Annotated in this window: 109 protein-coding genes and 1 tRNA gene (1 of these 110 cut by a window edge); 65 read left to right on the forward strand and 45 right to left on the reverse strand. The window is 67.8% G+C overall.

Features of this window, described 5'->3' with window-relative positions; translation table 11 throughout:
- Positions 1-17: 17 nt before the first annotated feature.
- Positions 18-674, forward strand: coding sequence for a ribosome hibernation-promoting factor, HPF/YfiA family (hpf, locus tag FIV50_RS06465; protein ID WP_140036719.1), 657 nt, complete (start codon positions 18-20; stop codon positions 672-674).
- Between the two features lie 65 nt (positions 675-739).
- Here the strand turns inward: hpf and FIV50_RS06470 are convergent, their stop codons facing one another.
- Both FIV50_RS06470 and FIV50_RS06475 read right to left on the reverse strand, forming a co-directional pair.
- Positions 740-2077 carry a hypothetical protein gene (locus FIV50_RS06470; RefSeq protein ID WP_140036720.1) on the reverse strand — a complete coding sequence of 446 codons (1338 nt, stop codon included), beginning with the start codon at positions 2075-2077 and terminating at the stop codon, positions 740-742.
- 63 nt (positions 2078-2140) lie between these two features.
- Positions 2141-2743 carry a PadR family transcriptional regulator gene (locus FIV50_RS06475; protein WP_140036721.1) on the reverse strand — a complete coding sequence of 201 codons (603 nt, stop codon included), beginning with the start codon at positions 2741-2743 and terminating at the stop codon, positions 2141-2143.
- A 164-nt stretch (positions 2744-2907) separates the two neighbouring features.
- On the opposite strand from FIV50_RS06475, the gene secA reads away from it, so the two are divergent.
- Both secA and FIV50_RS06485 read left to right on the forward strand, forming a co-directional pair.
- Entirely contained in the window at positions 2908-5715 is a 2808-nt protein-coding gene (gene secA, locus FIV50_RS06480; RefSeq protein WP_140036722.1) for a preprotein translocase subunit SecA, read from the forward strand.
- 67 nt (positions 5716-5782) lie between these two features.
- Entirely contained in the window at positions 5783-7009 is a 1227-nt protein-coding gene (locus FIV50_RS06485) for a pyridoxal phosphate-dependent aminotransferase (RefSeq protein WP_140036723.1), read from the forward strand.
- Here the strand turns inward: FIV50_RS06485 and FIV50_RS06490 are convergent.
- Positions 6933-8174, reverse strand: a complete 1242-nt coding sequence (locus tag FIV50_RS06490; RefSeq protein WP_140036724.1) for an AAA family ATPase — start codon at positions 8172-8174, stop codon at positions 6933-6935. The genes FIV50_RS06485 and FIV50_RS06490 overlap by 77 nt on opposite strands.
- Positions 8171-8791, reverse strand: a complete 621-nt coding sequence (locus FIV50_RS06495) for a hypothetical protein (RefSeq protein WP_140036725.1) — start codon at positions 8789-8791, stop codon at positions 8171-8173. Before FIV50_RS06495 ends, FIV50_RS06490 begins: the two co-directional genes overlap by 4 nt.
- A 97-nt stretch (positions 8792-8888) precedes the next feature.
- Here FIV50_RS06495 and FIV50_RS06500 point away from each other — a divergent pair, with 97 nt between their 5' ends.
- Positions 8889-9167 carry a helix-turn-helix domain-containing protein gene (locus FIV50_RS06500; protein WP_140036726.1) on the forward strand — a complete coding sequence of 93 codons (279 nt, stop codon included), beginning with the start codon at positions 8889-8891 and terminating at the stop codon, positions 9165-9167.
- Here FIV50_RS06500 and FIV50_RS06505 read toward each other — a convergent pair.
- Positions 9155-9799, reverse strand: coding sequence for a hypothetical protein (locus FIV50_RS06505; protein ID WP_258184457.1), 645 nt, complete (start codon positions 9797-9799; stop codon positions 9155-9157). The two genes, FIV50_RS06500 and FIV50_RS06505, sit on opposite strands and share 13 nt — an antisense overlap.
- Positions 9800-9893: 94 nt before the next feature.
- Between FIV50_RS06505 and FIV50_RS06510 the strand changes: the two genes are divergently transcribed.
- Both FIV50_RS06510 and FIV50_RS06515 read left to right on the forward strand, forming a co-directional pair.
- Complete coding sequence (locus FIV50_RS06510; RefSeq protein ID WP_181164351.1) at positions 9894-10280, forward strand: Rv3235 family protein; 387 nt, start codon at positions 9894-9896, stop codon at positions 10278-10280.
- A 24-nt stretch (positions 10281-10304) separates the two neighbouring features.
- Positions 10305-11789, forward strand: a complete 1485-nt coding sequence (locus tag FIV50_RS06515; RefSeq protein ID WP_140036727.1) for a sensor histidine kinase — start codon at positions 10305-10307, stop codon at positions 11787-11789.
- A 75-nt stretch (positions 11790-11864) separates the two neighbouring features.
- Here FIV50_RS06515 and FIV50_RS06520 read toward each other — a convergent pair whose 3' ends face one another.
- The gene (locus FIV50_RS06520; RefSeq protein ID WP_028503730.1) at positions 11865-12113 is read right to left on the reverse strand and encodes a WhiB family transcriptional regulator; all 249 of its coding nucleotides are present in this window, start codon (positions 12111-12113) and stop codon (positions 11865-11867) included.
- Positions 12114-12348: 235 nt separating this feature from the next.
- On the opposite strand from FIV50_RS06520, the gene FIV50_RS06525 reads away from it, so the two are divergent.
- Positions 12349-12732: a hypothetical protein gene (locus FIV50_RS06525; RefSeq protein ID WP_140036728.1), complete on the forward strand. Its 384-nt coding sequence runs from the start codon at positions 12349-12351 to the stop codon at positions 12730-12732.
- Positions 12733-12735: 3 nt separating this feature from the next.
- Here the strand turns inward: FIV50_RS06525 and bcp are convergent, their stop codons facing one another.
- Genes bcp through aroA form a run of 3 tightly spaced genes read right to left on the reverse strand, consistent with a single transcriptional unit; the run spans position 12736 to position 15614 of the window.
- Positions 12736-13209, reverse strand: coding sequence for a thioredoxin-dependent thiol peroxidase (bcp, locus tag FIV50_RS06530; RefSeq protein WP_140036729.1), 474 nt, complete (start codon positions 13207-13209; stop codon positions 12736-12738).
- Between the two features lie 9 nt (positions 13210-13218).
- The gene (gene rsgA / locus FIV50_RS06535; RefSeq protein ID WP_140036730.1) at positions 13219-14292 is read right to left on the reverse strand and encodes a ribosome small subunit-dependent GTPase A; all 1074 of its coding nucleotides are present in this window, start codon (positions 14290-14292) and stop codon (positions 13219-13221) included.
- On the reverse strand, positions 14289-15614 hold the full coding sequence (aroA, locus tag FIV50_RS06540; protein ID WP_140036731.1) for a 3-phosphoshikimate 1-carboxyvinyltransferase: 1326 nt from the start codon (positions 15612-15614) through the stop codon (positions 14289-14291). The genes rsgA and aroA overlap by 4 nt, the downstream gene beginning before the upstream one ends.
- Before the next feature lie 69 nt (positions 15615-15683).
- Between aroA and FIV50_RS06545 the strand changes: the two genes are divergently transcribed.
- From FIV50_RS06545 to FIV50_RS06555, 3 genes are read left to right on the forward strand one after another with little or no spacing between them, the layout of a single operon-like run.
- Positions 15684-16346 carry a sigma-70 family RNA polymerase sigma factor gene (locus FIV50_RS06545; RefSeq protein WP_140036732.1) on the forward strand — a complete coding sequence of 221 codons (663 nt, stop codon included), beginning with the start codon at positions 15684-15686 and terminating at the stop codon, positions 16344-16346.
- Positions 16343-16588: a zf-HC2 domain-containing protein gene (locus tag FIV50_RS06550; protein WP_056376255.1), complete on the forward strand. Its 246-nt coding sequence runs from the start codon at positions 16343-16345 to the stop codon at positions 16586-16588. Before FIV50_RS06545 ends, FIV50_RS06550 begins: the two co-directional genes overlap by 4 nt.
- 39 nt (positions 16589-16627) lie before the next feature.
- On the forward strand, positions 16628-17926 hold the full coding sequence (locus tag FIV50_RS06555; protein WP_140036733.1) for a GNAT family N-acetyltransferase: 1299 nt from the start codon (positions 16628-16630) through the stop codon (positions 17924-17926).
- An 87-nt stretch (positions 17927-18013) separates the two neighbouring features.
- Here the strand turns inward: FIV50_RS06555 and FIV50_RS06560 are convergent, their stop codons facing one another.
- Positions 18014-21697, reverse strand: a complete 3684-nt coding sequence (locus FIV50_RS06560; RefSeq protein ID WP_140036734.1) for a multifunctional oxoglutarate decarboxylase/oxoglutarate dehydrogenase thiamine pyrophosphate-binding subunit/dihydrolipoyllysine-residue succinyltransferase subunit — start codon at positions 21695-21697, stop codon at positions 18014-18016.
- Between the two features lie 159 nt (positions 21698-21856).
- On the opposite strand from FIV50_RS06560, the gene FIV50_RS06565 reads away from it, so the two are divergent.
- The 3 genes from FIV50_RS06565 (at position 21857) to FIV50_RS06575 (ending at position 25800) form a co-directional block, all read left to right on the forward strand.
- Positions 21857-23311, forward strand: a complete 1455-nt coding sequence (locus FIV50_RS06565; protein ID WP_140036735.1) for a GuaB1 family IMP dehydrogenase-related protein — start codon at positions 21857-21859, stop codon at positions 23309-23311.
- Positions 23312-23425: 114 nt separating this feature from the next.
- The gene (locus tag FIV50_RS06570) at positions 23426-24742 is read left to right on the forward strand and encodes a hemolysin family protein (protein ID WP_140036736.1); all 1317 of its coding nucleotides are present in this window, start codon (positions 23426-23428) and stop codon (positions 24740-24742) included.
- Positions 24739-25800 carry a hemolysin family protein gene (locus FIV50_RS06575; RefSeq protein ID WP_140036737.1) on the forward strand — a complete coding sequence of 354 codons (1062 nt, stop codon included), beginning with the start codon at positions 24739-24741 and terminating at the stop codon, positions 25798-25800. The genes FIV50_RS06570 and FIV50_RS06575 overlap by 4 nt, the downstream gene beginning before the upstream one ends.
- A gap of 63 nt (positions 25801-25863) precedes the next feature.
- Here the strand turns inward: FIV50_RS06575 and FIV50_RS06580 are convergent, their stop codons facing one another.
- Positions 25864-26931 (reverse strand): NADH:flavin oxidoreductase/NADH oxidase, encoded by a 1068-nt coding sequence (locus FIV50_RS06580; RefSeq protein ID WP_140036738.1) that lies wholly within the window; start codon positions 26929-26931, stop codon positions 25864-25866.
- Positions 26932-26987: 56 nt separating this feature from the next.
- Here FIV50_RS06580 and FIV50_RS06585 point away from each other — a divergent pair, with 56 nt between their 5' ends.
- Genes FIV50_RS06585 through FIV50_RS06605 form a run of 5 tightly spaced genes read left to right on the forward strand, consistent with a single transcriptional unit; the run spans position 26988 to position 31269 of the window.
- Entirely contained in the window at positions 26988-27824 is an 837-nt protein-coding gene (locus FIV50_RS06585) for an ADP-dependent NAD(P)H-hydrate dehydratase (RefSeq protein ID WP_140036739.1), read from the forward strand.
- Positions 27821-29059, forward strand: coding sequence for a hypothetical protein (locus tag FIV50_RS06590; RefSeq protein WP_258184458.1), 1239 nt, complete (start codon positions 27821-27823; stop codon positions 29057-29059). Before FIV50_RS06585 ends, FIV50_RS06590 begins: the two co-directional genes overlap by 4 nt.
- A gap of 4 nt (positions 29060-29063) precedes the next feature.
- Positions 29064-29396, forward strand: a complete 333-nt coding sequence (locus tag FIV50_RS06595; RefSeq protein WP_140036740.1) for a thiamine-binding protein — start codon at positions 29064-29066, stop codon at positions 29394-29396.
- A gap of 9 nt (positions 29397-29405) precedes the next feature.
- The gene (locus FIV50_RS06600) at positions 29406-30626 is read left to right on the forward strand and encodes an MFS transporter (RefSeq protein WP_140036741.1); all 1221 of its coding nucleotides are present in this window, start codon (positions 29406-29408) and stop codon (positions 30624-30626) included.
- A gap of 28 nt (positions 30627-30654) precedes the next feature.
- Entirely contained in the window at positions 30655-31269 is a 615-nt protein-coding gene (locus FIV50_RS06605) for an NUDIX hydrolase (protein WP_140036742.1), read from the forward strand.
- Here the strand turns inward: FIV50_RS06605 and metX are convergent.
- From metX to FIV50_RS06625, 4 genes are all read right to left on the reverse strand, one after another.
- Positions 31266-32474 carry a homoserine O-acetyltransferase MetX gene (metX, locus tag FIV50_RS06610; RefSeq protein WP_140036743.1) on the reverse strand — a complete coding sequence of 403 codons (1209 nt, stop codon included), beginning with the start codon at positions 32472-32474 and terminating at the stop codon, positions 31266-31268. The genes FIV50_RS06605 and metX overlap by 4 nt on opposite strands.
- 86 nt (positions 32475-32560) lie before the next feature.
- Entirely contained in the window at positions 32561-33523 is a 963-nt protein-coding gene (locus tag FIV50_RS06615) for an endonuclease/exonuclease/phosphatase family protein (protein ID WP_181164352.1), read from the reverse strand.
- Positions 33524-33619: 96 nt separating this feature from the next.
- Positions 33620-34942: a bifunctional o-acetylhomoserine/o-acetylserine sulfhydrylase gene (locus FIV50_RS06620; RefSeq protein WP_140036745.1), complete on the reverse strand. Its 1323-nt coding sequence runs from the start codon at positions 34940-34942 to the stop codon at positions 33620-33622.
- Positions 34943-35083: 141 nt separating this feature from the next.
- The gene (locus tag FIV50_RS06625; RefSeq protein WP_140036746.1) at positions 35084-35674 is read right to left on the reverse strand and encodes a TetR/AcrR family transcriptional regulator; all 591 of its coding nucleotides are present in this window, start codon (positions 35672-35674) and stop codon (positions 35084-35086) included.
- Positions 35675-35707: 33 nt separating this feature from the next.
- On the opposite strand from FIV50_RS06625, the gene FIV50_RS06630 reads away from it, so the two are divergent.
- Genes FIV50_RS06630 through FIV50_RS06645 form a run of 4 tightly spaced genes read left to right on the forward strand, consistent with a single transcriptional unit; the run spans position 35708 to position 38827 of the window.
- Positions 35708-36682, forward strand: coding sequence for a DMT family transporter (locus FIV50_RS06630; protein WP_258184459.1), 975 nt, complete (start codon positions 35708-35710; stop codon positions 36680-36682).
- A gap of 26 nt (positions 36683-36708) precedes the next feature.
- Positions 36709-37491 carry an SDR family oxidoreductase gene (locus FIV50_RS06635; protein WP_140036747.1) on the forward strand — a complete coding sequence of 261 codons (783 nt, stop codon included), beginning with the start codon at positions 36709-36711 and terminating at the stop codon, positions 37489-37491.
- Between the two features lie 3 nt (positions 37492-37494).
- Complete coding sequence (locus FIV50_RS06640) at positions 37495-38205, forward strand: uracil-DNA glycosylase (RefSeq protein ID WP_140036748.1); 711 nt, start codon at positions 37495-37497, stop codon at positions 38203-38205.
- A 4-nt stretch (positions 38206-38209) separates the two neighbouring features.
- Entirely contained in the window at positions 38210-38827 is a 618-nt protein-coding gene (locus FIV50_RS06645; RefSeq protein WP_140036749.1) for a GNAT family N-acetyltransferase, read from the forward strand.
- A gap of 9 nt (positions 38828-38836) precedes the next feature.
- Here the strand turns inward: FIV50_RS06645 and FIV50_RS06650 are convergent, their stop codons facing one another.
- The 6 genes from FIV50_RS06650 to FIV50_RS06675 form a co-directional block, all read right to left on the reverse strand.
- Entirely contained in the window at positions 38837-39631 is a 795-nt protein-coding gene (locus FIV50_RS06650; RefSeq protein WP_140036750.1) for an ABC transporter ATP-binding protein, read from the reverse strand.
- Complete coding sequence (locus FIV50_RS06655) at positions 39628-40419, reverse strand: ABC transporter ATP-binding protein (RefSeq protein WP_140036751.1); 792 nt, start codon at positions 40417-40419, stop codon at positions 39628-39630. The genes FIV50_RS06650 and FIV50_RS06655 overlap by 4 nt, the downstream gene beginning before the upstream one ends.
- A complete protein-coding gene (locus tag FIV50_RS06660; protein WP_140036752.1) occupies positions 40416-41282 on the reverse strand; it encodes an ABC transporter permease in 867 nt (288 codons plus the stop codon). The genes FIV50_RS06655 and FIV50_RS06660 overlap by 4 nt, the downstream gene beginning before the upstream one ends.
- Positions 41282-42229: an ABC transporter permease gene (locus FIV50_RS06665; protein WP_140036753.1), complete on the reverse strand. Its 948-nt coding sequence runs from the start codon at positions 42227-42229 to the stop codon at positions 41282-41284. Before FIV50_RS06665 ends, FIV50_RS06660 begins: the two co-directional genes overlap by 1 nt.
- Before the next feature lie 13 nt (positions 42230-42242).
- Entirely contained in the window at positions 42243-43763 is a 1521-nt protein-coding gene (locus FIV50_RS06670; protein ID WP_140036754.1) for an ABC transporter substrate-binding protein, read from the reverse strand.
- 94 nt (positions 43764-43857) lie between these two features.
- Positions 43858-44784 (reverse strand): alpha/beta fold hydrolase, encoded by a 927-nt coding sequence (locus FIV50_RS06675; RefSeq protein ID WP_140036755.1) that lies wholly within the window; start codon positions 44782-44784, stop codon positions 43858-43860.
- Between the two features lie 171 nt (positions 44785-44955).
- Between FIV50_RS06675 and FIV50_RS06680 the strand changes: the two genes are divergently transcribed.
- Genes FIV50_RS06680 through FIV50_RS06690 form a run of 3 tightly spaced genes read left to right on the forward strand, consistent with a single transcriptional unit; the run spans position 44956 to position 46655 of the window.
- The gene (locus FIV50_RS06680; RefSeq protein WP_140036756.1) at positions 44956-45432 is read left to right on the forward strand and encodes a carboxymuconolactone decarboxylase family protein; all 477 of its coding nucleotides are present in this window, start codon (positions 44956-44958) and stop codon (positions 45430-45432) included.
- Positions 45429-46151: a tyrosine-protein phosphatase gene (locus FIV50_RS06685; protein ID WP_140036757.1), complete on the forward strand. Its 723-nt coding sequence runs from the start codon at positions 45429-45431 to the stop codon at positions 46149-46151. The genes FIV50_RS06680 and FIV50_RS06685 overlap by 4 nt, the downstream gene beginning before the upstream one ends.
- Before the next feature lie 33 nt (positions 46152-46184).
- Positions 46185-46655: an SIP domain-containing protein gene (locus tag FIV50_RS06690; RefSeq protein ID WP_140036758.1), complete on the forward strand. Its 471-nt coding sequence runs from the start codon at positions 46185-46187 to the stop codon at positions 46653-46655.
- A gap of 11 nt (positions 46656-46666) precedes the next feature.
- On the opposite strand, the gene FIV50_RS06695 is transcribed toward FIV50_RS06690, so the two are convergent.
- The 4 genes from FIV50_RS06695 to FIV50_RS06710 all read right to left on the reverse strand — a co-directional run bounded on the left by FIV50_RS06695 (position 46667) and on the right by FIV50_RS06710 (position 50832).
- Positions 46667-47113, reverse strand: coding sequence for a Fe-S oxidoreductase (locus tag FIV50_RS06695; RefSeq protein ID WP_140036759.1), 447 nt, complete (start codon positions 47111-47113; stop codon positions 46667-46669).
- Positions 47110-47913: an arginase family protein gene (locus tag FIV50_RS06700; protein ID WP_140036760.1), complete on the reverse strand. Its 804-nt coding sequence runs from the start codon at positions 47911-47913 to the stop codon at positions 47110-47112. Before FIV50_RS06700 ends, FIV50_RS06695 begins: the two co-directional genes overlap by 4 nt.
- 68 nt (positions 47914-47981) lie before the next feature.
- Positions 47982-48725: a PspA/IM30 family protein gene (locus FIV50_RS06705; protein WP_042541884.1), complete on the reverse strand. Its 744-nt coding sequence runs from the start codon at positions 48723-48725 to the stop codon at positions 47982-47984.
- A 55-nt stretch (positions 48726-48780) separates the two neighbouring features.
- A complete protein-coding gene (locus FIV50_RS06710; RefSeq protein ID WP_140036761.1) occupies positions 48781-50832 on the reverse strand; it encodes a TPM domain-containing protein in 2052 nt (683 codons plus the stop codon).
- A gap of 122 nt (positions 50833-50954) precedes the next feature.
- Between FIV50_RS06710 and FIV50_RS06715 the strand changes: the two genes are divergently transcribed.
- Genes FIV50_RS06715 through FIV50_RS06735 form a run of 5 tightly spaced genes read left to right on the forward strand, consistent with a single transcriptional unit; the run spans position 50955 to position 55012 of the window.
- Positions 50955-51794 (forward strand): DUF3097 domain-containing protein, encoded by an 840-nt coding sequence (locus FIV50_RS06715; RefSeq protein ID WP_140036762.1) that lies wholly within the window; start codon positions 50955-50957, stop codon positions 51792-51794.
- Between the two features lie 43 nt (positions 51795-51837).
- Positions 51838-52563 carry a tRNA (guanosine(46)-N7)-methyltransferase TrmB gene (gene trmB, locus FIV50_RS06720; RefSeq protein ID WP_140036763.1) on the forward strand — a complete coding sequence of 242 codons (726 nt, stop codon included), beginning with the start codon at positions 51838-51840 and terminating at the stop codon, positions 52561-52563.
- The gene (locus FIV50_RS06725) at positions 52560-53453 is read left to right on the forward strand and encodes a CPBP family intramembrane glutamic endopeptidase (RefSeq protein ID WP_140036764.1); all 894 of its coding nucleotides are present in this window, start codon (positions 52560-52562) and stop codon (positions 53451-53453) included. Before trmB ends, FIV50_RS06725 begins: the two co-directional genes overlap by 4 nt.
- A gap of 29 nt (positions 53454-53482) precedes the next feature.
- Positions 53483-53875: a DUF1304 domain-containing protein gene (locus FIV50_RS06730; protein ID WP_140036765.1), complete on the forward strand. Its 393-nt coding sequence runs from the start codon at positions 53483-53485 to the stop codon at positions 53873-53875.
- Positions 53876-53935: 60 nt separating this feature from the next.
- Entirely contained in the window at positions 53936-55012 is a 1077-nt protein-coding gene (locus tag FIV50_RS06735) for a DNA polymerase IV (RefSeq protein ID WP_140036766.1), read from the forward strand.
- Between the two features lie 24 nt (positions 55013-55036).
- On the opposite strand, the gene FIV50_RS06740 is transcribed toward FIV50_RS06735, so the two are convergent.
- The 3 genes from FIV50_RS06740 to FIV50_RS06750 are packed head-to-tail and all read right to left on the reverse strand — an operon-like array spanning position 55037 to position 56962.
- Positions 55037-56014 carry a zinc-binding dehydrogenase gene (locus FIV50_RS06740; protein ID WP_140036767.1) on the reverse strand — a complete coding sequence of 326 codons (978 nt, stop codon included), beginning with the start codon at positions 56012-56014 and terminating at the stop codon, positions 55037-55039.
- 44 nt (positions 56015-56058) lie between these two features.
- Positions 56059-56481 carry an organic hydroperoxide resistance protein gene (locus tag FIV50_RS06745; RefSeq protein WP_140036768.1) on the reverse strand — a complete coding sequence of 141 codons (423 nt, stop codon included), beginning with the start codon at positions 56479-56481 and terminating at the stop codon, positions 56059-56061.
- Positions 56482-56506: 25 nt separating this feature from the next.
- Positions 56507-56962, reverse strand: a complete 456-nt coding sequence (locus tag FIV50_RS06750) for a MarR family winged helix-turn-helix transcriptional regulator (protein ID WP_181164353.1) — start codon at positions 56960-56962, stop codon at positions 56507-56509.
- 40 nt (positions 56963-57002) lie between these two features.
- Here FIV50_RS06750 and FIV50_RS06755 point away from each other — a divergent pair, with 40 nt between their 5' ends.
- Together FIV50_RS06755 and FIV50_RS06760 are read left to right on the forward strand one after the other, a co-directional pair.
- Complete coding sequence (locus FIV50_RS06755; protein WP_258184460.1) at positions 57003-57443, forward strand: hypothetical protein; 441 nt, start codon at positions 57003-57005, stop codon at positions 57441-57443.
- A gap of 65 nt (positions 57444-57508) precedes the next feature.
- On the forward strand, positions 57509-59143 hold the full coding sequence (locus FIV50_RS06760) for a DHA2 family efflux MFS transporter permease subunit (protein WP_140036769.1): 1635 nt from the start codon (positions 57509-57511) through the stop codon (positions 59141-59143).
- Positions 59144-59156: 13 nt separating this feature from the next.
- Here the strand turns inward: FIV50_RS06760 and FIV50_RS06765 are convergent, their stop codons facing one another.
- From FIV50_RS06765 to FIV50_RS06775, 3 genes are all read right to left on the reverse strand, one after another.
- Positions 59157-60353: an AI-2E family transporter gene (locus FIV50_RS06765; protein ID WP_140036770.1), complete on the reverse strand. Its 1197-nt coding sequence runs from the start codon at positions 60351-60353 to the stop codon at positions 59157-59159.
- A 258-nt stretch (positions 60354-60611) separates the two neighbouring features.
- Positions 60612-60684, reverse strand: a tRNA-Arg gene (locus FIV50_RS06770).
- Positions 60685-60700: 16 nt separating this feature from the next.
- The gene (locus tag FIV50_RS06775) at positions 60701-61510 is read right to left on the reverse strand and encodes an SGNH/GDSL hydrolase family protein (RefSeq protein WP_258184461.1); all 810 of its coding nucleotides are present in this window, start codon (positions 61508-61510) and stop codon (positions 60701-60703) included.
- 70 nt (positions 61511-61580) lie between these two features.
- Between FIV50_RS06775 and argS the strand changes: the two genes are divergently transcribed.
- Together argS and FIV50_RS06785 are read left to right on the forward strand one after the other, a co-directional pair.
- The gene (argS, locus tag FIV50_RS06780; RefSeq protein ID WP_140036771.1) at positions 61581-63245 is read left to right on the forward strand and encodes an arginine--tRNA ligase; all 1665 of its coding nucleotides are present in this window, start codon (positions 61581-61583) and stop codon (positions 63243-63245) included.
- 39 nt (positions 63246-63284) lie between these two features.
- Positions 63285-64145, forward strand: coding sequence for an LmeA family phospholipid-binding protein (locus FIV50_RS06785; RefSeq protein ID WP_140036772.1), 861 nt, complete (start codon positions 63285-63287; stop codon positions 64143-64145).
- 3 nt (positions 64146-64148) lie between these two features.
- Here the strand turns inward: FIV50_RS06785 and FIV50_RS06790 are convergent, their stop codons facing one another.
- Entirely contained in the window at positions 64149-65204 is a 1056-nt protein-coding gene (locus FIV50_RS06790; protein WP_140036773.1) for a YihY/virulence factor BrkB family protein, read from the reverse strand.
- Positions 65205-65354: 150 nt separating this feature from the next.
- On the opposite strand from FIV50_RS06790, the gene lysA reads away from it, so the two are divergent.
- The 6 genes from lysA (at position 65355) to FIV50_RS06820 (ending at position 72787) form a co-directional block, all read left to right on the forward strand.
- The gene (lysA, locus tag FIV50_RS06795) at positions 65355-66764 is read left to right on the forward strand and encodes a diaminopimelate decarboxylase (RefSeq protein ID WP_258184462.1); all 1410 of its coding nucleotides are present in this window, start codon (positions 65355-65357) and stop codon (positions 66762-66764) included.
- Between the two features lie 66 nt (positions 66765-66830).
- Positions 66831-68138 (forward strand): homoserine dehydrogenase, encoded by a 1308-nt coding sequence (locus tag FIV50_RS06800; protein ID WP_140036775.1) that lies wholly within the window; start codon positions 66831-66833, stop codon positions 68136-68138.
- 2 nt (positions 68139-68140) lie between these two features.
- Complete coding sequence (thrB, locus tag FIV50_RS06805; protein ID WP_140036776.1) at positions 68141-69070, forward strand: homoserine kinase; 930 nt, start codon at positions 68141-68143, stop codon at positions 69068-69070.
- Positions 69071-69267: 197 nt separating this feature from the next.
- A complete protein-coding gene (rho, locus tag FIV50_RS06810; RefSeq protein ID WP_140036777.1) occupies positions 69268-71232 on the forward strand; it encodes a transcription termination factor Rho in 1965 nt (654 codons plus the stop codon).
- A gap of 11 nt (positions 71233-71243) precedes the next feature.
- A complete protein-coding gene (gene prfA / locus FIV50_RS06815; RefSeq protein WP_140036778.1) occupies positions 71244-72323 on the forward strand; it encodes a peptide chain release factor 1 in 1080 nt (359 codons plus the stop codon).
- 53 nt (positions 72324-72376) lie between these two features.
- Positions 72377-72787, forward strand: a complete 411-nt coding sequence (locus tag FIV50_RS06820) for a phage holin family protein (RefSeq protein ID WP_140036779.1) — start codon at positions 72377-72379, stop codon at positions 72785-72787.
- 16 nt (positions 72788-72803) lie between these two features.
- Here FIV50_RS06820 and epsC read toward each other — a convergent pair whose 3' ends face one another.
- On the reverse strand, positions 72804-73373 hold the full coding sequence (epsC, locus tag FIV50_RS06825; protein ID WP_140036780.1) for a serine O-acetyltransferase EpsC: 570 nt from the start codon (positions 73371-73373) through the stop codon (positions 72804-72806).
- 8 nt (positions 73374-73381) lie between these two features.
- Complete coding sequence (cysK, locus tag FIV50_RS06830; RefSeq protein ID WP_140036781.1) at positions 73382-74320, reverse strand: cysteine synthase A; 939 nt, start codon at positions 74318-74320, stop codon at positions 73382-73384.
- Positions 74321-74419: 99 nt separating this feature from the next.
- Here cysK and prmC point away from each other — a divergent pair, with 99 nt between their 5' ends.
- The 16 genes from prmC to FIV50_RS06910 all read left to right on the forward strand — a co-directional run bounded on the left by prmC (position 74420) and on the right by FIV50_RS06910 (position 90311).
- Positions 74420-75280 carry a peptide chain release factor N(5)-glutamine methyltransferase gene (prmC, locus tag FIV50_RS06835; protein ID WP_140036782.1) on the forward strand — a complete coding sequence of 287 codons (861 nt, stop codon included), beginning with the start codon at positions 74420-74422 and terminating at the stop codon, positions 75278-75280.
- Between the two features lie 48 nt (positions 75281-75328).
- Positions 75329-76036, forward strand: coding sequence for an L-threonylcarbamoyladenylate synthase (locus FIV50_RS06840; protein WP_140036783.1), 708 nt, complete (start codon positions 75329-75331; stop codon positions 76034-76036).
- Positions 76033-77205, forward strand: a complete 1173-nt coding sequence (locus tag FIV50_RS06845; protein WP_140036784.1) for an MraY family glycosyltransferase — start codon at positions 76033-76035, stop codon at positions 77203-77205. Before FIV50_RS06840 ends, FIV50_RS06845 begins: the two co-directional genes overlap by 4 nt.
- Positions 77202-77777, forward strand: coding sequence for a hypothetical protein (locus FIV50_RS06850; protein ID WP_258184464.1), 576 nt, complete (start codon positions 77202-77204; stop codon positions 77775-77777). Before FIV50_RS06845 ends, FIV50_RS06850 begins: the two co-directional genes overlap by 4 nt.
- A 146-nt stretch (positions 77778-77923) precedes the next feature.
- Complete coding sequence (gene atpB / locus FIV50_RS06855; protein WP_140036785.1) at positions 77924-78709, forward strand: F0F1 ATP synthase subunit A; 786 nt, start codon at positions 77924-77926, stop codon at positions 78707-78709.
- Positions 78710-78752: 43 nt separating this feature from the next.
- Positions 78753-78989, forward strand: coding sequence for an ATP synthase F0 subunit C (gene atpE, locus FIV50_RS06860; RefSeq protein ID WP_042541851.1), 237 nt, complete (start codon positions 78753-78755; stop codon positions 78987-78989).
- A gap of 27 nt (positions 78990-79016) precedes the next feature.
- The gene (locus FIV50_RS06865) at positions 79017-79571 is read left to right on the forward strand and encodes a F0F1 ATP synthase subunit B (protein WP_140036786.1); all 555 of its coding nucleotides are present in this window, start codon (positions 79017-79019) and stop codon (positions 79569-79571) included.
- Positions 79571-80359 (forward strand): F0F1 ATP synthase subunit delta, encoded by a 789-nt coding sequence (locus FIV50_RS06870; protein ID WP_140036787.1) that lies wholly within the window; start codon positions 79571-79573, stop codon positions 80357-80359. The genes FIV50_RS06865 and FIV50_RS06870 overlap by 1 nt, the downstream gene beginning before the upstream one ends.
- Positions 80360-80406: 47 nt before the next feature.
- Positions 80407-82047, forward strand: a complete 1641-nt coding sequence (gene atpA / locus FIV50_RS06875) for a F0F1 ATP synthase subunit alpha (protein WP_140036788.1) — start codon at positions 80407-80409, stop codon at positions 82045-82047.
- Between the two features lie 20 nt (positions 82048-82067).
- Positions 82068-82967: a F0F1 ATP synthase subunit gamma gene (locus FIV50_RS06880; RefSeq protein WP_140036789.1), complete on the forward strand. Its 900-nt coding sequence runs from the start codon at positions 82068-82070 to the stop codon at positions 82965-82967.
- 21 nt (positions 82968-82988) lie between these two features.
- Positions 82989-84443 carry a F0F1 ATP synthase subunit beta gene (atpD, locus tag FIV50_RS06885; RefSeq protein WP_042541846.1) on the forward strand — a complete coding sequence of 485 codons (1455 nt, stop codon included), beginning with the start codon at positions 82989-82991 and terminating at the stop codon, positions 84441-84443.
- 2 nt (positions 84444-84445) lie between these two features.
- A complete protein-coding gene (locus FIV50_RS06890; protein WP_042541845.1) occupies positions 84446-84706 on the forward strand; it encodes a F0F1 ATP synthase subunit epsilon in 261 nt (86 codons plus the stop codon).
- Between the two features lie 72 nt (positions 84707-84778).
- Complete coding sequence (locus tag FIV50_RS06895; RefSeq protein WP_140036790.1) at positions 84779-85525, forward strand: YaaA family protein; 747 nt, start codon at positions 84779-84781, stop codon at positions 85523-85525.
- Positions 85526-85643: 118 nt separating this feature from the next.
- Positions 85644-86429, forward strand: coding sequence for a large exoprotein (locus tag FIV50_RS06900; RefSeq protein ID WP_140036791.1), 786 nt, complete (start codon positions 85644-85646; stop codon positions 86427-86429).
- A 243-nt stretch (positions 86430-86672) separates the two neighbouring features.
- Complete coding sequence (locus FIV50_RS06905) at positions 86673-87491, forward strand: PP2C family protein-serine/threonine phosphatase (protein WP_140036792.1); 819 nt, start codon at positions 86673-86675, stop codon at positions 87489-87491.
- 57 nt (positions 87492-87548) lie between these two features.
- Entirely contained in the window at positions 87549-90311 is a 2763-nt protein-coding gene (locus tag FIV50_RS06910; protein WP_140036793.1) for an FtsK/SpoIIIE domain-containing protein, read from the forward strand.
- Positions 90312-90330: 19 nt separating this feature from the next.
- On the opposite strand, the gene FIV50_RS06915 is transcribed toward FIV50_RS06910, so the two are convergent.
- Positions 90331-91326, reverse strand: a complete 996-nt coding sequence (locus FIV50_RS06915) for an asparaginase (RefSeq protein WP_140036794.1) — start codon at positions 91324-91326, stop codon at positions 90331-90333.
- Between the two features lie 81 nt (positions 91327-91407).
- Between FIV50_RS06915 and FIV50_RS06920 the strand changes: the two genes are divergently transcribed.
- The gene (locus FIV50_RS06920) at positions 91408-91902 is read left to right on the forward strand and encodes an OsmC family protein (protein ID WP_140036795.1); all 495 of its coding nucleotides are present in this window, start codon (positions 91408-91410) and stop codon (positions 91900-91902) included.
- Positions 91903-91916: 14 nt separating this feature from the next.
- Here the strand turns inward: FIV50_RS06920 and FIV50_RS06925 are convergent, their stop codons facing one another.
- The gene (locus tag FIV50_RS06925; protein WP_140036796.1) at positions 91917-92696 is read right to left on the reverse strand and encodes a lysophospholipid acyltransferase family protein; all 780 of its coding nucleotides are present in this window, start codon (positions 92694-92696) and stop codon (positions 91917-91919) included.
- Between the two features lie 123 nt (positions 92697-92819).
- Here FIV50_RS06925 and FIV50_RS06930 point away from each other — a divergent pair, with 123 nt between their 5' ends.
- Together FIV50_RS06930 and dxr are read left to right on the forward strand one after the other, a co-directional pair.
- A complete protein-coding gene (locus FIV50_RS06930) occupies positions 92820-93809 on the forward strand; it encodes an FKBP-type peptidyl-prolyl cis-trans isomerase (protein ID WP_140036797.1) in 990 nt (329 codons plus the stop codon).
- 36 nt (positions 93810-93845) lie between these two features.
- Positions 93846-94928 (forward strand): 1-deoxy-D-xylulose-5-phosphate reductoisomerase, encoded by a 1083-nt coding sequence (dxr, locus tag FIV50_RS06935; protein ID WP_140036798.1) that lies wholly within the window; start codon positions 93846-93848, stop codon positions 94926-94928.
- 43 nt (positions 94929-94971) lie between these two features.
- Here the strand turns inward: dxr and FIV50_RS06940 are convergent, their stop codons facing one another.
- The 3 genes from FIV50_RS06940 to FIV50_RS06950 form a co-directional block, all read right to left on the reverse strand.
- A complete protein-coding gene (locus FIV50_RS06940; protein ID WP_181164354.1) occupies positions 94972-96594 on the reverse strand; it encodes a Mur ligase family protein in 1623 nt (540 codons plus the stop codon).
- Between the two features lie 89 nt (positions 96595-96683).
- Positions 96684-97370 (reverse strand): YcnI family copper-binding membrane protein, encoded by a 687-nt coding sequence (locus FIV50_RS06945; RefSeq protein WP_140036799.1) that lies wholly within the window; start codon positions 97368-97370, stop codon positions 96684-96686.
- 89 nt (positions 97371-97459) lie between these two features.
- Positions 97460-98032 carry a hypothetical protein gene (locus FIV50_RS06950; RefSeq protein ID WP_140036800.1) on the reverse strand — a complete coding sequence of 191 codons (573 nt, stop codon included), beginning with the start codon at positions 98030-98032 and terminating at the stop codon, positions 97460-97462.
- Between the two features lie 82 nt (positions 98033-98114).
- Between FIV50_RS06950 and FIV50_RS06955 the strand changes: the two genes are divergently transcribed.
- Complete coding sequence (locus FIV50_RS06955; protein WP_140036801.1) at positions 98115-99431, forward strand: M50 family metallopeptidase; 1317 nt, start codon at positions 98115-98117, stop codon at positions 99429-99431.
- Between the two features lie 60 nt (positions 99432-99491).
- On the opposite strand, the gene FIV50_RS06960 is transcribed toward FIV50_RS06955, so the two are convergent.
- Entirely contained in the window at positions 99492-101375 is a 1884-nt protein-coding gene (locus tag FIV50_RS06960; protein WP_140036802.1) for a chorismate-binding protein, read from the reverse strand.
- A gap of 251 nt (positions 101376-101626) precedes the next feature.
- Here FIV50_RS06960 and ispG point away from each other — a divergent pair, with 251 nt between their 5' ends.
- Together ispG and FIV50_RS06970 are read left to right on the forward strand one after the other, a co-directional pair.
- Positions 101627-102757, forward strand: a complete 1131-nt coding sequence (gene ispG, locus FIV50_RS06965) for a flavodoxin-dependent (E)-4-hydroxy-3-methylbut-2-enyl-diphosphate synthase (protein WP_140036803.1) — start codon at positions 101627-101629, stop codon at positions 102755-102757.
- A 31-nt stretch (positions 102758-102788) separates the two neighbouring features.
- Positions 102789-103655 carry a hypothetical protein gene (locus FIV50_RS06970; RefSeq protein WP_140036804.1) on the forward strand — a complete coding sequence of 289 codons (867 nt, stop codon included), beginning with the start codon at positions 102789-102791 and terminating at the stop codon, positions 103653-103655.
- A 6-nt stretch (positions 103656-103661) separates the two neighbouring features.
- Here the strand turns inward: FIV50_RS06970 and FIV50_RS06975 are convergent, their stop codons facing one another.
- From FIV50_RS06975 to FIV50_RS06995, 4 genes are all read right to left on the reverse strand, one after another.
- Positions 103662-104354: a nucleotidyltransferase domain-containing protein gene (locus tag FIV50_RS06975; protein ID WP_181164355.1), complete on the reverse strand. Its 693-nt coding sequence runs from the start codon at positions 104352-104354 to the stop codon at positions 103662-103664.
- A 38-nt stretch (positions 104355-104392) separates the two neighbouring features.
- Positions 104393-105301 (reverse strand): NUDIX domain-containing protein, encoded by a 909-nt coding sequence (locus tag FIV50_RS17775; RefSeq protein WP_219846270.1) that lies wholly within the window; start codon positions 105299-105301, stop codon positions 104393-104395.
- 18 nt (positions 105302-105319) lie between these two features.
- The gene (locus tag FIV50_RS06990; RefSeq protein ID WP_140036806.1) at positions 105320-106735 is read right to left on the reverse strand and encodes an RNB domain-containing ribonuclease; all 1416 of its coding nucleotides are present in this window, start codon (positions 106733-106735) and stop codon (positions 105320-105322) included.
- A gap of 76 nt (positions 106736-106811) precedes the next feature.
- The gene (locus FIV50_RS06995) at positions 106812-108071 is read right to left on the reverse strand and encodes an HNH endonuclease signature motif containing protein (protein WP_258184465.1); all 1260 of its coding nucleotides are present in this window, start codon (positions 108069-108071) and stop codon (positions 106812-106814) included.
- A gap of 283 nt (positions 108072-108354) precedes the next feature.
- Between FIV50_RS06995 and FIV50_RS07000 the strand changes: the two genes are divergently transcribed.
- Positions 108355-109125 (forward strand): isocitrate lyase/PEP mutase family protein, encoded by a 771-nt coding sequence (locus FIV50_RS07000; RefSeq protein WP_140036808.1) that lies wholly within the window; start codon positions 108355-108357, stop codon positions 109123-109125.
- 42 nt (positions 109126-109167) lie between these two features.
- Positions 109168-110925, forward strand: coding sequence for a proline--tRNA ligase (locus FIV50_RS07005; protein WP_140036809.1), 1758 nt, complete (start codon positions 109168-109170; stop codon positions 110923-110925).
- Positions 110926-110998: 73 nt separating this feature from the next.
- On the opposite strand, the gene FIV50_RS07010 is transcribed toward FIV50_RS07005, so the two are convergent.
- A complete protein-coding gene (locus tag FIV50_RS07010; RefSeq protein ID WP_140036810.1) occupies positions 110999-111502 on the reverse strand; it encodes a pyridoxamine 5'-phosphate oxidase family protein in 504 nt (167 codons plus the stop codon).
- Positions 111503-111626: 124 nt separating this feature from the next.
- On the opposite strand from FIV50_RS07010, the gene FIV50_RS07015 reads away from it, so the two are divergent.
- Positions 111627-112395, forward strand: partial view of a TIGR00730 family Rossman fold protein gene (locus FIV50_RS07015; protein ID WP_140036811.1) — the 5' portion only. 272 nt of this gene lie beyond the right edge of the window; the window shows 769 of its 1041 coding nt (coding positions 1-769); it begins with the start codon at positions 111627-111629; the stop codon falls past the right edge of the window.

Consider the following 112395-nt stretch of genomic DNA (forward strand, 5'->3'; position numbering starts at 1 on the left):
GGGACAAGGAGGCAGCAATGGAAACGAGCATCGTTGGCGTCGGGGTGGGTATCACCGACCGATTCCGCACCGTTGTCGAGGAGAAGATCGCCAAGATCCAGACGTTCGCGTCGCGTGCGCAACGGCTGGATGTCAAGGTCACCCACCGGGTGTACCGCAACGGTCATGTACCGGATGAGACCGTCGAGCTGACGCTCGTCAGCAAGGGTCCTGTCGTCCGCGCCGAGGCCACGGACGGAGACAAGTTCGTCGCACTCGACATGGCCGTCGACAAGATGGCCGAGCAGCTTCGCCGGGCCAAGGAGAAGCGAGTCGACGGGCGCCAGCATCCGCGTGGGGCGCACTTCGAGAAGGAGAGCGGTGCGCTCGAGGGCATCGACGTCCAGCCGGCATCCGTGGAGGTCCTTCGCGCGGTCGCGACGGGCGCTGTGCCGATCCAGAACGACGACGACGAGGTCTACTCGCCGGTGGTCATCCGCACCAAGAACTTCGGAGCGGAATGGATGACCGTCGAAGAGGCCGTCGACCGGATGGAGCTGGTCGGGCACGACTTCTTCCTGTTCGTCGACGTGCGCACCGATCACCCGAGCGTCGTCTACCGACGCAAGGGCTGGGACTACGGCGTGATCGCGCTCGAGACGCAGGCTCCGCCCACTGAGGCGCTCGCCTCCTGAGGCTGATATGACGACGGCCCGGTTCCAGAAGGAGCCGGGCCGTCGTCGTGTCCTGATCGTGCGGGTCAGTCGAAGATCCCGTCGAGGATGCTTCCGATGACGAGACCGCCCAGAATCCCGGAGGCGACGTCGCTGCCCCCGCCGCGTCGGCCGCCACCGCTCCAGCCGCCGCCACCCCAGCCGTCGCCGCCGCCCCAGCCCTGGTCCTGCGGTCGGGACGAATCGATGTCACGCTGAGCGAGTTGCAGGGCTTCCGACGCGAGGTGCGCAACGCGTCGAGCGCTGACCAACGCCTCGTCGCGGGTCTCCTCCGCCGGGAGCAGATCCGAGAGGTCGACGCGCAGCCTCTCGGCCTCTGCGAGGCGAGTGCGGGCATCCGCGCCGATCCAGCCGCGGTGCCCTGCGATGAGTCCACGGGCGACGCCGAGCTGACGGTCCGCGTCATCGATCGCGTGCTGCACCTGCTGGATGCTGGGCAGCGGGTGCGCTTCACGGTGGCGGGCGGTGGCGATCGCGTCGTCGAGCGCGGTGTTCGCTTCGCGCAGCTGCGACAGCTCCGCGAAGGGGTCTCCCGGGGTGCCGGCGGGCGACAGTGCGCTGAGAGCGTCCTGCAGGGCGGAGACGGCGGCAGCGACGGCCGGTACCTGCGGCGCGGTCCGCGCAGCGATGAGGTCGTTGCGGGAGTCCGCGACGACCTCCGCGAGGGTCGATTCCGCGCGCAGCGCCTCGATCTCGAAATCCTCCACGGCATCGAGCAGAGCGGATGCGCGGCGCGTCGCCTCGGTGGCGGTCTCGAGGGCGAGATTCGCCTCCTCGTTCTGCTTGGCGGCCCGACGCCGCTCCGAGACGGCGGCGCCATGAGTGGCGAAGGCGATCAGCTGCTCGGCCTCCGCAGCGCTGGCGGTGATCTGGTGCATCGCCGAGTCCGAGTAGCGAGAGGAGAGACGGGCGACGGTCTCGTTCGTGTGCGGGATCCGCGCGCTCAGCGTCTCGGCATCCGCTCGCACCTGGGCGATGACCTCCGGTGCTCGGCGCACCTTCGAGATCGATGTCGCGAGGTCCGATGTCTTCTCGTCGAGCAGATCCTGCGCCCAATCGCACAGCTGCATGATCCGCGCATTGCGGGTGCGGAGCTCCTCAGGAGTGTCGGGGATCTCATCGTGGTTGAGCTGGTGGAGCTGAAATGCCTCGCGCAGGTGAGTGCGCACGGCGCTCAGCGCCTTCTTCAGGTCACGAGTCAGCTGCTCGCCGAGCTCGGCCTCCGCGAACGCCAGTTCGTCGGAGGTGCTCCTGATGCGCTCGTCCGCAGACACGAGTGCCTGCTCTGCGCGGCGAGCCAGGTCGGCGTCCTGTGCGGCCAGTTGTTCCTGCTCGCGCTTGCGTCTGCCCCATATTCCAGCCATAGGACTGATCCTAGTTTCCCGGGCGGCAACCCTGGCTGTGCATACGCTCCAGGCGAACTCCGCTCAGACCAGCGCCCCGGCCTCCGCCCTCGCCGGCCGGCCGCGCTTCGGCCGCTCGGACGTCAGCTCCAGAGCGAGCGTGTGCTGGGGATGCTGCGCGAGACGCGTCTGCACGTGGTCGAGCCAGCGGAGCTCGGCCTCCGCGGTGAAGATCATCGAGTCGACCACGAGAGACCATGCGAGGCCTTGGGGACTGTCGTCCTCGCGCGACTCGCGCGCCGTGGTGAGATCCCCGAGATGCGCTTCGGACGCCGCACGCTGGGTCGCGATCACGCGGGTCGCGTCCGCGCCCGGAAGAGTCGCCGCGACGGCCAGCTTGATCGCGAGCTCGTCGCGCGTGGCTCGGCTCCGTGCAACGGGGGAATCCAGCCAACGGTCGACCTCGAACGCCCCGGCATCGGTGATCTCCCAGTACACATGCCCGTGCAGATCGGCCACTCCACGCTCGACGAGTCCGTCGCGCTCGAGGCGCTCGAGCGTGTTGTAGATCTGACCGACGTTGAGCGGCCAGACCGAACCGGTGCGTCGGTCGAACTCGTGGCGCAGCTGATAGCCGTAGCAGGGGCCCTGCGCGAGGATCGCGAGCAGACTCTGTCTGACCGACATATGGACCTCCCGGTGTCGTGGATCAATATATACATACTCGGAAACGTCAGGGCGGCGCGCCATGCAGACGACGTGCAGGTCACGGACGGGTAACATGACAAGGTATGCCTGGCGCGTGCCCGACAAGCGGCGCCGCCGGAACCATCGACAGGGAGATGACATCTGTGGCGAATCCTCTTGAGAAGCTGCTGCGCGCGGGAGAGGGGCGGGTCATCCGTCGCCTGAACCAGGTGGTGAAGGCCGTGAACGCGCTGGAAGAGGACATCTCCAAGCTCACGGACGATGAACTGCGCAACGAGACCGTCGAGCTGCGCGAGCGCTTCGCGAAGGGCGAGTCGCTCGACCAGCTCATGCCCGAGGCGTTCGCCGCGGTGCGTGAGGCGGCGAAGCGCACGCTCGGGATGCGTGCGTACGACGTGCAGATCATGGGTGGTGCCGCTCTTCACCTCGGCAACATCGCCGAGATGAAGACCGGTGAGGGCAAGACCCTGGTCGCCACCTTCCCCGCCTACCTGAATGCGATCGCGGGCGAGGGCGTCCACGTGATCACCGTCAACGACTTCCTCGCGAGCTACCAGGCCGAGCTCATGGGCCGCGTGTACCGGGCACTCGGCATGTCGACCGGAATCATCGTCTCGGGTCAGACTCCGGCAGTGCGTCGCGAGCAGTATGCGTCTGACATCACCTACGGCACGAACAACGAGTTCGGCTTCGACTATCTTCGCGACAACATGGCGTGGCGCAAGGAAGACCTCGTCCAGCGCGAGCACTACTTCGCGATCGTCGACGAGGTCGACTCGATTCTCATCGACGAGGCACGGACGCCGCTGATCATCTCCGGTCCGTCGTCGGGAGAGGCCAACCGCTGGTTCGCCGAGTTCGCGAAGATCGCCCGCACCCTCGAAGCAGGCGTCGACTACGAGGTCGATGAGAAGAAGCGCACGGTCGGCGTGCTCGAGCCCGGTATCGAGAAGGTCGAGGACTACCTCGGCATCGACAACCTGTACGAGTCCGCGAACACCCCGCTGATCTCCTTCCTCAACAACTCGATCAAGGCCCTCGCGCTCTTCAAGAAGGACACCGACTACGTCGTCATGAACGACGAGGTCATGATCGTCGATGAGCACACCGGCCGCATCCTGGTCGGACGTCGCTACAACGAGGGCATCCACCAGGCCATCGAGGCGAAGGAGGCCGTGCCGGTCAAGGCCGAGAACCAGACTCTCGCCACGGTCACGCTGCAGAACTACTTCCGTCTCTACGACAAGCTCGCCGGCATGACCGGTACCGCCGAGACCGAGGCGGCCGAGTTCATGTCGACCTACAAGCTCGGTGTCATCCCGATCCCCACGAACCGGCCGATGGTCCGCAAGGATCAGTCCGATCTCGTCTACAAGAACGAGACCGCCAAGTTCGCCCAGGTCGTCGAGGACATCGCCGAGCGCCACGCGAACGGCCAGCCTGTGCTCGTCGGAACGGTCAGCGTCGAGAAGAGCGAGTACCTGTCGCGACTCCTCGCCAAGAAGGGCGTCAAGCACGAGGTCCTGAACGCGAAGAACCACGCGCGTGAGGCAGAGATCGTGGCGCGAGCAGGGCGCCTCGGCGCCGTCACGGTCGCTACCAACATGGCCGGTCGTGGAACCGACATCATGCTCGGCGGCAACGCCGAGTTCCTCGCGGTGCAGGAGCTCAAGGGCAAGGGGCTCGACCCCGTCGAGACGCCTGAGGAGTACGAGGTCGCGTGGGACGAGACCTACGAGGCGATGAAGGCGATCGTGGCCGAGGAGGCCGAGAAGGTCATCGAGGCCGGCGGCCTCTACGTCCTGGGCACCGAGCGCCACGAGTCGCGTCGTATCGACAACCAGCTGCGAGGCCGTTCCGGTCGTCAGGGTGACCCGGGCGAGAGCCGCTTCTACCTGAGCCTCACCGACGACCTGATGCGTCTGTTCCAGTCGGGGGCCGCCGAAGCGATCCTGGCCCGCACCAACTTCCCCGACGACGTCCCGATCGAGTCGGGTCTCGTGTCGCGGGCCATCCGCAGCGCTCAGTCGCAGGTCGAGTCCCGCAACGCCGAGATGCGCAAGAACGTCCTCAAGTACGACGACGTCCTGAACCGCCAGCGAGAGGCGATCTACGCCGACCGCCGTCACATCCTGCAGGGCGACGACATCGCCGACCGGGTACAGCACTTCATCGAAGACGCGATCAGCGGCGTGGTGCGGGATCACACCGGCGAGGGGCACAACGAGAGCTGGGACTTCGACGCACTCTGGACAGAGCTCAAGACGCTCTATCCGGTTAGTGTGACGATCGACGAGGTCGTCTCGGAGGCCGCAGGCCGCAAGGGCGGGATCACCGCGGACGGGCTGACCCGTGAGCTGCTCTCCGACGCGAAGATCGCCTACGAGACCCGCGAGGAGTCGCTCGGAGAAGCGGCCACCCGCGAGCTCGAGCGTCGCGTCGTGCTCCAGGTTCTCGACCGTCGCTGGCGCGATCACCTCTACGAGATGGACTACCTCAAGGACGGCATCGGCCTTCGTGCGATGGCGCAGCGCGACCCGCTGATCGAGTACCAGCGTGAGGGCTACGCGATGTTCCAGTCGATGATGGGGCAGATCAAGGAGGAATCCGTCGGATACCTCTACAACCTCGAGGTCGAGGTTCGCCGCGCAGGCGACTCACAGACCGCCGAGGTCGAGGCCAAGGGCCTTGCCGAAGGTGCGGGAGACCAGCATCTCGAGTACTCCGCGGCGAACGACGCCGGCGAGGTCGAGGTGCGCGACGACCGAGGGCGAGTCCAGCAGGCAGCGACCGAGAAGCTCCGTCAGGCGGCTGCCGCGCGTCAGACGCCGGCCGCGCAGGCAGAGCCAGAGGAAGCTCCGCGCGGAGCGTTCGGGCAGCGCACGGAGCCCTCTGCGGCACCTGCCGGCAACCGTGAGCAGCGCCGGGCGCAGGGCAAGAAGAAGAAGTAGCAGCACGTACGAAGAGGGGCCGGTCCGGATGGATCGGCCCCTCTTCTCGTCATTGTAGGCTTGCGCAATGACACCAACGCGCCACTTCGACCAGTCGTCGAAGCTCAAGAACGTCCTGTACGAGATCCGTGGAAACACGCTCGTCGAGGCGGCGCGGCTCGAGGCCGAGGGACACCGGATCCTCAAGCTCAACACGGGCAACCCTGCCATCTTCGGCTTCGAGGCACCCCACCAGATCGTGCACGACATGCTCGCGGCGCTTCCGACCGCTCACGGGTACAGCGACAGCAAGGGGATCATCTCGGCGCGCCGCGCCGTGGTCAGCCGGTACGAGGAGATCCCCGGGTTCCCCCGATTCGATCCCGAGGACGTCTTCCTCGGCAACGGCGTGTCCGAGCTCATCACGATGACGATGCAGGCGCTTCTCGACGAGGGCGATGAGGTGCTGATCCCGGCACCCGACTATCCGCTGTGGACCGCCATGACGAGTCTGGCTGACGGCACTCCGGTGCATTACCTCTGCGACGAGGACAACGGCTGGCAGCCCGACCTCGAGGACATCCGGTCGAAGATCACTCCTCGCACCAAAGCCCTCGTGATCATCAACCCCAACAACCCGACCGGCGTCGTCTACTCGCGCGAGGTCCTCGAGGGGATGGTTCAGATCGCGAGAGAGAACCAGCTGCTGCTGCTCTCCGACGAGATCTACGACCGCATCCTGTTCGACGGTGCGGTGCACATCCCTACGGCCACGTTGGCGCCCGATCTTCTGTGCCTGACCTTCAACGGACTCTCGAAGACGTATCGAGTCGCCGGATTCCGGTCCGGATGGCTTGTGATCACCGGGCCTCAGGACCACGCGAAGGGGTTCCTCGAGGGGATCAACCTGCTCGCATCCACGCGCCTCTGCCCGAACGTGCCCGCGCAGTACGCGGTGCAGGCGGCTCTCGGGGGAGTGCAGTCGATCGATTCCCTGATCGCTCCGACCGGACGCCTGCACGAGCAGCGCGACATCGCGTGGGAAGGGCTCGAGTCGATCCCCGGGGTCTCCTGCGTCAAGCCTGTCGGCGCCCTGTACGCCTTCCCTCGTCTCGACCCGAATGTCCACGAGATCAGGGATGATGCGAAGCTGGTCTACGACCTGCTGGTCTCCGAGCACATTCTGCTCGTGCAGGGGACCGGCTTCAACTGGCCGACGCCCGATCACCTCAGGCTCGTCACGCTTCCCGAGCCTCGCGTGCTCGCAGAAGCCGTCGAGCGCCTCGGGAACTTCCTCTCGAGCTACCGCCAGTAGGCGGCTGCGACACCGCAGAGGCGTAGGTCTCTGCAATGCGACGCACGCCGGCGACCAGTGTCGAGCGCGGGGTGAGATCAGCCATCGGCCGTGCGTGCAGCAGAGCGGAGTCAGCGGCGCGCTGATCGAACGGGAGGAACGCGATGTCGGTGATGCCTGCGAACCTCTCGAGGGTGCGTCGGATCTGACCACGCGCGTCGATGCCCAGGGGGCCTGGCCGCACGCGGTTCACGACGACCCTGACGGGTGTGGGGGTGGTGAGTCTTCTGAGCTCGGCATGTTCTCTCACGAAGCGACTGATGCCGAGGGGGTCGGCTGACGCGACCGCGATGATCGAATCCGCCTCCTGCAGCACCGCGACCGTGGCCGCGTGGCGGCGCGGTCCGGTGAGGTCGTAGGTGGCCTCGTCGTCTGCGTCGAAGGCGCTCGCCACGTCGACGACGGTCTCCTCCGCCCAACTGCGGCAGGCGCGCAGAGTGGTCTGAAGGCGGCGGGCTCCCAGCTCCGGCCAGCGTCCTGGGCGATTGATGCCGCCGAGGACCTCGATCTCTCCGGCGCTGGTCTCGAGGATCGTCGCGAGCCGCGTGAGCTCGGCCGAGTCGAGTGCGCCGAGTTCTGCGCGTCGGCACGCTGCGGCGATGCCGGGCGCATCGTCGCTGAGCCCCAGAAGGAGCGCGAGTGACGGCGCGACGGTGTCGGCATCCACCAGGGCGGTGCGCCGACCCGTCCGACAGAGTTCGACGGCGAGCTGAATCGCGATGGTCGACCTTCCGGGTGCCCCGGAAGGGCCCCACACGGCCGTCACGCGATGTGGCGGTGATGCGGCACGCTCGACGGTGTCGGGGATGTCAGCGGTCAGCGCTGCCGCGACCTCCCAGCCGCTCGCATCCGTCGGGAGTGCAGTGGCGAGTCCGTAGCGCCCGAGCAGTCTGCTGTCGCTGTCGCCGAGCGGGACGATCCGCACGCCTGCCCTGTCGCACTCAGCGATGAGCTCGGGCGTCAGCACGGCGCGGGTGGCGGTGACGATGGCGGCATCGACGCCTTCGGGCAGAGGGAGGATCCTGCTCGGCTGGACGATGGAGACCACACTGATGCCCTCCATCTCCAGCTCGTCGGCCAGGACGCGCGCGCGGGCTTCCGTAACGGCGATGATGACCGAGGTCATGAGGCCGAGCCGATCGGCACGATGGAGAGCGCAGAGCCGCCGGTGATCGCGGCCAGCACCTCAGGGACATCCGTTCGGTCGATCACCACCTCCGCGGTGGTTCCCTCCGCAGCGAGCATCCCCTCCGTCTTCGTGACCGATGCGACGATCGCGTCGGCCACGAGGATGCGAGGGGGACTCTGGCTGCCGTCGTCGCCGACCGGTGGCGAGTGCCAGAGCTCGATGACGCTCCCGGCGGCGACCTCGCCCGGGATCCCCGTGCTGCTCTCGACGACGATCGTGGTCGTCCTGTCGGCATCGGCGTCCTCGGTCGCAGAGGTCGCCAGGAGCTCTCCCTCGAACAGTGTGCGGGACGCGACCTGACCTGGTCTGAGCTCCTGCGGTGCCAGGTAGCGGTCCGTGACAGTGCCGAGGCCGACTTCGACCACCTGGAAGTCGCCCGAGACGAGCGCTTCGCCGAGCACGATAGTGCGCGTCGCCTGAAGCACAGGGGTCGTGGTGCCGGAGGAGGAGACGACGGCCCAGACGCCGCCGATCGACAACGCGACGACGGCGATGCCGATCAGGAAGCGCGCGTCACCCCAGACGGCGCGACGGGAACGGACGAACTTGCTCATGCCGACATGGTCACAGAAATCGATGCGGCTGCTCGAGACTTATCCACAGCATCGGGTCGACGCTGGCGCTCCGGCACGGCAGGAGGAGAATGGGAGCATGCCTCATTCCTCTCACCCGGCGCAGGGCTTCCTCGCTCCGGCGCAGGTGGCGGAGCTGCTGAGCATCGAGATCGACGAGGTCGTCGAACTCGTGTATGAGGGTCGTCTGCGCGGATCCAAGCTCGGCGCGCCGGCCCGATGGCGCATCGAGGCGTCGAGTCTTTCGGAGTATCTCGCCGAGCAGTCGGAGGAGGCCAGACGCATGGCGCTGTGGCGACAGGCGAACGAGGCCAGTTTTCCGGAGGTCTGGGGTACTTCCCGCCGTCATGGCATCTGATCTCCGGAGGTCTGCACCGAGGCGACGGCAGCGAATGGGATCATCTGAAAGCTCTGCACCGACGAGGCGATCCGCGCCTCACCCGGATCGTGCAGAGCGAGATCCAGATGATCCGCTCCCGCCCTGTCGATGGTTCCGTGCACGTCGGAGTCGTCGACGCTGACGATCCTCACCGGAGCCCGCCGCCGGGCGAGATCACGCAGAACGAACCCGAGCGACATACGCTCGCGGAGCACGGGCGCGGAGCCTCCTTCATCATCCAGACTCGACAGCAGCAGGCCGTGGTCGACGGTCAGCCCTCGTACCGCGTGCAACGGGACGATCAGGGTCGATCGCTTGGCCGTCGATTCCTCGGCCTGTGCGATCGTGGCGGCGATCCAGTCGGAGCCGAGCGCGTTCAGCCGGGCACGCACACGTCTTCCGCCCGGCAGATCGAGGGTCGCCGGAGCAGCTGACGCGCAGAGCACCCTCAGGCGGCTGCGAAGTTCGAGCCGCGAGATGCGCAGTCGCTCGGATTCGGCGTCGAGCGCCGCACGCTCGCTCTCCCACTCTGAGGCGAGCTGGCCTTCGAGGTCTTCGAACAGTCGATCCCAGTGCACGCGCCCCACCGTAAATGAAGTCCAGGAGGGCATGTACGAGTTATCCACATACATCGCGAACGCGGCCCGGACGGCGACCGTGCGCATGCTCTACTTGGCGCAGTCTTCCCGATGGAGAGTGCCTCAGATGATGCTTCACGAGTACTTCGCCCCGCAGCCGACGCCTCGCGCCGAGCTTCCGGATCCGCATCCGCTGCTGCGGAGCCTGACGCAGGGCGTGCTCGAGGTGCTCGCGGGAGTCAGAGAAGTCGATCAGCTCGCCCGCTGGTTCAATGAAGACGCGTACCGGAGCCTGGTGACGCGGGCGAACCTCTCGGCGAGGGCGCGCAGTGCGAGGGGGGTCTCGCCTGCGCGCCCGACTTTCGAGATCCTGTCGATCCGTGTGACCGAACCTGTCGACGGCAAGGTCGAAGCGGTGGTGGTCGTCGCTGGTCCGGGCCGCACCCGGGCGGTGGCGATCCGCCTCGAAGGACTCGACCGTCGCTGGCGTGCGACGTCGCTGGCCGTTCTCTGAGCCGGCGCGCTCTAGGCTGGTGGGGTGTCAACGCTCAGCGACCTCGCCAATGCCCAGGGCCGTCTTGCCGACAACGATGTCGAGTGGCTGCACCGACTCGCCGGTGACGGTCAGCTTCTCGCGGACCTCGCTTCGGCGGACATCGTGGTCTGGATCGAGACCGACGACGGATCCTTCGTCGCCGTCGCGCACGCACGTCCGAGCGGAGCAGCCACTCTGTTCTACCGGGACATCGTCGGCGAGCGGGTGCGCCCTCAGTGGCGCACGCAGGTGCAGGGGGCATTCGATTCGGCGAAGATCGTGGACTCCTCTTCACCGGACTGGTTCGAAGAGACCCCGACGCGTGTCAGAGCAGTGCCGATCGTCAACGAACGTCGCGGCGCTGAGCACCAGGCCGTCGTCATCGGCGTCGTCACCCGGCACACGAACCTCGGCGAGGCTCGGACTCCGTCTCGGCAGCAGATCACGTTCGACGAGTGCGCCAATGACATCTTCCGCATGATCGCCGACGGCAGCTTTCCGGATCCCGCGGCTCCGACATCTCCTCGTCGCGGTGCGCCGCGGGCGTCGGACGGCCTGATCCGCATCGATGTCGACGGGATCACGACGTTCGCCAGCCCGAACGCGCTCTCGGCGTTCAATCGCATGGGGTTCGATGACGAGCTCGAGGGTGAATCGCTCGCGGAGGTCACCACGAGGCTAGTGCCGCCGTCTCGGCAGGTCGACGAGTCTCTGCCCGTCGTCGTGACCGGACGCGCACCGTGGCGGACCGACATCGAAGCGCGGGGCGTCACGGTCTCGCTGCGGGCGATTCCGCTGAAGGATCACGGAACCCGCATCGGCGCGATCCTCCTGTGCCGCGATGTGTCGGAGCTGCGCCACCAGGAGCAGGAGCTCATCACCAAGGATGCGACGATTCGCGAGATCCACCACCGCGTCAAGAACAATCTGCAGACCGTCGCCTCGCTGCTTCGCATCCAGGCGCGACGCACGCACTCCGATGAGGCACGCGATGCACTGACTCAGGCGATGAGACGCGTCGATTCGATCGCCGTCGTGCACGACACGCTGGCCCAGGGGCTGACGCAAAAGGTCGACTTCGACGAGGTGTTCCATCGCGTCCTCAAGCTGGTGGCCGAGGTCGCGTCGGCGCCGAACACCCGCGCGCGCACGCGATCGACGGGCCGCTTCGGCGTCCTGCCGAGCGAATACGCGACACCGCTGGCGCTCGCTCTCACCGAGGTTGTCACGAATGCCGTCGAGCATGGCCTCGCAGGGCAGGAAGGCATGGTCACGATCGATGCGGCGCGCACCGAGGAGAATCTGCGCGTCACGGTGCACGACACCGGAAAGGGGCTGCCGGAGGGGCGGATCGGTCAGGGGCTGGGAACTCAGATCATCCGCACCCTCATTCAGGGCGAGCTCAGCGGATCGATCGAGTGGCGGGGGAGCGAAGGCGAGGGCACCGAGGTCGTCATCGACATTCCGCTCCGCTGGCTGACCAAGTAGGCGGAGAGCCCCCGGCAGCACCGAGCGGAGACAGAGAAGCGGCCCGAGACATCGTCTCGGGCCGCTTCTCGATGTTCAGGAGGCGCGGCGGGCGCGAGCGGCGCGGCGCTTGAGGGCCCGGCGCTCGTCTTCGGAAAGACCGCCCCACACGCCCGAGTCCTGGCTGGACTCGAGGGCGTACTGCAGGCAGATCTCAGTCACCGTGCAGGTGGCGCAGACGGTCTTCGCCTTCTCGATCTGGTCGACGGCCGGACCGGTGTTCCCGACAGGGAAGAACAGCTCGGGGTCGACAGTCAGGCAGGCGGCCTTATCGCGCCAGTCCATGGGGGCTCCTCGGTGTGGTTTTTCAGAAATCATCGCATTGCGACGACTCGGATTTCGGGTGCAGATCGGGTTCAGCTACCCTGTATGAGATACGGACGGATGCCCGCTTTCTGTGATGCGAGCGCGAAGCCCGCCCCACGCCGCTGTGGGAGCACATGACGTTGTCTATTCTGTTACATGAAACCGGCGAAATCAAGGGTTTCCGCCGTTCTCATTCGATTCTCAGGAGACAACAGTGCGCTCACCCGGCCTCGCTCTGGCGGCTTCCGCGGTTCTCGCGGCAGAGGGTGCCGCACTGATCGTCTTCGCCCTCATCGAACTCGTCGGTCTCGGCGCAGGTGATGCCGCCTCGCTGCCGACGGCGCTCGCCCTCATCGTGCTGACGTTCGTCGGCGCTGTCGCCCTCTTCGCCTTCGCCATCGGGACCAGGACGGGCCGTTCATGGGCGCGCTCGGGCGGTGTCGTCTTCCAAGTGCTCGCCATCGCGATCGCGCTCGCCTCGCTCACGCTGCAGCCGGTGGCCTGGGCGTTCACCGTCGGCGTCGGCCTGCCCGCGCTGCTGTGCTTCGCACTGCTGATCGCAAGCACGCGCGCCGAGAACGAGCGCCCGGCGGAGTGAGTCTCAGGCGTCGATGCCGAGCAGCTTGCGCAGACGCGCGACGTGCCCTGTGGCCTTGACGTTGTACTGAGCGAGGGTGATCGTGCCCTCCTCATCGAGCACGAAGGTCGAGCGGATGACACCCTCTACGACCTTGCCGTAGTTCATCTTCTCGCCCCAGACTCCGTATGCGGTGTGCACGGCGTGGTCCGGGTCGCTGAGAAGGGCGAAGGTCAGACCGTCACGCTCGCGGAACTCGGCGAGCTTCACAGGCTCGTCGCGCGAGACCCCGATCACGCGGTATCCGGCGCCCTCGAGCGAAGAGATGCTGTCGCGGAAGTCGCAGGCCTGCGTCGTGCAGCCGGGTGTCATGGCGGCCGGATAGAAGTAGAGCACGGTCTTCTGGCCGCGCAGATCGTCGAGTCGGACGGTCGCGCCGTCCTGGTCGAGGAGAGCGAAGTCGGGGGCAGCGGATCCGGAGTCGAGGCGCACAGTCACATGCTCAGCCTACCGGCCGGGCGTCTGCTCCGCCTTGTCGGCGAACGTCTGCAGAAGCCTCTGCAGTGAGTCCAGGCGCGCCCGTCCCGTCTCGCTCAGCTCGCCGCTCTCGGCCGCTTCGATGAGCGCGCAATCCGGAGCATCCGCGAGGTGGGTGCATCCGCGCGGGCACTTCTCGGCGATCTCCGCCAGCTCTGTGAAGGCGGCGAGGATGTTCGCGGGGTTCACGTGCCCCAGACCGAAGGATCGGACGCCGGGGGTGTCGATCACCCAGCCGTTGCCCTCCGGGCTGACGTATCTCAGCGAGACGGTCGATGACGAGGTGTGTCGGCCGCGGCCGGTGACCTGGTTGACGTGCCCTGTCGCACGAAGGGCGCTGGGCACCAGGGCGTTCACGAGCGTCGACTTGCCCACACCGGAGTGGCCGACGAAGACCGTGGAGTGTCCGACGAGGGCAGCGCCGATCTCGTCGACGGGCATCTCATCCTGTGCACTGGTGAAGACGCGCAGATCGTCGAGTCCGTCGAAATGCGACAGGAAGGTGCTGGGATCGGCCAGGTCCGTCTTCGTGACGACGAGGAGCGGACGGACACCGGCATCCAACGCGGCCACGAGGTAGCGGTCGACCAGTCGGGCACGCGGCTCGGGGTCGGCGGCGGCGACGACGACGAGCATCTGATCGGCGTTCGCGACGATGACCCGCTCGACCTGGTCGGTGTCGTCGGCGCTGCGTCGGAGGAGGGACGTGCGGTCGGCGATACCGATGATCCGGCCCAGAGTGCCGTCTTCGCCCGAGACATCGCCGACGACCTTCGCAAGATCACCGGTGACGACCGGGTTCCTGCGGAGCTCCCGCGCCCGTGCCGCGGTGATCATGCGCTCGTCAGGCGTGTCCTCATCGATCAGCACCGAGTACCGACCACGGTCCACCCCGAGGACGCGGCCGATCTGCGCGTCGTCGTGAGCCGGCCGTCGCTTGGTGCGGGGGCGGTTGGCCTTCGGGTTCGGGCGCGTGCGGATGCTGCTCTCGTCATAGTCCTCGAAGTCGTCCTCGAGGTCGTCGGAGTCGTCGAGCCAGCTCACGTGGATGCGCCCCGCAGCATCCGCTCCCACAGGAGGGTGAACTCCGGGAGAGTCTTGGACGTGGTGCCGATGTCGTCGATCTCGACCCCGGGGACCCGCAGGCCGATGAGGGCTCCCGTCGTCGCCATCCGATGGTCGTGGTGCGCTGCCCAGCGGCCACCGTGCAGCGGTCGCGGAATGATGCGCAGGCCGTCGGAGAGCTCTTCCGCCTCGCCGCCGAGGGCGCGGATGTCGCCGATGAGAGCTGCGATGCGATCTGTCTCGTGGAGTCGGATGTGACCGATGCCGCGGATAGTGGTGGGGCCGGACGCGAACGCAGCGAGCCCGACGAGTGTCGGGGTCAGCTCGCTCGCCGCCGACAGATCCATGTCGAGCCCGCGGATCTCGGTTCCCGCCCTGACCGTCAGCGTTCCGCTGTGACGGCCGACGTGCGCGCCCATGGCCTGGAGGATCTCGGGAAGCAGAGCGCCCGGCTGGGTGGAGTGCACCGGCCAACCCGGCACCGATACCGCGCCCCCCGTGACCAGTGCAGCGGCGAGGAACGGGGCGGCGTTCGAGAGATCGGGCTCGATGGCGATCTCCTTGGCGCGTGGCACGCCTGCCTCCACGAGCCACTCGCCCGTCGCGGGTCGCTCGATCCGGATGCCGCGACGGCTCAGCGCCTCGATGGTCATGTCGATGTGAGGAAGACTCGGCAGATGCTCGCCGGTGTGCACGAGGTGCAGACCGACGTCGAAGCGCGGGGCGGCGAGCAGGAGTCCCGAGACGAACTGGCTGGATGCCGAGGCGTCGATCTCGATGCGTCCGCCGCGGATACGCCCGTGGCCGCGGACGGTGAACGGCAGGGCCCACGTGCCCTCGTCGTCGATGTCGACTCCGAGGTCGCGTAGTGCGCTGATGAGGCCGCCCATCGGACGGTGCAGGGCCGTCTCGTGTGCGGTGAGGTGCACGTCGTGCTGTGCGAGCCCAGCCAGCGGCGCGATGAAGCGCATCACGGTGCCGGCCTGGCCGCAGTCGATCGTGGTGCCGCCCACGAGCTTGGCCGGAGTGATCGCGAGGTCGGGCCCGAACTCTCCGTTGCCGTCGATCTCCTCTATGCCGACGCCCAGGGCGCGGAGGGCGTCGATCATGCGTCGGGAGTCGTCGGAGTGCAGAGGGGCGATGAGCCTGCCCGGTCCGTCCGCGATCGCGGCGATGATGAGCTCGCGATTGGTGAGCGATTTCGAGCCGGGGATGGTCACGGTCGCATGGACGGCTGCGGTGCTCGTCGGCGCGACATAGACGCCCTGGACAGGGGAGGGGGAATACCTGTTCGCGCTCATCGGTTCCCACCTTAGTAAACGCGAGTGTCCGAACGATCGAATATGGGCGCACGCCGACAAGGAGAGAGCATGCTCGCAACGCTGGAACGCGAGTCGGTCGACCTCACCCGCCTAGACTGGCCGGTGATGGATGACACGGCAACCGCAGAGACGGTCAGCGACCCTCGACGCGAATTCGAGGAACAGGCGATCCCGTTCATGGATCAGCTCTATGCCGCGGCGATGCGCATGACGCGCAACCCGGCGGACGCTGCTGACCTCGTGCAGGAGACCTTCGTCAAGGCATACGGGTCGTGGGCGACGTTCTCGCAGGGCACGAACCTCAAGGCGTGGCTGTATCGCATCCTCACCAACACGTACATCAACATCTACCGTAAGAAGCAGCGCGAGCCGTTCCAGGGCACGATCGACGAGCTCGAGGACTGGCAGATGGGCGGTGCGGAGTCGACCACCGCGTCGCACAGCCGTTCGGCCGAGGCGGAAGCCATCGACCACATGCCTGCATCGGTCGTCAAGGACGCGCTGCAGGCCGTGCCAGAGGACTTCAGATTGGCGGTGTACCTCGCTGATGTGGAGGGCTTCGCCTATCAGGAGATCGCGGACATCATGAAGACACCCATCGGCACCGTGATGAGCCGTCTGCATCGAGGCAGGCGGATGCTGCGGGAGCTGCTGGCTGAGTACGCCGTGGAGCGGGGAATCTCTGCGGCCGACCCGAGGAGCAAGAAATGACCGACTGCGGCTGCGACAAGGCCCGCAAGGATCTCGAGGAGTACCTCCGCAACGAGGTGTGCAACACCGAGCACACCGAGATCCGTGAGCACCTCGAGAACTGCCCGTCCTGCCGGGATGAGGCGCTCGTCGCTACGACCCTCACCGAGGTCGTGGCGCGCGCATGCAAGGAGACGGCACCCGAAGAGCTGCGTGACCAGGTGTTCGCCCGGCTGCGTGAGGTGCAGGCTTCACAGCACTGACGCGGGACCGTCTGTCGCGCCTGCCCATAGGGTGGAGGAATGACCGACGCGCTAACCGTCCCCGTTGATCCTGTGTCCGCTGGACGCCTGGCCGCGAAGAACCTCGTCTACCGACTCGTCGACAACGGGTCGGATGCTGATACCGAGGCCTTCCTGAGGGCGGAAGCACGAGGCTTCCTCGATGCCGATCCCACGCCCGAGCAGATCATCGCAGATCGCACACTGCTCGCGACCCGTCGCAACGTCGGTGTGTTCGAGGAGAATGCCCCTGACGGTGCCTTCCCGGTCGCCACAGTCAACTCGTGGGTCACGCCCCTGACCGTGCCCGGCGGCGAGGTCGGCATGTGGGCGATCAGCGCTGTCACGGTCTCGGGCACTCACCGTCGCCGCGGTATCGCACGCAACCTGCTCGAAGGCGAGCTGCGTGCCGCCGCGGGAGCGGGTGTGGCACTCGCCGGCCTCACTGTCTCGGAGGCGACGATCTACGAGCGATACGGGTTCGCCTCGGCTATCCCCGCTGCCAAGGTGTCGATCGATGCGCCGAGAGCGGGCTGGAACGGCCCGGCGACGGATGGCCGCATCGAGTACGTCGACCGCGAAACGCTTCAGAAGGACCTGTCTGCCCTGCATGAGGAGGCGCGAACACAGCGCTCCGGTCAGATCGCAGGGTGGGACGCGCGCTGGGAGCGGATCGCCGGGCTGTCTGTGGGCCACACAGCTCCGCGCGCCGTTCGGGGCGTGCGCTACCTCGACGCCGACGGAGCAGTGCGGGGTGCGATGGCCTACACGCTCAAGGAGGTCGCGGGGAGCTTCCGCGCCGACATGGAGATCCACCACCTGGCCTCGACCACGACGGACGCCCTGTCCGCGCTCTGGAGATTCGCTCTGCAGCACGACCTGGTGTCGAAGGTGATCGTCGACCTGCGTCCGATCGACGATCCGATCACCTGGCTCGTCAACGACCAGCGAGGCGTGGAACTCACTCCGCACGACCACGGGTGGCTGCGCATCCTCGACGTGTCGGCTGCGCTCAGCGCTCGGACGTACCGGGCGCCCCTCGATGTGGTCTTCCGAGTCGAAGACCCTCTCGGCTTCGCCGAAGGCTCGTGGCGACTGACCTCGGATGCCGATGGAACGGCTGACGTCACGCGCGCCGACGGTGATGTGGAGCCCGATGTCGTTCTCGGCGTCGGCGCGCTCTCGTCGATCTACGCGGGCGGAGTCAGCGCCGTGCGGCTGCGCGCGGCCGGCCGTCTGCGCGCATCGGCTGAGACGGCGGCATCGCTGGACGATGCGTTCCGCACGGCAGATGCCCCGCTTCTGGGCATCTGGTACTGAGAGACGTCCCCCCGGCGACGACGACAGACTACACAGCGAGAGGCTCACGGTGATCCCGTGAGCCTCTCGCTGTTTCTCGGATGGTCGTCAGCTGATGGTGAGCGCGTCTCGCAGGAGCTTCGCCTGCTCTGCGGCGTGCACCTTCGACGAGCCCGTCGCGGGCGATGCCGACGCCGGCCGCGATACCGGACGGAAGCTGCGGTCACCGGGGACGTCGGCGAATGCGAGAGCCAGGAACGGCCAGGCTCCCTGGTTCTCCGGCTCCTCCTGCACCCACACCAGCTCGGCGTTCGGGTAGGAGTCGGTGATGGCCTTCAGACCGTCGATCGGCGTCGGGTACAGCTGCTCGAGCCGGACCAGCGCGACCTCGGGGTTCGGGTTCTTCTCGAGTTCGGCCTTGAGGTCCCAGTGGACCTTGCCCGAGTGCACGAGCACGCGCTTCACGGCGTTGCGGTCGAGACCGCGGCCGTCGTCGATAACGGGCTCGAAGCGACCCTGAGTGAAGGCCTCGACCGGGCTCGTCGCACCGCGCAGTCGCAGCATGGCCTTCGGAGTGAAGACGATGAGCGGCTTGCGCGGACGGGCGTAGGCCTGACGACGCAGCAGGTGGAAGTACGATGCGGGCGTCGACGGGCGCGCGACGATCATGTTGTCCTGCGCGCACATCTGCAGGAAGCGCTCGATGCGCGAGGACGAGTGGTCCGGTCCCTGACCCTCATAGCCGTGGGGGAGGAGCAGGGTGACGCTGGACTGCTGTCCCCACTTCTGCTCGGCCGCCGAGATGTACTCGTCGATGACCGACTGGGCGCCGTTCACGAAATCGCCGAACTGGGCTTCCCACAGGACGAGGGCCTCCGGCGCCTCGACCGAGTAGCCGTACTCGAAGCCGAGAGCCGCGTACTCGCTCAGCAGCGAGTCGTAGACGAAGAAGCGCCCCTGGGATTCCGACAGGTTCGACAGCGGCAGCCACTCCTGGCCGTTCGCGCGATCGTGCAGAGTCGCGTGACGCTGCACGAACGTGCCGCGGCGCGAGTCCTGCCCTGCGAGTCGGACGGGCGTGCCTTCTACGAGCAGCGAGCCGAAGGCGAGCAGCTCGCCGAAGCCCCAGTCGATGTTGCCGTTGCGGCTCATGTCGAGACGCTTCTCGAGCTGCTGCTGCAGCTTGGGGTGCACGGTGAAGCCCTCGGGCTTGTTCACGAACGCGTCGCCGATGAGCTGGATGACCTCGTTCGAGACTCCGGTGATCTCCGGGGCACCGACCTGCTCGTCAGCGGGCGGGAGGTCCTGCGGGATCTGGTTGGCGCCTGTCTCGGCGGCGTGGGTCTCTGCGAAGGCGATCTCCAGACGGTTCTGGAAGTCGGCCTTGGCCTCGTCGTACTCCTCTTCGGTGATGTCACCACGACCGACGAGCGACTCGGTGTAGAGCTTGCGCACCGACCGCTTCGCCTGGATGAGATCGGTCATCAGCGGCTGCGTCATCGAGGGGTCGTCTCCCTCGTTGTGTCCGCGGCGGCGGTAGCAGACGAGGTCGATCACGACGTCGCGGTGGAACCTCTCGCGGTACTCGAACGCGAGCTGCGCGACATGGATGACGGCCTCGGGGTCGTCACCGTTCACATGGAACACCGGCGCCTGGATCGTCTTCGCGACATCGGTCGCGTACACCGAGCTGCGCGAGTCGTTGGGGAGGGTCGTGAAGCCCACCTGGTTGTTGACGACGACGTGGATCGTGCCGCCGGTGCGGTATCCGCGCAGCTGAGACATCTGCAGAGTCTCGACGACCACGCCCTGACCGGCGAACGCCGCGTCGCCGTGGACCAGGATCGGCAGCCAGGCGAACGTGCCGATCGGCTTGCGGTCCTGTTTGGCGCGGACGATGCCCTCGAGCACGCCGTCGACGGTCTCGAGGTGAGACGGGTTCGCGGCGAGGTAGACCGGGAGCTCGGACCCGTCGTCGGCGACGAAGGTGCCCTCGGTGCCGAGGTGGTACTTCACATCGCCGGAGCCGCGCTGGTTGCCGGGGGTCTGCGTGCCCTCGAACTCCTGGAACACGTGGCCGTAGGTCTTGCCGGCGATGTTCGTCAGGACGTTCAGACGACCCCGGTGCGCCATGCCGATCGCGGCGCCTTCGAGGCCGGAGGTGGCTGCACCCTGGAGGATCTCGTCGAGCAGCGGGACGAGCGACTCGCCGCCCTCGAGCGAGAATCGCTTCTGACCGACGAACTTCGTCTGCAGGAAGGTCTCGAACGCCTCGGCCTCGTTGAGCTTGCGGAGGACCCGCAGCTGCTCGTCGTGGCCGGGCTTCTGGTACTTGACCTCGACCTTCTCCTGGAACCAGCGACGCTGCTCCGGGTCCTGGATGTGCATGTACTCGATGCCGAGCGTGCGACAGTACGAGTCACGCAGGACGCCGAGGATGTCGCGGAGCTTGGCGACCCGACGGCCGCCGAACCCGCCGGTGACGAACTCACGGTCGAGGTCCCAGAAGGTGAGGCCGTGGCTCTCGATCTCGAGGTCGGGGTGCGAGCGCTGGACGTACTCGAGCGGGTCGATGTCGGCCATCAGGTGTCCGCGCACGCGGAACGAGTTGATGAGCTCCTGCACGCGGGACTGCTTGTCGACGCGCTCAGCGAGGTCGACCGCGATGTCGGGATTCCAGCGGATCGGCGAGTACGGGATGCGCAGAGCGGCGAAGATGTCGTCGTAGAAGCCGCGCTGCCCGATGAGCAGCTCGTGCACCTTCTTGAGGAACTCTCCGGAACCGGCACCCTGGATGACGCGGTGGTCGTAGGTGCTCGTCAGCGTGATGGTCTTGCCGATCGCCAGCTCGTTGAGCGTCTTCTCGCTCGCTCCCTGGAACTCCGCCGGGTACTCGAGCGCACCGGCGCCGATGATGCAGCCCTGCCCCTTCATGAGGCGGGGAACCGAATGCACGGTTCCGATGCCGCCGGGGTTGGTCAGCGACACCGTGGTGCCCTGGAAGTCGGCCGCCGTCAGCTTGTTGTTGCGGGCGCGCGTGACGAGGTCTTCGTAGGCGACGAGGTACTCGCTGAACGTCAGCGTGTCGGCGCGCTTGATGCTGGGGACCATCAGCGCGCGGGTGCCGTCGGGCTTCGGCAGGTCGATGGCGATGCCGAGGTTCACGTGCGCCGGCGCCACGACCGAGGGCTTGCCGTCGATCTCGGCGTAGAACACGTTCTGGCTGCGGAAATCGTCGAGCGTGCGGATGAGCGCCCAGCCGATGAGGTGCGTGAAGCTGATCTTGCCGCCACGGGTGCGAGCCATGTGGTTGTTGATGACGATGCGGTTGTCGATCATCAGCTTCGCGGGCACCGTGCGGACGCTGGTTGCGGTGGGGACGGTCAGGGACTCGTCCATGTTCGCGGCGAGGGTCTTGGGCAGACCGCGGAGCGGCGTGACCTTGTCTTCTTCGGCGGGCTCCGCCGACTCCGGAGCCTCGGCCTTCGCCGCGGGCTTGGGGGCCTGCGCGGGGATCGGGGCCGCAGCTGCGGGCTTGGTGGTGGTGCGCGCCACGGGCTGTGCACCGATCACGGGGATGGGTGCGGTCACCGGATGCGCGGGCTGCTCGGCAGCGGGTGCGGGAGCTGCGGTGCCGGTCGCGGCATCCGACTGGTACTTCTCGAGAATGGGCCACCATTCCTTGTCGACGGAGTCGCGGTTCACCTTGTACTGCTCGTAGAGCTCTTCGACGAGCCAGGAATTGGCTCCGAACCCCCCGTCGCCCCCGACGCCGGTCACCTGGTTCGACACGCTCGATCGCCCTCTTTCATCGCTGAAGTCCATATGTGCACACCGGGTCGCAGGATGCGTCCGGGCCCGCACACTCTCGACTTCCCAGCCTAACGTGTTTCCTCGCCCGATCGTCGAAGGCATGCGCCCTCGACGCCGCGATCTGAGTACCGTGGGGGTATGGAGTTCTCCGGTGAGTCACCCACAGTCGATCTGACCTATTCCGACGTGTTCCTCGTGCCGCGACGATCCGCGGTCACCAGCCGTCTGCAGGTCGATCTGACCCCGCAGGACGGTACCCCGGCCACTCTCCCGATCGTGGCCTCGAACATGAACTCCGTCACAGGCCCCCGGCTCGCAGCGGTGCTCGCGCGGCGCGGCGGACTCGGTGTGCTCCCGCAGGACATGCCGCTGCAGGGTCTCGATGCCGCGATCCGCGACGTCAAGGCTCAGCCGGTGCTGTGGGACACGCCGATCGTGCTGCCTCCCGAGGCATCGGTGTCGGACGCACTCCGGCTGATGCCCGCGACCGCGGGTCACGGCATCGTCGTGGCCACGGGTGAGGCCCCGTACGATGCGGAGCGGATTCTCGGCGTCCTGGCTGCGACACGACTGGCCACCGCACTGCCGGACGCGCAGCTGGGCGACCTCGTGCATGCCGGCACGCCGTCTCTCGATGCGGATGACATCGGATCAGAGCGTCATGCGTTCGATGTGATCACCGATGCGGGCGTCGACATGGTGACGATCACTCATCATGGGCACCTCGTCGGAACGCTCAGCGCGCGCAGCGCCCTGCGATCGACGCTGTATCGGTCGGCGCTGGACAGCGACGGCCGCCTCGCCGTCGCGGCGGCGGTGGGCATCAACGGAGACGTCGCCGCCAAGGCGAAGGCCCTCGCGGACGCCGGCGTGGACGTGCTCGTGGTCGATACGGCGCACGGACACCAGGAGGGGATGCTGCGAGCACTGAGCGCCGTCGCCGCCCTGAACCTCGGCATCCCGATCGTGGCGGGCAACATCGTCACCGCCGACGGCGTCAAGGACCTCGTCGAGGCGGGCGCCTCGATCCTCAAGGTCGGTGTCGGGCCCGGCGCCATGTGCACGACGCGCATGATGACCGCCGTCGGCCGCCCGCAGTTCTCGGCTGTGCTCGAGACGGCCCAGGCCGCACAGGAGCTCGGCGCGCACGTGTGGGCGGACGGGGGAGTGCGCTACCCGCGCGATGTGGCACTCGCGCTCGCCGCCGGTGCCGCATCGGTCATGGTCGGCTCCTGGTTCGCGGGCACGATCGAGGCGCCAGGCGAGCTGCAGAGCGACGCCGAGGGTCGCATCTACAAGGAGTCCTGGGGCATGGCCTCCACGAAGGCGGTGCAGGCCCGGTTCGGGCGCCTCGACGCGTACGAGCGCGCCCGCAAGGAGCTGTTCGCGGAGGGGATCTCGTCGTCGAAGATCTACCTCGACCCGCTGCGCCCGGGGCTCGAGGATCTGCTCGACATGATCACTTCGGGCGTGCGCTCGTCATTCACGTATGCCGGTGCCTCGTCGGTGCCCGAGTTCCATGAACGGGCGCTCGTCGGGCTGCAGTCCGCCGCCGGGTACGAGGAGGGCAAAGCGCTCCCGGTCAGCTGGTAGCGCTCCGTGCTCGATCGCGCTGCGATCCCGTAGAATCGTGGACACCATGGACGACCCTCCCAGTTGTAGTACATCGCCCCATTGCCCGCCTTCCCGCACCGGGAGGAACGACTGATGGATTACATCCTCTTGGGCGTGGGGCTTCTGCTCACCGTGGGCACCGGGCTGTTCGTCGCGAGCGAGTTCGCCCTCGTCAATCTCGACCGCGCCGATCTCGAAGCGCGTCAGGCCCGCGGCGAATCCCGCTTGTCGCTGACCATCAGCGCGCTGAAGCACACCTCGACCCACCTGTCGTCCGCTCAACTCGGCATCACGCTGACGACGCTGCTGACCGGGTACACGATGGAGCCCGCGCTCTCCAACCTCCTCGGCCCGACTCTCGTGGCATGGAGCATCCCTGAGGCCGCCGTCGGCCCGATCGCGACGATCGTCGCGATGCTGGTCGCCACGGTGCTGTCGATGATCCTCGGCGAGCTGGTGCCCAAGAACTTCGCCCTGGCTCTGCCGCTCGCGACAGCCAAGCTCGTCATGCCGTTCCAGGTCGCGTTCACGACCGTCTTCAAGCCTGCCGTCGTCGTGCTCAACGGCAGTGCGAACGGCGTCCTGCGGAGCATGGGGATCGAGCCGAAGGAAGAGCTGTCGGGTGCGCGCTCCGCTGAGGAGCTCTCCTCTCTCGTGCGCCGCTCGGCGAGTGCCGGTCTGCTCGAAGCCGATACCGCGAGCCTGCTCGACCGCACGCTGACGTTCTCCCGATTGACGGCTGCCGACGTGATGACGGCTCGTCCGAGCATGCACGCCCTCGCGGCCGGCGACTCGGCCGACGACGTCATCCAGCTCGCCCGCCGGACCGGACACAGCCGATTCCCCGTCTACGACGACGATCTCGACGACATCACGGGTGTCGTGCACCTGAAGGCCGCGATCTCCGTTCCGCGTGATCGGCGAGCCGAGGTGCCAGTGGGCGCGCTCTCGACCGATCCGCTTCGCGTCCCCGAGACCGTGCACGTCGACGCGCTCATCTCGGAGCTCAGAGCCCGCGGATATCAGCTGGCCGTCGTGGTCGACGAGTACGGCGGAACAGCCGGTCTCGTCACGCTGGAAGATCTCGTGGAAGAGCTCGTGGGCGAGGTCTCGGACGAGCACGACCGCACACGCGCCGGAGTGGTCCGCGGCCGAGACGGCATAACCTTCCCCGGAGAGCTGCGGCCCGACGAGCTTCGAAGCAGGGCTGGAGTGGAGGTTCCGGAGGGTGACGTGTACGACACCGTGGCCGGCTATGTCATGAGCATCCTCGAGCGCGTCCCGTCCGTGGGCGACGAGGTCGAGCTCGACACCGGCAAGCTCCAGGTCGTCCGCATGGACGGACGCCGTGTCGACCGCATCCGATACGTCCCGAGTACGGATCTTCCCGCAGAGGTGGTCGGACGATGAACGACTGGGGAGGACTGGCCTGGCTGGTCGTGCTGCTCGTGGCGAACGCGTTCTTCGTGGGCGCCGAGTTCGCGGTGATCTCCGCGCGCCGGTCGCAGATCGAGCCGAAGGCCGACCGCGGATCGCGCGCCGCCAAGACCGCGCTCTTCGCGATGGAGCATGCGACACTCATGCTCGCGACGTCTCAGCTGGGCATCACGATCTGCTCGCTGCTGATCCTGAACGTCTCCGAACCTGCGATCCACCACCTGCTCGCCGTGCCGCTGCACGCGCTCGGCTGGTCGGACGGTGTCGTCGATGCCGTGTCGTTCGCGATCGCTCTGCTGATCGTGTCGTTCCTGCACGTGGTGTTCGGCGAGATGGTGCCGAAGAACCTCGCGTTCTCGCTGCCTGAGCGAGCGGTGCTCATCCTCGCGCCGCCGCTCGTGTTCGTGTCGAAGATCTTCATGCCGGTGATCTGGGTGCTGAACGCGGCCGCCAACGGCGTGCTGCGGCTGTTCCGGGTCGAGCCGAAGAACGAGGCCGCTTCGACGTTCACGCTCGACGAGGTCGCGACGATCGTCGACCAGTCTCGGCGCGAGGGAGTGCTCACCGATACGGCGGGCACTGTGGCGGCAGCAGTGGAGTTCACCGACAAGAAGGCTCGCGATGTGGCCGTGCCGCTCAGCGATCTCGTGACGCTTCCGCAGTCGGCGACTCCGGACGACGTCGAGAAGGCCGTCGCTCGCTACGGGTTCTCGCGCTATGTGATCGTCGACGACGACGGGGTGCCTGTCGGATACGTCCACCTCAAGGACGTCCTGCGGGCATCGGACGGACCGGGTGCCGCTGAGAAGCTGGTCGAGCCGCTGCCCGCGAAGCGCATCAACCACATGGTTCCGGTGCAGGAGGACACCGATCTGGAGGACGCGCTCGCGGTGATGCGCCGAGCAGGGCGTCACCTCGCGAAGGTGCGGGACTCCCAGGGCCGCACGACCGCCGTGCTCTTCCTCGAGGACATCCTCGAGGAGCTCGTCGGCGAGGTGCAGGATGCGACCCGTCGCATCCGCGGCCACTGATCTGCGTTCACGCAGAAGCCCCCGAGTCCATGCGGACCCGGGGGCTTCTCTGCGGGGTGCGTGTCAGCGCCAACGCGCCCGCTCGTACTGGGGCGGCCAGATGATCTCGGCTCCGAGCTCGTGCGCGGCCCGGAGTGCGAAGTGCGGATCGCGCAGCCACTCCCGGCCCGCGAAGATCGCATCCGCCGCACCGTCGGCGAGCACCCGCTCCGCCTGCTCGGCGGCGGTGATCAGCCCGACCGCCGTCACCGGGATGCGTCCTCCCTGGCGCACGGTCTCGGCGAGCGGCACCTGATAGCCGGGGAAGACGCTGATCTGCTGGTGGGCCACGAGCCCTCCGCTGGAGACGTCGATGAGGTCGGCCCCGTGCTCGGTCGCCCAGGCGCTCACCGTCGCCGCCTCGTCGGGGGTGAAACCGCCCTCGGCGTGATCGGTCGCCGAGATGCGCACGAACACCGGCACACCGTCTCCGGCGACCTCGCGGATCACATCCACCACGCGGAGGAGCAGCCGAGCGCGGTTCTCGAGCGACCCGCCGTACTCGTCGCCTCGCAGATTCGAGAGCGGAGAGAGGAACTGGTGCAGCAGGTACCCGTGCGCGCCATGGACCTCGAGCACGTCGAAGCCGGCGTCGAGGGCACGGCGGGTCGCCGTCGCGAACCCCTCGACCACGGCGTCGATGCCGTCCTGATCGAGCGCCGCGGGTTCCGCGAAGCCGTCGAACGGGACGGCGGAGGGGGCCGTGGTCGTCCATCCGCCCTGCGATTCGGGCACCGAGCCGCGCTCGTCGGCCCAGGGCCACCACGTCGACGCCTTGCGGCCGGCGTGCGCGAGCTGGATGCCCGCAGCAGCGCCGCGCGCATGGATCGCCTCGACGACCGGCACCCACGCGTCGCGCTGCTCGTCGTTCCAGAGCCCGGCATCCCGAGGCGAGATGCGGCCTTCCGGCATGACGGCCGTCGCCTCGGCCACGATCAGACCGGCACCGCCGGAGGCGAACTGGGCGAGGTGGGTGTGGTGCCATTCCTGCACGACGCCGTCGACCGCGCTGTACATGCACATGGGAGACACCCAGAGCCGGTTGCGGAACGTGACGGAACGGATGCTCAGCGGGGAGAAGAGAATGCTCACCCCTCGACGCTACCGGCCGGGTGGGGCGGTGCGGGCCATCGCACTAACGTGGAGTCATGCCCGACGCACGCGACTGGTCCCGCGACGACACCGCACGCTTCCTGCGCGTGCCCGGAGCCGACGACGACAAGTATTCTCGCGGCGTCGTCGGCCTGCGCACGGGATCATCCGCCTACCCGGGTGCCGCGGTGCTCGGCGTCGAGGCGGCGTGGCGCGCCGGCGCCGGGTTCGTGCATTACATCGGAGACGGCCGAGCTGCAGACGCCGTGATCGCCCGGCGCCCGGAGACCGTGGTCAGTCCGCGCGCGGCCGGCGTGCGCGTCGGCGCCTGGGTGATCGGATCAGGGACGGATGCCGCGAGCAGGAGCCCTGAGGCGCAGCGCGAGCTGCGCGACCTGCTCGACGGGGTCGTGCCTGTGATCGTCGATGCGGGAGCACTCGACCTGGCGCGGGGGAGTCGTGCGCCGCGGGTGCTGACGCCACATGGCCGTGAGTTCGAGCGTCTGCAGGATCAGCTCGGACACGACGCCGTCGATGACCGCATCAGCGCTGTCGCCCGGGTCGCGAATGCCGTAGGCGCCGTCGTGCTGCTCAAGGGCGCGCAGACGCTGATCGCGGATCCGGAAGGACTCGTCATCCGTGTGGAGGCGCGCACCGGTTGGCTCGCGACGGCGGGCACCGGCGATGTCCTCGGCGGGGTGCTCGGTGCGCTGATCGCCGCGAACCTCGACGCGCCACTGGCCGAGGTCGCGGCGGCAGCCGCCTGGTTGCACGGCCGAGCCGGTGTCATCGCCGCCGGCTCGGGCGCGGACGGCGGCGCGACGGGGCATCCGATCGTGGCCCTCGATGTCGCGGAGGCCCTGCCTCGCGCATTCTCGGACGTCGTCGCGTGAGTCGCACCTCCTCGATGCGTCTCGTCGCGCTGTGGGGCGCCTTCGGACTCGTGCACCTCGTCACGGCGGTCGCCGGCTGGCTGTATCCGAGCCAGCCGATGGGCGACGTGGTGCTGGTGTACGAGCCCTGGTCGTCGGCGGCGCTCTCGGGTGGGCCGATCGTCGGAGTCACCGAGACGTGGGTCTACCCGCAGCTCGCGCTCGTGCCCATGCTCTTCGCGAAGATCCTGTCGACACCGCTCATCGCGGCGATGGGGGCCTCCGGGGCTTATCTGATCGCGTGGGCGGTGCTCGTCACGGTGCTCGATGCGATCGCCTTCGCCGTGCTCGTCGGGCGTTCGCCGTCGCAGCCACGGCGGATGGCCGCGTGGTTCTGGATCACCGCCCTGCTTCTGCTGGGACCGATCGCGATGTACCGCATCGACGCGATCACGGTGCCGCTCGCGGTGGTCGGCGGACTCTGGCTGATGCGCCGTCCCGCTGCCGCCGCCGCACTGCTGGCGGTCGGCGCCTGGATCAAGATCTGGCCGGGCGCGCTGCTGCTCGCAGCTGTGGTGGCTGCCCGGAGCCGGATGCGGGTTCTGCTCAGCGCCGCGGCCGTATCGGCTGCCGTCCTCATCGTGCTGGTCGCCGTCGGGGCCGATACCGAGATCTTCGGATTCCTGACGGAGCAGACGGGACGCGGTCTGCAGATCGAGGCCGTCGCTGCGACCCCGTTCCTGTGGCTCACGATCGCCGGAGCCGCCCGCATCGAGTACAGCTTCGACATCCTGACCTTCCAGATCAGCGCCCAGGGTGCGGATGCCGTCAGCGCTCTGCTCACACCGCTGATGGCGGTCGTCGTCGTCGTGATCACCGTGATCGGCGGGTTCAAGGCGTCACGCGGCGCGTCCTTCGCCCGGCTGTTCCCTCCACTCGCGTTGAGTCTCGTGGCGACCCTGATCGTCCTGAACAAGGTGGGCTCTCCGCAGTTCCAGACGTGGCTGGTCGCTCCGGCCATCCTCTGGTTCGTCCTCGACCGCACGCGAGCCGCGGCCCCCGCGGTGCTCGTGCTCGCGCTGTGCGCTCTCACGTGCTTGATCTATCCGCTCAGCTACGACGCGCTGCTGCGCGCAGAGACGCTGCCCATCACCGTCCTGACGTTGCGCAATATCGGTCTCGTCGTGCTCCTCGCCGCCGGCATCCGCGCCCTCGTCCGCGTGCCCGCCCATCGTCCGTCCACCACCAGGGAGTGAACCCATGCTGATCGCCTTCTCCGTCGCACCGAGCGGCGTCCCCTCCGACGGAGCCGAGCGCTCCGACGCTTCGGTCCATGACGCGGTCGCCGCCGCAGTCCGCGTTGTGCGAGAGTCGGGCCTGCCACACCGGACGACCAGCATGTTCACCGAGATCGAGGGCCCGGACTGGGACTCGGTGATGGATGTCGTCAAGCGCGCCACCGAAGCCGTGATGCCCTTCGGGTCGCGGGTGTCGCTCGTGCTCAAGGCCGACATCCGCCCCGGCTACGCGGGGGAGCTCGACGCGAAGATCGAGCGGCTCGAAGCGGCGATCGACGACGCGGACACCCCGTAGACTCGACGGGTGAATCCCTCGACTGAATCGAGGGGTGCGGCGAAGTGGGCGCTCCTCTCCCTCGCCATCGGCAGTTTCGGCATCGGCATGACCGAGTTCGTCGTGATGGGCCTGCTGCCCAACATCGCCGACGAGCTGCTGCCCACGCTGTGGGCCAGCAGCCCTGAAGACGCGCTGAGTCAAGCCGGGTGGCTGATCTCGCTCTACGCGCTCGGCGTGGTCGTCGGCGCTCCGACGATCGCCGGCTTCGTGGCCCGCTACCCTCGCCACCGGGTCATGATCGGACTGGCGCTGGCACTGACCGTGTTCAATGCGCTCACGGTGTTCCTGCCGACCTTCGAACTCGTGGGCGCCTCGCGGTTCCTCGCCGGTCTGCCGCACGGCGCCTACTTCGGCATCGGCGCCCTGGTCGCTGCGGAGGTCATGGGGCCGGGCAACCGCGCCAAGGGCGTGGCCTTCATCCTCACCGGACTGACCGTGGCGAACGTGGTCGGGGTGCCTCTGGGAACCTTCCTCGGCCAGCTCTGGGGGTGGCGGGCGGCCTTCGCGGTCGTGACTCTCGTCTTCGCCCTGGCGACCGTGTGCATCGCGTTCTTCGTGCCGAAGCACCCGGGCTCGCCCGGGCGGACCATGCGCGAGGAGCTCGGCGTCTTCCGCATTCCTCAGGTCTGGTTCACCCTGGGCATCGGAGCGATCGGCTTCGGCGGCTTCTTCGCGGTCTACAGCTACATCGCCCCGCTGGTCACCGAGGTGGCGGGCTCTCCAGAGTGGGCGGTGCCGATCGTGCTCGTGCTCATGGGGCTCGGGATGACAGCGGGAAACCTCGTCGGCGGACATCTCGCCGACATCGACCTGCGACGCACCCTGCTCTTCGGACTCGCGGCGATGGCCGTGGTGTTCGCTCTCCTCGCCGTGCTCGCGTTCTGGATCGTCACGCTCGCGCTTCTCGTGTTCGTGGTCGGCTTCGTGTCTTCGGTGCTCAGCCCGACGATCCAGACCCGGCTGATGGATGTAGCCGGAGACAACCAGTCGATCGCCGCAGCAATGAACCACTCTGCGCTCAACATCGGCAACAGCCTCGGAGCGTTCCTCGGCGGAGTGGTGATCGCCGCCGGCTGGGGCTTCGTCGCGCCGTCATGGACCGGGGCGGCGCTCGCGGTCGCCGGCCTCGTGATCGCCCTGTTGTCGTATCGCTCGGAGGCGCGCAGACCGGCGCTCGCTGCGGTGTGAGCGGTAGTCCGCCTCGTAGAGTGGGGCCGTGACCGACATCGACGATCTGCCCGTCGCCGGGACAGCCGTGCTGCTACGCGCCACGGTCGAGGGCTTCGCCGTCCTGCTGATGCGCCGGCCGGATCGAGGGTCGTTCGCTGGCGCCTGGGTGTTCCCCGGCGGCAAGGTGGAGTCGTCCGACCGCCGAGTGGGGGCGGATGAGAGCGACGATGCGCGCCGCGCGGCGGTTCGCGAGACGGCGGAGGAGGTCGGTCTGATCATCAGCGATCCCGTGGTGCTGTCGCGCTGGCAGCCCCCGGTCGAGGCGCCCATCCGTATCCGGACCTGGTTCTTCCTCGCCTCAGTGCCCGACGACGAACTGCGGTTCTCGGTCGACGAGGTCGTCGACGCGATGTGGCTGAGCCCGGCAGAAGCCCTGTCGAGGCATGCGACGGGGGAGTGGACGCTCTTCCCGCCGACCTGGGTCACACTGCATCAGCTGAGTCGCTTCGCATCCGTCGATGCAGCTCTCGCCTCCGCCGGGGTGGCGCAGCACTTCTCTACCCGTGTGGTCGATTCGCCTCAGGGCAGGGACTTCGAGTGGGACGGCCTTCGTCTGCGCACCGGTTCGCGGCCCTGGACGATCGACGAGAGCTACAGCTAGCTCGCGAGCAGCCGTCGCAGGTTGCTGCCGACCGCCTCGGTCTCGATGAGGAATCCATCGTGACCGAAGTCGCTGGTCAGCACCACCGCTTCAGTGCCGTCGAGGGTGTTCGGGATGCTCCGGGCGATGCGGTGCTGGCCGTCGACGGGGAAGAGCCTGTCGCTGTCGATCCCCAGCACGAGCGTCGTGGCGGTCACGGAGCGCAGTGCTTCTTCGACGCCGCCGCGGTCACGGCCGACGTCATGAGAGTTCATTGCCTCGACGAGGGTGATGTAGCTGTTCGCATCGAAACGGCGGGTGAACTTGTTGCCGTGGAAGTCGAGGTACGACTCGACCGCGAAGCGACCACCATGACCGAGAGGCGACACCCCCGACTGCCACGAACGCTGGAATCGCTGGTTGAGCTCGATCGGGCTGCGGTAGTTCAGCAGTGCCATGCGCCGGGCGAGGGCCAGGCCGCGATGCGGGCCGTCGCCGTCGCCCAGGTCGTAATACTCGCCGCCCTGGAACCGCGGGTCCATGCGGATGGTCTCGAGCTGCACCGTGTTCAGGGCTATCTGATCGGCTGTCGTGACCGGCGGCGACGAGAGCACCGCGAGGCGGGCGACGCGCTCAGGGTGCGTGACGGCCCATTCGAGCGCGTGCATCCCGCCCATGGACCCTCCGACCACGGCTGCCCAGGTGTCGATGCCGAGGGAATCGGCGAGGCGGACCTGTGCCGCCACCTGGTCGCGGATGGTCAGATAGGGGAAGCGGGATGCCCACTCGTATCCGGAGGGCGCGATGCTGGCCGGTCCCGTGGAGCCCTGGCATCCGCCGAGCATGTTCGGCGCGATCACGAACCAGCGGTCGGTGTCGAGCGGCGCTCCCGGCCCAGTGACGTCCTCCCACCAGCCTGCGGTCGGATGCCCGGCTCCGGCGCCGCCCCGCACGTGGCTGTCGCCGGTGAGCGCGTGGAGCACGAGGATCGCGTTGTCGCGGGCGTGGTTCAACTCGCCCCACGTCTCGAATGCGAGACGGATGCCGGGGAGTTCGGCGCCGCTCTCGGTCGGGAAGGCGCCGAACGAGGCGAAGCTGCGTCCGCCCGCCGGGTCTCCGTCGCGCCAGGCGCCGGTCGCGGGCGGTCGTGCGCGAAGCAGACGCACGTCGGCCTCCGTCACGGGCGCCGAGGGCACCGTGTCTTCAGAGGTCGTCTGCCAGTCCATGCTCCCATTCTCGCCTGGTACCGCGATCCGTCGGACGCACGTTACGTACCCGGGTGTCGCCCAGGAGGATCGGCCGCCGCTCGGTGTCAGAGAGTGAGGGTCGTCACGGTCGCCAGGTGATCGCTGCTGCCGGCTCGCATCGTCGTGGAGCCGAGCACGTCCAGGCCGCGCACGAAGACGTGATCGATCCTGGCGAGCGGCAGCCCCGCGGGCCAGGTGAACCCGAGGGTGCCGTCGGTCGGTCTGACCCAGTCGAGCTGCGACCGGATGGCACCCAGGGCCGGGTCGGCAGAGGCGGCGTTGAAGTCGCCGACGACGACGATGGACTCGGCGGTGTCGGCAGCGACGGCATCGGCGATACCCGACAGCATCGCATCCCGGTCGTTCTGCACGCCTGGTCGCACTGAGGCCGCGTGCATGACGTACACGACGACGTCGGCATCCGGCGCGTTCACCACCACGCGTAGCGCGCGCTTCCAGTCGAGCCCGAGCGACAGTGCCTGAGCATCGGCGATGGGGAGGCGGCTCCAGACGGCGACCGTACCGATCGCGTAGGAGTGCGGGTAGTCAGCCGCGAGCGTGTCCCGTGCGGCGGCGAGGCTGTCGGCGTCGAGCTCCGTCAGCGCGATCACGTCGGCACCGGAGGCGGCGAGGTCGGCCGCGGATTCGGCTGCGCCGCCGGAGTGTGCGCGCACGTTCTGGCTGACGATCTCGACGGTCGACGTCTGCTCGGCGGCACCCGATGCGAAGCCGGGAGCGGAGGGTGCGATCGCGAGCACCCAGACGAGGATGGGCGCGAGTAGCACCAGGACGACACGGCGGACTCGGATCAGTGCGATCACCGACAGGACTCCGAGCGCGAGGCCGCACCACGGAAGGAGAGCGGCGGCCGCGGTGCCCACGAATCCGGGGATCCAGACGCCGACGACCATGGCCAGCACCACGAGCCCTGCGACGGCGATGATGCGCCCCGCGCGCGCGTGCGAGCGTCGGTGGGTCGGCGAACTCGTCGTGGCGGTGATCGTGACCTCCTCGGGCAGGCTTCTCATTCTCGACCGAGCTGTCTGTGCACCTGCCGTACGCGCCCGAAACGAGCAGGTGCCCCGAGCCGAAGCCCGGGGCACCTGCTGCATCCGATGGGTGGGTCAGGCGCGAGCGGCCTCCGACACACGGCGCGCCGCGGCGAGTGCCTCATCGAGGTCGGCCTTGAGGTCGTCGATGTTCTCGATGCCTACCGACAGGCGCACAAGACCGGGAGTGACGCCGGCCGTGAGCTGCTGCTCGGGCGTGAGCTGTGCGTGCGTGGTCGATGCCGGGTGGATCACGAGCGAGCGCACGTCGCCGATGTTCGCGAGGTGGCTGAAGAGCGACAGGCTGTTCACGAACTCGCGACCGGCCTCGACGCCGCCCTTGAGTTCGAACGACAGCACCGCGCCGACGCCCTTGGGTGCGTACTGGTTCGCCTTGGCGTACCAGGGGGAAGAGGGCAGGCCCGAGTAGTTGACCGACGCGACATCTTCGCGGCCGTCCAGCCACTCGGCGATCTCCTGAGCGTTCTGCACGTGGCGCTCGATGCGCAGCGACAGGGTCTCGATGCCCTGGATGAGGTTCCAGGCGCTCTGCGGTGCGATGGCCGAGCCGAGGTCGCGGAGCAGCTGCACGCGAGCCTTGATGATGTAGGCGAGCGGGTCGCCGACCGCAGCGGTGTAGCTGGCGCCGTGGTACGAGGGGTCGGGTTCGGTGAGCCCGGGGAACTTCTCGACGTTCTTCGACCACTCGAAGGTGCCGCCGTCGATGATCGCGCCGCCGATGGTGGTGCCGTGGCCGCCGAGGAACTTGGTCACGGAGTGCACGACGATGTCGGCGCCGTGCTCGAACGGGCGGATCAGATACGGGGTGGCGATCGTGTTGTCCACGATCAGCGGCACGCCGCCTTCGTGCGCCACGTCTGCGACGGTGCGGATGTCGAGGATGTTGATCTGCGGGTTGCCGATGGTCTCCGCGAAGAACAGCTTGGTGTTCGGGCGGACGGCGCGGCGCCATTCCTCGGGGTCGTCCTGGTTCTCGACGAACGTGACCTCGATGCCGAGCTTCGCGAGCGTGTACTTGAACAGGTTGTAGGTGCCGCCGTAGATCGAGCTCGACGACACGATGTGGTCGCCGGCCTCGGCGATGTTGAGCACCGCGAACGTCGATGCGGCCTGACCGCTGGCGAGGACGAGGGCGCCGGTGCCCCCTTCGAGTGCCGCGAGGCGCTGTTCCAGGACATCCTGGGTCGGGTTCTGGATGCGGGTGTAGATGTTGCCGAACTCGGCCAGCGCGAACAGGTTCGCCGCGTGGTCGGCACTGTCGAACACATACGACGTGGTCTGGTAGATCGGCGTTGCGCGGGCCTTGGTCACCGGGTCGGGAGCAGCTCCGGAGTGGATCTGCTTCGTCTCGAAACGCCAGGTCTCGGGTGCGGACATGTGTTCCCCCTGGAACTGTTGGAAGGTCGGTTCGACTGATGTCGTTGATGCGACAGTACGGAACATCGACGGCTGTCAACAGCGGGTGGGAAATGTGACGTAATGAATCCGGATCGAATCCGCAGGTCGAGGATCGGGGAGTCAGCCCTGTGTCAGCAGTCGCGCCGCCCACGTGCGAGCGATCGCGAACGGCTCGGCGAACGTCGTCATCCCGACCGTCACGATCGCGCCCTCGTACAGCAGCATCATCGCCTGCGCCAACGCGCGAGGATCGGGGGCTCCCGCCTCGGCGCAGAGCTCCTCGAACACGTCGAGCAGCCAGACCTTCTGGCGGGAGACCTCGGGGAACACCGGGTGCTCGTCGTTGCCGTCGCCGATCTCCGCCCGCGCGTTGATCGCGCTGCATCCCTTCGGGCTGTTCTCGTCGGACCAGGAGATCGCCGCATCGAAGATCGCGAGCACGCGATCGGGGCCGGGTTCGGGCACGCGCGAGAGATGTGCGGCCACATGCTCTCGCCAGCGAGCGTCGCGGTGCTGGAGGTAGGAGACGACGAGCGCCTCCTTCGAGCCGAAACGGTCGTAGAGAGTCTTCTTCGTGACGCCGGCCGCCTCGGCGATCGTGTCGACGCCGACCGCGTGGATGCCGCGTTCGTAGAAGAGCCGCGACGCGGCGTCGAGGACGCGTCGCCCTCCGGGGGTGAGCGGTGCGAGCTCGGGAACGGACTGCGTCATGCGATCGACTATACCAGTCTGTATAGTCGGAGCATGAGTAAACAGATCGGTCTACTTTGCTCGGTGATGACGGTGGTCGCCGCCGTCGCGTTCATCGTCACCTGGAGTTCGGGATTCATCATTCCTGCGTACGCCACGGTGGACGTGTCGCCGCTGACGCTCCTCGTGTGGCGGTTCGTGCCTCTGGCGGTCGTCCTCCTGGCCGTCCTCCGGCTCACGGGTGGGGCGAAGGGGCTGAGCGCTCGCGATCTGCGCACACAGGCCACGATCGGGCTCTTCGCGCAGTTCGGATACTGTCTCGCGGTCTACGGCGCCGTCGCGGCAGGCATCGCGACAGGCACGGTCGCCCTCATCGACGCGGTGCAGCCACTCGTCGTGGCTGTGCTCGTCGGCCCGGTGCTCGGTCTGCGCGTGCGAGGTGCGCAATGGGCTGGGCTCGTGATCGGAGCGGTCGGCGTGCTCCTCGTGGTGCGTTCACAGTTCGGGTCATCGGAGGCTTCTCCGGTGGCGTATCTCCTGCCGGCCGTCGCGATGGTCTGCCTCATCCTCGGCACCCTGCTGCAGCGCAGGTCGGCGGTGACGAGTGGTGTGCTCCTCACACTGACGATCCATGTGACGATGACCGCGGTGCTGCTCCTGGTGATCGCGGCCGTGACCGGAACCCTGGTTCCGCCGGCATCCGCCTCGTTCTGGCTCGCCGTCGTGCTCACCGCCGTGTTCCCGACCCTCGCCGCCTACGGTCTGTACTGGTGGCTGCTGCGGCGAGTGGGCATCACCGCGTTGCAGGCTCTGCTCTTCCTGATCGCCCCCGCGACGTCACTCGCCGGCAGCATCCTGCTGGGAGAGTCGATCACCATCGTCACCGTCGCAGGGTTCGTCCTGTGCGGAATCGGCGTCGCGGTGGTGCTCACCAGCGAGGCGAGGTCGCAGGGGGCGACAGAGAGGTCGCACGGAACGACCGCGAGGTCGGCCGGAAAGTGCGACGTGGCGGCGCACGACGCGAGATAGTCGCCGGAACATCGTACGGTGGAGGAATGGTCAACAGGCGTGCAGTCGTGACGGGTGCGAGTTCGGGTATCGGAGAGGCCACGGTGCGCGCGCTGCGCGCGCGAGGCTGGGGAGTCGTCGGAGTCGCACGACGCGCGTCCCGGCTGGCGGCGCTCTCGGCGGAGACGGGTGCCTCGACGATCGCGTGCGATCTGACGGACCCGGACGCCGTCGCCGCGCTCGTCACCGAGCTCGAGGCGACCGGCCCGGTGCACGCTCTCGTGCAGGTCGCCGGCGGCGCACGAGGCACCGACCGCGTCGAGAACGCATCGGTCGACGACTGGCAGTGGATGTACGACGCGAATGTGCTCTCGAGCCAGCGCCTGGTCGCCGGGCTCCTACCCCTGCTGCGCCGGGCCGCCGCAACGGACGGCCACGCCGACACCGTCTTCGTGACGTCCACTGCTGCGCAGGTCGCCTATGCCGGTGGCGGCGGCTACAACGCCGCGAAGGCCGCTCAGGCGATGCTGGTGCACGCCCTCCGCCTCGAGCTGAACGGAGAGCCGATCCGCGTCTCCGAGGTCGCTCCGGGCATGGTGCACACCGAGGAATTCACCCTCAACCGTCTCGGCGGAGACGCGGTCGCCGCGGAGGCCGTGTACTCGGGCGTCGAAGCGCCACTGCGGGCCGAGGACGTCGCCGACGTGATCGCCTACGCGCTGGATGCCCCGGCGCACGTGAACCTCGATCTCATCACGATGCGGCCCGTCGCCCAGTCGGCGAACCACCTCCTCGCCCGCGGACCGCTGCGGGTCCGAGCGATCGACTGAGCGATGACTGCGCGCACTCTCGCCGAGCTCGCCGGCGACGGGCTGATCGACCCCGACTGGGCTGACGCCCTCGCTCCGGCGCAGCAGACGATCACCGCCCTCGGTGAGCGGCTGCGTGAGGAGCAGGCTGACGGGCGGGGCTATCTTCCCGCGGGGGAGCATGTGCTGCGTGCGTTCGAGCGCCCGATGTCCGAGGTGAAGGTGCTCATCACGGGTCAGGACCCCTATCCGACTCCCGGGCATCCGATCGGCCTGTCCTTCGCGGTCGACCGAGACGTGCGCCCGCTGCCGCGCAGTCTCGGCAACATCTACGCCGAGCTCGAGAGCGATCTCGGCATCCCACCGGCGCCGCACGGAGATCTGACCGCGTGGAGTGACCAGGGTGTGCTGCTGCTGAACCGCGTGCTGACTGTCCGCCCCGGTGAGGCGGGATCCCACCGCCGCTGGGGGTGGGAGCAGGTCACCGAGCTCGCGATCCGTGCCCTCGTCGCCCGCGACCGGCCGCTCGTCGCGATCCTCTGGGGAAAAGACGCCGCGAACCTCCAGCCGCTGCTGGGAGAGACACCGGTCATAGCCTCGGCGCATCCGTCGCCGCTGTCCGCTCGGCGGGGATTCTTCGGCTCCCGCCCGTTCTCGCGGGCGAACGAGATGCTCGAAGGACTCGGTGCGAGCCCGGTCGACTGGCGCATCGGCGGCGAGCTCCCTCTAAGCTGATCGCATGCAGTTCGAGCCCGGTGATCGCCGCCGTGTGCTGCCGCGCCATCTGCGACCGCAGTCCGAACCCGACGTGTTCTCGTACTCGATCCGCCCCGCACGGTCCGGCGATCTGCCGTACGTGCGCGAGATCTACAACCACTTCGTCAGCAACTCGGTCGTCACGCTCGACGAGCGACGCAGCAGCATCCCCTACTGGCGGGAGAAGTTCGCGCTGCTGAGCAAGCTCGGCCTGCCCTTCCTTGTGGCTGTCTCACCGGCAGGGGTCGTGATCGGCTATGCGCTGGCCCAGCCGTGGGCGGGGAAGAACGCCTATCGCTACACCGTCGAGGACTCGATCTACCTCGGGCCGGGGGCCGGCGGCAAAGGCCTCGGAGCCGCACTGCTGCAGGCTCTGATCGACGCATGCGAGCAGCTCGGCATCCGTGAGATGGTGGCCGTGATCAGCGACACCAAAGCAGACGCGTCGATTCGCCTGCATGCCAAGCTCGGTTTCGTCGAAGCCGGGCGCATGGGTCGCGTCGGTCACAAGTTCGGCCGCGACCTCGGCACCGTCTACATGCGACGTGCCCTGCGCCCGAGCCGCCGACGGAAGTTCTTCGGCCTGAGCTCCGGGCGCTGAGAGCCGCGATCACGCCGGAGGAGCGGGGATGACCGGGATAGCGGCCAGCAGCGTCTTCGTGTAATCGTGCGTCGGGTGCAGCAGCACGTCCGCGGTGGTGCCGCGCTCGACGATCTCGCCGTCCTTCATCACCACGACCGTGTCGCAGAGGTTCTGCACCACCCCGATGTCGTGCGACACCAGCACGAGCGTCAGGTCTGAGGTGCGGCGCAGCTCGACGAGGAGCTCGAGGATCTGAGCACGGACGGTCACATCGAGCGCCGACAGCGGCTCGTCGCCGACGAGGATGCGCGGACGGTGGACGATGGCCCTCGCCAGAGCGATGCGCTGCCGCTGCCCACCCGAGAACTCGTGCGGATACCGATCGCCCATCTCGGGCTCCAGGCCCACCTGCTCGAGAACTTCGCGCACTCTGGCTCGGTGATCTCCATCGATTCCGAGCGCCCACAGCGGTTCGCGGACGATCTGCGCAGCGGTCATGCGCGGGTCGAGCGATGCGTAGGGGTCCTGGAACACCAGCCCGGTCTGACGGCGCAGCCAGTGCAGCGACCGTGCGGATGCCGAAGCGTCCACCGTCCTGCCGTCGAGAGTGACGGTGCCGGACGTCGGGCGGTCGAGGCCGAGGAGCAGCTTGACGAGGGTGGACTTGCCCGACCCGGACTCGCCGATGATGCCGACAGACGACCCCTCGACGATGTCGAGATCGGTCGGCGCCAGTGCGGTCTGCCGTCGGGTGCTCTCGAACGTCGAACGCTTCGGGATCACGAAGTCGCGTCGCAGCGCCCGCGCCTCGATCAGGCTCATCGCGTGCCTCCCTCGGGACGCCAGAGTGTCGCGGTGGCATCGCGCAGGAGCCCCTGCGTGATCGGGGACGTCGGAGCGGTGAGGAGCGTGCTCACGGGGGCCGCCTCGACCACGAGTCCGTCTTCAAGCACGACGCCGTGGGTCGCGACCTGTGCGAGCACCGCGAGATCGTGCGTGATGAACATGAGAGACATGCCCTCTTCCTCGACGAGGTTCAACAGCAGTGAGAGGATCTCGGCCTGGATGGTGACGTCGAGAGCGGTCGTCGGCTCGTCGGCGATGAGCAGTCGTGGCCGGCACGCGAGCGCTATGGCGATCGCCACCCGCTGCCGCTGACCGCCCGAGAGCTGGTGCGGATAGCGATCGACGATCGAGGCGGGGTCGGGCAGCCGCACGCGCGCGGCCTCCTGGACCGCACGCTCGCGGGCCTCTCTCCGACCGATGCCCTCGTGGATGCGGATCGACTCGGCGATCTGTCTGCCGACCGTGCGGATCGGGTTCAGGGCGGTGCGAGGCTCTTGGAACACGATCCCGATCTCGTCGCCGCGCAGTCGCGCGAGCTCGCGATCCGCAAGTCCGATCAGCTCGGTCCCGTTCCAGCGGATGCTGCCGCTCGCCACCGCTCCTTCGGGGAGCAGGCCGAGCACCGCGAGGGCGGTCAGCGACTTGCCTGAGCCGGATTCGCCGATCAGACCGAGACGGGATCCGTCCGGCACCTCGAAGGAGATGCCGTCGACGACGGCGCGTCCGTCGATGCGGACGACGAGGTCCGTCACCTCGAGGCTCATGCGATCACCGCCGGTGTGTGCACCTCGGCCGCGCGGTGGCGCAGCGTGGGATCGGTGGCCTCGCGCAACCCGTCGCCGAGGAGGTTGAGCGCGAGCACGGTGATCGTGATCGCGAGACCGGGCCAGATGACCGACAGCGGATGCACGCCGATGTAGCGCTGCAGGTCGGCGAGCAGCAGTCCCCAGCTCGGCTCCGTGACCGAGGCGCCGAAGCCGAGGTAAGACAGGCCGGCCTCGGCGAGCACCGCGACCGCCATCGACCACGAGAGCTGCACGATGAACACGGGGGCGACGTTCGGAAGAAGGTGACGAGCGAGGCTCTGTCCGGTCGTGAGGCCGGACGCCCGCGCGGCGAGGACGAAGTCGCTCTGCTGCACGCGGCGCAGCTCGGGTCTCGTGACGCGGGCGATGTTGACGCCGAATCCGATGCCGACCGACCAGATCACCACCCACAGCGAGCCGCCCCAGACCGACGAGATCATCATGGCGATCAGCAGCACGGGGAAGGCGATCAGGATGTCGACGAGCACGGCGACCGTCTCGCGCAGCCAGCGGGCGGTGAGCGCACCCAGGGCAGCGAGGGCGATGCCGACGAGCGTCGCGACGACACCGGCACCGATGCTGACGAAGACCGTCGTGCGAGCGCCTGCCATGAGTAGGCTGAGGATGTCACGGCCCGTGTCGTCGGTGCCGAGCAGATGCGGCCAGCTCGGGATGGACCAGCGTGCGCGCACGTCGGACTCCTGAGGATCGAACGGCGTCCAGAACAGCGAGACGAGTGCGGTGAGCGCGATGACCGCCACGACGATCAGACCGAATCGTCCGGTGGCGGTGCGCCACAGTCTCGGAAGCCAGCCGCGCATCACGCCTCCCTCTGGCGCGGATCGACCGCACGGTGGATCAGGTCGACGAGGAATCCCACCACGAGCACGAATCCGGTGAGGACGAGGAGCTCGCTCTGCACCTTGATCAGGTCGCGCGTGCCGACGTCGGCCACCAGCATCCGTCCGATGCCGGGAAGCGTGAAGAGCTGCTCGATCACGACCGACCCGACGATGATGCCGGCGATCTGGAGTCCCAGCACGGTGATGATCGACAGGCCGACGGCGGGGATGCCGTGCGAGATCAGCGACCGCGTGCGCGTGAGGCCCTTGGCTGCTGCCGTGCGCACGAAGTCCTGACCGGCGGCCTGAAGGGTGGCGCTGCGGACGAACCGCATGAGCATCGCCCCCTCGACTATGCCGATCGTGAGAGCGGGCAGCAGGAGCGACTCGAGTGCCTTCCAGGGCGTGCTCCATCCCGTGCGCGGGAATCCCTGTGGTGGAAGCCAGCCGAGCCAGACCGAGAAGACGACGATGAGCATCATCCCCGCCCAGACGACCGGCACAGCCGCGAGGGCCTGTGCGCCGACGCTGAGGGCGGTGCCTCCGCGTCCGCCGCGGCGCAGCGCGGCCAGGATGCCGAACGGCACCGCGATGAGCACGGCGATCAGCAGGGCGAGGATGCCGAGCGGCACCGTCACCTGAGCCTTCTCGAGCAGCTCCTCGCCGACCGAGGCGCCGGAGAGCAGGGACGTGCCGAGGTCCCCTCGGAAGATGCCCCCGATCCACTCGGCGTACTGTGCGGGAAGCGGGCGGTTGAGGCCCAGCGACTCGCGGAGCGCCTCGACCTCGGCGGGGGAGGCCTGGGTTCCCGCGATCAGCTGTGCGACGTCGCCGGGAAACACCCGCAGGGTCAGGAAGATCACCGCACTCGACACGAGGAGCCCTGCGATGAGCAGGACTCCTCGGACGAGCGCGTAGCGGATCACGAAGTGCGCGTCATCACTGCTCGGTGGCCACGGTGACGCCGGCCAGGTTGATGCGCGAGTTGATCGAGTCCTCGGGGAACCCCGTGACGAGCGGGCTCACGGCCGTGATCGTCGCGCCGTTGTACAGCCAGTCCGCCGCGTGGTCCTCGGACACGATCCGAGCGGCCTCGGCGAGCAGGTCCGCCGACTCGTCGGGGTCGACCTCGGCCAGCGCCTCGGTGTAGAGGCTCTGCACCTCGGCGTTGTCGTAGCCGAAGTAGTACTCGGGGTTCGCGAAGTTGCCGAAGTCGCGCGGCTCGACGTGCAGCACGAAGCTCAGGTCGTAGTCGTGGTTGGTGTAGACGTCCTCCAACCAGGTCGGGAACTCGACCGAGTCGACATCGAGGGTGACACCGACCTTCTGGAAGTCGGAGATGAGGACCTTCGGAACCGTCGTGCCGTAGAAGCTCGGGATCGTCAGGGTGAGCTCGAGCTCTTCCTGCCCGGCCTCAGCCAGCAGCTCCTTGGCCTTCTCGGGGTCGTAGGAGACGACATCGGAGAGGTCTTCGTAGCCGGGGTCGAGTTCGGGGATCGGTCCGTAGAGGGCGGAGCCTGCGCCGACGGCCTCGACGAGAGCTTCGTGATCGATCGCGAGACGCAGCGCTTCGCGCACCCTGACGTCGTCGAGAGGAGCCTTGGCATTGTTGAACGCGAGCGTCGCCTTGTCGGTGGTCCGACCGGTCGTGAGTGAGAAGTCGCCGGAGTCCTCGAGCTGCGGGGCGAGATTCGGATCCACCGCGGTGAGCACCTGGACGCCACCGTCGAGAGCCGTGTTCACTCCGGCCGTGAAGTCGGGGATGTACTGGAACTCGACCTCGGCGACTCCCGCAGGCTCGCCCCAGTACGCCTCGTTGCGGGCGAACGTGATGGCGCTGCCCTTGCTCCAGCGCGTCAGGGTGAAGGGGCCGGTGCCGTTCTCGGCGGTTTTGAGATCGGTCGTGTCGCCGGTCTGGAACACGAGGCCCGCGGGGCCGGTCAGCGAGAACAGGAAGTTCTGGTTCGGCTCGGTCAGCACGATCTGCACCGTGGTCGGGTCTGGAGCTGTGATCGAAGCCACAGAGGCGAACTCGGCATTGCCCTGCAACGTCGCGTCAGTGCGCACGGCCTCGTAGGAGGCGACCGCATCGGCGGAGGTGAGTGCGGTTCCGCTGTGGAAGGTGATGCCCTCGTTCAGCGTGAACGAGTACGTGAGTCCGTCTTCGGAGACCTCGTAGTCGGACGCGAGCCGCGGCACGATCTCGTTCTCCTGTGTGCGGCTGACGAGACCCTCGTAGATGTTGTCGATCAGGATCTGCTCGAGCGCTGCGCCGCTGGTGCGACGGATGTCGAGGTTGGTGGGCTCGAGGACGAGGCCCACCTGCAGCGTCGCGTCCGGGTCGGGTTCTCCCACCGGTTCGGTGGCCTCGGGCTCTGCGGCACCTGAGCAGGCGGTGAGGACGATGGCGCTCGCCGCGATCGCGGAGATCAGCGCGAGTCGTCGCGTACGTCGGAACATGGGTTGTTTCCTCTCGGGGCGGCAGTTGCTGTGTGCCGATGGATCGAGCCTAGGGATGTGTCGGGGCGGTGAGGGCGGAATGTGGAACGGAAGGTCACATTCCGCGGGTGGCGAGCGACGAGGAGATCAGTGACGCCAGCTCGGCGGGTGCGGTCTCCTGAACGTTGTGGGTGGCCCGGATGGCGGTGACGCGAGCGTGAGGCAGGCGCTCGCCGAACTCCTTCGCATCCACCTCGCTCACGAAGCCGTCGAGCGCGCGGACGAGCGTCACCGCGGCCGTCGTCTCCGCGAGATCCTGCCATCCGGTGGCGTGGAGCGGCGACGGCGCCGCGACGTCGCCAGGGTCATGGGCTGCCAGCGTCTGAGCGGCGAGGTGAGCGAAATGATGCTTCCACTCGACACGTCCGTCGTCGCGCACACGGGTGTTGAGGAAGACTCCGCGCTCGGTGTCGGATCGGGCGCCCCCGAACCCGAACGCGATCGCGCGGTCGACGAGCTCGTCGCGGGTCGCGAAATCGGTGGGGCCGGCGTAGAACTCGCGCAGGGCGGCTGGGCCGGCGGAGGTGTCGATGCCAGGGGTGATGTCGACGACGATCAGCCCCGAGACGAGGTCGGGTCGAGTGGCAGCGAGGGCTGCGCCGGTGAGGCCGCCGAGCGACTGGCCGACGACCAGCTGTGGGCCATCGGTCCAGGCGTCGAGTGCTGCTGCGACATCGAGCGCGAGCGTGCGAGGGGAGTAGTCGACGTCGCCGCGCCACGACGAGTCGCCGTGCCCGGCGAGGTCGATCGCCAGCACCGGATGCTGAAGAGCGAGCACCGTCGTGTCCCACGTGTGGGCGTTGAGGCCGGCGCCGTGCAGCAGCGTGACACGGGGCGTCTCTTCGCCGAACCGGAGAGCGCTGACGTGACGGCCGTCCGGGAGGGGAAGCGTCACGCGTCGGACGGATGGTACGGGGACCCCCATCGCCTGCGCCTGTGCGGGAAGATAGTTGAACTCGCTGGTGTCGATCGCCACTTGCATATTCTGCTCTGTTTTCAAGGTGGTGCGGAAATGCAGAGACACCGTGCCAATTCGAGTCGTGTCTATGGTTGTCATAAAGCGAACATGACGGGGTGGTGGCTTGTCGTTGTGCACTTGATCTCTTCGAGGGCAACCTCCCGGAGCGAGTGCACAACGGAATATCATTGAGACATGAGCGAGACGCGAGTGCACCTCTCCAAGACCGAGCCAGCGGCGTATCAGGCGCTCGACGCCTTCGCGCGTACGGTCGGAGACATCTGCGCCGCGAACGGCATCGACGATCGGCTCAAGGAGATCGTGATGATCCACTCCTCACAGCTGAACGGATGCAGCTACTGCACGCGTCTGCACGTCGACAGGGCGCTCAAGGCCGGCATCGACACGGACACGCTCATGCAGATCGCGACCTGGCGAGAGAGCAACGTGTTCAGCGACCGCGAGGAGGCGGCGCTCGAACTCGCCGAGGCCTTCACATTCATCTCGGAGGAGGGCATCTCAGACGAGGTCTACAACCGCGTCGGGGGAGTCTTCACGGAGAAGGAGTACGCAGCACTGAGCTGGGCGTGCATCTCGATCAACGCGTTCAACAGGGTCGTCATCGCCGGCCGATACCCTGTTCCGCCGCGCGCCCCGCAGGCGCAGGCGTGAGCGTCCTCGACATCGACGGCGTCAACAACTTCCGCGACGTCGGCGGGCTTCCCGCGGAAGGCGGGCGGATCCGTTCGGGGATGCTTCTGCGGTCGGGCCAGCTCTCGGCGGCCACCACGGCGGGTGTGAACGAGGTTCGTCGTCGCGTCTCGCACATCGTCGACCTCCGCGACGGCGAAGAGGTCGCGGCGGAGCCGACCGAGATCGAGGGGCCGGACACTACTCACCTTCCGCTGTTCCTCGGATCCGTGCGCTCGTTCTTCGAGACAGATACGAGCCTGGAAGACCTCTATCTTCATCTTCTCGAGGAGAGCGGAGAGCGGCTCGTCGCCGCCATCCGCATCATCGCGGCGGGAGAGCCGACCCTGGTTCACTGCACGGTGGGCAAGGACCGCACCGGGGTGACGGTGGCCCTTGCGCTCGCCGCAGTGGGCGCCGACCGTGAGGCGATCGTCGACGACTATGCGCTCACGGAGTCGCTGCTGCCGGCCGAGCGGTCGAATCGCATCGCGGCATACCTGAGGTCGCAGCATCCGGAGGCGGTGCATGCCGTCGCGTTGGCCACGCAGTCGCCTGCGCCCGTGATGAGGGCGCTTCTCGAGCAGGTGGACGAGCGGTGGGGCTCGGCCGCCGACTATCTCCGTGCGAACGGCATGACGGATCAGGAACTCGAAGATCTTCGGGGAGCGCTCGTGGAAGAAGTGCCCGAGCAAGGTTAGGCAACCCTTCACGTGCTGTATGCTGGATGCATCATGGAGACCTTCCTCGAGACCCGCAGCACGCGTGCTGAGCGCCGCGCCGCACGTCGTCGTGCTCACCACCTGGTGACGGCCGACGAGCACTCGCTGGCCGAGCTCGAGGTGTTCCTCTCGACGTTGCCGCTGTGTGCCTCGGGCCGGATCTTCATCGAGGTCGCTGACGCGTCGGACATCGGCGTGATCGACGCGCCTGGCCGCATGACCGTCACCTGGCTCGCCCGAGCCCAGCGGTCAGGAGCACCCGGAACCGGCCGCGCCTGCGCTCCCGGGGAGGCGCTCGCGCGGGCGACCTGCGCCTGGGCTGACGAGATGCTCTGCGACGACGAGCTCGAGACGCACATCACTCTTCTCGGCGGCTACCTCGGCACTGCCGACATCGTCGAGCACCTGACCGGCGCTCTCGACATCCAGCCCGCTCAGATCCACGCACCCGAGCGGTTCGGACTTCTGCCCGTCGAGCGCTAGGCGCCGAGCGTCTACCGCTGAGCTCTGCTGCGGCGGACGTAGTTGCCGTCTTCGAGCCCTGCCTCGATCTCGAAGCGGTTGCGCAGGGGATCACGGCCTGCGAAGAGATAGAGCGCCGGAAGCAGGATTCCGTAGCGCAGCCACTGTGCTTTGTGCACCGCTTCGTGTCGCAGCATCGCGTCGCTCGGGCGCGCGTCGCCGGTGAGGAAGCAGCCGCCTACGCACACCCCGCCGCGATTGAACGTCCAGTTCGGCATCCCCCGGAACACCCAGAGGCCGGCGCGGCGTTCGACGGGCCCGGTGCTCCACAGCGAGCCCCAGATCCAGCCGACGGCCGTGCCCCACCAGTATCCGAGTCGGCTGATCGGTGAGCGGAGCAGGAACGCGGGAATCCTTCGGTCGAGTCGTCGACCGCGGGCCAGAGCGAGCTCGGCAGCGGGCCGCCAGTCGGCCGTCATGCGACGGCACCGACGAGGCGGAGCAGGGCGCCGAGGTCGTCGACCGCGTCGGCGGGTGAGCGGGGGGCGAACCCGGCGATGGTCGCGCCGGCCAGCGGAACACGTGACCGCAGTGCGCGGATCGCGGTGCTCAGAGTGGCGGGCGCGAGTCCGAACGGGGCAGGGGAGGAGACCCCGGCGATCTCGGCGGGGTCGAGCACATCGACGTCGATGTGCACCCAGACGCGCCGTGCGCCGGTCGCCTCGACCGCGTCGGCCAATGCTTCAGGTGAGTCGAGATCCTGGACGGAGAGCTGCGTGAGGCCTTCGAGGGCCGTCACCTCGGAATCCTCGAGGTTGCGCATGCCCACCGCGACCACCCGGTCGCGGGGAATCCCGGGCGTGACCGCGAGCTGAGGTTCTCCCTCGCCCAGCACTGCTCGGAGCGCCATTCCGGAGAAGGCGCCGGAGGGCGACGTGTCGGGCGTGTGAAGGTCGGCGTGGGCGTCGCACCACACGACGGCGAGGTCGTCGGTTCCCCCGGGGAGAGCTGCCAGCGCGGCGACCGTCACGCTGCAGTCGCCGCCGATGACCACCGTGTCGGCCGTCATGCTCTCGTGGACTAGCTCTCTGGTGCGCAGAAGCGCGCTGAGGCGGCGAACGCCCGTTCCCAGAGATTCACCCGCTTCGACGGGCACGTCGAGCACGGTGGTCGCCGCGCGTGGAAGATCGCCGGCGATCGCCGAGGCGCCGTCGACGAGGAGCATCGCGCGGGCGGCGGGGGAGCCCTGCCACTGCGGGACGACGAGGAAACGCACCATGGGTGCCTCCAGCTGAGAAAGGGGAGCGGGTGCCTCGGACGCGAGGATCCGAGGCACCCGCAGGTGTATCAGGAGCCTTCGATGGCCTGGCGAGGGGCGGAGCCGCCCGCCTTCAGCTCGGCGAGACGAGCCTCGACCTCGGTGAGCTCACCGAGGTCCTCGAGGCTCTCGAACTGCGCGTCGAGGCTCGATGCCGCGAGTTCGATCTTGCCCTGCGCAAGAGCCTCCTGGCGGCGGACCTTGTCTTCGAAGCGGCCAAGTTCGCTGGTGGGGTCGAGGACATTGATCGACGACACCGCATCCTGCACCTTCGTCTGCGCCTCGGCGACCTTGGCGCGGGCGAGCAGCTCGCTGCGCTTGTTCTTCAGCTCGCCGAGCTTGTCCTTCATGCCGTTGAGGCCGGACTTCAGCTTGTCGACGATCTCGGTCTGCGCGGCGATCTGCGGCTCGGCGCCGGTCGCCTCGCGCTCGGCGCTGATCTGGCGCTGAAGAGCGATCTTCGCGAGGTTGTCGAACTTGTCGGCGTCTGCGGCGTCGCCCTTGGTGCGCATCTCATCGGCCTTGCGGCTCGCGGCGAGCGCCTTGTTGCCCCATTCCGTGGCCGCCTGGACGTCTTCTTCGTGGTCGCGCTCGAGCAGGCGCAGGTTGCCGATGGTCTCGGCGATGGCCGACTCGGCATCCGCGATGCTGTTCGTGTAGTCGCGAACGAGCTGGTCGATCATCTTCTGCGGGTCTTCCGCAGAGTCCAGGAGGGAGTTGATGTTCGCGCGGACAAGGGTCGAGATACGTCCGAAGATGGACTGCTTGGTCATGCGTGGTTCCTTTCAGAGGGTCGGACTCGATGTCTGGGGTCGATGTGTGTGCGGCTCAGAAGCGTCGCCCTCCCGAACGGCCGCTGCGGCCGCTGGAGCGGCTGCCGCCGCCTCCGCCGAAACCGGAGCTGCGGAATCCGCCGCCTCCGCTGGAGCGCCAGCTGCTGCGCCGGGAGGAGCCGCCGCCTCCGCCTCCGCCACCGGAGAGCAGCCCCCCGATGATGCCGCCGAGGATGTCGCCTCCGAGGCCGGAGCCGCCCGAGCCGGATCCGCCGAAGATGCTGCCGCCCCCACCGCCCCAGCTGTCGTTCTGGTACCGGTTCGGGGTCATCGCCTCGACGTCGGCCTGAGCCGACGAGGTGGCCTGACGGACGAGATCGAGCGAGCGGCCGGCTTCGGTGAGCGCCGCTTCGGGGTCGGATGCGCGCAGGTTCAGTGCCTGGGTGAGGGAGGCTTCGGCCTGCGACAGCCGAGTGCGTGCGGTCGACCCGACGGTGCCGCGGCGCGTCTCGATGTACTCACGGGTCGCGCGGATCTCGGAGCCGGCCTGGGTCAGCGTCTGCTCGAGCATCTGCTGCGTTCGGCGGGCGCGCTCGACGGCCTGCATGCCCTGGGCGATGGCGGCATCGATCTGAGCGTTCGCCGCCGTGAGGGCTTCGAGCACTCGCTGGGGGCTGCGTGATGTTCCAGCGAGGCCGGCCTGGGCCTGCTGCAACTGCTGGGCCGTCGCCGCGGCGACCGAGGAGATCGCTCCGCCGGAGTCGGGCAGCTGCTGGGCGGCGGCGATGTCCGCCTGCAGCTCGGCCACCAAGGCCTGTGCCTGCGCTTCGATGTTCGTCAGCTCGGCGCCGAGTGCGGTGATCGCCTGCGCCAGCTGAGCTGCCTGGGCGACTGACTGCTCGGCCGTGCGGATCGCGAAGGCCGCCTCGCCGGATCTGCCCGCGGCGATCGCCTCTGCGGCGGCCTCGATCGAACGGTCTGCGAGCAGCGCGCGCTCGTGGGCCTGCGCCGGGTTGTCGGCGACGGTCGACAGAGCCGCGGGGTCGTAGGTGTCGGCGAGAGCCGAGAGCGCAGAGGCCGCGCCGGCGAGGACAGGTGCGAGCGCTGCCCGCTCGCCCTTGACTCGCTCGAGCTCCTGGGGGGCGTTCTGCTCGAGCTTGCGTAGAGCGTCGAACGCCTCGGTGTTCTCGTCGAGGACGTCGTCGATCTCTTCGCAGATCTGGATGATGCGGATGTGCCAGGCGCGACGATCGTGGACGGTGTCCTCGATCTCGTCGTCGAGCTTCTGCTTGAGATCGAAAGCCTCCGACATCTTGGCCTTGGCGGTCTCGACGGCGCCGGTGAACGCCGAGGTGGCCGCTTCGCCGAACTGCGCGACGGCGAAGCCGAGTTCCTCGCGGCTCGAGGTGATCGCATCGTCGGCCTGCACGAGGGCAGCACCCGCCTGCGTCTGCACCTGCTCGTCGGTCAGAGTCGAGAACGGATCGTTCGGATCGGGCTTCTCGGGCATGGCGCCGCGCCTGCGGATCTCGGCATTCCGACGGGAGCGGCGGACGAGCGCGATCACGAGCCACACGATGAGGCCGAGCGCGATGACCGCGACCACGATCACCGTGGCTCGCAGAGCACCCGCCCCGCCGTCGCCCTCGATCTCGTCGGCGGCGAGGACGATCATGCCCTCCCAGTCCTCCTGCGCGGCGAGGCTCAGTATCTTGTCTTCGACATCGTCGAGCTTGCTGTCGCTGAGCGGGCCGTCGGGCGCGGCCGAGATGTAGTAGCTGCGTCCGTCCACCGCGATGGCGAGGAGATACTGCTCGGATCCCAGGTTGTTGTTCTCTGCGACGGTGTCGGCCCAGGCGACGCTGTCGGACGGCGAGGTGAAGTCGTCGACGAGAACGACGAAGAGGTCGGACGAGGAGTTGTCGCTGAGCGTCTGGAGGCGGGCCTCGACGGCATCCTCTTCGCTGGCGCTGAGGGCGTCGGCGTCATCGGTCACGTATCCCGAGTCGAGCGTGACCGGATCGGTCGCAGATGCGGCCGAGACGGAGAACGCCCCTGCGGCCGCTGCCGCGGTCAGTGCGGCCAGCGCCAGCCACCGTGTCTTCATCGTGTTCCCTCCGACCGGCAGCCGAGCCCCATGGCACGAGTCTATGCACTGAGGCCGACACGCGACAGCTTCCGAGCGGGGATAGCCGTTCGCCCTCAGCGGAGACACATACGCTGGATGGCATGGACGACAGGTACGGATCGGATGTGCTCGCGGCTGGCTGGCGGGAGCGCGCGGCGAAGCCGGTGCCGCAGGTTGCCGCCGAGCTCGATCTCGTCGTCGAGGTCGCGCAGGACGGATTCTGCGGAGCGGTCACGCGAGTGCAGGGTGGCAATGTCGAGCTCGAGGATCGGGTCGGGCGCAAGCGACTCTTCCCTCTCGGCGGCGGGTTCCTGATCGACGGATCGCCGGTGCGCCTCACCCCTCCCGCGGCGAAGGAGCAGGGGCTCCGACGCACGGCATCCGGATCCTTCGTGGCCGCCGATCAGCGGGCCAGGGTCGCGCTGCCCAGCCGCATCCTGGTGGAGGGAAAACACGACGCCGAGCTCGTCGAGAAGGTGTGGGGAGCAGACCTGCGGGTCGAGGGCGTGGTCGTCGAGTTCCTACAGGGAGTCGATCTGCTCGATGAGCTGCTCGCCGCAGAGCCGCCCAGCGCATCGCGCCGCTACGGGGTTCTGGTGGATCATCTCGTGCCCGGTTCGAAGGAGTCGCGTCTCGCGGATGCAGTGGCCCGAGGTCCGCACGGGAAGCACGTGCGGATCGTCGGACATCCCTTCGTCGACGTCTGGCAGTGCGTCACCCCTCGAGCCCTGGGCATCGCGAAGTGGCCCGAGATCCCTCGAGGGACCGATTGGAAGACGGGAATCTGCCGGGCGTTCGGCTGGCCCTATGAGACGCAGGGCGACACCGGTCGAGCCTGGCAGCACATCCTGTCGAAGGTGCACACGTATCGCGACCTCGAGCCCGCGCTCCTCGGCCGTGTCGAGGAGCTGATCGACTTCGTGACCGCGCCCGCGCCCTGATCTGCGGTCTGTGGGGCTGATCACCGCCGACTACCCTGGAAGCATGCCCGAACCCCGCACCTTCCGCGACGAACCGGTCTCCTTCGTGCGCCGCAGCGGCCGCATGTCCGACGCCCAGGAGCGCGCCTTCGAAGAGCTCGGACCGCACTACCTCCTGGACGTCCCCCGCGATGTCGCCTGGACCTCGGTGCACCCTGAAGCGAGGCTCGAACCGACCGTCGAATACGGGCGCGAGGCCGATCTGTACGTCGAGATCGGCTCCGGTCAGGGGCACGCGATCGTCGCCGCCGCATCGTCGCGCCCCGATGACGACTTCCTCGCCGTCGAGGTCTTCCGCGCCGGGCTCGCCAGGACGATGCTCGATGCCGACCGCGAGGGCGCTCGCAACGTGCGCGTGGTCGAGGCGAACGCGCCGGAGGTGCTCTCGTCGTATCTGCCCGAGGCCGCGGCCGCCGAGGTCTGGATCTTCTTCCCCGACCCGTGGCACAAGAAGAAGCACACCAAGCGACGGCTCGTCCGCCAAGGGTTCGGTGACACCGCAGCCCGTGCGCTTCGCGACGGAGGTCTCCTGCGTCTCGCGACCGACTGGGAGGACTACGCGCTGCAGATGCGCGAGGTGCTGGACGCCGAGCCCCTGTTCGAGCGCGCATTCGACGGCGACTGGGCGGAGCGGTTCGACGGACGCGTCATGACGGCCTTCGAGCGCAAGGGCATCGCCAAGGGGCGCGACATCCGCGACCTCGTGTATCGGCGGAAGTCGCGCGCGTGATCGACACTCAGCGCACGTCGACGACCTGGCCCGCTGTCGTGCCTGCGCTGCTCGTGTGCCTTGCGGCACCGGCGTTCTTCGTGGCGCAGATCGCCTGGCTCGGCTGGGTGCTGCTCGCGCTGGGTGTCGGCGCAGCCTGGTTCGTCGAACGGCGCCTGCCCTCGTCGCCGGATCAGACGGTGAGCGTCGGCGCGCGGCGTGAGAGCGCTCGCGTGATCGGTGTGAGCCGTCAGCCCTCGCTCACCAGGGACCTCTCGCTGATCGCCCTGGGAATGCTCATCGTAAGCGTCATCCCGCTGGCCGCGGAGCTCGACAACCTCGCGATGCTGCGGTTCACCCTCGCTCTCGGCGGCGCGGTCGCGGTGCCGTACGTCGTCTCGCGCTTCGTCTTCCGAGACCGCGCGATCAGCTTCCCCTGGCGTGCCCACAAGAGATGGGGACGCCTGCAGTGGGGGTGGCTGGTGGCGGTCCTGGTGCTCGGCTGGCTGATCCTGCCGTTCTACTTCATCACGAGCGGCGTCTACCAGAACTGGCCGGTCGTCGATTCGCCCGACCTCATCGCTCGCCTGTTCGTCGGCGTCGGAGCGGTCGGCATCTGGGACGAGCTGTTCTTCATCTGCACCGTCTTCGCACTGCTGCGCAGGCACTTTCCCGATGCCCTCGCCAACGTCCTGCAGATGATCGTGTTCGTGTCGTTCCTGTGGGAGCTGGGCTATCGCGAGTGGGGCCCTCTTCTCACCATCCCGTTCGCGCTCCTGCAGGGGTTCATCTTCATGCGGACGCACTCGCTGGCCTATGTCGTGACCGTGCACCTGCTGTTCGATGCGGTCGTCTTCGCCGTGCTCGTGCACGCGCACAACCCCGGACTGCTGCCGATCTTCCTGATCTGACAGGGCGCGAGGGTCGATACGATCGAGTCATGCTCATCGTCGGACTCGTCCTCGCCGCGGCCGCTGCCGCGTTCCACGTCTTCATCTTCGCGCTCGAATCGCTCAAGTGGACCGAACCCGAGACGAGGAAGATCTTCGGCGTCGCCAGCCAAGCGGATGCCGTCACCATGAAGGCTCTCGCCTTCAACCAGGGCTTCTACAACCTGTTCCTGGCTCTCACCGCACTTCTCGGCGTCGGCTTCGTGATCATCGGCCTCACGACGGTCGGACTGACGCTGGTCTTCGCGGGCACGGGAATGATGCTCGCGGCAGCGCTGGTGCTCGTGCTCTCCGACCGCACCAAGCTGCGTGCGGCCGCGATGCAGGGCACCCTGCCGCTGCTCGCCGTCATCTCGACGGCGATCGGTGTGTCGATCGGCTGATCTCCGAGCTGATCGTGTTCGAGGGGTGACTTCGCGGGTGACACGGGCCACACTCGATGCATGAGCGACTGGGTTCTGCACGTGGACATGGACCAGTTCATCGCTGCGGTCGAGGTTCTTCGCAGGCCCGAGCTCGCGGGACTGCCGGTGATCGTGGGCGGCAGGGGAGACCCGACGGAGCGAGCTGTCGTATCGACGGCCTCGTACGAGGCGCGCGAGTTCGGCATCGGATCGGGGATGCCGTTGAAGATCGCGGCACGCAAGGCGCCCGACGACGCGGTCTTCCTGCCGGTCGACCACGAAGCCTATGAGTCGGCATCGACCGAGGTGATGTCGACGCTGCGTGCGCTGCCCGGGGTGTTGCTCGAGGTCATCGGCTGGGACGAGTGCTTCCTCGGCGTCACGACGGATGACCCCGAGCGGGTCGCGAGCATCGCTCAGACCGCGGTGCTCGAGTCGACCGGCCTGCACTGCTCGGTCGGCATCGGCGACAACAAGGTGCGCGCCAAGATCGCCACCGAGTTCGGCAAGCCTCGCGGCATGTTCCGGCTCACCGCCGAGAACTGGTTCGAGGTCATGGGCGACAAGCCCACGCGAGACCTCTGGGGTGTGGGGCCGAAGGTGCAGAAAAGGCTCGCCGCCCACGGGATCACGACGGTACGCGAGCTCTCAGACTCGGACCAGGATCAGCTCGTCACGGAGTTCGGTCCGCGTATGGGTGTCTGGTACCGCGATCTCGGCTCGGGCCTCGGACCGAGCGTGGTCGACGACACCCCCTGGGTGGCGCGCAGCCACAGTCGGGAGACGACGTTTCAGCAGAACCTCACGACGACCGCGGAGGTGCAGTCAGCGCTCACCGAGCTGGCAGGGCAGGCCTTCGACGACTGCGCCGCCGACGGGCGCCCGGTCATTCGCGTGCATCTCAAAGTGCGGTACGCGCCGTTCGAGACCAAGACGTTCGGTCGCAAGCTGTCAGAGCCGACGACCGAGCGCGCGGAGGTCGTCGCTGCGGCTCTCGCACTCGGCGCCACGCTCGATCACGACCGGGAGGTGCGACTTCTCGGCGTGCGCGCTGAGATGGCGATGCCGGAGGGTGGCGACGGGGCGGAGCGCACCCCCGTCAGAGGACGAATCTGACGGGGGCGGTCAGGCACCGGGTGGTCAGAACTTCAGAAGGACCTTGCCCACGCGGCCGGCGGTGTTGCTCGCACGGACGGCGTCGGCGGCCTCAGAGGCATCGAAGACCCCTGCGACCGGCAGGGTCAGGGTACCGTCGCCGACGCGCTGGAAGAGCTCGCCGAACAGGGCGCCCCGCGTAGCGGCATCCATCGTCTGGATGACCTTGCTGCCCCAGAAGCCCTTGACGGTCGCCTGCTTGAAGATGACATCTCCGGAGGCGATCTCCATCGTGGGGGAGTTCATGGCTCCGAACGCGACGAGTGTGCCGCCCTCGCCGAGGAGCGACAGCACGTCGCCTGCCGACGAACCGCCGACCGAGTCGATCCCGTAGGCGATGTGCGCACCGCCGGTGATCTCGGCGACCTGCTCGCGCCAGCCGTCGTGGTCGGTCGCGACGACGTTCTCGATGCCCTGTTCGCGGAGTTCGTCGACACCGGCCGAGCGGCGCACGAGGCCGATGACGTTCACGCCGCGGGCTGCGCCGAGCTGGGCGAGCATGCGCCCGACTGCACCGTTCGCTGCGTTCTGGACGATCCAGTCGCCCTTCTCCGCCCCCAGGAAATGCAGCAGGCTCACGGTGCTGAACGGCATCGAGACGAGCTGCGCCGCGCTCTCGTCGCTGAGCGACTCGGGAACCGGGATGAGCCCCGCGGCGTTCGCGACCACGTACTCCGCCCAGGCGCCGAACGTGCCGCCCGAGGCGACGCGCTGGCCGACGGTCAGGTTGTCGACGCCCTCGCCGAGAGCGTCGACGATGCCGAGCGCCTCGGTGCCGGATGCCGCCGGCAGCTCGGGCTTGAAGCCATAGGTTCCCCGGATGGTCCAGAGGTCGTGGTTGTGGATGGGGGAGAGGATGATCCGCAGGCGAACCTGACCCGGGCCGGGCTCGGGGGTGGGGCGTTCGGTGACGGTCAGAACCTGTTCGGGATCGCCGAAGGTGTCATGGGTGAGTGCGCGCATTGTGTCTCCTTGTGGGATCGGTCGTGGGGGATGCTCTGGGTGGATCAGTCGTCGGTGACGGTGATCTCGACGTCGATGTTGCCGCGGGTCGCGTTGGAATAGGGGCACACCTTGTGTGCGGCGTCCGCGAGCGCCTGAGCCTGCTCGTGGGGGAGGTCGGGGATGACGACCTCGAGCTTCACGGCGAGTCCGAAACCTCCCTCGCCGTTGGATCCGATCTGCACGCGGGCGCCGACCGACGAGTCGGTGATCTTGACCTTCTGCGTGCGGGCGACGGACTGCAGCGCCGAGTGGAAGCACGCGGCGTAGCCGGCGGCGAACAGCTGCTCGGGGTTGGCGCCGTCGCCGCTGCCGCCCATCTCCTTCGGGATGGCGAGGTCGAGCTCGAGGTTGCCTTCGCTCGTGGCGACGCGGCCGGCTCGTCCGGCTCCGGTGGCGAGTGCCTCGGCGGTGTAGAGAGCTTCCATGATGTGGATTCCTTCCGGGTTGTGGTCAATCGGCGCGCGGTGTGCGCGTGGAGGGAGCGGTCTTCTGCAGTCGCTCTGTGAGTTCCTGCAGCTCGGCGATCAGGCGGTGACGCTGGTCGTCGTCGTGCATGCCGGCGAGAGCGGCGATGGTAGTGTGGACCGGGGCGACCTCAGAGCGCAATGCCGTGCCCGCTTCGGTCAGCACGACGGTGACGACACGCTCATCGGCTGAGCTGCGGGCTCGGCTCACATAGCCCGCCTGCTCGAGGCGGCGGACGAGAGGGGAGAGGGTGCCCGAATCGAGCTGCATGGCGTCGCCCAGCGAGCCGATGGTCTGCTCGCCCTCCATCCAGAGGATCGCGAGCACGAGATACTGCGGGTAGGTGAGGCCCCACGGTGCGAGAAGGGCTCGATAGGCCTGCGTCGTCGCGCGCGCGGCGGAATACAGCGAGAAGCACACCATCTCATCGGTCACGGCCATCCATCAAGCATTGCACACGATTAGATTGTGCACAATCTAAATGCGACCCGACCCTCGCTGCGATGAGGCCGTGAAGGTCCGCTCCGTCGACCTTGTCGACATATTCGTCTACCTCGTCGTGCTCGGCGTCTTCATCCAGCTGTTCCCCGAGGTCATCTCCGAGTCGTTCCTTCTCGCCCTGCTGACTGCGGTGCTGCTCAAGGTCGTGCTCGAGGGGGTGCTCTTCGTGAAGAAGCGCATCGTCGCCCGCATCCGCGGCACGCACAGCCACTGGATCAGAGTGCTGAACGTCGGGGCGTTGCTGCTCGTCCTTCCCGGTAGCAAGTTCCTCGTGCTCGAGATCGTGGCGTGGGTCTTCGGCGACGCCGTGTATCTGGGTGGGTTCTTGCAGGTGACCGCGCTCATCATCGTGCTGATGCTCGCCAGAGGCGGCGTGCGGAGGGTCATCGATCGTCCGACTCCGGAGTTGCCGACCAACTGATACTCGCTCGCTGTCGGGGCGCAGATATCGTGACACTTGTCTAATTGCTAGATAGGCTAGTAGTCATGGAACGCTACATTCGCCTGCGCTGGGTGGGCCTGGTCTTCATCAGCATCGCCGTCTCGCTGATCATCGTCGATTCGACGATCGTGAATGTCGCGATTCCGGCGATCGTCGACGACCTAGGCATCACCTCGACCGAGGTGCAGTGGGTGCAGGAGGCCTACACGCTGGTGTTCGCCGCCCTGCTCCTCGTGTTCGGCAGCCTGGCGGATCGATTCGGACGACGGCGCGTGATGATCATCGGTGTCGTCGTCTTCGCGGCATCCTCGGTGCTCGCCGCGTTCGCACCGGACGGCGGGATGCTGATCCTCGCCCGTCTCGCGCAGGGAGTCGGAGGATCGATGATCCTGCCGACCACCCTCTCGATCATCAACGCGACCTTCCGCGGCCGCGAGCGCGGCATCGCCTTCGCCGTGTGGGGCTCGACCATCGGTGGAATGGCGGCCGTCGGGCCGCTTCTGGGGGGATGGCTGACGACCGAGTTCTCCTGGCGCTGGGCTTTCGGCATCAACATTCCTCTGGGGGTCATCATCATCGTCGGGGTGCTGCTCACGGTGGCCGAATCGCGCAGCGACCGACCGTCGAAGATCGACGTCGTCGGAGCGATCCTTTCGGTGATCACGATGGCGAGTCTCGTGTTCGGTCTGATCGAGGGGCGCACCTACGGGTGGTGGCTCGTCGACCAGCGCCCAGAGCTCGGCGACTGGAGCTGGCCGCTGGATGTGTCTCCGATCCCGTTCGCCTTCGCGTTGGCCGTCGCGGGGCTCGTCGCCTTCATCGCGTGGGGTGTGCACCGGGAACGCCACGGCAGGTCGACCCTCTTGGCACTGCGACTGTTCTCCATCCCGTCGTTCCGCAACGGCAACGTCGCCGCCACGGTGGTCTCGCTGGGCGAGTTCGGCATCATCCTCGCACTGCCGCTGTGGCTGCAGTTCGTCCTGGGCTTCGACGCGCTGCAGACCGGCCTGCTGCTGCTCGCCCTTGCCGGCGGGTCATTCGTCGCCAGCGGTGCGGCAGGCGCGGCGAGCGGCAAAGTCGCTCCGGTCTGGGTGGTGCGAGCGGGGCTCCTGGCCGAGATCGTCGGCGTCGCGGGCGTCGGCTTCGTCATCGCCCCGGACGCGTCGTGGGTGCCTCTCATCCCGTTCCTCTTCGTCTACGGACTCGGTGTCGGCCTCGCCACGGCGCAGCTGACGGGTGTCGTGCTCGCCGACGTGCCGGTCGACGACAGCGGCGCGGCGTCGGGGACGCAATCGACCTCCCGGCAGCTCGGAGCAGCGCTGGGAGTCGCAGTCCTGGGCACGGTGCTGTTCACGAGCACGGCCGGGATACTCACATCGTCACTAGACGCACGGGGGCTTCCTGTTGAGCAGCGCGACCAGATCGTGTCGTCCGTCGTCGACAGCGCCGGCGCGGCGATCAGCGGGCTGGAGGCTCAGCCCGAGACCGCCGAGATCGCAGACGACGCGAAGGCGGCATTCTCCGACGGCACACGGTTCGCCGCGTGGACGGCGGCAGGATTCCTGTCGCTGGGCCTGCTCTCGACGATTTCGCTCGGAGCCGGTGCGGGAGCGAAGGCACGCCGCGACGAGGATTCTGCACCTGCAGATGACGCGGCGGGGATCGGTACGTCTGACTGACGGAGGCCGGGGCCTATCGGTCGCCTGTTGCGCTGCCGCGTGCGGAACGGCGACGTCGGGGTCGCGTGTCGGATCTCTCCTCTGAGGGGCGCACCTCTGGAGGAATCGCGGTGCGGTCACCGGAGAGCCATCGAAGCCATGTCGTGCTCGGGTCTCCCTCGAGCACCAGAGTGCGCACGAGCAGGGTGAGCGGAATCGACAGGATCGCCCCGAGTGGTCCGATGATGAACGTCCAGAAGATGACCGAGAGAAAGCTCAGTGTGAGGCTGAGGTCGACGGCGTCGCTGACGAACTTGGGCTGCACGAGAACCTGCAGCACGACGTTGACGACGCAGTAGACCGCGATGACTCCGAGGAGCAAGGGCCAGTCTCCGACGACGAACGCGAGGATGGCCGGTGGCACGAGGCCGAGGATGAACCCGATGTTCGGGATGAAGTTCGTCACGAAGGCGAGGATGGCCCAGACGATGGGAACCGGGATCCCCATCCACCACAGCGCGAGCCCGTCGATGACCGCGACGATGGCGCCGAACGTGGCGTTCACGACGTAGTACCTGCGGATGCCGGAGTTGAGGTGCACGATGCGCTCGATCGTCGCTCCCTTGGTGGCTGCGAAGAGCGCGGGGGCCTGACGATAGCGGGCGGCATCGACCGCCATGAAGATGATGTACGCGCAGACGAAGAACAACGCGGTGGCCACGCTGAGCACGGTGCCGCCGACGCTGCGAACGAGCCCGAGCAGTGTCTCCGGGTCGAGCACCGAAGCCGCGGCATCCGAGGCTTCCGCGTCCAGCCCGAGCGACTGCAGAGTTGAGACGAGCTGAGCTGCGGCTCGGTCAAGACCGCCCTCGGAGACGAGGTCGGTGATCAGCCGAGCGAACTGCGTACCTGCGAGCCACAGCAGTGCCCCCATGGCCACGAGAATCAGATAGGCGAGAGCGATGACTGCCGTGGTGCTCGCCCACCGGGGCCAGCCGCGCCGATCGAGCGGGCGGCGCAGGGGCTCGCAGATGACCACGATCACGATCGCGAGTGCGACGGGCCCGAACACCTCACGGATGAAGTACACCCCGGCGAGAGCGACGGTTGCCGCCGCGAGCGTCAGGAGAACGCGCAGGCTGGGGGAGAGGACTCCGGCGGGAGCGGAATCCGGAGCGGGAGAAGTGCGTGTGGTGGCGTGGACGTCCTTCGGCCGGCGATTGCGCAACATCTCACGAATCATAGGCGGTGAGCAGCAGCAGGAGCGCGAGGCCCTGCAACAGGGACAAGATTGCGCTGAATGATGACGCCCGCGAAGGCCGCCAACCCCGTCCAGGCGGATGGTGTCGTCGAGGCTCTGGGTGTGGACATGGCTGTCACCTCGGAGCACACCGCGCTCAACGAGAAAAGCCGCCTGAAACCAGGCGGCTTTCCTCGTATTGATCGGTGTCGCGTACGAATCTGCGTTCGTTCCACGAACAACCTTGTGTGCCCCCGACAGGAGTCGAACCTGCGACCTACGGTACCGGAAACCGGCGCTCTATCCACTGAGCTACGGAGGCGTACCGATCGACAATATCACTGCTGGGGAGTGGTCTCCGACTCACCGGCCTCGGTCACCGGCGCGTCGCCCAGTTCGCCGAGTGCGGTGGCCAGCTTCTCAGCGAGGTAGCGGTGTCCGTCGGTCGACGGATGCTTGCGGCCCACCTCGACGTCGATGACCGACAGATAGTTCTGCTCGGTGATCCACTCCTGTGCGATGGGGGAGATGTACCACCAGCTGCGAGCCGCGGCGAGGGCGCCGAGATCGGCGTCGATGCGAGCGGTCTCGGCACCGACGGGCAACTCGTGCGGTGCCGGGCCGAGAATGACGATGGTGGCCTCCGGATACTTCGCCGCGATCGCGTCCCAGGCGGCGGTGACAGCTTCTCTGTACCCGGCCTCACCCTGGGCTCGGTCGTTGATCGACCCCTGCAGGATGATCAGGTCGGGGGTGAGCGTCGGATCCAGAGCGGCGATGCGCTCGCCGAAAGCGGGGCCGTCGAGTCCGGGCTTGAGGTAGCCGCTGCCGCGGACACCGTCCACGATCGTCTCGCCATCGATCAGATCGGCGAGCCGATACGCGTAGCCGAGGGTCGGGTCGGTCGCGGCCGAGCCGTAGGTCCACGAATCGCCGAAGACGAGAACGGTCGGCTGCTCGGGAAGGAGCAGCGGGGCAGGCGCGATCTCGACCGCTTCCTGCTCGCTTGCCGCGGCACCGACGGGTGTCGAGGAAGGCACCGGAACCCACGGGCGCCAGACGCCGAGGACGACCGCGGCGAGCGCCAGGATCACGGCGACGGCGAGGCCTGCGACGGGCAGTCGACGACGTGCAGGAGTGGCCTTCATGGCATGACTGTAGATCACGATCCGGCCCTCGCAAATTCGGGCGCGTGACGCGCCGTAAACTGGGAGGCCTATGAACCCTGAAACGCTCGCCACAGCCCTCCTCGCCGTCCTCGCACCGATCGCCGAGGAACGACGTCCTGGCGAGCCGCTCGCGCTCACCGCATCGGACATCGTCTTCGAGCGCCCCCGCAACCGCGACCACGGTGACTGGGCCTCGAACATCGCGATGCGCCTGGCGAAGCCGTTCGGCACGAATCCGCGTGAGCTCGCGCAGCAGATCGCCGACGGGCTCGCGCAGGTCGACGGCGTGCAGAGCGCCGAGGTCGCAGGCCCCGGGTTCATCAACATCCGCCTCGATGCGGCTGCCGCCGGTGCCCTGGCGAAGACCATCGTCGACGCCGGCGCCGAGTACGGGCACAACGACACTCAGGCAGGCCACACCATCAACATCGAGTTCGTGAGCGCGAACCCGACCGGTCCGCTCCACATCGGCCACACCCGCTGGGCGGCGCTCGGGGATGCGATCGCTCGTGTACTCGCGGCCTCCGGAGCGAAGGTCGCCCGGGAGTACTACATCAACGACGCCGGCGTTCAGATGGAGCGCTTCGCGAACTCGGTGCTCGCCGCAGTCAAGGGCGAGCCCACACCCGAGGGCGGATATGCCGGCAGCTATATCGGCGACCTGGCAACGCGCGTCCTCGAGGCACGCCCCGATCTGCTGGATCTTCCGGATGACGAGCAGGTCGTCGTCACTCGCGAACTCGCATACGGTTTTCAGCTCGATGAGCAGAAGCAGTCGCTCTCGAAGTTCAACGTCGACTTCGACGTGTGGTTCTCGGAGCGCACACTGCACGCGAAGGACGAAGACGGCATCAGCTTCGTAGACCGCGCCGTCGACCGCCTTCGCGAGCAGGGCCACGTGTTCGACGACGAGGGCGCAGTGTGGGTGCGCACGACCGACTTCGGCGATGACAAGGATCGTGTGATCCGTCGCTCCAACGGCGAGTACACCTACTTCGCCGCCGACGCCGCGTACTACCTCAACAAGGGTGACCGCGGATTCGAGTACAAGATGTATCTGCTCGGTGCCGACCACCACGGGTACGTGCATCGTCTCAAGGCGATCGCGGGCGCGGCGGGGGAGGACCCCGAGAAGAACGTCGAGGTGCTGATCGGGCAGCTCGTGTCTGTGGGCGGAGCACGGCTCAGCAAGCGCGCCGGGAACATCATCGAGATGGACGATCTGCGCGAATGGCTCGGCACTGATGCACTGCGCTATTCGCTCGAGCGCTCGCCTGCCGACTCGCCTCTCGCGCTCGACCCCGAGCTGCTGCAGAAGCGCACGAACGACAACCCGGTGTTCTACGTCCAGTACGCGCATGCCCGCACGCACAACGTCGCGCGCAACGCCGCCGACTCCGGGGTGGATCGTTCGGAGTTCGCACCCGAGACGCTCACGCACGAGACCGAGAGCGCGCTGCTCGGCGCTCTGCAGGAGTTCCCTCGCATTGTGGCGTTCGCCGCTGAGGTGCGCGAGCCGCACCGCGTCGCGCGCTACCTCGAGGAGCTCGCGGGCCTGTATCACCGCTGGTACGACAACTGCCGGGTCATCCCGCAGGGCGACGACCCTGTCGAGACGGTGCACCGCACGCGTCTGTGGTTGAACGACGCTGCGGGACAGGTCTTCCGCAACGGGCTCGACCTGCTCGGCGTGTCCGCCCCAGAGCGCATGTGACTCCTGCTGCCGTCCGGCGCCGTAGGGCAGGATGGCAGCATGAGCGACGACAACCACACCGTTCCATACCCCGCTGCGGATTCCGAGCATCCGACGCTCGTGATCCCCGGTGGGAAGGACGGTGTGGCTGTCGACGGTGTCGCGTCACCCGCGCGCAAGCGCAAGCGGTGGCCGTGGGTGCTGCTGACCGTCGTGGTGCTGCTGGCCGCTCTCGTCGTCGCGGCGGAGTTGATCGCGCGGGCTGTCCTGCCCGGCATCGTGCGGGGGATCGTGATCGAGCAGCTCGACCTTCCCGCTGACCAGGAGCTCGCGGTCGAAGCCGACGGCATCCTGCTGCCTCAACTGATCGGCGGAACTCTCGACAGCCTGCACCTCTCCACCGATTCCGTGACTCTCGAAGGCATCACGGGTGCCGTCGACGTCACTGCCACCGGTGTCCCGCTGCGCGGCGGCGATCTGCGCGACGCATCAGGCACCATTCGCATCGACGAGTCGCAGTTCACGACGTTGCTCTCGAACACCGACCTGCCCATCGACACCGTCACGCTCGAGACGCCGAACGCGACGGTCTCCGGCTCCGTGAGCGTGCTGGGCATCACGATCCCGATCTCCCTGACGGTGACTCCCGGCGTTGCAGAGGGAGACCTCGAACTGACACCTGTCGGGCTGACGATCGGCGGGCTCGAGGTCGACGCGGATCAGGTCGGCTCGACCCTCGGCGCACTCGGAGAACAGCTCACCGAGACGCAGCGCATCTGCATCGCCGATCAGCTGCCCGCCGGCATCACCCTCACCGACCTCGAGATCGATGGATCGGAGGCGGTGATCGACGTCGACGTCGACGGCGCCATCGCGACCGACGAGAGCCTGCTCGCGAAGGGCACCTGCCCTCAGGCGTGACGCTCAGTCGTCGTCGGAGCCGAGGCGGGCTTCCCGTTCGGCCTTCTGCGCTGCGCGAAGCTCCGACGTCGCGAGCGCGACCTCGGCCTCGGCGCGTTGCACACGTCGCTGCGGGAAGGTCGTCGCGCCGAACCGGGCGTGCACGCGGTCTTTGCGCTCCTCCTCCGACGTGACGATGTAGGCGCAGGAGATCAGGATCACCTGAGTCGACAGATTGAGCCAGATCAGCAGCGCGAGCAGTGTGGCGAAGGAGGCGAGCAGCGGATTGCTCGTCGCGCCGCCGATGAACAGTCCGGAGAGCTCCTGCAGCACCAGCAGTCCGATACCGCCGATGAGGGCTCCGATCCAGAGAGAGCGCCCCGATGGTCGGAGACCGGAGAGCAGCCGGAACACACCCGCGATGAGGACGGTGTCGAGCGCGAGCACGACGACCAGCGAGACGATCCGGATGCTCCAGGAGGCGACAGGTGAATCCTCGGAGATGCCGAGCAGCCCGCTGATCCAGGTGATCCCGAGCCGACCGGCGAAGGTCACGGCCGCTGCGGCGACGAACAGCACGGCGACACCCGCCGCGAGCAGCAGGTTGCGGAGCATGACCCAGATGAACAGCACATCCGCGTGTGCAGTGCCGGCGAGGACGCGCACCGCCGTGCGCAGCGACCCCACGGCGCCGAGCGCCGAGCCGATCAGAGCGATCGTCGAAACGGCACCGGCGATCGACAGCGAGATCGGCTCCTTGAGATCGTCGGGATCCACCACGCCGTCCTCGCCGATGAGGCCGGGCACCACGGCCTGGACCGCGGAGATGATCGCGTCCCAGGCATCGGGGTTGCCCGCGAGCCACAGTGCGGCGATCGAGAAGCCGAGGAGCACGGCGGCGAACACGCTGAACAGCGCGCGGTACGTCACGCTGTCGGCCAGCATCGGACCCCGGCGCTCGGAGTAGAGCAGGAAGGCCCGCACCGGGCGACGTGTCAGAGCCCAGCGGATCGCCGCAGTGCTGACGCGCGCGATCGGGCCTGGGCGTCGGGCATCGGGTGCTGCGGATTCGGTGCTCATCTCCACCACCTTACGAGTCAGCAGGATGTGTCCGCAGGGGGTTGACGCCGAGCGTCACCATGACTGATGCGGCATGCGCCGTGCCCTAGAATCGGGGGCAACCTCGCAGTGCGCGCATCCGCCCGAGACTCGTCCCACGATTGGTGTTCCTTGCTTTCCCCTGCCGACTCGCTCGCCCCGGAATGGCTCGTCGTGCCCGACGACGTGAATGATCTTCCCGCCGCTGTGTGGCCGGCCTCCACAGTGCGCAGTGCCGACGGAGCGCTGCAGATCGCCGGCATCTCCGCGACCGCTCTCGCCGAGACGTACGGCACGCCGTTGCTGGTGATCGACGAGGACGAGGTGCGTTCCCGCGCTCGCGCCTTCCGCGCGGCCTTTGACACGGCTGCGGCCGACCACGGAACGACTGCTCAGGTCTACTACGCAGGCAAGGCGTTGCTGACCACGACGATCGCGCGCTGGGTGATCGACGAGGGGCTCCGCATCGATGTGTGCACCGGCGGCGAGCTCGAGGTCGCGCTCGCGGCGGGCGTCTCTCCGGCATCGCTGGGCTTCCACGGCAACAACAAGTCCGTCGCCGAACTCGAGCGCGCGGTCGACGTGGGCATCGGCACGATCATCGTCGACAGCGCGATCGAGATCGAGCGTCTGGCGGCGATCACCGCCAGGACCGGCACTGTGCAGCGGGTGCTGGTGCGGGTCATCAGCGGCGTGCACGCCGAGACCCACGATTTTCTCGCGACGGCTCATGAAGACCAGAAGTTCGGCTTCCCTCTGCCTGAAGCCGAGCAGGCCGTGGCCCGTATCCGCGAGATCCCCGGCCTCGAGTTCGCCGGACTCCACTGCCACATCGGATCGCAGATCTTCGGCGTCGCGGGCTTCCGCGAGTCGGCGTCGCGCGTGCTCGAACTGCATGCAGCGCTACTCGAAGGCGGATCGGTCCCTCAGCTCAACCTCGGCGGAGGGTTCGGCATCGCGTACACGAGCGTCGACGATCCCACACCGATCGAGACGCTCGCGGGTGAGATCGTCGCCGCTGTCGCCGAGGGCTGTGACGCGCGCGGCATCGCCGTGCCGGCACTGTCGTTCGAGCCTGGTAGAGCGATCGTCGGCACCGCCGGGGTGACGATCTACGAGGTCGGCACCACCAAGGACGTCGCGCTCGACACCGGAGCGACCCGGCGGTACATCAGCGTCGACGGCGGCATGAGCGACAACGCCAGGACAGCGCTCTACGAAGCGCAGTTCTCGGCTCGCCTCGCCTCGCGGCTCGGCACGGGCGCACCCCAGCTCAGCCGGGTGGTCGGTAAGCACTGCGAGTCCGGCGACATCGTGGTCGACCACGAGTACCTCCCCGCCGACGTGTCTCCGGGCGACCTGCTGGCTGTTCCCTCCACCGGTGCGTACTGTGCGCCCCTCGCCAGCAACTACAACCACGTCCCTCGCCCTCCGATCGTCGCGGTGCGTGATGGCCGGTCGGCGATCATCGTCCGCGGTGAGACCATCGCCGACGTCCTGTCGCGCGATGTCGGCATCGAGGCCTCCGAGCACCACGGGTGATCCGCGCGACGAACGACGCGATTCCCGACGTAGCACGACTGAACAACCCTCCTAAGGAGAGATGCAATGACGACTGAGTACCGACGACTTCGGGTGGCACTCCTCGGCGCCGGAGCGGTCGGCTCCCAGGTGGCCGACCTCCTGCTGCGTCACGGCGACGAACTCGCCGACCGGGCGGGTGCCACGCTGGAGCTGGCCGGCATCGCGGTGCGCAACCTCGATGCGCCGCGCGAGACCGATCTGCCCAAGGAGCTGTTCACGACGGATGCCGAGTCTCTGATCCTCGGCTCCGACATCGTGATCGAGCTGATCGGCGGCATCGAGCCTGCCCGCACGAGCATCCTGCAGGCGATCGGCTCCGGTGCCGACGTGGTGACGGCCAACAAGGCGCTGCTGGCCACCCATGGTCCCGAGCTGTTCGAGGCGGCCGACCGCGTGGGCGCATCCGTCTACTACGAAGCGGCCGCTGCCGGCGCGATCCCGATCATCCGACCGCTGCGCGACTCGCTCGCCGGCGACCGCGTGGTGCGCATCATGGGGATCGTGAACGGCACGACCAACTACATCCTCGATCGCATGGACACTGAGGGTGCCGACTTCGCCGACGTGCTCGCCGACGCGCAGCGCCTCGGTTATGCCGAAGCCGACCCGACCGCCGACATCGAGGGGTTCGACGCCGCACAGAAGGCGGCGATCCTCGCGAGCCTCGCGTTCCACACGGCGGTTCCGCTCGACGCGGTGTATCGCGAGGGCATCACGACGATCACGGCGTCGATGATCGAGGAGGCACGAGCGGCCGACTTCGTGATCAAGCTGCTCGCCGTGTGCGAGCGCATCGAGGCCAACGGCACCGAGTCGATCTCGGTGCGCGTCTACCCGGCACTCGTCCCCAAGTCGCACCCGCTCGCCTCCGTGCACGGCGCCAACAACGCCGTCTTCGTCGAGGCCGAGGCGGCCGGTTCGCTGATGTTCTACGGCGCAGGTGCAGGCGGAGTGCAGACGGCATCCGCTGTGCTCGGAGACGTCGTGTCGGCGGCTCGCCGGCACATCGCCGGCGGCGTCGGCGTGGGGGAGTCCACCAGGGCCAACCTCCCGGTGGTGCCGATCGGTCACGTCACGACCCGCTACCAGATCACTCTCGAGGTCGCGGACGCTCCGGGCGTGCTTGCGACCGTCGCCGGCATCCTGAGCGACGGAGCGGTCTCTGTCGCCACGGTCGTGCAGACCGTCGAAGGGGAGGACGAGCCCACTGCTCGTCTCGTCATCGGAACACACCGGGCCACGGATGCCGCACTCAGCGCCACGGTCGATGCTCTCGCAGGCAGCTCTGTCGTCGAGCGGGTCGTCTCGGTGCTCCGCGTGGAAGGCGAGTGACGATGGCAGCGGGGCGCACGGTCGAGGTGACCGTGCCGGCGACCAGCGCCAACCTCGGTCCCGGGTTCGACACCCTCGGACTCGCGCTCAGCGTCTACGACACTCTGCTCGTGACCGAGCTCCCCGCGGGAGCGCTCGAGATCGAGGTCTCGGGTTCCGGAGCCGCCGAGATCCCGCGTGACGACTCGAATCTCATCGTCCGCACGATCGCGCACGTCTACGCGGACGTCGATCGACCTCTTCCGGGGCTGCGCATCGTCGCCGAGAACGGCGTGCCGCACGGTCGTGGACTCGGATCCTCCGGTGCGGCGGTCGCAGCAGGCATCCTTGCCGCCAAGGGTCTGCTCGAGGGCGACGTGGAGATCAGCGACGCCGACATGCTGCGCCTGGCCACCGAGATCGAGGGACATCCCGACAACGTGGCGCCCGCGCTGTTCGGCGGCCTGACGATCGCGTGGATGGGTGAACGCGGCGCGCAGCACAAGAAGCTGCTCGTGCACCGTGGTGTCTCGCCGCTCGTGCTCGTCCCGTCATACACGATGTCGACGTCGAAGGCGCGATCGCTGCAGCCCCCTCACGTCTCGACGGCAGACGCGGTGTTCAACGTCTCGCGTTCGGCCCTGCTCATCGCCGCTCTCACGCAGAGCCCTGAACTGCTGCTCGACGCCACGGCCGACCGCCTGCACCAGGACTACAGGGCGGAGGCGATGCCTGAGACCCAGCGGCTGGTTCAGGCGCTCCGCGCGGCGGGCTTCGCCGCTGTCGTCTCGGGCGCAGGCCCCAGCGTCCTCGTGCTCGCTGACGGCCCCGGAAGCCGTCAGGACGCCGTGGAGCTGGCCGAATCCACGACCGACACCCCGTGGGACGCGCTGCTGCTCGCGGTCGACGTACGTGGTGGTACAGTGGGGAATCGAGCGGAGGGCTCCACGTAACTGCGTGAATCTGGCCCCATTGCAACTCTGCAAGACCCGCACGCAAACCCCTGTCGCACTGCTCTCACCGAGAACCTCGTTCTTTTCGAGAACCCAGTGCAGAGGCTGGCTGACGCCGAGCGTCAGTCCGTGCGATCGCGCGCAGCACCCGTTGTGCGCGTGCCGCTCATGTCCCCGAGACCGAAGAGGGAGTACTCGTGGAGAATTTCTCCGAGACCCAGAACGACCAGGCGGCACCTGCCGCCGAGGCTGCGGCAAAGGCCGCGAGCTCCGACGCCGCGACGACTGCCGCGACTGAGGTGGCACCCGCCCGCAAGCGCGCACCGCGCCGCGCGAGCACTGCGACCGCCGCCGCGAAGGCCGAGAAGGCGGCAGCATCCGCTGACGGCGCACCGGCATCCGAGGCCCCCGCGGCCGAGGCTCCCGCCGCCGACGCGGCCCCCAAGGCCAAGGCTCCCCGCCGCAGTCGCGCGAAGAAGACCGACGCGGATACCGCCGACGCTCCCGCCGCTGAAGCCCCTGCAGCCGCCGCACCGGCGAACGCCGAGCCCCCCGCAGCGAAGACCTCCGACGGCAGCGAATCCGCCGACGCGGCCGGCTCCGCGGATGCCGCAGGCTCCTCCGACGAGCCGAAGAAGACCACCGGCCGCGGACGCCGCACGGCGAAGAAGCCTGCGGCCGAGACCGAGGCTCCCGCGACCGAGAAGCCCGCTGACGCAGCACCGGCCGATACGGCCCCCGCCGCAGACTCGTCCTCCGACTCCGCCGACGGCGGCGAGGAGCAGGGCGGCCGCAACCGCAACCGCAACCGCAGCCGCAACCGTGGTCGTGGCCAGAACGGCACCGGACAGGGCGGCGAGCAGCAGCAGCCGCAGCAACAGCAGCAGAGTGCGCCGGCCGAAGACGAGGGTGGCAACGGCCGCAATCGCCAGCGCAACAAGCGTCGCGGCGGCGTGCCGACCGATGAGTTCGACACCGAGATCGGTGAGGACGACCTGCTCGTTCCGATCGCCGGAATCCTCGACGTGCTCGACAACTACGCGTTCGTGCGCACGACCGGCTACCTCGCCGGCCCGAGCGACGTCTACGTCTCGCTCGGACAGGTCAAGAAGTACAACCTGCGCAAGGGCGACGCGATCGTCGGCTCGATCAAGCAGCCGCGCGAAGGCGAGCAGCAGGGTCGTCAGAAGTACAACGCCCTCGTGAAGGTCGACTCGATCAACGGCCTGTCGATCGACGACGCCGCGACCCGCGTGGAGTTCGGCAAGCTCACCCCTCTCTACCCGCAGGAGCGTCTGCGCCTCGAGACGGTGCCCGAGAAGCTGACCCAGCGCATCATCGACCTCGTCGCTCCGATCGGCAAGGGACAGCGCGGCCTCATCGTCGCACCGCCCAAGGCCGGCAAGACGATCGTCCTGCAGCAGATCGCGAACGCGATCGCGCAGAACAACCCCGAAGTCCATCTCATGGTCGTGCTCGTCGACGAGCGCCCCGAAGAGGTCACCGACATGGAGCGCACGGTCAAGGGCGAGGTCATCGCCTCGACGTTCGACCGTCCCGCCGAAGACCACACCACGGTCGCCGAGCTCGCCATCGAGCGCGCCAAGCGTCTCGTCGAGCTGGGCCGCGACGTCGTCGTGCTGCTCGACTCGATCACGCGCCTCGGCCGTGCGTACAACCTCGCGGCCCCCGCGTCCGGCCGAGTGCTCTCGGGTGGTGTCGACGCCTCGGCGCTGTATCCGCCCAAGCGCTTCTTCGGCGCTGCGCGCAACATCGAGAACGGCGGTTCCCTCACGATCCTCGCCACGGCTCTCGTCGAGACCGGCTCGAAGATGGACGAGGTCATCTTCGAGGAGTTCAAGGGCACCGGCAACAGCGAGCTGCGCCTGTCGCGTCAGCTCGCCGACAAGCGCATCTTCCCGGCCGTCGACGTGAACGCGTCGAGCACCCGCCGCGAAGAGATGCTGCTCTCGACCGACGAGGTCAAGATCACTTGGAAGCTGCGCCGAGCCCTCGCGGGCCTCGACCAGCAGCAGGCGCTCGAGGTGGTCCTGGGCAAGCTCAAGGAGACCCACTCGAACGTCGAGTTCCTGGTGCAGATGCAGAAGTCGATTCCGACGCTGCCCTCGGGTTCGCACGGACACGACAGCAACATCCGCTGAGCGGAGCCGGAGTGTTCGAGTCCGTCCAGACTCTGATCGACGAGCATCGCCGGGTGCAGGAGGAACTCTCCGACCCGGCGGTGCACGCCGATGCTGCTCGGGCGAAGCGCGTGAACCGCCGCTACGCCGAGCTGTCGCGGATCGTCGCCGCCTACGAGGCGTGGGCGGCGGCATCCGAAGATCTCGACGCCGCGCGTGAGCTCGCCCGTGAGGACGAGGCGTTCGCTGCCGAGGTCCCGTCGCTCGAAGAGGACCTGCAGTCGGCGCAGGAGAAGCTCAGGCGACTCCTGATCCCGCGGGATCCCGATGATGCTCGCGACGTGATCATGGAGATCAAGGCGGGGGAGGGCGGTGCCGAGTCGGCGCTGTTCGCCGCCGATCTGCTGCGCATGTACATCCAGTACGCGGCCTCAAAGGGGTGGAAGACCGAGCTGCTCGAGCGCAACGAGTCCGACCTCGGCGGCTACAAGGACGTCCAGGTCGCGATCAAGGGCTCCTCGACCGACCCCGCTCAGGGTGTCTGGGCGCACCTCAAGTACGAGGGCGGCGTTCACCGCGTGCAGCGCGTGCCGGCCACCGAGTCGCAGGGGCGCATCCACACCTCGACCACCGGAGTGCTGGTGTTCCCCGAGGTCGATGAACCCGATGAGATCGCCATCAACCAGAACGATCTGAAGATCGACGTGTTCCGCTCATCGGGACCGGGCGGCCAGTCGGTGAACACGACCGACTCGGCTGTGCGCATCACCCACCTGCCGAGCGGCATCGTCGTGTCTATGCAGAACGAGAAGTCGCAGCTGCAGAACCGTGAGGCGGCGATGCGCGTTCTGCGCGCACGACTGCTGGCGAAGCAGCAGGAGGAGCTGGATGCCGCGGCATCAGACGCGCGCAAGTCGCAGATCCGCGGGATGGATCGTTCGGAGCGCATCCGCACCTATAACTTCCCCGAGAACCGGATCGCCGACCACCGCACCGGTTTCAAGGCGTACAACCTCGACCAGGTGATGGACGGTGCGCTCGAGCCCATCATCGAGAGTGCGATCCAGGCAGACGAAGAGGCGCGACTCGCCGCAGTGGGCTCCGACTCCTGACTTGACGCCCCGCCGGTCCTGCCGCGGCGCACGGGGAGCGATATGCTCAGGCCGTGATCACCCTTCTGTTCCGTGCGCTCATGTATCTCGTGTCTGCAGGCCTCGGCCTCATCGTCGCCGATCTCGTGCTCGAGGGCTTCCAGATCGAGTGGGACAAGTGGTGGGGATTCGTGGCCTGCATCGTGATCTTCGCGATCCTGCAGAGCGTGCTCGCACCCTGGGTCGGCAGGATGGCCGATCGCTATGCGCCGGTCCTGATGGGCGGCATCGGGATCTTCTCGACGCTGATCTCCCTCGTCATCGTCGTCCTGCTGCCGATCGGCGGGTTGCGCATCGTCGATCTCACGGGCTGGTTGCTCGGATCCGTGATCGTCTGGCTCATCACGGCGCTGGGCAGTGTGCTGCTGCCGTTGATCTTCCTGCGCAAGAAGGTCGACAAAGTCCGGTCGCGCCGCGGCGCGTGAGGCCCTCGCGAGAGGGTCAGATCGAGTAGTCCGGTGCGGCGAGCACGGCTCTGGTGTCCTCACCCATGATCCGCGCCCGCGGTTTCGCCGGCACACCGACGAGGATGCTGTCGGCCGGCGCGTCACGGGTCACCACGGCGTTCGCCCCGACGACCGATCCCTCGCCGATCGTGACCGGCCCCAGGATCTTCGCTCCCGCGCCGACGGCGACGCCGTTGCCGAGAGTGGGGTGCCGCTTACCGGAGTCTCGCGTGCGGCCTCCGAGTGTGACCCCGTGATAGAGCATCACGTCGTCGCCGATCTCGGCCGTCTCGCCGATGACCACACCCATACCGTGATCGATGAAGAAGCGACGGCCGATCCGCGCCCCCGGGTGGATCTCGATGCCGGTGAGCCACCGCGAGATCTGCGAGGTGGCGCGAGCGACGAGGCGCAGCCGTCTGCGCCAGAGCGCATGCGAGACGCGGTGCGCCCAGATCGCGTGCAGTCCCGGATACAGCAGGGCCACCTCGGCGTCGCTGCGCGCCGCGGGGTCGCGAAGGCGTGCTGCCGCGACGTCCTCGCGCATTCGGCCGATCATGCCCATCGAGCGGGTCAGCCTTCGCGAAGGTCTTCGTACAGGGCGGTCGAGAGGTATCGCTCGCCGAACGAGGGGATGATGACGACGATGGTCTTGCCCGCAGCCTCGGGGCGCTCGGCGACCTGCAGCGCGGCCCAGATCGCGGCGCCGCTCGACATGCCCACGAGGATGCCCTCCTTGCGCGCGGTCTCACGCGCGACACGGATGGCGTCGTCGAAGGTGACGTCGATGACCTCGTCGAGGACGTCGCGATCGAGGATCGGGGGCACGAAGTTCGGTCCGATGCCCTGGATCTTGTGCGGTCCAGGGTGTCCCTCGGTGAGAATCGGGGAATCCTTGGGTTCGACGGCGACGATCTGCACGCCCGGGACGCGCTCCTTCAGCACCTGCCCGACCCCGGTGATGGTTCCACCGGTGCCGATCCCGGCGACGAGATAGTCGACCGAGCCCTCGGTGTCGCGGAGGATCTCCTCGGCCGTGGTCTTGCGGTGGATCGCGGGGTTCGCCTCGTTGGCGAACTGCTTCGCCAGCACCGCACCCGGCGTGCGGGCGGCGATTTCCTCCGCCTCAGCGAGAGCGTGCGTCATGCCCTTGGTGGGGTCGGTGAGCACGAGCTCGGCACCGAATGCCTTGAGGAGCATGCGCCGCTCCTTCGACATCGATGCGGGCATGGTGAGGATCACCTTGTAGCCGCGCGCGGCGCCGACCATAGCCAGCGCGATGCCGGTGTTGCCGCTGGTCGCCTCGACGATCGTGCCCCCGGGCTTCAGCTCGCCCGAGGCCTCTGCGGCGTCGACGATCGCGATGCCGAGGCGGTCCTTGACGCTCGAGGCCGGGTTGTAGAACTCGAGCTTGGCCAGCACCGTGGCGCCGAGTCCCTCGGTGACGCGGTTCAGGCGTACCAGGGGAGTGTTGCCGAATGCGGTGGTGATGTCGGAGTGGATGCCGGTCATGGGGAGAGCCTTCCTGTGCGGGGGACTGCGCGCTCCAGCCTATGCGAGGGGCCTGCAGGGGTGGGCAATATGACACCTGCCGCGCTCTACTCTGGATTCATGCCCGATCTCTCCCTCGCCTCCGTCGTGCACGCCGCGGCCAGACAGCTCGCCGATGCGGGCATCGCGGATCCTCTCGTCGATGCCGAGCTGCTCGCCGGTCACGTCCTCGGACTGCGACGAGGCGAGGTCCAGGCCGCCATCATCCGCGGTGATGCGGTCGACGAGGCGGATGCAGAGTCGTTGCGTGCCCTCGTCACCCGCCGCGCCGCGCGCGAGCCGCTCCAGCACATCACCGGGACCGCGCCGTTCCGGCACCTGGAACTCGCCGTGGGGCCGGGAGTCTTCGTGCCCCGTCCTGAGACCGAGACCGTCGTGCAGTACGCGATCGACGCGTTGCTCGGGTCTCCGCTGCCCGACCCCATCGGCATCGACCTCGGCACCGGCAGCGGCGCGATCGCTCTCGCCATGGCCACCGAGGTGCCCCATGCGCGGGTCTTCGCGACAGAGCTCTCGCCCGACGCCTACCCGTGGGCCGTGCGGAACACCGCGGGTGTGGCCAACCTCACCCTGGAGAATGAGGACCTGGCGCACGCTTTCCCCGAGCTCGACGGAACGGCGTCCGTCGTGATCTCGAACCCCCCATACGTCCCTGACGCCGCTGTTCCCCGCGACCCCGAGGTGCGCCTCTTCGACCCGTCGATGGCGCTGTACGGGGGAGAAGACGGTCTCGACGTCGTGCGCGTGCTCAGCGTGCGCGCCCTGGAGTTGCTGCATCCGGGCGGATTGCTGGTCATCGAGCACGGCGAGTTGCAGGGCGAGGAGATTCGCAGCATCCTCACGCGCGACGGATGGCGGGCGGCTGCGACGCACCGCGACCTCACCCTGCGAGACAGAGCGACGACCGCTCTGCGGCCGTGAGACGCGGACACGAACCGCACAGGGATCCCCAACTAGAATCGGATCGTCATGTCCTCCATCTTCGATTGCGGCGATGAGGCCCAGCTCCTCGCCGGCATGCGCCACGCCCGCCAGGCGATCAGTCGCGGCGAACTCATCGTCATGCCCACCGACACGGTCTACGGCGTCGCTGCCGATGCCTTCTCGCCGGCAGCGGTGCAACGTCTCCTCGACGCCAAGGGGCGAGGGCGCAACCAGCCCCCGCCGGTCCTCATCGGCACGAAGGAGACTCTGCATGCGCTCGCAGAGTCGGTACCGGAGCCCGTCCAGCGTCTCGTCGACGAGTTCTGGCCCGGTGGGCTGACCATCGTTCTGCCCGCGCAGCCGTCCCTCGTCTGGGATCTGGGCGATACAGAGGGCACAGTCGCCGTCAGGATGCCCGAAGGGCGGGTCGCACTCGAGCTGCTCGCCGAGACGGGACCGCTCGCGGTGTCCAGCGCCAACCTCACCGGTCGCGAGTCGGCGATCTCGGCGCTCGACGCCGAGCGCATGCTCGGCGACAGCGTCTCGGTCTACCTCGCAGACGGCATCAGCCGTGATGGGATCGCATCGACGATCGTCGACGCGACCTCGCTGGTGCCCCGCGGCGCTGAGCCCACCACGGGCGGCGTGCGCATCCTCCGAGTCGGCGCGGTGAGCCGTGAGCGGCTGGAGGAGGTGCTCGGCGACCTGCTCGAGCCCGAGGCTCAGGCACCGGAATCGGACGGGGATTCGTGAAGCAGTACCTCTTCACGATCATCCTGACCGCCGCGATCACATTCGCGTTGACCTGGGCGGTCTGGCGGCTGAGCCTGCGGTTCAAGCTCTACCCGACCATCCGCGAGCGGGATGTGCACACGACCCCCACCCCGCGTCTCGGCGGGGTCGCGATCTTCCTCGGCATCGCCGCCGCGATCGGTTTCTCGGCCGCGAACCCGTTCTTCGCCACCATGTGGATGCCACCGCAGACGATGTGGTCGATCCTCGCCGCGTCGCTGCTGATCGCGGTCATCGGCGTCGTGGACGACCTGTGGGATCTCGACTGGATGATCAAGCTCGGTGCGCAGTTCCTCGCGGCGGGGATCATCACCGTGGGAGGGGGGCTGCAGATCCTCTCGCTGCCGTTCGGCGATCTGATCGTGTTCTCGAGCTGGCTGAGCATCACCATCACGATGTTCGCGATCGTCATCGTGATGAACGCGGTCAACTTCATCGACGGCCTCGACGGGCTCGTCGCCGGCGTATGCCTGATCGCCAACGGAGTCTTCTTCGCGTACTCCTACATCCTGACGCGTGACACCGGCGCATCCAGCTACTTCAACCTCGCCTCGTTCCTGGCGGCCGTGCTGATCGGCGCATGCCTCGGATTCCTGCCCTTCAACTGGAGTCCGGCCAAGCTCTTCATGGGCGACTCGGGGGCGTTGGTCCTCGGCCTGCTGATGGCGACGTCCGCGATCGCCGTCACGGGACAGCTCGAGCCCTCCGCCCTCGACCCGGAGCGCCTCGGACGATCGCAGCTCCTCGGGGCGTTCATCCCGATCCTGCTCCCGCTGCTGGTGGTGCTGCTGCCGCTGCTCGATTTCGGCCTGGCCGTTCTGCGCCGCATGAACGCGGGCAAGTCGCCGTTCTCTCCCGATCGCAAGCACCTTCATCACCGCATGCTCGACCTCGGCCACCGCGACCGCGACGCCGTGCTGATCTTCTACGCCTGGACGGCGGTCATCTCCCTCGCAGTCCTCCTCATGTACGTGGGTGCCCGCGAGGACTGGCCCGGCCAGTACCTCCCCGGAGTCGTGTTCGGTCTCGTGGGAATCGCCGCATGCCTCGTCATCACCCTGAACCCTCTGCGCCGACGGAAGTCCGCGGCGTCTGCTGAGCCCGACCCGACACCCGTGGAGTCCCCGTGAGCCCGAGCCCTGTTTCCAGCAATCCGATCCTGCGGAGGACGCTGCTCTGGTCCGCCCTCTCGATGGTGATCCTCGCGATCGTCGCCGGGGGGATCGGTCTTCTCGTCGGCGGGGGAGAGGGCCTCGTGAGCGGGCTGCTCGGCGTCGTGCTCGCGATGCTGTTCCTCGGCATCACGGCGCTCAGCATCCTGATCGCCAACCGCTGGTTCGGCGACCCGCTCTACGTGCAGCTGTTCTTCGCGATCGTGCTGGGCGGCTGGCTGCTGAAGCTCGGTGTGTTCCTCGTCGTGATGATCCTCCTGGCCGGTCAGCCCTGGCTGAATCCCATGGTCTTCTTCCTCTCGATCGTCGCCGGCGTGATCGTGTCGCTGGTGATCGACGTGATCGTGCTGACGCGTATGCGACTGCCCAATGTGAGTGACGCGTCTCTGCCCACTAAGGCGCCGAGCGACTACGCCCCCGGCGTGCAGCTGCCCACCGTCGTGCCCGAGGATCGCGCCCCGGGTCGGCACAACCTGATCCCCGAGGTCCGCGATCAGGACGGGCCTGCAGAAGAGGCTCCGCGGTCTTAGGACACCCTCAGATTCTGATAGTGTTGTCACGTGCCCGCCGCTCGTTCGCGAGCGCTTGCGCTTGAAGCACACCGACCATCGTCGCCCCGGTTCTGACCGGTGCCCCGAAGCTGGAGCCCGCGCTGTTCAATCTTGCTGCGACCCTGATGCCCAAACTCGCCTCTGACGGCGAGTTCCACGGACCTTCGATCGACGAGTTCTTCCCGGAGATCCTCTTCAACGCGTTCGGGGTCATTCCCGTCCACCGGATCCACCTCGTGCAGTTCCTCGCCGTCGTCGTGGTGGTGCTGCTCCTGGTTCTCGGAACCCGCCGCATGAAGATCGTCCCCGGACGCTTCCAGAGCGTCGTCGAGATGGGGCTGGACTTCGTCCGCACCAACATCGCGCACGACCTCCTCGGACGCAAGGACGGCACCCGATTCCTGCCGATCCTCACCACGATCTTCTTCATGGTGCTGTTCATGAACATCACGGGAATCATCCCGTTCCTGAACATCGCAGGCACGAGCATCGCGGCCGTGCCGCTGACGCTCGCACTCGTGAGCTACTTCACGTTCATCTACGCGGGTATCAAGAAGAGCCCGCTCGGCTTCTTCAAGAACGCACTGTTCCCGGCCGGAGTTCCGTGGCCGGTCTACATCATCGTGACGCCGATCGAGTTCCTCTCGACCTTCATCATCCGTCCCGTCACGCTGATGCTCCGACTCCTGATGAACATGGTCGTCGGCCACATGCTCCTGGTGCTGTGCTTCGCGGCCACCCAGTTCTTCTTCTTCACCGCAGGTGGCGGCTGGGCCGCTCTCGGTGTCGGAACCCTCGCCTTCGGCGGCGCATTCACTCTCTTCGAGATCCTGGTCGCCGTCCTCCAGGCATACGTCTTCACCGTCCTCACCGCGGTCTACATCCAGCTCGCGGTCGCAGAAGAGCACTGAGCGGGTCGGCAACTGCCGTCCCACCCAACGAAAGGAAAAACCCGTGGACGCTACTACGGTTCTCGCAGACATCAACGGTCACCTCGCATCGGTCGGCTACGGCCTCGCAGCGATCGGTCCGGCCATCGGCGTGGGCATCGTCGTCGGCAAGACCATCGAGGGCGTCGCCCGTCAGCCCGAGCTGGCCGGTCGCCTTCAGGTCCTCATGTGGATCGGTATCGCCTTCACCGAGGCGCTTGCATTCGTCGGCATCGCCGTCGGATTCATCCCCTTCCCGTAATCTCTACCGACTTCTGAAGGAGACAGGATGCTGAACGCTCTTGTCACGAACCTCGCGGCTGAGGGAGAAACGCCTAACCCGCTGATCCCCGCGTGGTACGACATCATCTGGTCGGGTCTGTGGTTCCTCGTCATCCTCGTCGTCGTGTGGAAGGTCGCCCTTCCGAAGTTCACGGCGATGCTCGACAAGCGGTCCGCCGCCATCGAGGGCAACATCGCCAAGGCTGACGAAGCACAGAAGCAGGCTGAGGCCGCGCTCGAGGAGTACACCCGGCAGCTCGCCGAGGCACGCACCGAGGCCGGTGAGATCCGTGAGGCCGCCCGCGAGGACGGCAAGAAGATCGTCGCCGAAGCCAAGGAGGCCGCGTCGAGCGAGGCTGCTCGCATCACCGCGACCGCGCACACGCAGATCGAGGCCGAGCGTCAGACCGCTCTCGTCTCGCTGCGCAGCGAGGTGGGCTCGCTCGCCATCGACCTCGCCGGTGGCGTGGTCGGCGAGACGCTCTCCGACGATGCACGTGCGACCGCAGTGGTCGACCGCTTCCTCGCAGACCTCGAAGCATCCGAGAAGGCGGCTCAGTAATGGGCAGCGCGACCACTCAGGCACTCGCGGCATCCGCTCAAACGCTTGCCGCAGCGAAGGACGTCACTCTCGACACGGCACGGGAGCTGTTCGCAGCTGCGCGTGCCGTGACGGAGTCGTCTCATTTGAGCGGCGCGCTCGCCGACGCCTCGGCTCCGGTCGAGGCGCGACAGAACGTCGTCGCAGCGGTGTTCGGCGGTTTCTCTCAGGACGCCCAGAGCGTCTTGAAGACCGTCGTCGCCGAGCGCTGGTCTTCGGCTTCGCAGCTCGTTGACGGCATCGAGGAGCTCGCCATCCGGGCTGCAGCGATCGCCGAGCCCCAGGCCGACATCGCGGGAGAGCTGTTCGGCTTCGCTCGCGTGATCGCCGCGAACGCGGAACTCGAGCTCGCGCTCGGGAGCCGCCTCGGGGGAGAAGACGCCAAGGGCGCACTCGTCGACAAGCTGCTCGCAGGTGGCGTCAGCGACGCGACTGCGGTGATCGTCTCGTCGCTGGTGCGCCAGCCTCGCGACCGCCGCGTCCGTCAGATGCTCGGTCGGGCAACGCGGGTCGTCGCAGATCAGGGCGACCGCGTGGTGGCCACGGTGCACAGCGCCAAGCCGCTCACCGATGCACAGCGCACTCGTCTCAGCGACGCACTCTCGCGTCGCTACGACGGCAAGATCTCGCTCAACGAGGTCTCTGACCCCGCCGTCGTCGGAGGCCTGCGCGTGCAGATCGCCGATGACGTCATCGACGGCAGCATCTCCGCCCGTCTCGCCGATCTTCGCCAGAAGCTCGCCGGCTAACACGACTTCGCGCGGGGAACCGCGCACCCAGATACAAAGGGAAGACAATGGCAGAACTATCGATCAGCCCCGACGTCATCCGTGACGCGCTGAAGGACTTCGCCGCAGCATACGAGCCCACTGGGGCCGCGGCGACCGAGGTCGGCACCGTCATCGACGCGGCAGACGGCATCGCGCACGTCGAGGGACTTCCCGGCGTGATGGCGAACGAGCTCGTCACCTTCGCAGACGGCACCAAGGGACTCGCGCTCAACCTCGACGAGCACCAGATCGGTGTCGTCGTGCTCGGCGAGTTCACCGGCGTCGAGGCCGGTCAGGAAGTCACCCGTACGGGTGAGGTCCTCTCCGTTCCCGTCGGCGACGGCTACCTCGGCCGCGTGGTCGACCCGCTGGGCAACCCGATCGACGGCCTCGGCTCGATCGCAACCGAGGGCGTGCGTGAGCTCGAACTCCAGGCTCCCGGCGTCATGCAGCGCAAGTCGGTGCATGAGCCGATGCAGACCGGCATCAAGGCCATCGACGCGATGATCCCCGTCGGCCGCGGTCAGCGTCAGCTGATCATCGGCGACCGCCAGACCGGCAAGACGGCCATCGCGATCGACACGATCATCAACCAGAAGGACAACTGGGAGTCGGGCGACGTCAACAAGCAGGTTCGCTGCATCTACGTCGCGATCGGCCAGAAGGGCTCGACCATCGCTTCGGTGAAGGGCGCGCTCGAAGAGGCCGGCGCCCTGGAGTACACCACGATCGTGGCCGCTCCGGCATCCGACCCCGCGGGCTTCAAGTACCTCGCCCCCTACACCGGTTCGGCCATCGGCCAGCACTGGATGTACGGCGGCAAGCACGTCCTCATCATCTTCGACGACCTGTCGAAGCAGGCTGAGGCCTACCGTGCCGTGTCGCTCCTCCTGCGCCGTCCGCCGGGCCGCGAGGCCTACCCGGGTGACGTCTTCTACCTGCACTCGCGTCTGCTCGAGCGTTGCGCCAAGCTGTCCGACGAGCTCGGCGCGGGTTCGATGACCGGTCTTCCGATCATCGAGACCAAGGCGAACGACGTCTCGGCGTACATCCCGACCAACGTGATCTCGATCACGGACGGCCAGATCTTCCTGCAGTCCGACCTCTTCAACGCCAACCAGCGTCCCGCGGTCGACGTGGGTATCTCGGTGTCGCGAGTCGGTGGCGACGCTCAGGTCAAGTCGATCAAGAAGGTCTCCGGAACGTTGAAGCTGGAGCTCGCGCAGTACCGCTCGCTCGAGGCATTCGCGATGTTCGCATCCGACCTCGACGCGGCCTCGCGTCGCCAGCTCTCCCGTGGTGCGCGTCTCACCGAGCTGCTCAAGCAGCCTCAGTACTCGCCGTACCCCGTCGAGGAGCAGGTCGTCTCGATCTGGGCCGGCACCAAGGGCAAGCTCGACACCATCGAGGTCTCCGATGTCCTGCGCTTCGAGCGCGAGCTGCTCGACTACCTCCGTCGCAACACGAAGGTGCTCGAGACGCTGCGCGACACGAACGTCCTCGACGACGACACTGTCGCCGAGCTCGAGAAGCACACTGACGCTTTCATCCTGGAGTTCCAGGGTGGCAAGGGACACGCCATCGGCGCTCCCGGCCACGAGGAGCACGCTGCAGCAGAGGCTGAGGACGTCAACCAGGAGAAGATCGTCAAGGGTCGTCGCGCGTAACCGCGTGAGGAACTGAATTCATGGGCGCTCAACTCAGGGTCTACAAGCAGAAGATCAGCTCTGCTCAGACGACCAAGAAGATCACGAAGGCGATGGAACTCATCGCGGCTTCGCGCATCCAGAAGGCCATGGCACGCGTCAAAGCGTCCAGCCCCTTCGCGCGAGCCGTGACGAGGGCCGTGTCGGCCGTCGCGACGCACTCGAACGTCGACCACCCGCTCACCCGCGAGCCCGAGACGATCCGCCGCTCCGCGGTCGTGATCTTCTCGTCGGACCGCGGTCTCGCCGGAGCCTTCAACTCGCAGATCCTCCGTGAGGGTCTCGAGGTGGCAGAGCTCCTGCGCGGGCAGGGCAAGGAGCCGGTGTTCTACCTCGTCGGACGCAAGGCCGTCGGATACTTCCAGTTCCGTCGCATCGCGGCGGCCGCGGAGTGGACCGGCGACACCGACACCCCGTCGTTCCACACCGCAGAGGAGATCTCGGCCAAGCTGCTCGAGGACTTCGGGCGCGGTGCAGACGACGGTGGCGTCGACGAGATCCACCTCGTGTACAACCGTTTCGTCAGCATGATGACGCAGTCGCCCGAGTCCGTGCGTCTGCTTCCGTTGGAGATCACGGAAGCCGATGACTCGGAGGCCGGCAACGCCGTCTACCCGCTGTACGAGTTCGAGCCGGATGCCGAGACCGTTCTCGACGCGATCCTGCCGGTGTACATCCAGAGCCGCGTCTTCAACGCGCTTCTGCAGTCGTCTGCCGCGAAGCAGGCCGCGACGCAGAAGGCGATGAAGTCGGCCAGCGACAACGCCGACAAGCTCATCACCGACTACACCCGTCTGCGCAACAACGCGCGTCAGGCGGAGATCACGCAGCAGATCGCAGAGATCGTCGGCGGCGCCGACGCGCTCTCATCGAGCAAATAGACCATCAGGAGAGAGACGAAAATGACCCCCACCGCTACGGCTGACCAGCCGGCGACCGCGGTCGTCGGGCGCGTCGCACGCGTCAACGGTCCGGTTGTCGACATCGAGTTCCCGCACGACTCGATCCCCGACATCTACAACGCACTCAAGACCACGATCGTGATCGGCGACTCTTCGGTCGAGATCACCCTCGAGGTCGCTCAGCACCTCGGCGACGACCTCGTGCGCGCCATCGCTCTGAAGCCGACCGACGGTATCGTCCGTGGCCAGGAAGTGCGCGACACCGGCGAGGCCATCTCGGTCCCCGTCGGCGACGTCACCAAGGGCAAGGTCTTCAACGTCATCGGCGAGGTCCTGAACCTCGAGCCCGGTGAGACGATCGAGGTCACCGAGCGCTGGCCGATCCACCGCAAGGCTCCGAACTTCGACCAGCTCGAGTCGAAGACGACCATGTTCGAGACCGGCATCAAGTCGATCGACCTTCTGACCCCCTACGTGCTGGGCGGAAAGATCGGTCTGTTCGGTGGAGCCGGTGTCGGCAAGACCGTCCTCATCCAGGAGATGATCCAGCGCGTCGCGCAGGACCACGGTGGAGTCTCGGTGTTCGCCGGTGTCGGCGAGCGTACCCGTGAGGGCAACGACCTGATCCACGAGATGGAAGAGGCGGGTGTCTTCGACAAGACCGCCCTCGTCTTCGGCCAGATGGATGAGCCGCCGGGAACGCGTCTGCGCGTCGCCCTCTCGGCTCTGACGATGGCGGAGTACTTCCGCGACGTGCAGAAGCAGGACGTGCTGCTCTTCATCGACAACATCTTCCGCTTCACGCAGGCCGGTTCCGAGGTCTCCACGCTGCTCGGCCGCATGCCCTCCGCCGTGGGCTACCAGCCGAACCTCGCCGACGAGATGGGTGTGCTCCAGGAGCGCATCACGTCGACCCGTGGCCACTCGATCACCTCGCTGCAGGCGATCTACGTCCCGGCCGATGACTACACCGACCCGGCTCCGGCGACGACGTTCGCCCACCTCGACGCCACCACGGAGCTCTCGCGTGAGATCGCGTCGAAGGGTCTGTACCCGGCCATCGACCCGCTGACCTCGACGTCGCGAATCATGGACCCCCGCTACTTGGGCGAGGACCACTACCGCGTCGCCACCACGGTCAAGCAGATCCTCCAGAAGAACAAGGAACTGCAGGAGATCATCGCGATCCTCGGTGTCGACGAGCTCTCCGAAGAGGACAAGATCGTCGTGTCGCGTGCACGCCGCATCCAGCAGTTCCTCTCGCAGAACACCTACATGGCCAAGAAGTTCACGGGTGTCGAGGGTTCGACCGTCCCGCTCAAGGAGACCATCGAGTCCTTCGATGCGATCACCCGCGGTGACTTCGACCACGTGGCCGAGCAGGCCTTCTTCAACGTCGGTGGCATCTCCGACGTCGAAGAGCAGTGGGCGAAGATCCAGAAGGAGAACGGCTGACCATGGCATTGCATGTCAGCCTCGTCTCCGCGGATGCGGAGGTCTGGACGGGAGAGGCGAGCCTCGTGGTCGCCAAGACCGTCGAGGGTGAGATCGGCTTCATGACCGGCCATGAGCCGGTCCTGGCGATCCTCGCCGAAGGCCAGGTCCGCATCACTCAGACGGATGGCACCAAGGTGCTCGCCAACGCGCAGGACGGCTTCCTCTCGATGGAGGGCGACGTCCTGACGATCGTGGCAGGCAACGCGGCTCTCATCGCCTGAGCAGTTCAGTTCATCGCGTCCGCCTCGGCCCCTCTGGGGTCGGGGCGGACGCGTCTGTATCCCCGAGGTTTCATGAAGATTCTCCTGCCCCCGTCAGAGACGAAGCGACCTGAAGGGAACGGTGCGCCTCTCGACGTGAGCGCCCTCGCGCTTCCGTGCCTCGGCGCGAAGCGTCACGAGGTGATCGACGCTCTCATCGATCTGGCAGGAGACGAAGAGCACGCGCGGAAGGTGCTGAAGCTCAGCCCGAAGCAGGCCGGCGACGTGGTTCACAATCGGATGCTGCGCTCGGCGCCGACCATGCCGGCGGTGGATCGCTACACGGGCGTCCTGTACGACGCGCTCGATGCGAGCAGTCTCGCCCCGGCATCCCGTCGCTGGCTCGGCGCGAACGTCTGGATTCACTCGGCCCCGCTCGGCCCGATCGGGGCGCTCGACCCCATCCCGCCGTATCGGCTGGCTGCGGGCACCTCGCTGCCTGGTCTGCCTGCGCTGCGGCGACACTGGGCCGACGCGACCACCGAGGCGATAGCGGAGGAGGACACGGACTTCGTCCTCGACCTGCGGAGCGAAGCGTATGTCGCGCTCGGCCCCGTGCCTGGCACCGTGGCCTCGTGCTACGTGCGGGTCGTCACGGAACACGGTCGTGCTCTCAACCACTTCAACAAGAAGTCCAAGGGGCTGCTCGTGCGGGCTCTGGCGGAGGATCGCCCGCGGGTTCGATCGCTTCGGACGCTCCGGACATGGGCCGATGGCAGAGGACTCGTTCTCCGGAGCAGCGACGAGTCAGGTGTCGAAGAGCTCGTCGTCGCGGAATGATCGCGCATGACGTGCAGCGCGTTCTCCGCGCGTGGGTCGTTGCCCCGCATATCGGCACACCGATATGGTTGGTGTCGCGGCGCGCACAGCGTCAGCTCCATCAGATCCGGAGGGGATCATGTACAACGACTATTACGACAATGGGGCGGCTATTGCCGGCCTCTTCGTCGTCTTCTTGATCGGTCTGCTCTTCGCGCTGGCGTTCTATGTGATCTCGTCGATCTTCCTGATGAAGATCTTCGAAAAGGCGGGTGTCCAGGGCAAGTGGCGCGCGTGGGTGCCTGTCTACAACTCGATGATCTTCGCGAAGCTCGGAGACATCTCCCCGTGGGTCGTCCTGATCGGCATCGGACTCTCGTTCATCCCGTATCTCAACTTCCTGACCGGCATCGCTCTGGCCGTGGTTCTCGCTCTCGCCGCGTGGCGGGTCGGGCTCAAGCTCCAGAAGGACGCTGTCTGGGTCGTGCTGTTCGTCCTGCTCTCGATCGTCTGGTACGGCATCAACGCCTTCGACAAGTCGCGCTGGAACCCGAACATCGCTCCTGCTCCGTGGGCAGGGAACAGCTTCCTCGCTGACTCCACTGTCTGGGACGGCGTTCCCGTGCAGCCGCGCCCGGTGGCCGGCCCCGGCTACGGCGCTCCTCAGGGATACGGTGCCCCTCAGCAGGGCTACGCCCCTCCCGCGCCTCAGGGATACGCTCCGCCCGCTCAGCCCGGCTACGCGCCTCCGGCTCAGCCTGCCCAGCCGGGCTACGCTCCGCCCGCAGCGCCGTCGTCCCCGGCCGCTCCCGGCGTTCCGCCGGCTGCTCCGTCCACTCCTCCGACGGCACCGCCCGCTCCGCCCGCAGCGCCTCCGGCAGCTCCGCAGGTTCCGCCCACGGAGCCCACGCAGCCTCCGGCCTGATCTGACGTGACACAGAGCCCTCGACTTCGGTCGGGGGCTCTGTGCTGTGCGGGGATGGGGCCGCCGTGTCGGAGCGCCAGGGTGGAAGACGATAACGTGGAGGCATGGTCATGTGGCAGCCCCGGTTCGGCGCCGCAGGACTCCGCGTTGCGGCCGGGGGTGCGAGTGCGACCGTCGCAGCGTCCACTACGATGTGTGAGTGTCCTGGGGTAGCCCGACCCGTAGGAAATCCGGAGGCGACGAGTGGCTGAGACGACGACGAAGACGCGCAGCGTCACGGTTGCGCAGCGCACGCTGCTGCTTTCCTGGGCGGGTGTGACCGACGTCGGTCGGCGCCGCGAGACGAATCAGGACGCGTTCTTCGCGGACTACCCGCTGTTCATCGTCGCCGATGGCATGGGCGGTCACGCCGGTGGTGAGATCGCGAGCCGGAGCACGGTCAAACGACTCGACGCCGTCGTCGCGGCGGGCGCGGTCGATCGCGGATCCATCGAGGGAGCGCTCGAGCTGGCCGTCGCCGACATCGCCGACCATCCTGAGACCACGGACGAAGGCACCGGCACCACTCTCACCGGAGTCTTCCTCGAGTTCGAGGGCGACGAACCGCACTGGACCTCGCTCAACATCGGCGATTCGCGCGTATACCTCCTCAGGGACGAGCGTCTGGTGCAGATCACCACTGACCACTCTGTCGTCCAGGAGCTCATCGCAGCAGGCAAGATCAGCCCCGAAGAGGCTGAAGGGCACCCGTACAGCAACGTGATCACACGAGCGGTGGGAGCGAGTGAGCTCACTGCTCCCGACTACGTCACCCTCGATGTCCGTCCTGGCGACCGGTTCGTGATCTGCTCGGATGGGCTGACGAAAGAGCTGACCGACTACGGCATCCAGCATTTCCTCCGTGAGAACGCCGATCCCGCGGCCGCTGTCGATGCAATGCTCGCAGCGGCGTTGGAGAACGGGGGGCGCGACAACGTGACGCTCGTCATCGTGCAGATCGCAGACGAGTCCTCCTCCACACCGGACGAGTCCTCCTCCACACCGGACGAGTCCGCCGAATAGCGGCCGATCCCTGGGGAGGGCTCACTCGGCGCCTCTTCCATGGGGTCCACTGGTGACATGGACTCTCTGCCGATAGCGATCCCTGCCGCCCCTGTGCCCGCTCGCAGGCCACCCACGCCGTTCATCGCGGCGCTCGTGCCGGTGGCCGCCGGAGTGGTGCTCTGGCTGGTCACCGGCTCCCTGTTCTCGCTGTGTTTCGCGGCTCTCGGGCCCCTGATGACCTTCGCGTCGCTGATCGACGGGTCGCGCTCCCGGAGGAAGGCGTTCCGGGCAGCCGAGGCCGAGAGCGCGGCGGCCTGGTCGCTCGCTGACGCACAGCTGACACGGCTCCACGACGATGAGCGTCAGATGCGATGGCACCGGCATCCTGATGCGGCGGCAGGTCTTGCGCAACCGCCGTTGCGCGGCCTAGAACCACCGGGCGCCGACACCGAGATCGTCGTCGGCAGCGGGGTCGGCAACAGCGCCGTGCGCGCATCGGGAGGCGACGGGGAGCGCGAACGCGAGTTCCGGACGCGATGCGCCAGGCTCGAGAATGTGCCGATCACGGTTCCGCTCAGCGGCGGTCTGGGGCTGCGGGGTGCGCACCCCGTCGTCGCCGCTGTGACGAGAGCGCTCGTGGTGCAGCTGTGTCTGAGATTCGGTGCCGCTCAGATGTCGATCGTCGGCCCTCATCTGGAGCAGTTGGGAGTGGCAGGGTTCCCACAGTCGCGTTTCGTGCAGCGCGGTTCGTTTCGTCTCGCGGTCGCGCGAAGCGGAGAGCCTCGGCCGTCGGCTGATGCTGTGATCTGGCTCCTCGGCCGTGACGAGGATGTCCCGGAGGGGATCACGACGGTCGTCGACATCGTCGAGCCGCACCGCGCGAGAGTCCGCACGCCGCAGGGGATCATCGAGGTCGCCGCTGAGTGCATGTCCCGCGATCAGGCACTCGCCACCGGAGAAGAGCGATCGGGTGAGGGAGACGAGCTGGACTCGCTCCCGGCCGGGGTGGCGCTCAGCGATCTGTGCCAGCCCGCGTCGCAGGTCGGGTTGGCGGCGGTGGTGGGCCGAGGTGAACGCGACGACATCCTCCTCGACATCGTCGACGACGGACCGCACGCCATCGTGACCGGCACGACTGGCAGCGGCAAGAGCGAGCTGCTGGTGACGTGGGTGACGGCCATGGCGAGCAACCATGGCCCGGACCGAGTGACCTTCGTCCTGGCGGATTTCAAAGGAGGCACGGCCTTCGAACCGCTTCGGATGCTCCCGCAGGTGGCCGCGGTCATCACGGATCTCGATGAGGAGGGGGCACGCAGGGGAGTGTCCAGCCTGACCGCAGAGCTGCGCCGCCGTGAGTCCGTCCTCGCAGAGGCCGGCGCACGTGATGTGCGGGAGATCGGAATGGCGAGGCTCGTGATCGTGGTCGACGAGTTCGCTGCATTGGTTCAGGATCATGCCGATCTCGGGGCCGTGTTCACTGACATCGCGGCCAGGGGCAGAGCGCTCGGCATGCACTTGATCCTCGGAACCCAGCGCGCTTCGGGCGTGATTCGCGACGCACTGGCCGCCAACTGCCCGCTCCGAGTGAGTCTGCGCGTCGCGGACGCCGCAGACAGCCGCGCTGTCATCGGCACCGACGGTGCGGCGGATCTTCCGGGCGGGGTGGAGTCCAGGGGCCTGGCGCTGGTCCGTCGTCCTCAGGATGCCGAGCCGATGGCGATGAGAGTGGCGTTGACGGGCGCGGCCGACCTGAGAGCCGTCACCCTGAGGTGGGCCGACGCCGACGTCCCGCACAGCCCGTGGCTGCCCATGCTTCCGCTCATGCTCCCGCTGGCAGCGCTCCAGCCCGAGATGCGGAGCGGCAGTGTCATCCTGGGGCGAGCCGACGATCCGGAGCGTCAGCGCCAGCCGCTCGAGTCGCTCTCGATCGGCTCCGACCGCGGAATCGTGTTTCTCGGCGGACCGGGGTCTGGGCGCACCTCGGCGCTGCGTGCGCTGGCGAAGCAGCATGACGAACCGTTCTGGATACCGTCCGATCCGGAGGGCGCCTGGGACACCGTGGTCGCTCTGGCCGCAGACGGGTCACGCGGTCCAGGACTCGTTCTCTGCGATGACATCGACGTCAGGATCAGCGAGCTGCCGCTCGAATACGGTCAGCATGCCGCGCAGCTCTGGGAGCAGATCCTGCGGCACGGGTCCGGGACCACCTTCGCGCTCACAGCGACAAGAGCAGCCGGCCCCCTGGGGCGACTTCTCGATGCACTGCCGCTCCGCGGGCTGCTGAGGATGCCGAGCCGCGTTGATCATCTCGCCGCAGGCGGGGACTCCGCAGGTTTCGATCGAGACCGACCGCCGGGGCGGATGCGGATGGGCGATCGAGAGATCCAGCTGGTCTGGGTCCCCGAGGAGCGACTGCGATCGTCGGGACCCGGCCGCGGTGCTTCTCGTTATCGGGGCGATCACGGGTGGTCGCCGCGCGCCGCGCTCACCGCACTCGTCACCGCCGGAGTGGCCACGGTCGCCGAATCGCTGGCAGCCGCCCATCCAGGCTGCGATGTGGTGGCGCTCACGGGTGAACCTCGCGACCTGCAGGACTCGACGCGTCCGACGATGCTGATCGGTGAAGCGGATGCCTGGCAACGCAACTGGCCGCTGTGGCAGCGGGTGCGCCGAGAGGGAGAGGCCCTCATCCGGGCCGAGAGCGCCACAGAGCTGCGGCAACTCGCGGGTGTGCGTGAACTCCCGCCTTACGCGCGACCGCACGCCGGGCGCGCCTGGTCGCTGATCGGCGATGCCGGGCCCCGTCGTGTCGTCATCCCGGCGCTCGCGCCCCGGTGATGAGCAGTGCGTCGTGCGGTCAGATGCCGCTGCCGGGGCGGACTGCTCCGACTTCCTCGCCGCCACCGAGCACCTCGAGCGGCAGGGCGGCTGCGAGAGTCGCGACCTCGGAATCGGTGAGTCCGCCTGCGCGTGCGAGCAGAGTCGCGGCCACGATGGTGGATGCGCGTGCGCCGCCGTCGAGCATCTTCAATGCCACAGTCGTTCCGTTCGGAGCGACCATGACCATGATTCCCTCTGCGCCGCCCTTCGCGAACACCCCGAGCTTCTCGATCGCGATCGTGTCAGGGCGACCCGGGCCGTCGATGGTCCACGGGTGCTCGCGCACCGCGCGCACCAGGGAGCCGGCGACCCGGTGCAGGGCGAAGGGGGAGCGATCCGAGGCGGTGCCGATCCGGTGGATCGAACGGGCGAGGCCCGTCAACGTGATCGCATAGACCGGGGCGCCGCATCCGTCGATCGCTGTATGGGCGACCTTCTCGCCGGTCAGGCGCTCGATGACATCGCGGATGTGCATCTGAAGCGGGTGAGCGGGGTCGAGGTAGCTGTCGGTGGGCCAGCCGGTCGCGACGCAGGCGCGAAGCATCGCCGCGTGCTTGCCGGAGCAGTTCATGCGGATGCGGGTCTGCACACCGTGCTCGCGCACGAGCTCGTCGCGGGCGGACGTATCACCGGGCCACGCCGGCGGGCAGCCCAGGTGATCCTCGGTGAGACCGCCCTCGGTGAGTACGTCGCGGACCACTGCGGCGTGACGGTCGGTGCCGCTGTGGCTCGCCGTCGACAGGGCGAGCTGCTCGTCCTCGAGTGCTGCTCCGGCTGTGATGCACGCCACGGCCTGCAGCGGCTTGAGGCTCGAGCGAGGCAGGATCAGAGCGTCCGCGTTCCCATAGCGCGCGACGATGTCGCCCTCAGGTGAGAGGACCACCGCCGCTCCCGCATGGCGGGACTCGATGAACCCGCTTCGTTCGACGACGGCAAGTTCCACGGCATCTTGAACGGTGAGAGTCTCCAGCACCTCCCAAGGATATCGTTGGTTGGGCGCACGCAGTGCCAGGCGCGGAGATCGTCGAGGGCTTCCCGGTGGCAGACTGTTCGCATGGGAGATCGACCAGCGCCGCTCGGCGAGCACCGCTATTCACTCAGCTCGACCTGGACCGGCAACTCCGGCACGGGCACCAGCGGCTATCGCGAGTATCGTCGCGACGTCACGCTTGAGGTCGCAGGCAAGCCCGACATCCTCGCCTCCGCCGACAAGCCGTTCCGGGGTGATCCGTCGCGGTGGAATCCCGAGGATCTGCTGCTCGCGTCGCTCTCCGAGTGCCATCTGCTCTCCTACCTGCACGCGTGCGTCACCGCGGGTGTCGTCGTCGTCTCCTATCGCGACTCGGCGTCGGGGATGATGCGAGAGGACGGAAAGGGCGGCGGCGCGTTCGTCGAAGTGATGCTGCGTCCGGAGGTCGTCGTCGCCGATGCCTCGATGATCGACGCGGCCGAGCGGGCTCATGCGCAGGCCAATGCGTGGTGCTTCATCGCGAACTCGATGAACTTCCCCGTGCGGCACCAGGCATCGGTGCGCGCCGAGACGAGCTGAGCTGGCGGTCCGCGTCAGCGGCGCTCGTGGGGGAGCGCCTGCTTGATCTTCTCGATCGCGCCCTGCGCGGGAGCCTCGTTGTAGGCGTCGGCCAGCTCCTGGCCGGAAAGAGCATGGATCGCGGCCATGATCTCGTCCGTCGCGAGTCTGCGGGCGCGACCGCTCGTGGCGGGGCCATGCGGCGAGAGGTCGAGCGGCTCACCGAAGCGCACCGTGATCCGTTCCTTCAGAGTCGGCATCTTCGCGCCGACCGGCATGACTTTGTCCGTGCCGATCAATCCGACCGGGACGACCGGTGCACCGGTCTGCAACGCCAGGAAGGCCACGCCCGTGCGCCCCTTGTACAGGCGTCCGTCGGTCGAGCGTGTGCCCTCGGGGTAGAGCGCGACGGCGAGGCCTTCGTCGAGCAGCTGGCGTTGTACGTCGAGGGCATCGAGGGCGGCCTTGCCCGCCCCACGGCGTACGGAGATCGCGCCGATGGACTCGAAGAACGTCTTGCTGAGCCAGCCTTTGAACCCCGTCCCCTCGAAATAGGTGGACTTCGCCAGAAAATGCACGGGGCGCGGAGCGGCCACCGGAATCGCGATCGAGTCGATGAAGGACAGGTGATTGCTTGCGAAGATGACCGCGCCGTCCTTCGGGACGTTCTCCCTGCCCTCGATACGGGGCCGGTAGATCGTGCGCGCCAACGGGGTGATGAGGCTGCGGCCGAGCGCATAGGCCATGCCTGCGTGACGAGGCTTCTCAGTCTCTGAGGGCGAAGTTTCGGGCTCCACGGACTGGTCAGACGTCATCAGAGAAGATTACCCCGGCAATCATGCCGGGGCGGGAATGAAGCGCCAGCGCGCGCCTCCCAGCCTCAGCAAAGGGGCGTGCGAGATGATGGGGTGTCCCGCCCGCGATCCTGAGGTTCAACTGTGCGCAAGCGTCCGCTTATCGTCCTGTCCACCGTCGCCGCGGCGACTCTTCTGCTGGCCGGGTGCTCCGGAGGAGCCACCCCGGAGTCCACCGCCACCCCCGACGCGTCTTCCGAGAGCTCCTGCCTCGCTGACATCGGGTCGGGCGCAGGCTCTGATGCCGTGTCCGTCGAAGGATCCGGGGCAGATGCCAAGGTCTCCGTGCCCGAGGGCACGGACCTCGCCGAGGCCGAGCGTTCGGTCGTGGTCGAGGGCGATGGCGACGACGTCATGCCCGGAGACCTCGTATCGCTGCGCTACCAGCTCATCGACGCCACGACCAACGAGGTGCTCAGCACCTCGGAGCGCGGCCCCGACGGGGTTCTGTCCGCTCTCCTCGCCGTTCAGCAGCCGCAGCAGATCGTCGACCCGACGCAGTCCACCGTCTTCACCGTCGCGGCCGAGTGCCTCCCGATCGGTTCGAGCGTCGTCCTGACCCTTCCCGCAGCACAGGAAGGCATGAACCCGAGCGTGCTCTATGTCGAGACGATCGACCAGGTTCCCACGACGGCTTCCGGGTCCGATGTCGACGCGACCGATGGCATGCCCGTCGTCGAGCTCGACGATGCCGGTTCGCCGACCATCACGATCCCCGACTCCGATGCCCCCGCCGAGACCGAGGTGGCCGTCCTCAAGCAGGGTGACGGTGCTGTCGTCGGCGCGGGTGACCTGGTCACGGTGCAGTACCGCGGCGTGAAGTGGTCGGACGGCTCCGAGTTCGATTCCAGCTGGAGCCGGGACGCAGCGCCGTCGCAGTTCCCGACCAGCGGAGTGGTCCCCGGGTTCAAGATGGCCCTCGAGGGCCAGAAGGTCGGGTCGCAGGTGGTCGTCGCCATGCCGCCGAAGGACGGCTACGGCGAGGGCGAGCCCAACGACACCGATCTGACCGGGGAGACCCTCGTCTTCGTCGTCGACATCCTCGCGACCACTCCGGTAGAGCAGGCACCGTAAGACAGCGGGGCCGGGGGCTTGCCATAGGCTGGCGGCATGCGTCGCATCATCGTCCTCGGCTCCACCGGCTCCATCGGCACACAGGCGCTCGACGTCATCCGCGCCAATCCCCGTCGTTTCGAACTCGTCGGGCTCGCCGCGGGGTCGAACGCCGAGATGCTCGCGGAACAGGCCGCGAGCTTCCACGTCGACAGCACCGCACTGGGTGCGGCCGAGGCCGAGCAGCTGGTACGCGATGTCGAGGCCGACGTGGTGCTCAACGCGATCACCGGATCGATCGGACTCGGTTCCACCCTCGCAGCGTTGAAGGCCGGCAGAACCCTCGCTCTCGCGAACAAGGAATCCCTCATCGTCGGCGGTGAGCTGGTTCTCGCAGCCGCCGCCCCAGACCAGATCGTCCCCGTCGACTCTGAGCACTCCGCGCTCGCGCAGGCGCTGCGCAGCGGCACTCACGCCGAAGTGCGACGCCTCGTCGTGACGGCATCCGGTGGGCCTTTCCGCGGGCGTTCACGCGAGCAGATGCTCGAGGTCACCCCGCAGGAGGCGCTTGCGCACCCGACATGGGACATGGGCCGCATGGTCACGACGAACTCCGCGACGCTGGTCAACAAGGGTCTCGAGGTGATCGAGGCGCACCTGCTGTTCGACGTCGCCTACGACGACATCGAGGTCGTCGTGCACCCGCAGTCGATCGTGCACTCGATGGTCGAGTTCATCGACGGGTCGACGATCGCCCAGGCATCCCCACCGGACATGCGTCTTCCGATCTCGCTGGGGCTCGACTGGCCGAGCCGCGTCGGCGGAGTCGGACGCCCTCTCGACTGGACCCAGGCGACCTCCTGGACCTTCGAGCCGCTCGACGACGTCGCTTTCCCGTCTGTCGATCTCGCCAAGGCCGTGGGCCGAGCGGGCGCGACGTTCCCCGCGGTCTACAACGCGGCCAACGAGCAGGCGGTCGATGCCTTCCATGAGGGGCGCCTGCCGTTCCTCGGCATCGTCGACACGATCGCACGGGTGGTCGACGCCCACGAGCCGCCGCAGACCCTGACCATCGAATCGCTCGCCGACGCCGAGGAGTGGGCGCGCCGCAAGGCCGACCAGCTGATCGCACGAGCCTGACGCGAGAGCGGCCGCAGCGGATCGCTGCGGCCGCTCTCCAGGGTCAGCCCTCGTCGGAGTAGGGGACCGGCCAGTGCGAGTCGGGTACGGGCCATCCGGCCGCGCGCAACGCCCGTCGCGCCAGCTCACGGGCCGAATAGGGCGTGCGCACGCCGCGGATGTCGCGGTAGTCCTGATGCCCAGGGCCTGCCCACAGGATCGAGTCGCCTTCTCCGACCAGTCCGACCGCAGCGACGATGGCCGCCTCGGGCGGCGAGAACTCGTGGATCTCGGCGTCAGGCCGCGCTGCGCGTGCGCCGGCGACGAGAGTGGCCCTGATTGAGTCCGGGTCTTCGAAGCGCGGGTGGTGGTCTGTCACGACGAGGATGTCGCTGCCCTCGACGGCAGTGCGGGCCATGTCGAAGCGCTTGCTGGCATCGCGATCGCCGTCGGCGCCGAAGAGCATCAGAACCTTGCCCGGGGTGACGCGGCGGACCGCGGCGAGGGTCTTCTCGAAAGCATCGGGAGAGTGCCCGAAGTCGACGAAGACGACAGGGCCGGTGTCTCCGGAGACGAGCTGGGTGCGACCCGGAAGATGGGCCAGGATGCCGCCGTCACGGTCGAGCGCCGAGGTGATGCGGTGCCATTCGTAGCCGCCCTCGAGCAGCATAACGATCGCGAGAGCGGCGTTGGCGGCCATGTGCGGGCCGATCACGGGAACCGTCGTGGTCAGGGTGCCCGCGGGGCCCGACATCGTGAAGGTGGTGCCGGATGCGCGCTCGTCGTCGATCACGACGACCCAGTCCGCGCGGGCCGCCGCAGCGGGATCAGCGGCGATCGATGGTGTGCCGACGGTGACGACGGGGATCTCCGCTCGCTCCACCACGATCGCACCGTTGGGGGAGTCGAGGCAGACCACGCCGCGGGTCGCGCGGTCGGGACGGAAGAGCGGGAGCTTCGCCTCGAAGTACTCCTCCATGTCGGCATAGTCATCGAGGTGGTCGTGACTGAGGTTCGTGAATCCGGCGACGTCGAAGCGGATGCCGTCGACGCGATGACGTGAGAGCGCCTGGGCGCTGACCTCGACTGCCACGGCCTCGACGTCGCGCTCCCGCATCAGCGCCAGCAGCGCATGCATCTCGGATGCCTCAGGGGTCGTCAGTCTCGAGACGATGACCTCGCCGGCGATGTGGCGCTCGGCCGTGGAGGAGAGTCCGGTCACGACGCCGAGCTGGTCGAGGATGCCCTCGAGCAGATGCGAGACGCTCGTCTTGCCGTTGGTCCCCGTGGTGGCGAACAGCAGGGGGAGCGACTCGCCCGCGCCGGTGCCGTAGACCCACGCGCTCAGAGCGCCGAGCACGCCGCGGGGGTCGTCGACGATGATCACGGGGAGTCCGGCGGGCTGGGCGATGTCTGCGCCGTCATCGTCGGTGATGATCGCGACGGCGCCCTTCTCGGCGGCGGTGGCCGCGAATTCGGCTCCGTGGCGGTTCACGCCTCGGATCGCCACGAAGGCCTCGCCTGCACGCAGATCGGCGGTGGCGAGGGTGATGCCGGACAGGGTGATTCCGGTCACGTCGCCGCGGACTTCTCGAGCGAATCGAGAGGCGAGTTCGGACAGCTCACGCCGGGGCGGGTTCGCGGGGCGGAGCACGGGAGGCAGGCTCGGTTGTTGTTCAATCGACATGTCGCATCCATGATCTCACGCCCGCGGCGCGATGACCGGGTGCGGCACGTCTCCTCGGCCGCGTCGAGCCGAGGAGACGTGCCAGGGGGTCACGCCTTGCGGCGGTACGCCAGTACCGAGACGACCAGCGCGGCGATTCCGGCGACCAGGCCGCCCGCACCCAGCGCCGTCCCGAGCTCGTTCGAGGAGCCGGCCTCGTCGGCGGCATCCGAATCGGCGGTGTCCGCGTCTCCGGCGTCCTCTGCGGAGCCGTGCTCACCGTGGCCGTCAGCGGACGCGGCGACGACCTGGACCACCGGAGCCGGGGCGTCGAGGCTGTGCGGGTCTTCGCCGTCCTCGGCGAGCTGCGTCCACTCGGTGCTGCCCTCGACGCATGTCTGGATGACCGGGAACGCGAGTGAGTCGGGCGTGTCCTCGTCGAGCCCGACAGCCATGCTCACTGCGCCGCGCAGTTCGTTGGGCACCGGTGCGACGGCGGTGTAGGTCACGGCGCTGACGAGGCCGTCATCGCCCTTCTCGATGTCGATCGTCCAGTCGCTGTCCATGGTGGGTGCGACGGAGGCGAGGCCCTCGGGCATCGTCACCTTCAGAGAAATCGTAGGGGAGTTCTCGCAGCCGTGGGCGAAAGAGAAGGTCAGCACGCCGTGGTCTCCGGCGATCAGCTCGTCGGGGCTGACGCTGACGTGGGCGCTCGCCATCGCAGGGATGGCGAGTGCGAGGATCGCACCCCCGATGACTCCTGCGGTGACGTTGCGGCGGGTGGTGGTGAAACGCATGGTGGTACTCCTGTGTGCTGATCTGCGGGCGCGTCGGTGTGCGCGGCTTCCGCGGGAAGGTGGAAACGCCTCAGGGAGGCGATGCGTGATCAGACGTGTGCTGGAGGACCGCGGCGCGACACCGACGCCGAGAAGTCGTTCTCCTTCGGCACTCGGATGACGAACACCGGGAAGGCGGGGCGCTCGTGTGCGGGGCGGAACACCGTGACCGTGTGGCGCAGGCGTGCCTGCACCCAGCCGGCGATCGCTCGCACTGACGACTCGCCGTGACAGACCAGAGCAGTAGTGATGATTGCTGCGATGACGTGACCGACGAGCATGACGGCATCAGGAGCGGTCGCGGCGACAACCGGGCCCAGAGCGGCGAGATCGAGATGGTGGTGGTGCCCCGAGAGCGCCGTCGCACCCGTCGGCGTGCCGAGCAGCTGGAACACGAGGTGGAAGAGCCCCTGGCTGACCAGCACCGTCAAAGCGACGCGTGCGCGGGATGCCCGGGCGCCGATGAGAAGCGCCGCCAGCGGCACGAGGAGCGTCGCGACGGCGAGCACCAGAAGCGGATGGGGGGCGGCTCCTCCTGCAGTGGTGTGCGATGCGGCGGCGACGAGCGTGGCCGTGCCTGATGCGCCGGCTGCGCGCAGAAGTCGCAGCTGGCGGGAGGTCACAGCACAAGCCTAATCGTGTCTCGCCGTCGCGCAGTGCAGCACATAGGGCTTATTCCTAGGCGGCGAGCACTAGCTTGGGGGAGTGGAAGCACTGCTCTATCTGGGTGGCATCGTGTTCATGCTGATCGGCCTCGGCCTGTCGATCGGCCTGCACGAGGTCGGCCACCTCCTGCCGGCGAAGCTGTTCGGCGTGCGCGTCGGCCAGTACATGATCGGCTTCGGCCCGAGGCTCTGGTCGAAGCGCATCGGCGAGACCGAGTACGGGTTCAAGCTGCTGCCGCTCGGCGGGTTCATCTCGATGTCGGGGATGTATCCGGCCTCCACCGCATCGGGCCCGGCGAAGGGCGTCTTCCGCGCTCTCGTGCAGGACGCCCGATCGGCGAACGACGAGACGATCGCGGAGGGGGCAGAGGACCGTGTCTTCTATCGCCTCCCCGTGTGGAAGCGCGTCGTCGTGATGCTCGGCGGTCCGCTGATGAACCTGATCCTCGCGATCGTGATCTTCACCGTGCTGGTGTCCGGCATCGGTGTGCAGCAGGGAACCACGACGATCGCCTCGGTGAACCAGTGCGTTCTGCCCGCCGGATCGACGGCGACCGAGTGCGAACCCGACGACCCGGCGACGCCGGCCGCAGAGGCGGGCATCCGGCCGGGTGACGTGCTGGTGTCCGTCGACGGTCAGCCCGTGTCGACCTTCGCCCAGGCGACCGCCGTCGTGCAGGCAGCGCCGGGGCAGACCCTGGATCTGGTGGTGCTTCGAGACGGTGCCGAGAAGACGCTGAGCATCACTCCGATCGAGGCTGAGCGCACCATCACGGATGCCAGTGGGCAGCCGGTCATCGGCGAGGACGGGCAACCCGTCGTCAAGGACGTCGGCTATGTCGGCATGGCGGCGCAGATGGGCTTCGTCCAGCAGCCGCTCTCGGCAGGACCCGAGATGGCAGCCGACACCGTCGCACGCGTGGGGTCGATGATCCTCACACTTCCGGTTCGGATCTGGGACACCGGTGTCTCCCTGGTCACCGGGTCCGAGCGCGACCCGAACGGCCCGCTGAGCGTCGTGGGCGTCGGGCGCATCGCGGGTGAGGTCGCGGCGATCGACGCGCCGATCCTCAACCGCTTCTCGGTGCTCCTCGGGCTTCTCGGATCCCTGAATGTCGCGCTGTTCGTGTTCAACCTGATCCCGCTGCTGCCGCTCGACGGAGGCCACGTGGTCGTCGCGCTGTGGGACGGCATCCGCCGTGCCTGGGCGAAGCTGTTCCGTCGGCCGCCGCCCCCGCCCGTCGACGCCACCAGGCTCGTGCCGCTGACCGTGGTCGTCGCGACACTGCTCATCGTGATGGGTGCCGTGCTGCTCCTCGCCGACGTCTTCAATCCGGTGAACATCTTCGGCGGCTGAGTCGCCTTCGGTGTCGCCGCTGTGCGCGTGGGGCGGGTAGCCCCGGCATCCGCTCTCCGATCAGGCGAGCGCGTGCGAGACCAGACGCTCGAGAGTGCGGATGCCGTCGCGCGACAGGATCGATTCCAGGTGGCCCTGCACCGATGCGAAGCGCTCGCCGCGAAGCGCGTAGACGTCGCCTGATTCAGGGTCGGCCGACACTTCGACCGCTCCCGTCGACGTCGTGCCGGGCGTCACCCTGGCCGTGAAGGTGTTGTAAAAGCCGATCGAGGCGTCCTCGCCGAACACGGGGACCGACTTCTGCAGCCCCTGGTGCGGTGAGGCGAGGGGCGTCAGGGCGATGCCGAGACGATCGCTGAGGATCTGGTGGCTCAAGCACACCGCGAGCAGCGGCGACCCGGCGTCCACACGTCGGGACACCACCTCGCGCATCCTGGTGATGCGGTCGCTCCCGACGTCACGGGGATCGCCCGGGCCCGGGCCCGCGACCACCAGGTCGGCCGCGTCGAGCTCCGCATCATCGGCGTCGCTCCAGGCGCGGATCGTGACATCGAGCCCGAGGTGGCGCAACTGGTGGGCGAGCATGGTGGTGAAGCGGTCTTCCGCGTCGACGACGATCGCCGATCGGCCGGCGAAGGGCCCGGTCAGATCGTCGCCCTGCGGGTTCAGCCAGAAGTCCGCCAGGCGCGCATTGCGCGAAGAGAGCAGCTCCGCGACCGTGGGGTCGTCGGCGAGGGGCTGTCGCTCTCCCGGGGCGTCGGCATCATCGCGGGCCTCGGCGACGCTGTCGCGATCGATCGCGCCGATCGCTCCGAGCACGCCGGCGGCCTTGCCGTGGGTCTCCGACACCTCGCCGTGCGGGTCCGAGTGCCGCACGAGCGTCGCGCCCACCGGCACGCTGAGTGAGCCGTTCTGCAGATACACGGTGCGGATCAGGATCGGGGCGTCGAGGTCGTGTCCACCGGCGTCCTTCGGAGTGAACAGGGCCGCCACACCGGAGTAGTAGCCGCGTGGCTTCTTCTCATGACGGCGGATCACCGCGCACGCGTTCTGCATCGGCGAGCCGGTCACGGTCGGCGCGAACATCGTCTCGCGGAGGATGTCGCGCGGGTCCAGCGCGCTGCGACCACGGAGCATGTACTCGGTGTGGGTGAGGCGCGACATCTCCTTCAGATGCGGGCCTGTGATGCGTCCTCCGTCGGAGCAGACGGCGCTCATCATCTTGAGCTCTTCGTCGACCACCATGAAGAGCTCTTCCGTCTCCTTGGTGGAGGAGAGGAAGTCCACCAGGGTCTCCTTCGTGGCTCCACCCGCGGGGTGGCGGAACGTGCCGGAGATCGGGTTCATGGTGACGACGCCGCCGCGTGCGACGACGTGCGCCTCAGGGCTCGCGCCGACCGCGATGTGTCCGGGGGTCACCACCGCGAAGGTCCAGTAGGCACCCCGCTCGTGCGTGAGCAGCGCGCGGAACCAGGTCAGGGCTGCAGTACGGTCGTCGACGTCGATCTCGGCGGTGAAGTCGCGGCGGATCACGAAGTTCGCGCCCTCGCCGCGTCCGATCTCGTCGGCGATCACGGTCTCGACGATCGTGGCGTATTCCTCGTCCGGGATGTCGAAGCCGCCTTCACGCAGCGGCACGGCGTCCGAGGGAAGTGCCGAGAGCAGCTCGGGCGTGGCGATGTGCAGGTGCTCATCGACCACGATGCAGCGCAGGGGTGCACCGTCGTCCTGAGCGACGAAGCCGCGCTCACGCACCTGACGGTAGGGCACCATCGTGAAGATCTCGCGGGGGGCGCCGTCGATCGTGAGCGGGATGTCGGCGAGCAGATCGACGTCGACGACTTCGCCGGTGAGCAGCTCGACCGTGTCTGCGCCGTCGCGCGCGATCAGCACGAACGATGCCGTGGGATCTGCAATGAGCTCGGCAAGACGTGAGAGGGTCATCGGTGTCTCCTGTGCATGGCTCCGGCTCGGCTCAACGAAAAGACCGCCCCGGAGGCGGTCTGGATTCGTGGGAACGCGAACACACCGCCTAAGAGGCGGGCCACCAGGTGAAGTTCGCGAGCATGGCCTGAAAACTATCACACCGCGCACCGGCGCCCAGGTCGTATGACGCGCATGCGTGCCGTGCGGCATCCAGCCTGTGTGCATCCAAGCGGCGTAGGCTGGGGGTTGTGCCAGCAGTGAATCTTGGGATGCCGAAGATCCCCGAAGTCCTCGCCCCGCGCCGCAAGTCTCGCCAGATCAAGGTGGGCAAGGTGCTCGTCGGCGGCGACGCCCCCGTCACCGTCCAGTCCATGACGACGACGAAGACGACGGACATCAACGCGACTCTCCAGCAGATCGCGGAGCTGACCGCATCCGGATGCGAGATCGTCCGTGTGGCCGTCCCCCATCAGGACGACGCCGACGCGCTGAAGATCATCGCGATGAAGAGCCAGATCCCCGTGATCGCCGACATCCATTTCCAGCCGCGCTACATCTACACCGCGATCGACGCCGGGTGCGGCGCTGTGCGCGTGAACCCGGGCAACATCCGCGAGTTCGACGGAAACGTCGGCAAGATCGCCGAGGCCGCGAAGGCCGCAGGCGTCTCGCTGCGCATCGGCGTCAACGCCGGCTCGCTCGACCGCCGCATCCTGACCAAGTACGGCAAGGCGACCGCTGAGGCTCTCGTCGAGAGTGCTGTCTGGGAGGCCTCGCTGTTCGAGGAGCACGACTTCCACGACTTCAAGATCTCGGTCAAGCACAACGACCCGATCGTCATGGTGAAGGCCTACCGCCAGCTCGCCGAACGCGGCGACTGGCCGCTGCACCTCGGAGTGACCGAGGCCGGACCCGCGTTCCAGGGAACCATCAAGAGCGCCACGGCGTTCGGCATCCTGCTCGGTGAGGGCATCGGCGACACCATCCGCGTGTCTCTCTCCGCGCCTCCCGCCGAAGAGGTCAAGGTGGGGCACCAGATCCTGCAGTCGCTCAACCTGCGCGAGCGCAAGCTCGAGATCGTGTCGTGCCCGTCATGCGGACGCGCCCAGGTCGACGTCTACACGCTCGCCGAGAACGTGACCGAGGGTCTCAAGGACATGACCGTTCCGCTGCGCGTCGCCGTCATGGGCTGTGTCGTGAACGGTCCGGGCGAGGCGCGCGAAGCCGACCTCGGAGTCGCCTCGGGCAACGGCAAGGGACAGATCTTCGTCAAGGGCGAGGTCATCAAGACCGTGCCCGAAGCCGACATCGTCGCGACGCTGATCGAAGAGGCCAACCGCATCGCGGTCGAGATGGGGCCTGAGGCGCCGCTCGGCACCGCGCAGGTCGTCACGGCCTGACCGACCGCGTCAGTCAGCCTCAAGGAGTTCCATGTCCTCGTCCACTGTCGTGTCCTTCCCCGCCGGCGGCGTCTCAGGTTCGAGCACCGTCCGTCGGATCGAGTCCGGCGAGGCGGGCACCGTCGTCGTCGTGGACGCGACGCCGTTCCACCCGGTCGATCACACGTGGCCGGATCAGCCGGGCGACAGCGGTGAGATCGTGCTCGACGGGGCTGTCGTTCGCGTCTCAGAGGCTGTGATGGCGGCGATCTCCGATGAGGGCGAGTTCGCGCTCGGAGCCGACATTCCGGTCAAGCGTGGCGCTGAGGGGTGGACCTGGCTCGTCGGTCACCCGCTCGAGGGGGAGACGCCGTCCTCGCTGGTCGAGGGGGCGCGTGTGGAGCTGTCGGTCGACGCTCCTCGGCGGGCCGGCCTCAGCCGGGGGCACACCGCATGCCACCTCGCGTCGTTGGCCCTCGACATCGCCGTCGCCGACCTGTGGCGCAAGGACCCGGGAGCGGATGCTCTGGGCAACCCGAATTTCGAGGCCAGAGCGAATCAGTCCAGCCGCATCCATGAAGACGGCGCTGTCGACGAGTACCGTCTGGGCAAGAGCCTGCGCCGAGCAGGTTTCGACACCGAGACGTTCGCGGCGACGCTCGAGGATCGGGAGGCGGCGATCAACGCCCAGCTGGCCACGTGGGTCGCCTCCGGTGCGATGAGCCGCGTGGTGCCCGAGGGCCCGACCATCGTGGATCGCCGCAGCTGGCACTGCGAACTGCCGGATGGCCACGCCGAGATCCTCTGCGGCGGAACGCACGTGGAGTCGCTTTCCGAGTTCGTCTCGATCTCGGTTGCGCTCGATCTGACGGATCCCCAGCTGCTGGTGATGACCACGAAGGCCGTTCCCGCGGTCTGAGTCCGCTCAGCGAACGAATCCGGCCTGCACGCGGCCGCCGGCACGTTCGAGTTCAGCCGAGACGCGGGCTGCGAAGGTCTTGTAGTCGCTCGCGATCAGAGGGATGGTCAAGCGGTCGGCTCTTTCGATGCTCAGCTCTTGAAGGCGTCGGGGCAGCCATTTGCCCGCCCCTATCCACTGCCCCTCGGTGAGCAGCATGAGCTCTGCGATCCGCTCGAACAGGATGGATGCCTCCACGCGCTGTTCGACGGGGTCCGTGGCGTCCTCCAGATCGTCGAGCACATCCGTGATGACGTAGCGGCGGAAGGCGGACTCCTGCGCGCTGAGAGAGGGCCCGGCGTGGAGCACACTCCGCCAACGCTGTCGGAGTGGTCCCAGTCGGTCATCCTCTCGGATCGCGATGCCGTCGACGAGCATGTGCACCGTCACCGGACGGTGCTGCGCGATGCCTCGTGCCGCCCACTCGTCGAAACCCCGCGACGTGTAGGCGAAGACCTCGAAGATCTCTCCGTCGAAGTCGTGCGTCGAGGCTTCACTCGTCTGTCCGTCGACATCGAAGAGGTCATCTCCGAGGAGCAGCAGGTCGATGTCGCTCGTCGAGGTGCGGTCGCCGCGCGCTGTGCTCCCCGCCACGATGGCGACATCGGCCCGCGGGTAGTGGGCGGCGACGAATCGTTCAGCGACGGCGAAGTGGTCCACGTCGACAGCGTAACCGTCGGGCTGTGCGCCTCCGGGGATCAGCGCGTCGCTGCTCCGAGCCGCGCGCCGAGTCCGGCGGCGAGCACGTGTGCCTGGCTCAGTGGGAGCCATCGACACGTCCATGAGATGGGGGAGTCGCCGGTTGCCGGATCGGCTTCGCCGGCCTGCCACACGGCCGTGACATCGGGGTCGGGGATCTCCAACTGGAAGAAGTGGCGGAGTGCCATCTCTTCGCGGGCAGGGGAGAGATCGTACAGATCCGTGCCGAGGCGGCGGGTCACAGTTCCACGGAGACCTGTCTCCTCGAACAGCTCTCGCTCAGCCGCGCCGGCAGCACTTTCGCCCTGGCGCACGGTGCCTGCGGGCACCTGGACCCCGGTGGCGAGCATGTCGGTGTCGTCGTGAGTGAAGACCAGCAGTCGATTCTCGGCGATGACGTAACAGACGGCCTTCTCGACGATGCTGCTCCGTTCCGAATAGCGGGTCTCACAGAACCGGCTGGCATCGTCGATGATCGGATCAACCCACCGATCCCGCGGAAGCCGCGCGATCTCCGGGATCGTGAACCAGGCGATCTCGATGAGCTCGCCATCGGTGAAGAGGAACTCCGCGTCGATCGGGATCGAGCAGGAGTAGGCGATCGTGGTGTAGCTGACACGATCCCCGTTCGGGTAGCTCACCAGCAGGTCTTCGCCTCCATAGGCCCCCACGATCCCGTGCACGGTGGCTTCGACACCGATCTCCTCGCGCACCTCTCGGAGGACCGCATCCTCCGGTCTCTCGAGCGGCTCTATTCCCCCTCCGAGCAGGCCCCAGAGGGGTGAATGTGCTTGCCGGCACAGCAGAAAACGATCACCGCGCCGGATGATCGCCGTCACAGCGGGAAGTATGAGGAGGTCATGACCAACGCGCTCGCGAAGGTCGCTCAGATACGGCGATATCGGCATGACGGGAAGCCTAGGCCGTCAGGCGCTGAACTCGATCTCGCCTCGGGCGATGTCGGCGCGCACGACCCGGAGCCTCACGACAGCGCCGGGCACCGTGTCGGCGGGGATCGGGGCGGAAGCGGTGACGGCGGGCTCAGCGATCTGGACTGCCGCCCGCTCACCACGGATCTCGATCACGGTCGCATCGACGGCAGAGCCGACCAGGGGTGTCATCAGCGCGGCCTCGACGCAGTTGATCGTCGCGGAATCGAGCCGGGATGCGCGCTGACCGGACTCCTGCATCAGTGCGGGCAGATCCGGGAGGGACTCGCGTACCCAGCTCGGTACCTCACGACCTTCGGAGACTGCGAGGCAGATCGCGAGCGACCAGCGATCGATGAGACGGCGCAGCGGCGCCGTGGCATGCGCGTAGGGTGCGGCGATGGCCGCCTGCTCGACGTCGGGCGGCACCGACCCGTCGAAGGCCACGTAGCCGGCGCCGCGGAACAGCGATGCCGCAGCCTCGAGAATCGGGAGGGTCATCGGGTCCTCGCGATCCAGCTCGCGAAGGTAGTCGCCGTAGGTGCCCGTCGTCCACGGGCGTCCCAGGGCCTCGGTCTGGTGACGGAAAGCCTCGAAGGACTTCTCGTCGGGCTGCGGCATCGTCCGCAGGATGCCGATGCCGGCGCCGATCATCAGGGACGCGGCTGCCATGCCTGTCATGAGGGACAGTTGCGCGTTCCATTCCTCGACGGGAAGCGGATGCCGACGCTCGATCGCATATGTGCCGTCGGCGGCTCTGGTCACTTCCACGTCGGGGAGGTTCAGGCTTGCGCCGCCGCGGATTTTCTCCTGCTCGATCCGCAGCGCACCGATCTCCGGAAGCAACGCGGCCGGGCCGCCCTCGCCTCGGTCCAGTGCCGCCTGCGTGCTGGCGTACTCGAGCTGGGCGCGTGAGCGGATCAGAGCCCGCTCGAGCCGGAACTCTTCGACGACTCCCGCAGAATCGAGGGCGAAAGTCCAGACGAGTCCGGGGCGGTCCGCGTCGGCCAGCAGCGACGCGCGATCCTCGCTGAGCACCTTCGGATGCAGGGGGATCCTGCCATCTGCCGCATACAGCGTCTGACCTCGACGGCGGGCTTCGGCGTCCACCGCCCCACCGGGGGCGACGAAGCCGGGCACATCGGCGATCGCGTAGCGAACGGTGTACCCGGAATCCCGCCGCTCGAGGTGGAAGGCCTGGTCGAGGTCGCGGGAGCCCTGCGGATCGAGCGTGGCGAAGGGGATGTCGCGCAGGTCGAGTTCGGGAACCGCAGCCTCCGACGCCTCTGCTTCGGCGACGACCGAGGTGGGGAAGTCCGTGGGCGCGTCGAGGGATTCTCTCAGCGCGGCAAGCGCCGCGGCGAGTTCGGTCTGCGCGGCGGACGGGGCAACGTGCGATCGGCGCTGAGGCATGACTCCACACTATGACGACGCGGCCAGAGGACTGCGCGATTCCAGGCATGGTCGCCCGTCGCCCATCGCCGCACGGTCAGAACGGCGGTGGCGCGTCGTCTTCGGTGACGGTGGTGGTGTTCTGTGCGGGTGGTTTGTCGATGTAGATCTGGCCGGTGGGGCTGGTCCAGGCGAAGGCGCCGTCGTTGCGGTGTTCGACGTGCCAGGGCGTGCGGTGCTTGAGGGTGTGGTGTCGGCGGCACAGGACGCCGAGGTTGTCGGCCGTGGTCGCGCCGCCGAGGGCGTGGTCGCGAGTGTGGTCGAGATCGCCGTCTCGGGCGGAGTACCCGCAGGTCGGGAACCGGCATCGTTGATCTCGGGCTCTCAAGTGCCGTTTCAGGGCAACGGAGGGCCGGTAGTGGTCGACGGCGAGCAGAGCGCCGGTGATCGGATGAGTGAGGATCCGATCCCACCCGGACGCCATACCCGCGAGCAGCCGTGCGGTGCGGATATCGATCGGGATGCAGCCGTCCAGCTCGGCCGGGACGCTGCTCGCGCCGATCAGCGACAGCACGGGGACGGTGACAGTCACGGTCGGGGTGATCGCGGCGAGCATGCCGTCGACGGTGTCGTGTCCTGCGGGCGCGCCGGTGAGGAGCAGGTCGAGAGCGACATCGCAGCGGGCCTGCCCGAGCGTCCGCGAGTCATGGGCCGACGGAGTGCGGGAGTCGCTCGACGATTCCGCGAACGCGGCTTTCACGATCGCGGTGACTCGGTTCAATGCGCCGTGCACGAGGGCGGCCGGGCCGAAGATGCTCAGTTCCGCCATGCCGTCTGCGCGGTTCTTCACCCACACGCCGCGCTCGCGGCGAGCGTCCTTGTGGCGTTCGTCGATGCTGCGCGGTTGGAAGCGGTCGGCGACGCGCCGTGCCATCCGCCCCACTCGGTTCGGGGACTCCGTCTGAGCGAAGTCGACCATCTGCCCTGCGTACGCACTCCGTGCGCCAGGATCTTCAAGGTGCATCCCGGCGTCGACGATGACCCGAGCATGCGCGGCGCTGATCAGCCCGGCACCCTGCGCCTGCCACACCCGGGGGAACCGGGACACCACGAGTTCCGCGTCGAGCATCCGCCGCTGCACCGTCCGGTCGCTGACGCGCAGCGCCGCCCCGAACTCCGCCGCCACCGCCCGCACCGCCAGATCGACACCATCAGCACTCGGTTCGGCGGCTTGCTCTGCTGCTTCGACAGCGATCCGCGAACCGAGCGCGAGGAGGCCATCACGCGCGGCCAGCAACGACCCGATCGTCCGATCGACCTCGACGAGCATCTCTGCGACCGCGCCCAGCGCGCCCATTTGCTCCACTGTTGCGTCGATCAGTGCCGTCATACCCACATCACATCACCCACCACTGACATCCCCACCCCAGATCAGAGGCCAAAACCCAGACACGGAAACAGAACAACAGCATCCCGGAATGGACGAGAGCGCAGCCCCGTGAAGGCCGCTCGCCAGGGCCGCCCAGGCGCGCCCGAAGACGACGCTCCCGACGATCAGCGATGCACCGCGGTGCCTCGGGAACCTGTGATTCGCGTGTCCGTCCGACCCAGACCGGAATACTGGGCGTTAGCGTGGGGGCATGACCACTGCTGCGAAGGCCAAGGCCCTGATCGGACTCTACGAAGCCCCGGAGATCCTCCGCGTCGTGAATGTGTGGGACGTCGTGTCCGCCCGCGCCGTCGCGAAGCTGCCTGAGACGAAGGCGATCGCGACTGCCGGGCACGGCATCGCCGCCTCCTTCGGATTCGAGGACGGCACGATTCCGCGGGACATCATGATCGACATGATCGGTCGCATCGCTGCATCCGTCTCGGTCCCGGTGACCGCCGACCTCGACGACGGTTACGGCGACGCGGGGGAGACCACCCGCCTGGCGATCGGCGCCGGTGTCGTCGGCGCCAACGTCGAAGACCGCCTCAAGCCGTTCGACGAATCCGTCGCCGCGGTCGAGGCGATCGTCAAGGCGGCCGAAGCCGAGGGTGTTCCGTTCGCCCTCAATGCGCGCACCGATGCGTTCGTCCGTGCAGGCCACCGCCCCGTCGCCGAGAGTGTCGCCGACGCGATCCAGCGTGGGCGCGCCTTCCTCGATGCCGGTGCCACCGCGGTCTTCGTGCCGGGAATGCTCGACGCCAACATCACTCGACAGCTCGTCGACGGCCTCGGTGCGGGCAAGCTCAGCGTGATCGGTCTGCCCGGCACCCTCGCCGCGTCGGAGTACGAGAAGCTCGGTGTCACCCGCATCTCGTACGGTCCTCTTCCGCAGCGGGTGGCGCTCACGGCCGTCCAGGAGCTCGCCGCGAGCCTGTACGCCGGCGGCGTGATCCCCAACGGCCTCCCCGCGCTCAACTGACCCATCGCGAAACGAGTGACCACCGGTCAGTAGACTTGCCCGGTGGTCACTCGTCTATCGAATTTCTTCCTCCGTACGCTCCGTGAAGACCCTGCAGGCGCAGAGGTCGCGAGCCACAGGCTGCTGATCCGCGCCGGATACATCCGACCGCAGGCTGCCGGAATCTTCGCGTGGCTCCCGCTCGGACTGCGCGTGAAGGCCAAGATCGAGACCGTCGTCCGCGAGGAGATGGCCGCCGCAGGTGCGCAGGAAGTGCACTTCCCGGCTCTGATGCCTCGCGAGTCGTACGAGGCGACCGGGCGTTGGGAGGAATACGGCGACCTGCTGTTCCGCCTCCAGGACCGCAAGGGCGGGGACTACCTGCTTGCACCGACCCATGAAGAGGCGTTCACGCTCCTCGTCAAGGATCTCTACTCGTCGTACAAGGATCTGCCTCTCACGATCTACCAGATCCAGGACAAGTATCGCGATGAGGCACGCCCGCGTGCAGGCCTGCTCCGCGGTCGTGAGTTCACGATGAAGGATGCCTACTCGTTCGATTCCTCGGATGCCGGACTCGATGTGAGCTACCAGGCTCAGCGCGATGCGTACGAGCGGATCTTCCAGCGCCTCGGTCTCGAGTACGTGATCGTCCAGGCGGATGCCGGGGCGATGGGCGGTTCGCGAAGCGAGGAGTTCCTTCACCCGACCCCCGTGGGTGAGGACACGTTCGTGCGGAGCGCCGGCGGCTACGCCGCCAACGTCGAGGCGTTCGCGACGGCAGTGCCCGACGCGATCGCCTTCGATGCCGACGCATCCCCTGTCATCTTCGACTCACCGAACACGCCGACGATCGAGACGCTCGTCGCCCACGCGAACGAGCACCTCGAGGGCGACTACTCCGCTGCCGACACCCTCAAGAATGTCGTGTTGGCACTGACTCACCTCGACGGAACGCGCGAGCTGGTCGTCGTGGGCATCCCGGGTGACCGCGAGGTCGACGAGAAGCGCGCGGAGGTCGCCTTCGCGCCCGCCGAGGTCGAGACCGCCACGGCCGACGACTTCGAGAACAACCCGCTGCTCGTGAAGGGCTACATCGGGCCCTGGTCGCCCACCGGCGCTGTGCTCGGCGAAGAGTCGGCGACCGGCATCCGCTACCTGGTCGATCCCCGCGTGAGCGAGGGCACGAGCTGGATCACCGGCGCGAATGTCGACCAGAAGCACGCGCATTCGGTCGTCGCCGGTCGGGACTTCTTCTCGGATGGGATCATCGAGATCGCGAACGTCAGGGCGGGCGACCCCGCTCCCGACGGTTCCGGCCCGGTCGAGCTCGCTCGCGGGATGGAGATCGGCCACGTGTTCCAGCTCGGCCGCAAGTACGCCGAGGCACTCGGCCTCAAGGTGCTGAACGAGAACGGCAAGCTCGTCACGGTCACGATGGGCTCGTACGGGATCGGCGTGACGCGCATCCTCGCGATCATCGCCGAGCTGAACAACGACGACAAGGGACTCATCTGGCCCGCATCCGTCGCGCCCTTCGATGTGCAGGTCTTAGCGGCCGGCCGCGATCAGGTGGCGTTCGATGTGGCGACCGAGCTCTCGACGCAACTCGAGTCTGCGGGCCTCGACGTGCTCTACGACGACCGTCCGAAGGTCTCGCCCGGCGTGAAGTTCGGAGACGCAGAGCTGGTCGGCGTGCCGAAGATCGTCATCGTCGGCCGTGGTGCTGCTGAGGGCCAGGTCGAGTTGTGGGACCGCAGCACGGGTGACCGTGAGGCGGTATCGGTCGCCGAGGCCGTGCAGCAGCTGTCCCGGCGCTGACCGTACAGACCGAAGAATGCCGCGCATCTCGTCCGAGGTGCGCGGCATCCGTCTGTACGGAGTGAGCCGTCCGTCAGCGGACGATGCGGCCGTGGTTCATGATGTCGTCATCGGGCGTGTCCTTGGTGACCAGTGCCTTGAGCGCACCCGCCGCCATCGCGATCTTGCCCTTGGCGGGCTCCCAGAACTCGGTCACCGTCGGCGACACCTTCAGAAGAGCGATGCCGGGGGTGTCGAGGCCGTTCTCGAACCAGATGTCAAGCGAGGGGGAGTAGAGCTCCTCCATCTTCGCGCGGTCGTGCACGACGGACGCGTTGCCGGCGACCGAGACATATCGCATGCCCTTGGCGTCGCAGTATGAGAGGCCGACCTGGTGGTGAGCTCTCGCCTCTTCGACCTTCTCGGTGTCTTCTGCGGTGAAGAACCAGATGTCACCGGCATCGTCCATCTGCCGGGTTGACATCGGCCTGCTCACCAGGTTGCCGTCTTCGTCGGTCGTCGTCAGCATCGTGAAGTCGATGTCCTCGACGAGCTCGGTCACGCGCGCGAGTGCTTCCGGTCCAGTGATCTCTGTCATGACGCCACTGTGGCGCAGGAGGTCCGACTTCGCACGGGCGTTGACACCGGAACGCCCGCGTGGTCAGCGCATCGGGCGGCGTTGCGACGACCCACCCGACATGCCGTCGTGACAGGCTGAGGGCATGACCGACGAACCGCTGCCGGAATCGCTGAGCGCCGAGATCAACAACGTCCTCGACGAGGCCGGGGTGAAGACCGACCGCAGGCTGGTCATGCGTATGATGCGCACGGCGGTCCTGCTGGGCGAGGACGGCACCACCCGCCTCGACCTCAAGATCGCCTCAGCCGCTCTCGCTGAGATGCGAGATGCCTTCCGACTGTTCGCTCCGTTCGAGGGCGTGCCCAAAGTCACGGTCTTCGGTTCGGCTCGGACCCGCCATGATGATCCCCTCTACGTCCAGGCCCGTGACGTCGCCGCCGCGCTCGCCGCGGATGGGTGGATGGTCGTCACCGGTGCGGGGCCGGGGATCATGCAGGCTGCCGCGGAGGGAGCCGGACCGGCGCTCTCGCTCGGAGTGTCGATCCGTCTCCCGTTCGAGGAGAAGGCCAACAGCCTGATCGCGGCGAGCGAGCACGTCGTGGCGATGAAGTACTTCTTCACCCGCAAGCTGATGCTCATCAAGGAGTCCAGCGGCTTCATCTGCCTGCCCGGCGGGTTCGGCACGCTCGACGAGATGTTCGAGCTGCTCACGTTGCAGCAGACCGGCAAGGCCGAGCCGACGCCGATCGTCCTGCTCGACGAGCCGGGCGGCACTTTCTGGAACGGTCTCAAGCGGTTCATCGACGAGGATCTGGAGCCCACGGGTGTGATCTCCGATGGCGACTTCGACCGCGTGGTCATCACCGACTCCGTCGAGTCGGCCGCAGCAGTGATCGCGGGGTTCTGGCGCA

The sequence above is a fragment of the Microbacterium foliorum genome (assembly GCF_006385575.1).
GTDB lineage: Bacteria > Actinomycetota > Actinomycetes > Actinomycetales > Microbacteriaceae > Microbacterium > Microbacterium foliorum_B.

What these genes read in the sequence shown, in the direction of transcription:
- FIV50_RS06710 (WP_140036761.1), bottom strand. Translation starts at nt 50,832, where the DNA reads ATGAAGACACGGTGGCTGGCGCTGGCCGCACTGACCGCGGCAGCGGCC.
- FIV50_RS06670 (WP_140036754.1), bottom strand. Translation starts at nt 43,763, where the DNA reads ATGTTCCGACGTACGCGACGACTCGCGCTGATCTCCGCGATCGCGGCG.
- atpD (WP_042541846.1), top strand. Translation starts at nt 82,989, where the DNA reads ATGACCCCCACCGCTACGGCTGACCAGCCGGCGACCGCGGTCGTCGGG.
- FIV50_RS06635 (WP_140036747.1), top strand. Translation starts at nt 36,709, where the DNA reads ATGGTCAACAGGCGTGCAGTCGTGACGGGTGCGAGTTCGGGTATCGGA.
- FIV50_RS06545 (WP_140036732.1), top strand. Translation starts at nt 15,684, where the DNA reads ATGCTCGCAACGCTGGAACGCGAGTCGGTCGACCTCACCCGCCTAGAC.
- FIV50_RS06760 (WP_140036769.1), top strand. Translation starts at nt 57,509, where the DNA reads ATGGAACGCTACATTCGCCTGCGCTGGGTGGGCCTGGTCTTCATCAGC.
- metX (WP_140036743.1), bottom strand. Translation starts at nt 32,474, where the DNA reads ATGGACTGGCAGACGACCTCTGAAGACACGGTGCCCTCGGCGCCCGTG.
- FIV50_RS06585 (WP_140036739.1), top strand. Translation starts at nt 26,988, where the DNA reads ATGCCCGACGCACGCGACTGGTCCCGCGACGACACCGCACGCTTCCTG.
- FIV50_RS06620 (WP_140036745.1), bottom strand. Translation starts at nt 34,942, where the DNA reads ATGTCCGCACCCGAGACCTGGCGTTTCGAGACGAAGCAGATCCACTCC.
- prmC (WP_140036782.1), top strand. Translation starts at nt 74,420, where the DNA reads ATGCCCGATCTCTCCCTCGCCTCCGTCGTGCACGCCGCGGCCAGACAG.
- atpA (WP_140036788.1), top strand. Translation starts at nt 80,407, where the DNA reads ATGGCAGAACTATCGATCAGCCCCGACGTCATCCGTGACGCGCTGAAG.
- FIV50_RS06490 (WP_140036724.1), bottom strand. Translation starts at nt 8,174, where the DNA reads ATGACCTCGGTCATCATCGCCGTTACGGAAGCCCGCGCGCGCGTCCTG.
- FIV50_RS06645 (WP_140036749.1), top strand. Translation starts at nt 38,210, where the DNA reads ATGCAGTTCGAGCCCGGTGATCGCCGCCGTGTGCTGCCGCGCCATCTG.
- FIV50_RS06470 (WP_140036720.1), bottom strand. Translation starts at nt 2,077, where the DNA reads ATGGCTGGAATATGGGGCAGACGCAAGCGCGAGCAGGAACAACTGGCC.
- FIV50_RS06660 (WP_140036752.1), bottom strand. Translation starts at nt 41,282, where the DNA reads ATGCGCGGCTGGCTTCCGAGACTGTGGCGCACCGCCACCGGACGATTC.
- aroA (WP_140036731.1), bottom strand. Translation starts at nt 15,614, where the DNA reads ATGAGCGCGAACAGGTATTCCCCCTCCCCTGTCCAGGGCGTCTATGTC.
- FIV50_RS06570 (WP_140036736.1), top strand. Translation starts at nt 23,426, where the DNA reads ATGGATTACATCCTCTTGGGCGTGGGGCTTCTGCTCACCGTGGGCACC.
- FIV50_RS06765 (WP_140036770.1), bottom strand. Translation starts at nt 60,353, where the DNA reads ATGTTGCGCAATCGCCGGCCGAAGGACGTCCACGCCACCACACGCACT.
- trmB (WP_140036763.1), top strand. Translation starts at nt 51,838, where the DNA reads ATGCCCGAACCCCGCACCTTCCGCGACGAACCGGTCTCCTTCGTGCGC.
- FIV50_RS06970 (WP_140036804.1), top strand. Translation starts at nt 102,789, where the DNA reads ATGTCCTCGTCCACTGTCGTGTCCTTCCCCGCCGGCGGCGTCTCAGGT.
- hpf (WP_140036719.1), top strand. Translation starts at nt 18, where the DNA reads ATGGAAACGAGCATCGTTGGCGTCGGGGTGGGTATCACCGACCGATTC.
- FIV50_RS06690 (WP_140036758.1), top strand. Translation starts at nt 46,185, where the DNA reads ATGGAGACCTTCCTCGAGACCCGCAGCACGCGTGCTGAGCGCCGCGCC.
- FIV50_RS06555 (WP_140036733.1), top strand. Translation starts at nt 16,628, where the DNA reads ATGACCGACGCGCTAACCGTCCCCGTTGATCCTGTGTCCGCTGGACGC.
- FIV50_RS06880 (WP_140036789.1), top strand. Translation starts at nt 82,068, where the DNA reads ATGGGCGCTCAACTCAGGGTCTACAAGCAGAAGATCAGCTCTGCTCAG.
- FIV50_RS06505 (WP_258184457.1), bottom strand. Translation starts at nt 9,799, where the DNA reads ATGCCCTCCTGGACTTCATTTACGGTGGGGCGCGTGCACTGGGATCGA.
- FIV50_RS06510 (WP_181164351.1), top strand. Translation starts at nt 9,894, where the DNA reads ATGATGCTTCACGAGTACTTCGCCCCGCAGCCGACGCCTCGCGCCGAG.
- FIV50_RS06495 (WP_140036725.1), bottom strand. Translation starts at nt 8,791, where the DNA reads ATGAGCAAGTTCGTCCGTTCCCGTCGCGCCGTCTGGGGTGACGCGCGC.
- FIV50_RS06700 (WP_140036760.1), bottom strand. Translation starts at nt 47,913, where the DNA reads ATGGTGCGTTTCCTCGTCGTCCCGCAGTGGCAGGGCTCCCCCGCCGCC.
- FIV50_RS06920 (WP_140036795.1), top strand. Translation starts at nt 91,408, where the DNA reads ATGGGAGATCGACCAGCGCCGCTCGGCGAGCACCGCTATTCACTCAGC.
- cysK (WP_140036781.1), bottom strand. Translation starts at nt 74,320, where the DNA reads ATGACCGGCATCCACTCCGACATCACCACCGCATTCGGCAACACTCCC.
- FIV50_RS06500 (WP_140036726.1), top strand. Translation starts at nt 8,889, where the DNA reads ATGCCTCATTCCTCTCACCCGGCGCAGGGCTTCCTCGCTCCGGCGCAG.
- FIV50_RS06945 (WP_140036799.1), bottom strand. Translation starts at nt 97,370, where the DNA reads ATGCGTTTCACCACCACCCGCCGCAACGTCACCGCAGGAGTCATCGGG.
- FIV50_RS06995 (WP_258184465.1), bottom strand. Translation starts at nt 108,071, where the DNA reads ATGGGCGCGCTGGGCGCGGTCGCAGAGATGCTCGTCGAGGTCGATCGG.
- FIV50_RS06870 (WP_140036787.1), top strand. Translation starts at nt 79,571, where the DNA reads ATGGGCAGCGCGACCACTCAGGCACTCGCGGCATCCGCTCAAACGCTT.
- FIV50_RS06890 (WP_042541845.1), top strand. Translation starts at nt 84,446, where the DNA reads ATGGCATTGCATGTCAGCCTCGTCTCCGCGGATGCGGAGGTCTGGACG.
- FIV50_RS06750 (WP_181164353.1), bottom strand. Translation starts at nt 56,962, where the DNA reads ATGGCCGTGACCGATGAGATGGTGTGCTTCTCGCTGTATTCCGCCGCG.
- FIV50_RS06630 (WP_258184459.1), top strand. Translation starts at nt 35,708, where the DNA reads ATGAGTAAACAGATCGGTCTACTTTGCTCGGTGATGACGGTGGTCGCC.
- FIV50_RS06925 (WP_140036796.1), bottom strand. Translation starts at nt 92,696, where the DNA reads ATGACGTCTGACCAGTCCGTGGAGCCCGAAACTTCGCCCTCAGAGACT.
- ispG (WP_140036803.1), top strand. Translation starts at nt 101,627, where the DNA reads ATGCCGAAGATCCCCGAAGTCCTCGCCCCGCGCCGCAAGTCTCGCCAG.
- FIV50_RS06900 (WP_140036791.1), top strand. Translation starts at nt 85,644, where the DNA reads ATGTACAACGACTATTACGACAATGGGGCGGCTATTGCCGGCCTCTTC.
- FIV50_RS07000 (WP_140036808.1), top strand. Translation starts at nt 108,355, where the DNA reads ATGACCACTGCTGCGAAGGCCAAGGCCCTGATCGGACTCTACGAAGCC.
- FIV50_RS06615 (WP_181164352.1), bottom strand. Translation starts at nt 33,523, where the DNA reads ATGAGAAGCCTGCCCGAGGAGGTCACGATCACCGCCACGACGAGTTCG.
- FIV50_RS06895 (WP_140036790.1), top strand. Translation starts at nt 84,779, where the DNA reads ATGAAGATTCTCCTGCCCCCGTCAGAGACGAAGCGACCTGAAGGGAAC.
- FIV50_RS06675 (WP_140036755.1), bottom strand. Translation starts at nt 44,784, where the DNA reads ATGCAAGTGGCGATCGACACCAGCGAGTTCAACTATCTTCCCGCACAG.
- FIV50_RS06595 (WP_140036740.1), top strand. Translation starts at nt 29,064, where the DNA reads ATGCTGATCGCCTTCTCCGTCGCACCGAGCGGCGTCCCCTCCGACGGA.
- FIV50_RS06650 (WP_140036750.1), bottom strand. Translation starts at nt 39,631, where the DNA reads ATGAGCCTGATCGAGGCGCGGGCGCTGCGACGCGACTTCGTGATCCCG.
- FIV50_RS06680 (WP_140036756.1), top strand. Translation starts at nt 44,956, where the DNA reads ATGAGCGAGACGCGAGTGCACCTCTCCAAGACCGAGCCAGCGGCGTAT.
- FIV50_RS06785 (WP_140036772.1), top strand. Translation starts at nt 63,285, where the DNA reads ATGAGCGACGACAACCACACCGTTCCATACCCCGCTGCGGATTCCGAG.
- FIV50_RS06565 (WP_140036735.1), top strand. Translation starts at nt 21,857, where the DNA reads ATGGAGTTCTCCGGTGAGTCACCCACAGTCGATCTGACCTATTCCGAC.
- FIV50_RS06705 (WP_042541884.1), bottom strand. Translation starts at nt 48,725, where the DNA reads ATGACCAAGCAGTCCATCTTCGGACGTATCTCGACCCTTGTCCGCGCG.
- FIV50_RS06790 (WP_140036773.1), bottom strand. Translation starts at nt 65,204, where the DNA reads ATGAGCACCGAATCCGCAGCACCCGATGCCCGACGCCCAGGCCCGATC.
- FIV50_RS06740 (WP_140036767.1), bottom strand. Translation starts at nt 56,014, where the DNA reads ATGCGCGCACTCACCCATGACACCTTCGGCGATCCCGAACAGGTTCTG.
- FIV50_RS06475 (WP_140036721.1), bottom strand. Translation starts at nt 2,743, where the DNA reads ATGTCGGTCAGACAGAGTCTGCTCGCGATCCTCGCGCAGGGCCCCTGC.
- FIV50_RS06840 (WP_140036783.1), top strand. Translation starts at nt 75,329, where the DNA reads ATGTCCTCCATCTTCGATTGCGGCGATGAGGCCCAGCTCCTCGCCGGC.
- FIV50_RS06655 (WP_140036751.1), bottom strand. Translation starts at nt 40,419, where the DNA reads ATGAGCCTCGAGGTGACGGACCTCGTCGTCCGCATCGACGGACGCGCC.
- FIV50_RS06715 (WP_140036762.1), top strand. Translation starts at nt 50,955, where the DNA reads ATGGACGACAGGTACGGATCGGATGTGCTCGCGGCTGGCTGGCGGGAG.
- dxr (WP_140036798.1), top strand. Translation starts at nt 93,846, where the DNA reads ATGCGTCGCATCATCGTCCTCGGCTCCACCGGCTCCATCGGCACACAG.
- argS (WP_140036771.1), top strand. Translation starts at nt 61,581, where the DNA reads ATGAACCCTGAAACGCTCGCCACAGCCCTCCTCGCCGTCCTCGCACCG.
- FIV50_RS06520 (WP_028503730.1), bottom strand. Translation starts at nt 12,113, where the DNA reads ATGGACTGGCGCGATAAGGCCGCCTGCCTGACTGTCGACCCCGAGCTG.
- FIV50_RS06695 (WP_140036759.1), bottom strand. Translation starts at nt 47,113, where the DNA reads ATGACGGCCGACTGGCGGCCCGCTGCCGAGCTCGCTCTGGCCCGCGGT.
- FIV50_RS06745 (WP_140036768.1), bottom strand. Translation starts at nt 56,481, where the DNA reads ATGGAAGCTCTCTACACCGCCGAGGCACTCGCCACCGGAGCCGGACGA.
- FIV50_RS06960 (WP_140036802.1), bottom strand. Translation starts at nt 101,375, where the DNA reads ATGACCCTCTCACGTCTTGCCGAGCTCATTGCAGATCCCACGGCATCG.
- epsC (WP_140036780.1), bottom strand. Translation starts at nt 73,373, where the DNA reads ATGGGCATGATCGGCCGAATGCGCGAGGACGTCGCGGCAGCACGCCTT.
- FIV50_RS06640 (WP_140036748.1), top strand. Translation starts at nt 37,495, where the DNA reads ATGACTGCGCGCACTCTCGCCGAGCTCGCCGGCGACGGGCTGATCGAC.
- FIV50_RS17775 (WP_219846270.1), bottom strand. Translation starts at nt 105,301, where the DNA reads ATGCCGATATCGCCGTATCTGAGCGACCTTCGCGAGCGCGTTGGTCAT.
- FIV50_RS06755 (WP_258184460.1), top strand. Translation starts at nt 57,003, where the DNA reads ATGCGACCCGACCCTCGCTGCGATGAGGCCGTGAAGGTCCGCTCCGTC.
- FIV50_RS06910 (WP_140036793.1), top strand. Translation starts at nt 87,549, where the DNA reads ATGGACTCTCTGCCGATAGCGATCCCTGCCGCCCCTGTGCCCGCTCGC.
- FIV50_RS07010 (WP_140036810.1), bottom strand. Translation starts at nt 111,502, where the DNA reads ATGACAGAGATCACTGGACCGGAAGCACTCGCGCGCGTGACCGAGCTC.
- FIV50_RS06775 (WP_258184461.1), bottom strand. Translation starts at nt 61,510, where the DNA reads ATGAAGGCCACTCCTGCACGTCGTCGACTGCCCGTCGCAGGCCTCGCC.
- FIV50_RS06575 (WP_140036737.1), top strand. Translation starts at nt 24,739, where the DNA reads ATGAACGACTGGGGAGGACTGGCCTGGCTGGTCGTGCTGCTCGTGGCG.
- FIV50_RS06550 (WP_056376255.1), top strand. Translation starts at nt 16,343, where the DNA reads ATGACCGACTGCGGCTGCGACAAGGCCCGCAAGGATCTCGAGGAGTAC.
- thrB (WP_140036776.1), top strand. Translation starts at nt 68,141, where the DNA reads ATGGCAGCGGGGCGCACGGTCGAGGTGACCGTGCCGGCGACCAGCGCC.
- atpB (WP_140036785.1), top strand. Translation starts at nt 77,924, where the DNA reads ATGCCCAAACTCGCCTCTGACGGCGAGTTCCACGGACCTTCGATCGAC.
- FIV50_RS06485 (WP_140036723.1), top strand. Translation starts at nt 5,783, where the DNA reads ATGACACCAACGCGCCACTTCGACCAGTCGTCGAAGCTCAAGAACGTC.
- FIV50_RS06865 (WP_140036786.1), top strand. Translation starts at nt 79,017, where the DNA reads ATGCTGAACGCTCTTGTCACGAACCTCGCGGCTGAGGGAGAAACGCCT.
- FIV50_RS06990 (WP_140036806.1), bottom strand. Translation starts at nt 106,735, where the DNA reads ATGCCTCAGCGCCGATCGCACGTTGCCCCGTCCGCCGCGCAGACCGAA.
- FIV50_RS06800 (WP_140036775.1), top strand. Translation starts at nt 66,831, where the DNA reads ATGACGACTGAGTACCGACGACTTCGGGTGGCACTCCTCGGCGCCGGA.
- FIV50_RS06625 (WP_140036746.1), bottom strand. Translation starts at nt 35,674, where the DNA reads ATGACGCAGTCCGTTCCCGAGCTCGCACCGCTCACCCCCGGAGGGCGA.
- FIV50_RS06735 (WP_140036766.1), top strand. Translation starts at nt 53,936, where the DNA reads ATGAGCGACTGGGTTCTGCACGTGGACATGGACCAGTTCATCGCTGCG.
- FIV50_RS06940 (WP_181164354.1), bottom strand. Translation starts at nt 96,594, where the DNA reads ATGTCGATTGAACAACAACCGAGCCTGCCTCCCGTGCTCCGCCCCGCG.
- FIV50_RS06730 (WP_140036765.1), top strand. Translation starts at nt 53,483, where the DNA reads ATGCTCATCGTCGGACTCGTCCTCGCCGCGGCCGCTGCCGCGTTCCAC.